The 115,343-nt window shown below is 54.5% G+C and carries 101 protein-coding genes and 1 tRNA gene (2 of these 102 running past the window's edge); 65 read left to right on the top strand and 37 right to left on the bottom strand.

Annotated elements, in window-relative coordinates; translation table 11 throughout:
• The 5 genes from RZA33_RS01400 to lpxL all read left to right on the top strand — a co-directional run.
• Positions 1-40: the 3' portion of a DUF368 domain-containing protein gene (locus RZA33_RS01400; RefSeq protein ID WP_317506056.1), read on the top strand. It extends 920 nt beyond the left edge of the window; 40 of the gene's 960 nt are visible here — the last part of the coding sequence; the start codon falls outside the window, past its left edge; it ends in the stop codon at positions 38-40.
• A 7-nt stretch (positions 41-47) separates the two neighbouring features.
• Positions 48-1,112, top strand: coding sequence for a peptidoglycan DD-metalloendopeptidase family protein (locus RZA33_RS01405; protein WP_317506057.1), 1,065 nt, complete (start codon positions 48-50; stop codon positions 1,110-1,112).
• Between the two features lie 164 nt (positions 1,113-1,276).
• A complete protein-coding gene (gene rpoS / locus RZA33_RS01410; protein WP_317506058.1) occupies positions 1,277-2,251 on the top strand; it encodes an RNA polymerase sigma factor RpoS in 975 nt (324 codons plus the stop codon).
• A gap of 118 nt (positions 2,252-2,369) precedes the next feature.
• The gene (gene alr, locus RZA33_RS01415; RefSeq protein WP_317506059.1) at positions 2,370-3,470 is read left to right on the top strand and encodes an alanine racemase; all 1,101 of its coding nucleotides are present in this window, start codon (positions 2,370-2,372) and stop codon (positions 3,468-3,470) included.
• A gap of 12 nt (positions 3,471-3,482) precedes the next feature.
• Positions 3,483-4,397 (top strand): LpxL/LpxP family Kdo(2)-lipid IV(A) lauroyl/palmitoleoyl acyltransferase, encoded by a 915-nt coding sequence (gene lpxL, locus RZA33_RS01420; RefSeq protein WP_317506060.1) that lies wholly within the window; start codon positions 3,483-3,485, stop codon positions 4,395-4,397.
• 159 nt (positions 4,398-4,556) lie between these two features.
• Here lpxL and speD read toward each other — a convergent pair whose 3' ends face one another.
• From speD to RZA33_RS01445, 5 genes are all read right to left on the bottom strand, one after another.
• The gene (gene speD, locus RZA33_RS01425; RefSeq protein WP_317506061.1) at positions 4,557-5,351 is read right to left on the bottom strand and encodes an adenosylmethionine decarboxylase; all 795 of its coding nucleotides are present in this window, start codon (positions 5,349-5,351) and stop codon (positions 4,557-4,559) included.
• Positions 5,352-5,673: 322 nt separating this feature from the next.
• Positions 5,674-6,093 (bottom strand): OsmC family protein, encoded by a 420-nt coding sequence (locus RZA33_RS01430; RefSeq protein WP_317506062.1) that lies wholly within the window; start codon positions 6,091-6,093, stop codon positions 5,674-5,676.
• 90 nt (positions 6,094-6,183) lie between these two features.
• A complete protein-coding gene (locus RZA33_RS01435; protein ID WP_317506063.1) occupies positions 6,184-6,585 on the bottom strand; it encodes a gamma-glutamylcyclotransferase family protein in 402 nt (133 codons plus the stop codon).
• 3 nt (positions 6,586-6,588) lie between these two features.
• Positions 6,589-7,272, bottom strand: coding sequence for an N-acetylmuramate alpha-1-phosphate uridylyltransferase MurU (gene murU / locus RZA33_RS01440; protein WP_317506064.1), 684 nt, complete (start codon positions 7,270-7,272; stop codon positions 6,589-6,591).
• Positions 7,269-8,279, bottom strand: a complete 1,011-nt coding sequence (locus RZA33_RS01445; protein ID WP_317506065.1) for an aminoglycoside phosphotransferase family protein — start codon at positions 8,277-8,279, stop codon at positions 7,269-7,271. The genes murU and RZA33_RS01445 overlap by 4 nt, the downstream gene beginning before the upstream one ends.
• Positions 8,280-8,349: 70 nt before the next feature.
• On the opposite strand from RZA33_RS01445, the gene RZA33_RS01450 reads away from it, so the two are divergent.
• From RZA33_RS01450 to RZA33_RS01480, 7 genes are all read left to right on the top strand, one after another.
• On the top strand, positions 8,350-10,800 hold the full coding sequence (locus RZA33_RS01450; RefSeq protein WP_317506066.1) for an LPS-assembly protein LptD: 2,451 nt from the start codon (positions 8,350-8,352) through the stop codon (positions 10,798-10,800).
• A 39-nt stretch (positions 10,801-10,839) separates the two neighbouring features.
• Positions 10,840-11,865 carry a peptidylprolyl isomerase gene (locus tag RZA33_RS01455; RefSeq protein WP_317506067.1) on the top strand — a complete coding sequence of 342 codons (1,026 nt, stop codon included), beginning with the start codon at positions 10,840-10,842 and terminating at the stop codon, positions 11,863-11,865.
• Entirely contained in the window at positions 11,865-12,935 is a 1,071-nt protein-coding gene (gene pdxA / locus RZA33_RS01460) for a 4-hydroxythreonine-4-phosphate dehydrogenase PdxA (protein WP_317506068.1), read from the top strand. Before RZA33_RS01455 ends, pdxA begins: the two co-directional genes overlap by 1 nt.
• A 26-nt stretch (positions 12,936-12,961) precedes the next feature.
• Positions 12,962-13,789 carry a 16S rRNA (adenine(1518)-N(6)/adenine(1519)-N(6))-dimethyltransferase RsmA gene (rsmA, locus tag RZA33_RS01465; protein ID WP_317506069.1) on the top strand — a complete coding sequence of 276 codons (828 nt, stop codon included), beginning with the start codon at positions 12,962-12,964 and terminating at the stop codon, positions 13,787-13,789.
• Complete coding sequence (gene apaG, locus RZA33_RS01470; RefSeq protein WP_317506070.1) at positions 13,786-14,163, top strand: Co2+/Mg2+ efflux protein ApaG; 378 nt, start codon at positions 13,786-13,788, stop codon at positions 14,161-14,163. The genes rsmA and apaG overlap by 4 nt, the downstream gene beginning before the upstream one ends.
• Positions 14,164-14,247: 84 nt before the next feature.
• Positions 14,248-15,066, top strand: coding sequence for a symmetrical bis(5'-nucleosyl)-tetraphosphatase (locus RZA33_RS01475; RefSeq protein WP_317506071.1), 819 nt, complete (start codon positions 14,248-14,250; stop codon positions 15,064-15,066).
• Entirely contained in the window at positions 15,060-16,235 is a 1,176-nt protein-coding gene (locus RZA33_RS01480) for a polynucleotide adenylyltransferase (RefSeq protein ID WP_416337831.1), read from the top strand. The genes RZA33_RS01475 and RZA33_RS01480 overlap by 7 nt, the downstream gene beginning before the upstream one ends.
• 4 nt (positions 16,236-16,239) lie before the next feature.
• On the opposite strand, the gene folK is transcribed toward RZA33_RS01480, so the two are convergent.
• Positions 16,240-16,788 carry a 2-amino-4-hydroxy-6-hydroxymethyldihydropteridine diphosphokinase gene (folK, locus tag RZA33_RS01485; RefSeq protein ID WP_317506073.1) on the bottom strand — a complete coding sequence of 183 codons (549 nt, stop codon included), beginning with the start codon at positions 16,786-16,788 and terminating at the stop codon, positions 16,240-16,242.
• The gene (folB, locus tag RZA33_RS01490; RefSeq protein ID WP_317506074.1) at positions 16,785-17,165 is read right to left on the bottom strand and encodes a dihydroneopterin aldolase; all 381 of its coding nucleotides are present in this window, start codon (positions 17,163-17,165) and stop codon (positions 16,785-16,787) included. The genes folK and folB overlap by 4 nt, the downstream gene beginning before the upstream one ends.
• 103 nt (positions 17,166-17,268) lie before the next feature.
• On the opposite strand from folB, the gene plsY reads away from it, so the two are divergent.
• On the top strand, positions 17,269-17,841 hold the full coding sequence (gene plsY, locus RZA33_RS01495) for a glycerol-3-phosphate 1-O-acyltransferase PlsY (protein WP_317506075.1): 573 nt from the start codon (positions 17,269-17,271) through the stop codon (positions 17,839-17,841).
• An 8-nt stretch (positions 17,842-17,849) separates the two neighbouring features.
• Here the strand turns inward: plsY and tsaD are convergent, their stop codons facing one another.
• Positions 17,850-18,899 carry a tRNA (adenosine(37)-N6)-threonylcarbamoyltransferase complex transferase subunit TsaD gene (tsaD, locus tag RZA33_RS01500; RefSeq protein ID WP_317506076.1) on the bottom strand — a complete coding sequence of 350 codons (1,050 nt, stop codon included), beginning with the start codon at positions 18,897-18,899 and terminating at the stop codon, positions 17,850-17,852.
• A 224-nt stretch (positions 18,900-19,123) separates the two neighbouring features.
• Between tsaD and rpsU the strand changes: the two genes are divergently transcribed.
• The 3 genes from rpsU (at position 19,124) to rpoD (ending at position 23,614) form a co-directional block, all read left to right on the top strand.
• Positions 19,124-19,339 carry a 30S ribosomal protein S21 gene (rpsU, locus tag RZA33_RS01505; protein WP_008956349.1) on the top strand — a complete coding sequence of 72 codons (216 nt, stop codon included), beginning with the start codon at positions 19,124-19,126 and terminating at the stop codon, positions 19,337-19,339.
• A 325-nt stretch (positions 19,340-19,664) separates the two neighbouring features.
• The gene (gene dnaG, locus RZA33_RS01510) at positions 19,665-21,530 is read left to right on the top strand and encodes a DNA primase (RefSeq protein WP_317506077.1); all 1,866 of its coding nucleotides are present in this window, start codon (positions 19,665-19,667) and stop codon (positions 21,528-21,530) included.
• Between the two features lie 233 nt (positions 21,531-21,763).
• Positions 21,764-23,614, top strand: a complete 1,851-nt coding sequence (gene rpoD / locus RZA33_RS01515) for an RNA polymerase sigma factor RpoD (protein ID WP_317506078.1) — start codon at positions 21,764-21,766, stop codon at positions 23,612-23,614.
• A 423-nt stretch (positions 23,615-24,037) separates the two neighbouring features.
• Here the strand turns inward: rpoD and RZA33_RS01520 are convergent, their stop codons facing one another.
• Complete coding sequence (locus RZA33_RS01520) at positions 24,038-24,925, bottom strand: LysR family transcriptional regulator (RefSeq protein ID WP_317506079.1); 888 nt, start codon at positions 24,923-24,925, stop codon at positions 24,038-24,040.
• Positions 24,926-25,054: 129 nt separating this feature from the next.
• Here RZA33_RS01520 and RZA33_RS01525 point away from each other — a divergent pair, with 129 nt between their 5' ends.
• The 4 genes from RZA33_RS01525 to mtgA all read left to right on the top strand — a co-directional run bounded on the left by RZA33_RS01525 (position 25,055) and on the right by mtgA (position 28,877).
• The gene (locus RZA33_RS01525; RefSeq protein ID WP_317506080.1) at positions 25,055-26,038 is read left to right on the top strand and encodes an MBL fold metallo-hydrolase; all 984 of its coding nucleotides are present in this window, start codon (positions 25,055-25,057) and stop codon (positions 26,036-26,038) included.
• Positions 26,039-26,080: 42 nt separating this feature from the next.
• Positions 26,081-27,190 carry an S-(hydroxymethyl)glutathione dehydrogenase/class III alcohol dehydrogenase gene (locus RZA33_RS01530; protein ID WP_317506081.1) on the top strand — a complete coding sequence of 370 codons (1,110 nt, stop codon included), beginning with the start codon at positions 26,081-26,083 and terminating at the stop codon, positions 27,188-27,190.
• Between the two features lie 102 nt (positions 27,191-27,292).
• Positions 27,293-28,147, top strand: coding sequence for an S-formylglutathione hydrolase (gene fghA / locus RZA33_RS01535; RefSeq protein ID WP_317506082.1), 855 nt, complete (start codon positions 27,293-27,295; stop codon positions 28,145-28,147).
• A 13-nt stretch (positions 28,148-28,160) separates the two neighbouring features.
• Positions 28,161-28,877: a monofunctional biosynthetic peptidoglycan transglycosylase gene (gene mtgA, locus RZA33_RS01540; RefSeq protein WP_317506083.1), complete on the top strand. Its 717-nt coding sequence runs from the start codon at positions 28,161-28,163 to the stop codon at positions 28,875-28,877.
• Positions 28,878-28,891: 14 nt separating this feature from the next.
• Here mtgA and RZA33_RS01545 read toward each other — a convergent pair whose 3' ends face one another.
• Both RZA33_RS01545 and RZA33_RS01550 read right to left on the bottom strand, forming a co-directional pair.
• Positions 28,892-29,581 carry an EAL domain-containing protein gene (locus RZA33_RS01545; protein WP_317506209.1) on the bottom strand — a complete coding sequence of 230 codons (690 nt, stop codon included), beginning with the start codon at positions 29,579-29,581 and terminating at the stop codon, positions 28,892-28,894.
• A gap of 108 nt (positions 29,582-29,689) precedes the next feature.
• Entirely contained in the window at positions 29,690-30,628 is a 939-nt protein-coding gene (locus RZA33_RS01550) for a DMT family transporter (protein ID WP_317506084.1), read from the bottom strand.
• Between the two features lie 144 nt (positions 30,629-30,772).
• Between RZA33_RS01550 and RZA33_RS01555 the strand changes: the two genes are divergently transcribed.
• The 3 genes from RZA33_RS01555 (at position 30,773) to RZA33_RS01565 (ending at position 34,009) form a co-directional block, all read left to right on the top strand.
• Positions 30,773-31,165 carry a DUF4168 domain-containing protein gene (locus tag RZA33_RS01555; RefSeq protein WP_317506085.1) on the top strand — a complete coding sequence of 131 codons (393 nt, stop codon included), beginning with the start codon at positions 30,773-30,775 and terminating at the stop codon, positions 31,163-31,165.
• Between the two features lie 206 nt (positions 31,166-31,371).
• Positions 31,372-33,282 carry a DUF294 nucleotidyltransferase-like domain-containing protein gene (locus RZA33_RS01560; RefSeq protein ID WP_317506086.1) on the top strand — a complete coding sequence of 637 codons (1,911 nt, stop codon included), beginning with the start codon at positions 31,372-31,374 and terminating at the stop codon, positions 33,280-33,282.
• A gap of 1 nt (position 33,283) precedes the next feature.
• Positions 33,284-34,009, top strand: a complete 726-nt coding sequence (locus RZA33_RS01565; RefSeq protein WP_317506087.1) for a 3'-5' exonuclease — start codon at positions 33,284-33,286, stop codon at positions 34,007-34,009.
• A gap of 83 nt (positions 34,010-34,092) precedes the next feature.
• Here the strand turns inward: RZA33_RS01565 and RZA33_RS01570 are convergent, their stop codons facing one another.
• The 5 genes from RZA33_RS01570 to RZA33_RS01590 form a co-directional block, all read right to left on the bottom strand.
• Positions 34,093-35,736: a BCCT family transporter gene (locus tag RZA33_RS01570; protein WP_317506088.1), complete on the bottom strand. Its 1,644-nt coding sequence runs from the start codon at positions 35,734-35,736 to the stop codon at positions 34,093-34,095.
• 102 nt (positions 35,737-35,838) lie between these two features.
• Positions 35,839-36,261, bottom strand: coding sequence for a universal stress protein (locus RZA33_RS01575; protein WP_317506089.1), 423 nt, complete (start codon positions 36,259-36,261; stop codon positions 35,839-35,841).
• 156 nt (positions 36,262-36,417) lie between these two features.
• Complete coding sequence (locus tag RZA33_RS01580; protein WP_317506090.1) at positions 36,418-37,293, bottom strand: glycine betaine ABC transporter substrate-binding protein; 876 nt, start codon at positions 37,291-37,293, stop codon at positions 36,418-36,420.
• Between the two features lie 122 nt (positions 37,294-37,415).
• Complete coding sequence (locus RZA33_RS01585; protein WP_317506091.1) at positions 37,416-38,246, bottom strand: proline/glycine betaine ABC transporter permease; 831 nt, start codon at positions 38,244-38,246, stop codon at positions 37,416-37,418.
• Positions 38,246-39,448 (bottom strand): glycine betaine/L-proline ABC transporter ATP-binding protein, encoded by a 1,203-nt coding sequence (locus RZA33_RS01590; RefSeq protein WP_317506092.1) that lies wholly within the window; start codon positions 39,446-39,448, stop codon positions 38,246-38,248. The genes RZA33_RS01585 and RZA33_RS01590 overlap by 1 nt, the downstream gene beginning before the upstream one ends.
• Positions 39,449-39,916: 468 nt before the next feature.
• Between RZA33_RS01590 and RZA33_RS01595 the strand changes: the two genes are divergently transcribed.
• Positions 39,917-40,384, top strand: a complete 468-nt coding sequence (locus RZA33_RS01595; RefSeq protein WP_317506093.1) for a hypothetical protein — start codon at positions 39,917-39,919, stop codon at positions 40,382-40,384.
• A 157-nt stretch (positions 40,385-40,541) separates the two neighbouring features.
• Here RZA33_RS01595 and RZA33_RS01600 read toward each other — a convergent pair whose 3' ends face one another.
• The 5 genes from RZA33_RS01600 to RZA33_RS01620 all read right to left on the bottom strand — a co-directional run bounded on the left by RZA33_RS01600 (position 40,542) and on the right by RZA33_RS01620 (position 46,572).
• On the bottom strand, positions 40,542-41,942 hold the full coding sequence (locus tag RZA33_RS01600) for a sigma-54 dependent transcriptional regulator (protein ID WP_317506094.1): 1,401 nt from the start codon (positions 41,940-41,942) through the stop codon (positions 40,542-40,544).
• Between the two features lie 11 nt (positions 41,943-41,953).
• Complete coding sequence (locus tag RZA33_RS01605) at positions 41,954-43,399, bottom strand: sensor histidine kinase (protein ID WP_317506095.1); 1,446 nt, start codon at positions 43,397-43,399, stop codon at positions 41,954-41,956.
• 48 nt (positions 43,400-43,447) lie between these two features.
• Positions 43,448-44,620, bottom strand: coding sequence for a PQQ-dependent sugar dehydrogenase (locus RZA33_RS01610; RefSeq protein WP_317506096.1), 1,173 nt, complete (start codon positions 44,618-44,620; stop codon positions 43,448-43,450).
• 83 nt (positions 44,621-44,703) lie between these two features.
• Positions 44,704-45,579 carry an AEC family transporter gene (locus tag RZA33_RS01615; protein ID WP_317506097.1) on the bottom strand — a complete coding sequence of 292 codons (876 nt, stop codon included), beginning with the start codon at positions 45,577-45,579 and terminating at the stop codon, positions 44,704-44,706.
• Positions 45,580-45,657: 78 nt separating this feature from the next.
• Complete coding sequence (locus tag RZA33_RS01620) at positions 45,658-46,572, bottom strand: LysR family transcriptional regulator (RefSeq protein WP_317506098.1); 915 nt, start codon at positions 46,570-46,572, stop codon at positions 45,658-45,660.
• Positions 46,573-46,765: 193 nt separating this feature from the next.
• Here RZA33_RS01620 and RZA33_RS01625 point away from each other — a divergent pair, with 193 nt between their 5' ends.
• The 6 genes from RZA33_RS01625 to RZA33_RS01650 all read left to right on the top strand — a co-directional run bounded on the left by RZA33_RS01625 (position 46,766) and on the right by RZA33_RS01650 (position 54,934).
• Entirely contained in the window at positions 46,766-48,742 is a 1,977-nt protein-coding gene (locus tag RZA33_RS01625; protein ID WP_317506099.1) for a ligand-gated channel protein, read from the top strand.
• Positions 48,743-49,140: 398 nt separating this feature from the next.
• Positions 49,141-50,040: an ABC transporter substrate-binding protein gene (locus RZA33_RS01630; RefSeq protein ID WP_317506210.1), complete on the top strand. Its 900-nt coding sequence runs from the start codon at positions 49,141-49,143 to the stop codon at positions 50,038-50,040.
• A 50-nt stretch (positions 50,041-50,090) separates the two neighbouring features.
• A complete protein-coding gene (locus RZA33_RS01635; RefSeq protein WP_317506100.1) occupies positions 50,091-51,059 on the top strand; it encodes an iron ABC transporter permease in 969 nt (322 codons plus the stop codon).
• An 8-nt stretch (positions 51,060-51,067) separates the two neighbouring features.
• The gene (locus RZA33_RS01640) at positions 51,068-52,204 is read left to right on the top strand and encodes an iron ABC transporter permease (protein ID WP_317506101.1); all 1,137 of its coding nucleotides are present in this window, start codon (positions 51,068-51,070) and stop codon (positions 52,202-52,204) included.
• Positions 52,201-53,016: an ABC transporter ATP-binding protein gene (locus RZA33_RS01645; protein ID WP_317506102.1), complete on the top strand. Its 816-nt coding sequence runs from the start codon at positions 52,201-52,203 to the stop codon at positions 53,014-53,016. Before RZA33_RS01640 ends, RZA33_RS01645 begins: the two co-directional genes overlap by 4 nt.
• 106 nt (positions 53,017-53,122) lie before the next feature.
• A complete protein-coding gene (locus RZA33_RS01650; protein WP_317506103.1) occupies positions 53,123-54,934 on the top strand; it encodes an ABC transporter ATP-binding protein in 1,812 nt (603 codons plus the stop codon).
• Here RZA33_RS01650 and RZA33_RS01655 read toward each other — a convergent pair.
• A complete protein-coding gene (locus RZA33_RS01655) occupies positions 54,931-55,506 on the bottom strand; it encodes a hypothetical protein (RefSeq protein ID WP_317506104.1) in 576 nt (191 codons plus the stop codon). The two genes, RZA33_RS01650 and RZA33_RS01655, sit on opposite strands and share 4 nt — an antisense overlap.
• Positions 55,507-55,633: 127 nt before the next feature.
• Between RZA33_RS01655 and RZA33_RS01660 the strand changes: the two genes are divergently transcribed.
• The 5 genes from RZA33_RS01660 (at position 55,634) to RZA33_RS01680 (ending at position 66,590) form a co-directional block, all read left to right on the top strand.
• Positions 55,634-55,710, top strand: a tRNA-Ile gene (locus RZA33_RS01660).
• Positions 55,711-55,943: 233 nt separating this feature from the next.
• Positions 55,944-58,886, top strand: a complete 2,943-nt coding sequence (locus RZA33_RS01665; protein ID WP_317506105.1) for an SNF2-related protein — start codon at positions 55,944-55,946, stop codon at positions 58,884-58,886.
• A 35-nt stretch (positions 58,887-58,921) separates the two neighbouring features.
• Positions 58,922-62,128 carry a site-specific DNA-methyltransferase gene (locus RZA33_RS01670; RefSeq protein WP_317506106.1) on the top strand — a complete coding sequence of 1,069 codons (3,207 nt, stop codon included), beginning with the start codon at positions 58,922-58,924 and terminating at the stop codon, positions 62,126-62,128.
• On the top strand, positions 62,128-63,240 hold the full coding sequence (locus tag RZA33_RS01675; protein ID WP_317506107.1) for a virulence RhuM family protein: 1,113 nt from the start codon (positions 62,128-62,130) through the stop codon (positions 63,238-63,240). The genes RZA33_RS01670 and RZA33_RS01675 overlap by 1 nt, the downstream gene beginning before the upstream one ends.
• Positions 63,237-66,590, top strand: coding sequence for a DEAD/DEAH box helicase family protein (locus RZA33_RS01680; RefSeq protein ID WP_317506108.1), 3,354 nt, complete (start codon positions 63,237-63,239; stop codon positions 66,588-66,590). The genes RZA33_RS01675 and RZA33_RS01680 overlap by 4 nt, the downstream gene beginning before the upstream one ends.
• 221 nt (positions 66,591-66,811) lie before the next feature.
• Here RZA33_RS01680 and RZA33_RS01685 read toward each other — a convergent pair whose 3' ends face one another.
• Positions 66,812-68,053, bottom strand: a complete 1,242-nt coding sequence (locus RZA33_RS01685) for a hypothetical protein (protein ID WP_317506109.1) — start codon at positions 68,051-68,053, stop codon at positions 66,812-66,814.
• Positions 68,054-68,238: 185 nt separating this feature from the next.
• Positions 68,239-68,523 (bottom strand): NadS family protein, encoded by a 285-nt coding sequence (gene nadS, locus RZA33_RS01690; RefSeq protein WP_317506110.1) that lies wholly within the window; start codon positions 68,521-68,523, stop codon positions 68,239-68,241.
• 162 nt (positions 68,524-68,685) lie between these two features.
• Here nadS and RZA33_RS01695 point away from each other — a divergent pair, with 162 nt between their 5' ends.
• From RZA33_RS01695 to RZA33_RS01710, 4 genes are all read left to right on the top strand, one after another.
• Positions 68,686-69,387 (top strand): EAL domain-containing protein, encoded by a 702-nt coding sequence (locus RZA33_RS01695; protein WP_317506211.1) that lies wholly within the window; start codon positions 68,686-68,688, stop codon positions 69,385-69,387.
• 174 nt (positions 69,388-69,561) lie between these two features.
• Positions 69,562-71,640 (top strand): TonB-dependent siderophore receptor, encoded by a 2,079-nt coding sequence (locus tag RZA33_RS01700; protein ID WP_317506111.1) that lies wholly within the window; start codon positions 69,562-69,564, stop codon positions 71,638-71,640.
• A gap of 167 nt (positions 71,641-71,807) precedes the next feature.
• A complete protein-coding gene (locus tag RZA33_RS01705; RefSeq protein ID WP_317506112.1) occupies positions 71,808-73,151 on the top strand; it encodes a serine hydrolase in 1,344 nt (447 codons plus the stop codon).
• A gap of 86 nt (positions 73,152-73,237) precedes the next feature.
• On the top strand, positions 73,238-73,480 hold the full coding sequence (locus tag RZA33_RS01710) for a FitA-like ribbon-helix-helix domain-containing protein (RefSeq protein ID WP_317506113.1): 243 nt from the start codon (positions 73,238-73,240) through the stop codon (positions 73,478-73,480).
• Positions 73,481-73,603: 123 nt separating this feature from the next.
• On the opposite strand, the gene RZA33_RS01715 is transcribed toward RZA33_RS01710, so the two are convergent.
• From RZA33_RS01715 to RZA33_RS01725, 3 genes are read right to left on the bottom strand one after another with little or no spacing between them, the layout of a single operon-like run.
• Positions 73,604-73,939, bottom strand: coding sequence for an AzlD domain-containing protein (locus RZA33_RS01715; RefSeq protein WP_317506114.1), 336 nt, complete (start codon positions 73,937-73,939; stop codon positions 73,604-73,606).
• On the bottom strand, positions 73,936-74,658 hold the full coding sequence (locus RZA33_RS01720) for an AzlC family ABC transporter permease (protein WP_317506115.1): 723 nt from the start codon (positions 74,656-74,658) through the stop codon (positions 73,936-73,938). Before RZA33_RS01720 ends, RZA33_RS01715 begins: the two co-directional genes overlap by 4 nt.
• Positions 74,655-75,185 (bottom strand): XRE family transcriptional regulator, encoded by a 531-nt coding sequence (locus RZA33_RS01725; protein ID WP_317506116.1) that lies wholly within the window; start codon positions 75,183-75,185, stop codon positions 74,655-74,657. Before RZA33_RS01725 ends, RZA33_RS01720 begins: the two co-directional genes overlap by 4 nt.
• Positions 75,186-75,314: 129 nt before the next feature.
• Between RZA33_RS01725 and RZA33_RS01730 the strand changes: the two genes are divergently transcribed.
• Entirely contained in the window at positions 75,315-76,619 is a 1,305-nt protein-coding gene (locus RZA33_RS01730) for an MFS transporter (protein WP_317506117.1), read from the top strand.
• A 51-nt stretch (positions 76,620-76,670) separates the two neighbouring features.
• Here the strand turns inward: RZA33_RS01730 and sstT are convergent, their stop codons facing one another.
• The 3 genes from sstT to RZA33_RS01745 all read right to left on the bottom strand — a co-directional run bounded on the left by sstT (position 76,671) and on the right by RZA33_RS01745 (position 79,233).
• Positions 76,671-77,891, bottom strand: a complete 1,221-nt coding sequence (sstT, locus tag RZA33_RS01735; RefSeq protein WP_317506118.1) for a serine/threonine transporter SstT — start codon at positions 77,889-77,891, stop codon at positions 76,671-76,673.
• Between the two features lie 249 nt (positions 77,892-78,140).
• Positions 78,141-78,461 carry a hypothetical protein gene (locus tag RZA33_RS01740; protein ID WP_317506119.1) on the bottom strand — a complete coding sequence of 107 codons (321 nt, stop codon included), beginning with the start codon at positions 78,459-78,461 and terminating at the stop codon, positions 78,141-78,143.
• 142 nt (positions 78,462-78,603) lie between these two features.
• Positions 78,604-79,233: a CDP-alcohol phosphatidyltransferase family protein gene (locus RZA33_RS01745; RefSeq protein WP_317506120.1), complete on the bottom strand. Its 630-nt coding sequence runs from the start codon at positions 79,231-79,233 to the stop codon at positions 78,604-78,606.
• Between the two features lie 262 nt (positions 79,234-79,495).
• Between RZA33_RS01745 and RZA33_RS01750 the strand changes: the two genes are divergently transcribed.
• From RZA33_RS01750 to RZA33_RS01770, 5 genes are all read left to right on the top strand, one after another.
• Positions 79,496-81,109 carry a DASS family sodium-coupled anion symporter gene (locus RZA33_RS01750; protein ID WP_317506121.1) on the top strand — a complete coding sequence of 538 codons (1,614 nt, stop codon included), beginning with the start codon at positions 79,496-79,498 and terminating at the stop codon, positions 81,107-81,109.
• 161 nt (positions 81,110-81,270) lie between these two features.
• Positions 81,271-82,416, top strand: coding sequence for an exonuclease SbcCD subunit D (locus RZA33_RS01755; RefSeq protein ID WP_317506122.1), 1,146 nt, complete (start codon positions 81,271-81,273; stop codon positions 82,414-82,416).
• Positions 82,413-85,496 carry an SMC family ATPase gene (locus RZA33_RS01760; protein WP_317506123.1) on the top strand — a complete coding sequence of 1,028 codons (3,084 nt, stop codon included), beginning with the start codon at positions 82,413-82,415 and terminating at the stop codon, positions 85,494-85,496. Before RZA33_RS01755 ends, RZA33_RS01760 begins: the two co-directional genes overlap by 4 nt.
• Positions 85,497-85,527: 31 nt before the next feature.
• Entirely contained in the window at positions 85,528-86,277 is a 750-nt protein-coding gene (locus RZA33_RS01765; RefSeq protein ID WP_317506124.1) for a tellurite resistance TerB family protein, read from the top strand.
• Positions 86,277-86,777 carry a phosphatidylglycerophosphatase A gene (locus RZA33_RS01770; RefSeq protein WP_317506125.1) on the top strand — a complete coding sequence of 167 codons (501 nt, stop codon included), beginning with the start codon at positions 86,277-86,279 and terminating at the stop codon, positions 86,775-86,777. The genes RZA33_RS01765 and RZA33_RS01770 overlap by 1 nt, the downstream gene beginning before the upstream one ends.
• A 116-nt stretch (positions 86,778-86,893) precedes the next feature.
• Here the strand turns inward: RZA33_RS01770 and RZA33_RS01775 are convergent, their stop codons facing one another.
• Both RZA33_RS01775 and msrA read right to left on the bottom strand, forming a co-directional pair.
• Positions 86,894-88,276, bottom strand: a complete 1,383-nt coding sequence (locus RZA33_RS01775; protein WP_317506126.1) for an NAD-dependent succinate-semialdehyde dehydrogenase — start codon at positions 88,274-88,276, stop codon at positions 86,894-86,896.
• 190 nt (positions 88,277-88,466) lie between these two features.
• Entirely contained in the window at positions 88,467-89,114 is a 648-nt protein-coding gene (msrA, locus tag RZA33_RS01780; protein ID WP_317506127.1) for a peptide-methionine (S)-S-oxide reductase MsrA, read from the bottom strand.
• 180 nt (positions 89,115-89,294) lie between these two features.
• Here msrA and RZA33_RS01785 point away from each other — a divergent pair, with 180 nt between their 5' ends.
• The 9 genes from RZA33_RS01785 to RZA33_RS01825 all read left to right on the top strand — a co-directional run bounded on the left by RZA33_RS01785 (position 89,295) and on the right by RZA33_RS01825 (position 100,684).
• A complete protein-coding gene (locus RZA33_RS01785) occupies positions 89,295-91,025 on the top strand; it encodes a GMC family oxidoreductase (protein WP_317506128.1) in 1,731 nt (576 codons plus the stop codon).
• Between the two features lie 207 nt (positions 91,026-91,232).
• Positions 91,233-91,439 carry a cold-shock protein gene (locus tag RZA33_RS01790; protein WP_146873326.1) on the top strand — a complete coding sequence of 69 codons (207 nt, stop codon included), beginning with the start codon at positions 91,233-91,235 and terminating at the stop codon, positions 91,437-91,439.
• Between the two features lie 228 nt (positions 91,440-91,667).
• Positions 91,668-93,437: an SLC13 family permease gene (locus RZA33_RS01795; RefSeq protein WP_317506129.1), complete on the top strand. Its 1,770-nt coding sequence runs from the start codon at positions 91,668-91,670 to the stop codon at positions 93,435-93,437.
• 70 nt (positions 93,438-93,507) lie between these two features.
• The gene (locus tag RZA33_RS01800) at positions 93,508-94,173 is read left to right on the top strand and encodes an alpha/beta hydrolase (protein WP_317506130.1); all 666 of its coding nucleotides are present in this window, start codon (positions 93,508-93,510) and stop codon (positions 94,171-94,173) included.
• A 79-nt stretch (positions 94,174-94,252) separates the two neighbouring features.
• On the top strand, positions 94,253-94,930 hold the full coding sequence (locus RZA33_RS01805) for a hydrogenase subunit MbhD domain-containing protein (protein ID WP_317506131.1): 678 nt from the start codon (positions 94,253-94,255) through the stop codon (positions 94,928-94,930).
• Positions 94,927-96,417, top strand: a complete 1,491-nt coding sequence (locus RZA33_RS01810) for a complex I subunit 5 family protein (RefSeq protein ID WP_317506132.1) — start codon at positions 94,927-94,929, stop codon at positions 96,415-96,417. The genes RZA33_RS01805 and RZA33_RS01810 overlap by 4 nt, the downstream gene beginning before the upstream one ends.
• Positions 96,414-97,919: a complex I subunit 5 family protein gene (locus tag RZA33_RS01815; protein ID WP_317506133.1), complete on the top strand. Its 1,506-nt coding sequence runs from the start codon at positions 96,414-96,416 to the stop codon at positions 97,917-97,919. Before RZA33_RS01810 ends, RZA33_RS01815 begins: the two co-directional genes overlap by 4 nt.
• Positions 97,916-99,688 carry a proton-conducting transporter membrane subunit gene (locus RZA33_RS01820; protein ID WP_317506134.1) on the top strand — a complete coding sequence of 591 codons (1,773 nt, stop codon included), beginning with the start codon at positions 97,916-97,918 and terminating at the stop codon, positions 99,686-99,688. The genes RZA33_RS01815 and RZA33_RS01820 overlap by 4 nt, the downstream gene beginning before the upstream one ends.
• 21 nt (positions 99,689-99,709) lie before the next feature.
• Positions 99,710-100,684 carry a YihY/virulence factor BrkB family protein gene (locus tag RZA33_RS01825; RefSeq protein ID WP_317506135.1) on the top strand — a complete coding sequence of 325 codons (975 nt, stop codon included), beginning with the start codon at positions 99,710-99,712 and terminating at the stop codon, positions 100,682-100,684.
• Between the two features lie 50 nt (positions 100,685-100,734).
• Here RZA33_RS01825 and RZA33_RS01830 read toward each other — a convergent pair whose 3' ends face one another.
• Positions 100,735-102,144, bottom strand: a complete 1,410-nt coding sequence (locus RZA33_RS01830; RefSeq protein ID WP_317506136.1) for a PhoH family protein — start codon at positions 102,142-102,144, stop codon at positions 100,735-100,737.
• A 532-nt stretch (positions 102,145-102,676) separates the two neighbouring features.
• Here RZA33_RS01830 and RZA33_RS01835 point away from each other — a divergent pair.
• The 6 genes from RZA33_RS01835 (at position 102,677) to RZA33_RS01860 (ending at position 109,092) form a co-directional block, all read left to right on the top strand.
• Positions 102,677-102,949: a hypothetical protein gene (locus tag RZA33_RS01835; RefSeq protein WP_317506137.1), complete on the top strand. Its 273-nt coding sequence runs from the start codon at positions 102,677-102,679 to the stop codon at positions 102,947-102,949.
• 159 nt (positions 102,950-103,108) lie between these two features.
• Positions 103,109-103,576 carry a Cys-tRNA(Pro) deacylase gene (gene ybaK, locus RZA33_RS01840; RefSeq protein WP_317506138.1) on the top strand — a complete coding sequence of 156 codons (468 nt, stop codon included), beginning with the start codon at positions 103,109-103,111 and terminating at the stop codon, positions 103,574-103,576.
• A gap of 87 nt (positions 103,577-103,663) precedes the next feature.
• Positions 103,664-105,097 carry an ATP-dependent RNA helicase DbpA gene (gene dbpA / locus RZA33_RS01845; protein WP_416337832.1) on the top strand — a complete coding sequence of 478 codons (1,434 nt, stop codon included), beginning with the start codon at positions 103,664-103,666 and terminating at the stop codon, positions 105,095-105,097.
• A 72-nt stretch (positions 105,098-105,169) separates the two neighbouring features.
• Entirely contained in the window at positions 105,170-106,048 is an 879-nt protein-coding gene (locus RZA33_RS01850) for a PA4780 family RIO1-like protein kinase (RefSeq protein ID WP_317506140.1), read from the top strand.
• Between the two features lie 95 nt (positions 106,049-106,143).
• Positions 106,144-108,057 (top strand): ABC transporter ATP-binding protein, encoded by a 1,914-nt coding sequence (locus RZA33_RS01855; protein WP_317506141.1) that lies wholly within the window; start codon positions 106,144-106,146, stop codon positions 108,055-108,057.
• A 27-nt stretch (positions 108,058-108,084) separates the two neighbouring features.
• Positions 108,085-109,092 (top strand): NAD(P)-dependent alcohol dehydrogenase, encoded by a 1,008-nt coding sequence (locus RZA33_RS01860; RefSeq protein WP_317506142.1) that lies wholly within the window; start codon positions 108,085-108,087, stop codon positions 109,090-109,092.
• Between the two features lie 83 nt (positions 109,093-109,175).
• Here RZA33_RS01860 and RZA33_RS01865 read toward each other — a convergent pair whose 3' ends face one another.
• Positions 109,176-109,442, bottom strand: a complete 267-nt coding sequence (locus tag RZA33_RS01865) for a hypothetical protein (RefSeq protein WP_317506143.1) — start codon at positions 109,440-109,442, stop codon at positions 109,176-109,178.
• A gap of 215 nt (positions 109,443-109,657) precedes the next feature.
• Entirely contained in the window at positions 109,658-110,392 is a 735-nt protein-coding gene (locus tag RZA33_RS01870) for a YebC/PmpR family DNA-binding transcriptional regulator (RefSeq protein WP_317506144.1), read from the bottom strand.
• A gap of 244 nt (positions 110,393-110,636) precedes the next feature.
• Between RZA33_RS01870 and RZA33_RS01875 the strand changes: the two genes are divergently transcribed.
• Together RZA33_RS01875 and RZA33_RS01880 are read left to right on the top strand one after the other, a co-directional pair.
• Positions 110,637-111,254, top strand: a complete 618-nt coding sequence (locus RZA33_RS01875) for a LysE family translocator (RefSeq protein WP_317506145.1) — start codon at positions 110,637-110,639, stop codon at positions 111,252-111,254.
• A 57-nt stretch (positions 111,255-111,311) separates the two neighbouring features.
• Complete coding sequence (locus RZA33_RS01880; RefSeq protein WP_317506146.1) at positions 111,312-111,803, top strand: glutathione peroxidase; 492 nt, start codon at positions 111,312-111,314, stop codon at positions 111,801-111,803.
• 9 nt (positions 111,804-111,812) lie between these two features.
• Here the strand turns inward: RZA33_RS01880 and RZA33_RS01885 are convergent, their stop codons facing one another.
• Positions 111,813-112,199, bottom strand: coding sequence for a hypothetical protein (locus RZA33_RS01885; RefSeq protein ID WP_317506147.1), 387 nt, complete (start codon positions 112,197-112,199; stop codon positions 111,813-111,815).
• 206 nt (positions 112,200-112,405) lie between these two features.
• Here RZA33_RS01885 and fabV point away from each other — a divergent pair, with 206 nt between their 5' ends.
• The 3 genes from fabV (at position 112,406) to RZA33_RS01900 (ending at position 115,012) form a co-directional block, all read left to right on the top strand.
• A complete protein-coding gene (gene fabV / locus RZA33_RS01890; protein ID WP_317506148.1) occupies positions 112,406-113,617 on the top strand; it encodes an enoyl-ACP reductase FabV in 1,212 nt (403 codons plus the stop codon).
• 33 nt (positions 113,618-113,650) lie between these two features.
• Complete coding sequence (locus RZA33_RS01895; protein ID WP_317506149.1) at positions 113,651-113,866, top strand: hypothetical protein; 216 nt, start codon at positions 113,651-113,653, stop codon at positions 113,864-113,866.
• A 168-nt stretch (positions 113,867-114,034) separates the two neighbouring features.
• On the top strand, positions 114,035-115,012 hold the full coding sequence (locus RZA33_RS01900; RefSeq protein ID WP_317506150.1) for a GlxA family transcriptional regulator: 978 nt from the start codon (positions 114,035-114,037) through the stop codon (positions 115,010-115,012).
• Positions 115,013-115,033: 21 nt separating this feature from the next.
• Here the strand turns inward: RZA33_RS01900 and RZA33_RS01905 are convergent, their stop codons facing one another.
• Positions 115,034-115,343 carry the final stretch of an SDR family oxidoreductase gene (locus tag RZA33_RS01905; RefSeq protein ID WP_317506151.1) on the bottom strand. 485 nt of this gene lie beyond the right edge of the window, so the window shows 310 of its 795 coding nt (coding positions 486-795); the start codon falls outside the window, past its right edge; its stop codon occupies positions 115,034-115,036.

Genomic DNA, 115,343 nt, shown 5'->3' on the forward strand with positions numbered 1-115,343 from the left:
TAAGCCAATCGATACCCAGCTTGGCGCTGAAAAGGAGTAAAGGTTAGATGTGTAAAGGTTATATATACAAGGTGTTGATGATGTCAGCGCTGGCATCGGCGCTGGTTGGCTGTGCAAGCCAGCAGGGTGGAGGCCCCCAGGTGCGTGATTTAAGCGCCGCGAGCCAGGCGGTGGAAAGCTCGCCCCAATACACGGTCAAAGCCGGCGATACCCTGTATGGAATTGCCTGGCAGCACAATTTGGATTATCGCGAACTTGCCGCGATTAATAATATTGAGGCGCCTTACCAAATTCGCCCTGGGCAAACGATTGCCCTGCGCGAAGGAGTCTCTTCCACGGGAAGTGATCAGCCACCTGCGGTGAATAACGCCTCAGCGAGTGGTGCCGTCGCCACTGGTTTGAGCACACAGACAGCCTCTGTGGCCAGTGATGAACAAGAACTGGATTGGTTGATGCCCGACGAATCAGCGATTCAGCGCAACAAACGCCTGACGGCTGAGCGAGAAGCCCTCGATACGGCAGAGCAGGTGGCCGACTCATCAGCTAGCAACGAGGCGTCTGAGTCGTCACCTGACGCTGAAGTGGTGGCTGCGGCATCTGAGCGGCAAGAGCCCGACGCTGAGCCAGCGCCCCAGCCCCAGCCAGCGCCACAGCCGCAGCCCGAACCCGCGCCAGAAGAGCCCTCTGCCCGTCAGACGGCTAGTGAAGATCGTGCATCAAGAACCTATACCCCAGCCGACACCATCGACTGGCAATGGCCGGCGACTGGCAATGTGGTGGGTGAGTTTGGACAGGGCGATAGCATCACCGCTGGGATTGATATCACCGGTGAAAAGGGGCAACCTATAAAGGCAGCCGGCCCCGGCATTGTGGTTTATGCAGGCAGCGGGGTAAGGGGTTACGGCAATCTAATCCTTCTCAAACACAACGACCAATTCCTGAGCGCGTACGCGCACAATGACAGCTTACGGGTCAGTGAAAATGATGTTGTAGAAGCAGGTGAAGTCATTGCCACTATGGGCGATAGCGATGCTGAAAACGTCAGGCTTCACTTTGAGGTACGCCGCGATGGGCAACCTCAAGATCCCTTGGACTTTTTGCCTTCCCGCTAACGCTCATATTAGTAGCGTGGGAAACAGCGTTTAATGTAGATGTTGCTCGAATCGTTGTATTGGAGCGTCATATAACAATAGTCATATAACAATAACGCTGTGCGCTCTGGCGCTCAGCTTTGCTTTTCTCAATGGCGGGTAGGCGACAAACGAGGGGTAAAGCCATGAGTATGTTGGAGAAAGATCTACAGGAAGTTGACCTGGATGCTGTGGAAACGGCGCTTGAAGATACCGAAGATGACGTTACGGTGGAAGAAGATGCTTTTGAAAAAGCGCTAGGGCGTGAGGATCGTCAATCGACCCAAAGCTTGGATGCAACGCAAATCTACCTCAACGAAATCGGTTTTTCGCCACTTTTAACACCAGAAGAGGAAGTCTACTACGGTCGCCTGGCGCGTAAAGGCGACACGATGGGTCGCTCGCGGATGATTGAGTCCAACTTGCGGCTGGTAGTCAAAATCGCCCGGCGTTATCTAAACCGGGGGCTGACGCTACTGGATCTGATTGAAGAGGGCAATTTAGGCTTGATTCGCGCGGTAGAAAAGTTTGACCCCGAGCGTGGGTTCCGGTTTTCAACCTATGCGACGTGGTGGATACGTCAGACTATCGAACGGGCGCTTATGAACCAAACGCGCACGATCCGTTTGCCCATTCATGTCGTCAAAGAGCTTAATGTTTACCTGCGCGCGGCGCGTGAGTTAACCCAAAAGTTTGACCACGAGGCCACCGCCGAAGAGATCGCCGACCACCTGGATAAACCGGTTGGGGTGGTAAAGAAAATGCTTGGCCTTAACGAGCGGGTCTCGTCGGTTGATTACCCCATGGGTGGCGAGAGCGATAAGCCGCTAATTGATACGTTAGCTGACGACGAAGTACAAGGCCCCGAAGCCTGCCTTGTGGATGGCGATGTTAAAGAGCACGTTGACCTGTGGCTGGATGAGCTGAGCGAAAAGCAGCGCGAAGTGGTTGCGCGCAGGTTTGGCTTGCGTGGCCACGAATCGGCGACTCTTGAAGAAGTGGGCGCCGAAATTGGCTTAACCCGCGAGCGTGTCCGCCAGATCCAAGTAGAAGCCCTTAAGAAGCTGCGTCGTTCGCTGGAAAAGCAGGGACTCTCTTTGGAAGCCCTGTTTGAGACATAAGCGCGAGATAAGCAAAGCAACAATTGTGTGACCCCTATAAGCCGGGCGAGGACCACTAGGTGCTTTCCCGGTTTTTTAATATTGAACGTTTTCGTCGATTAGGTAAGTGAGACAACACATGCGCCCCCTTGTGGCCGATATTGATTTGGACGCGCTACGTCATAACTATCAATTGGCGTGTCGCTGCGCGCCGCAAAGCCATTCAGTGGCGGTGATTAAAGCTGACGCCTATGGCCACGGCGCGCTAGCTTGCGCCCAGGCGCTGCAAAATCAAGCGCCTGCCTTTGCCGTTGCCAGCATCGAAGAGGCCCTCACGCTGCGCCAGGGCGGCATTGCCCAGCCCATTGTGTTGCTCGAAGGCATCTTTAGCGCCGATGAGCTGCCGCTGGTCGACCACTATGGCTTTTGGATCGCGGTCCATAGCCAATGGCAAGTCGATGTTCTGCTGTCAGCGACCCCGCGTGAGCCTATTCCAGTGTGGCTAAAGGTCGATTCGGGGATGCATCGCTTGGGCTTTGCGCCAAATGAAGCCGCTGCTATCTGGCGTCAGCTTAGCGCATCGCCAAGTGTGGCCCAGCTCCACTTAATGAGCCACTTCGCGACCGCTGATGCCCGCAGCAGTGACTATTTCCACCAGCAAATGGCGACGCTCCAGGCACTTGCCAGTGAACTCAAGGCGCCGCTATGCTTAGCCAACTCGCCGGCCACCTTAGCGTGGCCGATCGCCCACGGTGACTGGAACCGGCCCGGCATAATGCTCTATGGCAGCGATCCCCTGGAAGTGCCCAATGCCATTACCCAGCAGCTGCGCCCGGTAATGACCCTGCGTTCGGAAATCATTGCCCTACGTGATTTGGCGGCAGGCGAACCCGTTGGCTATAGCGGACGCTGGCGTGCACCGCGACCTTCGCGCATTGCCGTGGTCGCCTGCGGCTATGGCGATGGCTACGACCGCCATGCCGTAGATGGTACGCCGGTACTGGTCAATGGCCAGCGCTGTGTAATCGCCGGTAAAGTCTCGATGGACATGCTCACCGTTGATGTAACGGATGTCCCCGATGCTGCGATTGGCAGTGACGTTGTACTCTGGGGTACAGCCCGCAACGGTGAAGTACTGCCGATTGATGAAGTGGCGCGCTACTGCGATACGATTAGCTATACGCTGCTAACCGGGGTACTGCCAAGGGCGCCACGGCGTTATCATGGGCGTTCTGCATAAACGGTTGTTTACATGTCAAAATCACGTTATCCGCGCTCATTCGCACACCCGCGTTACTGGCCCACTTGGCTGGGTATTGGCGCTATGTATGTTACGGCCTGGCTGCCCTGGCGGTTGAAAATGGCCATTGGTAAGGGGCTTGGGTTACTCGCTTGGCGCTTTGCCAAGCGGCGGCGGCGTATTACAGAAACTAATCTGGCGCTCTGCTTCCCTGAAAAAAACGCGGATCAGCAGCGTCAGCTCGTCAAAGATACATTTATTGCTAATGGCATTGGTCTTGTTGAAACCGCGACAGGCTGGTGTCGTGATGGCGAGCATCTGCGTCATCGCGTCGCTTACATCGGCCAAGAGTATATGGCCCAAGCGCAAGCGCAAGGTAAAGGGGTGCTTGTGATAGGGATTCATTTTTCGACACTGGATCTAGGCGGTGCGTTGCATTCGCTCTTTTTTCCCGCCGATGTCGTATATCGCCCTCATAACAATCCCTTGTTTGAGCGGTTCATGACGCGCGCACGTTCACGTATTTTCGGGCAGGCGATTGATCGCCACGATTTACGCGGTACGGTACGTAGTATTAAGGCTGGGCGCATCGTATGGTATTCACCAGATCAGGATTTTGGCCGCGATGTGAGCGTGTTTGCGCCGCTGTTTGGTCAGCAGGCCGCGACTATCCGCCTAACCGCTAAGCTGGCGCGGATGACCGGCGCGCCTGTAGTGCCGATGATGTTTCATCGCAACCCTGACAATGCCACTTATACGATCGAAAGCCTGCCCGCCTTAGAGGGATTTCCTAGCGGCGATGAGGTGGCCGACGCAACGCAGGTCAATCAGCTTATTGAGCAGGCGATTCGCAAGCACCCGGAACAATACCTATGGCTGCACCGGCGGTTCAAGACCCGACCTGAAGGCGAGGCTCGCGTTTATTAAACACTAGCGACAGCCCTTCCCGTCATCGCGATCTGGGCTGAGCGCCACCGCAGGTAGATTGCTTCGTTGCAGGCTCCTCGCAACGACATGCATATATTTGGTTGATATGTAATAAAAAAAGCCAGCATTAGCTGGCTTTTGGGCGTTCCGAGACGGCGCTTAATCCAAGTTGCGAGAGTAGAAGATTTCCAGCATCTCTTTACGCAGGCGGCTCTCGATATCGCGTGCTTCTTCAAAGGTGATATCGCGACGCGAGGTACCGAACAGGTAATTTTCCAGCTCGAAATCTTTAAGCAGCATTTTGGTATGGAACATGTTTTCCTGATACACGTTCACATCCATCATCTGATACGCGTGCTTAGTATCTTCAGCAAGATAGTCTTGAATGGAGGTAATACCGTGATCGATAAACAGCTTTTTACCGTCCACATCGCGGGTAAAGCCGCGCACCCGGTAGTCCATGGTGACGATATCCGAGTCGAAGCTGTGGATTAGATAGTTCAGCGCCTTTAGTGGACTGATATGCCCGCAAGTGGAGACGTCAATATCCAGGCGGAAGGTGCTGATCCCGTTGTCGGGGTGCGACTCAGGGTAGCTATGTACGGTCACATGGCTTTTATCCAGGTGCCCAACTACCGTTTCGGGCAGTGGGCCTGGGCCCGGCATAATCTGCTCAGGCGCCGTTTCATCAAGCTCATGCTCGGCAATCAAGATCGTCACGCTAGCGCCGTGAGGCTCGTAATCTTGGCGCGCGATGTTGAGCACGTGGGCGCCGATAATATTGGTGACGTCTTTGAGAATCTGCGTCAAACGTTCGGCGTTGTAGAGCTCATCAATGTAGTCGATGTAAGCCGCACGTTGCTCTTCGGTTTTGGCATAACAGATGTCGTAAATGTTAAAGCTCAATGAGCTGGTCAGGTTATTAAACCCGTGGAGTCGGAGATTGTCTGTCATGTCCGAACCTCCTTGTGGCAGATGAAGACACCCCGACGACCCAGCGCCGGAACCGATAAGACGTTGCCACCGTACTTGGGAAAGCCGTACGTGCGACACTCATGCCTGCGGGGTAACCCTGTGCTAAAAACTAGCAGAGCCGCCACTGCGCAGTCGAAAATAAAACAGTCGAAGGTAAAACAAGCGGGCGTATTATGCCCGTCCAGGTGGCGAGTTGCATCCAGACGAGCCATTTTTTTTATTGCCAGCGCTTTTAGTGCCTGTCTAACGCGGGCGTCAATGCCTAGTGTGAACGCCAAGCGCGGAAGCCGCGAAAAGCCGCTCAATCTTCAACGACCTCAAAGGAATGGGTGATCTCAACGCCGCCTTTGACGAGCATAATCGACGCGCTGCAATATTTTTCAGCGGAGAGTTCAACCGCGCGCGCAACCTGCTTTTCTTTAAGGGCACGCCCGGTTACCACAAAATGCACGTGGATCTTGGTAAAGACGGAAGGCACTTCATCGGCACGTTCGGCATCAAGTTCCGCCACGCAGTCGGTGACATCGGCCCGCGCTTTATCGAGAATGTTCAAAATATCAAAAGCGGTGCAGCTGCCCATGCCCATCAACAGCATTTCCATTGGCCTAGGGCCAGTGTTGCGGCCGCCGTGGTCGGGTGGGCCGTCGATCACGACGCTATGCCCGCTGCCTGATTCCGCCACAAATTGACGCCCTTCTGTCCATTTCACCCGTGCTTTCACGCTGTTCTCCTCATCTAGGCGACGATCAATAAATGGCGCAGCATAACATTTCTTGGCCTGCGCGCCTCTCCTCAACGTCGATGTTGATTATCATTGGCGGTGTGTTGGCCAACCGCCTTCACGAATGACTGGCTTGCCCACTACGTTGGGATTGTAAAGATACACCCAGGCGAGGCCAAAACAGGTGGTGAGCCGCTGGCGGGTATATTCACCCTGGGAGGGGGCATCAATGCGGTAGTCCTCCAAGCGGTCGAGCGCGGCCAAGTGGTCAGCATTGACTCTGTACACCTCAATCGTAACGCCCCTGGACGGCCGCCATTTGGCGCCGGGGTAGGGGCCTATATCGTAGAGCGTCAAGGCGGTCGTGCTGTCGCTCCCCAGCAGCGTGGCGCCATGCAACCAATGGGCATTATTCAAGCCTTGTTTGAGCGTACCATAGACCGCTACTCGCGGTGTGTCAGCGATCGCCTTACGTAAATAACGCGGCTGCATAGGCTAGCCCTTCTCATGCTGCAGTTGGCTTTGCTGTAGTTGGCTTTCTAATGCGGCCAATCGTTCGGGCGTTCCTACGTCGACCCAGTGCCCTGCGTAATGTTCACCGCTGACCCGGTGGTTATCAATGGCTTCCCTGAGCAAGGGCGCCAAGGCAAAGGCGCCTGATGGCTGGCCGGCTAGTAGCGTTGGGTGAATCACGCTAATACCTGCGTAGGTTAAGCGCCGAGTACTGGTTTGCTCAACGCGGCCTGCGGTTAGCCCAAAATCGCCATGAGGGTGCTGGGAAGGGTTGTCCACCAGCATCAGGTGAGCCAAGTCGTCGTCCTTTAGCGTTTGCAGATCGGGCAATCCTTGGCACCAGACATCCCCGTTGACGAGTAAAAACGGCGCCTCGCCAAGCAGCGGCAGCGCCTGCTGTATGCCGCCGCCGGTTTCCAATGGCTGGGTTTCCCGGCTCCAGTGAATGCGCAGCCCATAGGCGGTTCCATCGCCGAGTGCGTCAATAATCTGCTCTGCACGGTAGCTGACGTTGATGACCACCTCATGAATGCCCGCCTCACGAAGGCGCGCGAGGTGGTGCACGATCAGCGGCTTGCCCGCGACGGGCAGCAGTGGTTTGGGGCAGTGGTCGGTAAGCGGGCGCATCCGGTTGCCCAGCCCTGCGGCTAGAATCATCGCTTTCATGGTGCTGTTTCCGCTAATCGTTTCATAAGGGCGGGGCGTAATGTCAGTTTGATCCATTCGGCAAAATCAGCCTGCTCGGACAGGCACGCAAGACTATCTTCAAGATGATCCATAAAGTGCGGCAATCGTTCAAGATAGCTGCTTTTTTGATCGCGCAGTGTTAAACGGCAGAATATTCCCAGTACTTTTAGCGCACGCTGAGCGGCCATGGCGTGGCATTGAGTCAGAAAAGTGGCAAAATCAATGCGGCTGGGTAGTCGGCCATCGCTGCGCGCGCGTTGATAAAAAGCGTCGACAAAGTCGTTGAACTGCGCATGACTAAAACGGCAATAGCGCCCTCGCAGCAGCGAGATTAAATCGTAGCTAAGCGGGCCGGCCACCGCGTCCTGAAAGTCGATCATAAACAAGCGCTGGTCGTGAACCATCAAATTCATAGCGTCAAAATCCCGGTGCACAGTGACTACCGGCTGCTCCAAGGCTTGCTCAATTAGCTGCTCGCGAACCGCCTGCCAGCTTGCCGGTGGCGGTAATCTTAGCCAGGCGCTGAGGCACCACTCGGGAAACAGGTCAAGCTCTCGGCCAAGTAGTGCCGCATCATAAGCAGGTAATGAATCAGGGTTAGCACGGTTTTGCAGCTCGGCGATCAGGGTAAGCGCCTGCGCGTGGTAAGCGCGTGTGGTAGCGTTGTCACTGAACAAGTGCTGCAGCGGCGTATTGCCTAAGTCGTCAAGCAGCAGAAAGCCTTCCGCTAGGTTTGCGGCGTGCACCTTGGGTACCGGAAGCCCGGCGCTGTGCCAGCGCTTGGCAATGGTCACGAACGGCTGGGAGTTCTCTTGCTCCGGCGGGGCATCCATGACCATCTGAGTGATGCCACTGGGTAATGTGAGGCGAAAATAGCGCCGAAAACTCGCATCGCCCACGGCGGATGAAAGCGAAATATCGGCCTTGGATAGGCCGTTTTGTTGGGCAGCCCACGTGGTGAGGGCGTTAATCCGATATGAGGACATGCAAGCTCCTTGCTGGTCGGGCATCATGCGGGCTGTATAATACCGATTCTGGATGCCAAGGATAACGAACATGGGCAAGCGATTTTCGCGCAAATTGCCAGTTGCACATACGCTGATGGGCAGTCTGCTTGCTGGCGCCTCGTTGACGGCGGTGGCTCAAGGCCAAGACATGCCTGCAAAAGCGTTAGACTGGCAAGCCTGGGGGGAAGACGAGGCGGCTAATCAATTGTGCCGGGGGCGCTATGTCATGCCCAGTTACCGCTTACCCGCGGAAGAGAACCCGGAAACCCTCTCGTTAGAGGCCAGCGCTGTCGATTACGCCGCCGATGGCGAGGCGTTGCTGCGCGGCGATGTCGTATTGCGCCGCGGCAATGAGGAAATCGAAGCGGAGCGGATCTTTTTGCCTGCCGACCGTCAGCAGATTGATGCTGAAGGCAATATCGCCATACGCGATGGGCGCGCTCTAGTGCGTGGTGAGCAAGCCATGCTCAGGGTTAACGAAGATCAGGCCACGCTGGGCAACAGCCACTACGTGCTCTACGAGGAACGTTTACGTGGCCAAGCCAGCCAGCTAGAACAGACCGGGGAAAACAAGTACCGCCTTCAAGACGCCAGCTTTACTACCTGTGACCCGGGTGCCAATAGCTGGCAACTGGTGAGCAGCGATATTCGCTTGAACCAAGCCGAAGGCTTTGGCACCGCGCGTCATGCGCGTTTACACGTCAAAGATGTGCCAGTGTTTTACTGGCCCTGGCTACGCTTTCCCATTGATGACCGCCGCCATACCGGGCTGTTAACGCCCTCCATTAGCGTCTCAGCCGATAGTTTGGACTACACGCAGCCGTTTTATTGGAATATCGCGCCTAATCAAGACGCGACCATCACACCGCGCTGGATGACCGACCATGGACTGCTGCTGAATGGCGAATATCGTTATTTGCTTGATGAAAGTTCAGGCATCTTCGAAGGTGGCTATTTAAATAGTGATAACGGCGGTTCCGGCGGCATTGAAGATCGCTTTGAAGGCGATGATCGCTGGTATGTAGATGCCCGCCATTCGGGGCGTGTAAACCCGCGTAGCAACTACCGGCTGCGCTACGGGGCAGCTAGCGACGGGCGCTATTTCGACGATTTTGGTGGCGAGTTCGGCAGCAATGATCGCGTTAGTATGGAGCGCTTGGCACAGGTCGATTACCGCGGCCAGCGCTGGCAGTTAGATGCCCGCGCCCAGGGGTTTCAGCGCCTGGAAGACCCGCTTAGCGATAGCGATAAGCCCTTTTACCGGTTGCCGAGCGTTAGCGCTAACGCCAGCTGGCAGTTCGACAACGGGTTGTATGCCCAGTGGCGCTCTAACGCGACCTATTTCTGGCGTGATGTGGATGAACGTCGGGTGCCTGAGCGTGAGGCGGCCACCGGCAGCCGCTTACACCTGACCCCCGCTGTGGGTGGTCGTTTTGAGCGACCATGGGGCTACCTTGAGCCGCGTACCGAGCTATGGAACACCGCTTATGCGTTAGATTACGGTGAGCGCGCTACCCAACATAGTGATACACCCAGCCGCAGTGTCGCCGTTACTTCCATCGATAGCGGCCTAGTCTTTGAACGTGAACTTGCTTTGGGTGGGCGCGACTATCGCCAAACCTTAGAGCCGCGGCTTAATTACGCTTACGTGCCACGCACTGACCAAAGTGAACTTCCCGACTTTGATAGCAGCGAACGCCCATTCTCCTGGAACCAGCTGTGGTCGGCGCAACGCTTTTCGGGTGCCGACCGCGTGGGCGATCTTAATCGGCTCTCTTACGGCGTGCAGTCGCGCTTGTTAGAGGATTCGTCCGGTCGTGACCGGCTCTCGCTGGGGGTAGGGCAGAGCATTTACTTTGATGATCGCCGAATTGACAGCGAAGGCGATGCCGATACCCTGCCGGATCGGCCCGAAGATAATCCCAACGTCAACCCCGAAAGCCGCTATCAAGCCACCCGAAACCGTTCGCCGTTGGTGAGTCGCCTTGACTGGCAAATCAATGATCGCTGGAGCAGCGGTGCCGAATGGCTTTACGATGATCACCGTGACCGTACCGAGCGCTCAAGTGTTGATGTACGCTATCGCCATCCCGAAGGGCACGTTGCGAACCTTGGCTACCGTTGGGAGATCGAAGGGTTTGATCCAGGCGTATTGCCCAGCGACGATGGCTTTCGCGACTACAGCCGAGAAGAGTGGGATTTGTCGGTGGCTTGGAAAGCCAGCCCGCAGATTGATCTGATCGGTCGTTACCTGCACGATCAAACTAACGACCGGCCGCTTGAGCAACTGGCGGGCGTGCAGTGGAACAATTGCTGTTACGGCCTGCAGGTAGTCTGGCGCGAATGGGTAGATGACGGTGACACCGCCCGCATCGACGATGACTTTAACGATCGCGGGCTATTTTTGCGCTTCGTATTCCGTGGTTTAGGTGGCGTTGGCCAGGGTGCGGACAGCTATTTTGAACAGACCATTCCTGGCTATCGTCCAACGGCCCTGTAAATGACTTCCATCGAATGGCTAATGAAAGAGACGTTTGTTATGAAAATGAGTAAGCCCCTGCTAGGCCATATGAAACAACTCTCTGCGGGTAGCCTGCTGGCCTTATGCGTGGGCGCTGGCCTTGCGCTTGCCCCGCTTGCAGTGCAAGCACAGAATTTTCAATCCACCCAGCGCCAGGCGTTAGACAGCGTGGTAGCCGTGGTGAATAACGATGTGATTATGCGCAGTGAATTAGACGATCGCGTGGCGCAAATCGAGCAGCAGAACCAATCGCAGAGTGCCAACCTTCCGCCGCGCACTCAGCTAGAACGCCAAGTGCTCGAGCGTATGGTGATGGAAGAGATTCAGCTGCAGATGGCGGAAGAAGCCAATCTTACGATTGACGACACCGAGCTAAACCGCCAAGTGCGCTCCATCGCTGAATCCAACGGCATGACGCTGGATGAGTTTGCCGATGCCGTAGAGGCCGATGGTATGACATTGGCCAGCGTGCGCGAAGATGTTCGCCGTGAAATGTTGATGCGTCAGGTGCAACAGCGCCAAATCCGCAACCGGGTATCGGTCAGCGACCGCGATGTAGAGCGTTTTATCAATCAGCAGCCTGGCCAATCCAGTGATCAAAACTTTATCGAAGAGATCCGTGCCCGCCATGTGTTGATTGAGCTAACCCCTAATCGCAATGAAAACCAGGCGCGTGAACGCGCGCAAGAAGTGCGCGAACGCCTGGCGCAAGGTGAGGATTTTGCCTCAGTGGCGCGGGAATACAGTGACGACAGAGGCAGTGCGCTAAACGGTGGTGAGCTGGGCTGGGTACGCCCAGGGCAAACCGTTCCTGCTTTTGAAGAAGAGATGCGTGAGCTAAGCGTTAACCAACTATCGCAGCCGGTGCGCTCCCAGTTCGGCTATCACATCATTGAAGTGGAAGAGCGTCGTCGCCAGGACGTCACTCAAGAGAGTCAGCGTGAACAGGTGCGCCAAGCGATCTTCCAGCGTCGCGCTAACGAAGCATTAGAGACTTGGCAGCAAGAAATTCGCTCGCAAGCCTTTGTTGATATTCGTCTCTAATGCAAGCGGGCACTTTATCACCCAATAGCGCGCTACCGGTGGTGGTGACCACCGGTGAGCCAGCGGGCATTGGCCCCGAGCTGACACTGTTGCTGGCGGCCCAGGGCAAGCTTCCCGCCAATACGGTGGCGATTGGTGACCCCGAAATGCTGCGCCAGCGCGCAGCCGCGCTTCACTTAAACGTCTCGGTGATTGAATCCTCACCCGGCGAAATGCACCAAGGCACTGGCACATTGCCCGTTTGGCCGGTGGCGCTGAACGAGCCGGCCACGCCAGGCGTTCTTAATCCGGCCAACGCTGACTACGTGCTGGCTACCTTGGCGCTGGCGGTGGATGCCTGCCAAAACGGTCAGGCGGCCGCTATGGTCACGGCGCCGCTTCACAAAGGCGTGATTATCAAGGGCGGTCATCCAGGCTTTACCGGCCACACCGAATGGTTGCGCGATGCCTGCGGCGTTGATGAGGTGGTGATGCTGCTGGCCACTGACGCGGCGCTGCATGCCAACGCCCCAGGCTGGCAGGGAAGTGGTGACCTTCGTGTGGCACTGGTGACCACCCACTTGCCGCTGCGCAATGTGGCCGATGCCATCACCTTTGAGCGGGTAACCCGTATTAGCCGCTTGCTGGCGGCTGACTTGCAGCGCCAGTTTGGGATTGCCAAGCCGCGCATTGCGGTGTGTGGCTTAAACCCCCACGCTGGTGAGGACGGCCACCTGGGCCATGAAGAGTTGGATATTATTATTCCTGCGCTCGATGCGCTGCGCGCTGAGGGAATGGATATACTTGGCCCCTTACCCGCCGACACGCTGTTTACCCCCAGGCATTTGGCTGGTGTCGATGCGGTGCTGGCGATGTACCACGATCAGGGTTTAGCGGTGTTAAAATACGCAGGCTTTGGTCAGGCCGCTAATATTACCCTGGGCTTGCCATTGGTACGCACTTCGGTCGACCATGGCACCGCGCTGGATCTGGCAGGCAAAGGCGTGGCAGACCCCGGCAGCCTAGAAGTCGCTATCGCGCTTGCGCGCCGTCTAGCCGTACAGCGAATGTCTGCTACATCCCCCGATTGAATCCGCACTCCAAGGAACACCGTTTGATGTCTACTGTGCCCCAACACCGCGCTCGTAAACGCTTTGGTCAAAACTTTTTACGCGACCTCGGCATTATCTCGCGGATCGTTCACGCTGTTGGCCCGCGCTCGACGGATCGCCTAGTCGAAATCGGCCCAGGCCAGGGGGCGCTGACCGAGCCGCTGCTGGAAGCCACGGGGCACTTGGAAGTGATCGAGCTCGACCGTGACCTGATTCCCGGTCTGCGGGTGCAGTTTTTCAACTACCCCGATTTTGTGATTCATGAAGGCGACGCGCTGACGTTTGATTTTGCCGCGCTGAAAGGCGATGGACCCGCGCTGCGCGTGGTAGGCAACCTGCCCTACAACATTTCCACACCGCTGATAATACATCTGCTGGCCGCTGGTGATGCGATCGCCGATATGCACTTTATGTTGCAAAAAGAGGTGGTTGAGCGTTTAGCCGCCGAACCAGGCGGCGCCGATTGGGGGCGTCTCTCGGTAATGGCGCAGTACTACTGCCAGGTCGAACAGCTGTTTATTGTGCCACCGGAAGCGTTTGTGCCGCGCCCCAAAGTTGATTCGGCAATCGTGCGGTTAACCCCCCACGAAGCATTGCCTCATACCGCCGATGATCCAGCGCTGCTGTTTGAGTTGGTGAAACTTGCCTTTGGCCAGCGACGCAAAACGCTGCGCAACAATTTTAAAGGCCGAGTGAGCGTAGAGACCTTGGAAGATCTGGGGATTGATCCCATTCGCCGCCCGCAAACCTTGACCGTGGCTGAGTACGTAGCGATTGCCAACCGCGTCGCCGCCGATGACCAGCCAAGCGACGAGAGGAGCAGTGAAGCATGAGCGGCCTAGCGATTGAGGTAGGCGTTGCGCCCGTCTACCGCGAAGATGAGTCCAGTGATGGGGAGTCGCGCTACGTATTTAGCTACACTGTTAGTGTTCACAATAAGAGTCCTCACAGCGTTCAGTTAATGGCGCGCTACTGGAAAATTACCCAGGGAGGCGGTGAGTGCCAAGAAGTGCGCGGCAAGGGGGTTGTCGGTCAGCAGCCGCTGATTGGGCCCGGTCAGAGCTTTCGCTACACCAGCCGCGCCGTTCTCCAAACCCCGGTGGGAGTGATGGAAGGCGCCTATACACTGTTAGACACCTCCACCCAGCGCGTTTTTGAGGTGGCGATCACACCCTTCAGGTTGGCAGTGCCAATGCAACTGCACTAAACATACTGGACTACACATATAGCCCTTTAGAGACGCTAAAAGCCATTTTAGAAAGGCGCGCAACATTGTGAGAGGCCCAACCAAATGACGACCTACGCGATCGGCGATTTACACGGCTGTCACGCCGAATTTGTAGTGCTTCTTGAAAAGCTCAGCTTCAACCCCGCGCGGGATACGTTATGGCTGGTGGGCGATTTGATTAATCGTGGGCCAGGGTCATTAGAATGCCTGCGAGAAGTGCGCTCGTTGGGTAGTTCGGCATGCAGCGTACTGGGTAACCACGAATTTCATTTGCTGGTGGTGGCTCGCGGTGGTGGTGGTTTGAAAAAAAACGATACCCTGAGCGATATTCTTGGTGCGCCTGATCGCGAAGGGCTGCTGGATTGGCTGCAAAGTCAGCCGCTTAGCGTTTTTGAAAACAATACATTAATGACCCACGCCGGTCTGCTCCCCCAATGGAGCATAGCTCAAACCAAGTCGTTGGGGCGTGAAGTGCAAGCAGCGCTCTCAAGTGAAGCATCCGGTGCGTTTTTAACCCAGTTGTTTGGCAACCAGCCAGATGCGTGGAATGATGATTTAGACGGTATTGATCGCCTGCGTCTGATTGTCAATGTGCTTACCCGAATGCGTTTTATTGATGCCCGTGGGCGTTTGGACTTTGCTGCCAAAGAAGGGCTGGATAGCGAGCCAGAGGGCTTTCTGCCCTGGTTTCAATACCCCCGTGACGATGACACTCGGCTGATCTTCGGTCACTGGGCGGCGCTGGAGGGGAAAACCCCGCAGGCGCGTGTACCCGTTGAGGCGCTGGATACAGGCTGCGTTTGGGGAGGGCGACTAACCGCGCTCAACCTGGACAGCGGCGAGCGAACCTGGGTGGCTAGTCACCTGCGGAGCAAATGGTAGTGAAAGGGACGAATAGCGATCCTCGTTTAGCGGGCTTGAACGTGTACCGGGTGGGCGGCGCCGTGCGTGATGAGTTACTTGGCTGGCCGGTTTATGACAATGACTGGGTGGTGGTGGGCGCCACACCAGAGGCCATGCGCAAGCGCGGCTTTAAGCCCGTGGGGCGTGATTTTCCGGTTTTTCTGCATCCAGAAACTGCCGAGGAGTACGCCCTGGCCCGCACCGAACGCAAGTCTGGCCATGGCTATGCCGGGTTTGAGGTACATGCCAGTCCTGATGTCACGCTGGAAGAGGATCTGTTGCGGCGTGATTTAACCATTAACGCGATTGCCCAGAGTGGGGAGGGCGAATTAACCGACCCGTTTAATGGCCAGGGCGACATTGAGCGGCGCGTGTTGCGGCATATCTCTGCGGCGTTTAGCGAAGACCCGCTGCGGGTGCTGCGTACTGCACGCTTTCTGGCCCGCTATGCGTCGCTAGGCTTTACCATTGCCCCTGAAACCCTGGCGCTGATGCGTCAGGTGAGCCACAGCGGAGAGCTTGAGCACTTGGCCGCCGAGCGGGTGTGGGTCGAAACGGAAAAAGCGTTGGGCGAGCCAAGCCCAGAGGTCTATTTCACCACCCTTGAACGTTGCGACGCGCTCAACGTCTGGTGGCCAGAACTGGCGGGCGAAGCGTTAGTGAAGGGCTTGGCAGCGATGGCTCAGGTGCCTGATAGCGACATGTTTGCATTGGCTCATTGGCGCTATGCGCAGCTGGTATCGCCGCTAACGGTTGAGCAGCGCGATGCCTTGGCGGAACGACTCAAACTGCCCAATGCCGTTGCACAATTAGCGCGCCATACCGCGCTTACCTATTCTTTAACAAACCATTCTTTAACAAACCATTCGCTAACACAGCATGCGCGGCCTGCCGAGGCATTAGAGGGCCCCAATGTGCTGCGCTGGCTGGAACGTTTGGATGGTTGGCGTAAGCCACAGCAGGTTGAGGGGCAGCTGGCGTTAGTCAAGGTGCTGGCGCCTGAGCTGGTTGGTCCGCTCGAAAACGCCTGGCGGGCTGCTCGGGAGGTTAGCCCTCAAGCACTGATAGCTGAAGGGTATCAAGGAGCAGCGCTGGGCGAGGCCTTGCGTGAAAGACGTAGGCAGGCCGTGGAGGCGGCGCTAACCTAGCCGTTTATCGGCGCGCCGCCGCCAGCAACGGCTGTTCGTCAGCCTGGGAGATCCAGCGGCCGCGCCAACTGAAATCCACCGCCCAAAGGCGTTGGCTACCAAGCTCAAAGGCGCTCCATAGCGCAGCATAGGGCGTGCCACAGTGGGGGTGGCGCTGCTCCGGCAACAGCTCGGCAAGCGGCTGTAACACAAACGCATTATGGGTAATTTCGCTACGCGGTAAGGCGATCTCGTCAACCGTGCCGCTTGTATCGCCCACGGTGAGCAAGTCGATATCCAGCGCGCGGGGGCTAAATTTGGTGATATCGGGCAGGCGACCATGCTGTATTTCAAGCTGTTTCCCCCACGCCTGAAGCTCACCGGGCGTCCAGGCGCTGTGAAACGCCACCACCAGGTTATAAAAATTGCGGCTGTCGGCGAAGCCAACCGGCTCGCTTTCAAACACGCGAGAGATCTGCAGGGGGCCGAAGGTATCAGCAAGCGCATCAAGGCAGCAGCGAATATGCCGAGTGGGGTTAATATTACTGCCTAAACTGACGGTCACCAGGTTCATGCGCTGACCTCCTGGGCTGCCTCCGGCAGATTGCCGCGGGTAATTTCCAGGCCGACGCTAACGGCGTTGGCAACCGCGCCCGGTTTACGTAGCGTTAGGCGCAGCCAAGTGATGGGGAATTCAGTACGCAGGCACTCAGCAAGGCGTTCGGCGAACGTCTCGACCAGGGCGAACTGATGGGCATCGGCAAACTGCTGAATGCGCTGGCAGATAGCAGCGTAGTCCAAAGTGAGGCGTAAATCGTCGGTGGCTGCCGCCGAGCGAATATCGGTTGCCAGTACCAAGTCTAAGCTTAGTGACTGTTGAATTGAGCGCTCCCAGTCGTAGACGCCAATCACGGTATCGACACTTAACGCTTCAATCAAAATGCGATCCATCCAGCTTCCCCCTACGGCAACAAGCCAGCGATTGTACGTTAGGATGGGGCTAAACGACAGCATGCCGAGCTAACGAGACGGTCTATAAAGTGAGCATACAGCCATGGTGTGGATAGTGTTGGGGTATTTAAGCGGCAGTTGGCTGGCAGCACTGAGCGTTTGCCGCCTGGCGGGCGTAGCTGATCCCCGCCACTGCGGCTCCTTTAACCCCGGCTTTTCCAACGTGCTTCGCCTGTATGGGCCGCGCTTAGCGTCAGCGACACTTTTGTTAGACGCCTTAAAAGCTATGCCTGCCTTGCTGGGTGCAAAGCTAATGGGTTACCCGGTCTGGCTGCAAGGGTTGGTGGGGTTGGCGGTGCTGCTGGGCCACAGCTTTCCGCTGTGGCATGGCTTTCGAGGGGGAAAAGCTGTCGCCAGTGCGTTTGGCGTGCTGCTGGTGCTGGTTCCCCAAGTGGCGCTACTGAGTGCAGCCGTGTGGGCGCTACTGGCGTGGCGGCTTAGAACGGCGGCGCTGGCCTCGCTGGTGAGTGCTCTGGTGGCGCCGCTGGCCTGTGGCTGGCTGGCGCCGGAGTACGTCATGGTGGTAGGAGGATTCAGCCTGCTGGTGCTGGCCCGTCACGGGCTTAATATTCGCCGACTGCGACGTGGTGAAGAGCCGCCATTTAATGGTTCTTAGCGTGGTTGTTAGTGTGAGGCAGGCGCTGTCAACTGATCCAGCGGCCAGCGAGGCGTCGCTTGCATCACTCCTGGAGGGTCGCACTCTCCCGCTGCCAGGCGTTGAGCACCGACATAGGCAATCATCGCGCCATTGTCGGTACAGAATCGTCCGCGCGGGTAGTAGGCGCGGGCTTGGCGTTTTTCACACTCAGCTTGCAGTCGTTCGCGCAGGCGATGATTGGCGCTCACCCCGCCGGCGACCACTAAGCGCTTCAAGTCAGTTTGGTCCAGCGCTCGACGGCACTTAATCACCAGCGTATCGACAACGGCCTCTTCAAAGGCGCGGGCAACGTCGGCGCGGGCCTGGGCATCGAGCTCGTCGGCTGTTTCCAGCTGGCGAATGGCCGTCATGGTGTGAGTTTTTAGGCCCGAAAAACTAAAGTCCAGCCCCGGCCGGTCGGTCATGGGGCGCGGAAAGCGCAAGCGTTTGGGGTTGCCCTGTTCCGCTAACTTGGCGACCTGAGGGCCGCCTGGGTAGGCCAGCCCGAGCATCTTGGCGGCTTTGTCAAAGGCTTCACCTGCCGCGTCATCCACCGATTCGCCAAGCAGTTGATAGCGACCTAGCCCCTGAACTTCGACGAGCTGGGTATGGCCGCCTGATACCAGCAGCGCCACGAAGGGGAAAGCTGGCGACTCGTCTTCCAGCATCGGCGCCAACAGATGACCTTCCATGTGGTGCACGCCGAGTACGGGAATGTTTAATGCGCGGGCCATGCCGTGGGCCGTGCTGGCACCCACCATTAATGCGCCGACCAAGCCGGGTCCAGCGGTATAGGTGATGCCATCCAAGTCGCAGCGCGTCAGCTTGGCGTCGCGCAGTACCTGTTCAATCAGCGGCAGCAGTTTGCGGGTGTGATCGCGAGAGGCGAGTTCGGGCACCACGCCGCCAAACGCTGCGTGCATATCGATTTGGCTATACAGCGCATCGGCGAGTAGTCCTTCGCCGCCTGTTAACGAGGTGTCGTAAATCGCAACACCTGTTTCGTCGCAGGATGTTTCAATGCCCAGAACACGCATAAAGAGGGACTCTCAAAGGATATTTAAAAGATGTGAAGGTGAAAAACACAAGAGCACTAGTCTAGCATTGACGGCGCAGGCGGGCGTAAGCATTTGCAAAGATGGCCAACGGCGACTAAACTACTTTGCGCTGTAAAACTGGGTCGTGCACCGCGTTCTAAATCGTAATATCGCAGTGCACGTACTATCTGAACTCAAGACTCCTTAAGGTAGGTGAGTGCTTAATGCCTTCTGTAAAAGTACGTGATAACGAGCCGTTTGACGTCGCCCTGCGTCGCTTCAAGCGTTCTTGCGAAAAAGCCGGTGTTCTTTCTGAAGTACGCCGCCGCGAGCACTATGAGAAGCCGACTGCTGAGCGTAAACGCAAAGCGGCAGCTGCCGTAAAACGCCACGCTAAGAAAGTTCAGCGTGAGCAAAAGCGTTTCGAACGGCTCTATTGATCCGTACCCGAGGGGGCCGGAGCAGTTAGCTGGTCGTCTCAAGAGGGATGCCAAGCGGCCGCCACTAGGTGGCCGTTTGTTTTTTCGACGCTTGATAACTGTTTAAACCGTTGCTGTTAGGCCGTTACTGCTTAGAGTGATCTGATCTGGAAACGGGTCTGATGACCCTAAGCTGTGTTTTTTAAGCTATGTCTCTAGAGCTATGTCTTTAAAGCTATTTCTTTAATGCCGTGTCTTCAGAACAGTGGCTTAAAAACAGTGTCTCAAAAAAGCAGTATCTCAGAAGTTATCGAACTAGCGCTTTGCGCGAGGATCCCCGGCGTTCATGGCAGGCCAAATTCCACAACGTTTCATTGATGACCTGTTAGGCCGCGTCGATGTGGTCGAGGTGGTGGGTGAGCGTGTGCAACTTAAAAAGGCCGGTCGTAACTATTCAGGGTTGTGCCCCTTCCATCAAGAAAAAACCCCATCGTTTACCGTCAGTGCAGATAAGCAGTTTTACCACTGCTTTGGCTGCGGTGCCAATGGCAATGCGCTTCGCTTTTTGATGGAGTACGACAAGCTGCCTTTTCCCGAGGCGGTTGAGCAGTTGGCCGGGCGTCTGGGGATTGAAGTGCCCCGCGAAGGTGCCGACGACCCGCGTGCTCAGCAGCGCGAGCAAAAACGCAAAGAGGGCGTTAACCTGCTTGAGCTTGCCGCCAGTTTTTATCGCGAGCGTTTAAAAATGGCGGAAGGCCAGCCTGCCCAGCGCTACTTGGCGGATCGCGGGCTTTCGGACGAGGTGGTCAAGAGTTATGGCATTGGCTATGCCCCGGCGGGTTGGGAGGCGCTAAAACAGCACCTCAGCGAGCGGGGTGTCGGTGAGCCAGTACAGGTGGAGTATGGCCTGCTGATTCATCGTGAGGATACCGGGCGTACCTACGACCGTTTTCGTGATCGGGTAATGTTCCCCATTCGCGATTTGCGCGGGCGTACCATTGCTTTCGGCGGGCGAGTGATGGGTGATGATCAGCCCAAATACCTCAACTCGCCGGAAACGCCGGTGTTTCATAAAGGCCGCGAACTTTACGGCTTGTATGAGGCGCGCCAAGCGTCGAACAAGCTTGAGCAGCTTGTCATGGTTGAAGGCTACATGGATGTGGTGGCGCTGGCCCAATACGGTATTCATAACGCCGTGGCGACCCTGGGTACTGCCACCACCGAAGACCATTTAACCCGCCTGTTTCGATTGGTGAGCCGCGTGGTGTTCTGCTTCGATGGCGACCGTGCGGGTAGGCAGGCGGCCAGTCGTGCACTGGAAACCGTGCTGCCACAAATGATCGATGGCCGCGAAGCGCGGTTTTTGTTTCTGCCCGAAAGCGACGACCCGGACACTCTGGTGCGCCGTGAAGGTGCCGAGGCGTTTCAGGATCGTGTGACCTGTGCCGTGCCTCTGTCGGAGTTTCTATTCGAGCAGGCGGCCCAGGGGCGCGACTTAAACACTGTGGAGGGGCGCGAGCGATTTGCTAGTCAGGTGCTTGAGGCATTGAACAAAGTGCCTGACGGTATGCTCAAATCGCTACTGCTGGAGTCATTGGCGCAGCGCAGCGGGTTGGCGCAAGAGCAGTTGAAAGTACTGCTTGAAAAGCGCGTACAAGCAGCCGAGCAGCGTGCCCTTAAGGGCCTTGCCCAGGGGCAGGTTGAGCAGTTGGGAGCTGATTCGGCGCCACTTTCCCAGCCTAGCGCTATGCAAGCGACGTCTGCTTCGTCGTCGCGGTCACGGACCCAGGCGCTCCCTCCCGTGGCGCGTATTGTGCAGCTATTGTTGCATGAGCCCCGTTTGGTGGAAGCCCTGCCGGAGCATTTGGAGTGGCTGCCTGACGATGACGATGCAGCGTTATGCCGAGAACTGATTGCACTGCTCAAGGCGGGGCGCTACCGCAGCCCGCAGGTGGTGCTGGCGCATTTTCAAGGTAGCCAGCAGGGCCAGGCCTTAGCAGCTTTCGCTAAGCGTGAGCTGTTGATTCCCAAGGCAGATCGGGAGGCCGAGCTGAACGGCTTGGTGGAACACTTGCAGTATCTTCAGCGTCAGCGCTCTCCGCAGGAAGAGTATCAAGCACTGCTGGCGCAGGAGCGCGCGGGAAATAAGCTAGATAAGGAGCAGCGTCAGCGTCTGGCAAGCTTGGTAATGGAGCTGGCACAGCGTCAATAAGGCGGTGTTGGAGCGCTGGGGGTTGAATTCCTAATGTGTCGACACCACATAAACGGTCATACATAAATGTATCAAATGTTGACCTAACCAAACAAACTAACACACCTGAATGACCGCGCAAATACGTCAAGCTGGAAAATTTCCAGTAGATTACGCTATACTGTTCGGCTTGTTGAGTTTAATCGATTCAGCGCTCCAGGTGTTTCATTCTTCTTCGTCGAGATAGGGTTTCTATGGCTGGAAATGCGCAGCAGCAGTCGCGTCTGAAGGAGTTGATCGCTCGAGGCAAGGAACAGGGCTACCTGACCTATGCCGAGGTCAACGACCATCTACCTGAGGATATCGCCGACCCGGATCAAGTGGAAGACATCATTGGCATGATCAACGACATGGGTATAAGTGTCGCTGAAGAAGCCCCTGATGAAGACACGTTGATGATGTCGGATCAATCCACGGACGAGTCCGCTGCGGAAGAGGCTGTCGCGGCCCTTGCCGCCGTGGAAAGTGATGTGGGCCGCACCACTGACCCTGTACGCATGTATATGCGTGAAATGGGTACGGTTGAGCTTTTGACTCGCGAAGGCGAAATTGAAATCGCCAAGCGGATCGAAGAGGGCACCCGTGAGGTGATGTCGTCCCTAGCCTATTTACCGGGAGCCGTTGCGTCTATTCTAGATGCCTACGACGCTACCCAGGATGAAGAAGCGCCGGGGCGTCTTTCAGATCTGTTTTCTGGCTTCATCGATCCCGACGAAGGCATTCCCGGCGTGGCCGAAGCAGAGGTGCCTGAACCGGAGCCCGAGTCCGACATTGACGACGACGTTGAAGCCGATGGTGACGACGAAGACGAAGATTCCACAGCCAGTGAAGGCGGCCCGGATCCCGAAGAAGCGCGTGCGCGTTTTGAACAGATTCGCGAGCAGAACGCCCTAGTGGAAGCCGCCTTTGCTAAGCATGGTCGCGGCAGCGCCGAGCTTAAGGCCGAGCAGACCCGCCTGGCGGTACTTTTCTCGCCGATTAAGCTGGTGCCTAAGCACTTTGAACGCTTAGTGGGTCAAGTGCGCATCAGCGTTGAGCAAGTACGTGCTCAAGAAAAAGCGGTGATGCAGCTATGTGTGAAAAAAGCCAAGGTGCCGCGTAAAACGTTTATCAAGTCGTTTCCTGGCAACGAGTCGCGCAAAACGTGGCTGGATGATTTTCAGGCCGCGCAAAGCAAATACGCTGACCGTCTTGAGCCACTACGTGCTGATATCGCCCGCGCGCAGCGCAAAATCGCCTTTGAAGAAGATATGGTGCAGCTCTCGGTTTCTGACCTTAAAGAGGTGAACCGCAAGCTCTCCATTGGTGAGGCGAAAGCTCGCCGTGCCAAGAAAGAGATGGTTGAGGCTAACTTGCGTTTGGTTATTTCGATTGCCAAGAAGTACACCAACCGTGGCCTGCAGTTCCTGGATTTGATCCAAGAGGGCAACATCGGCTTGATGAAGGCGGTCGATAAGTTCGAATATCGCCGTGGTTACAAGTTCTCGACTTATGCCACTTGGTGGATTCGTCAGGCAATTACCCGCTCGATTGCCGATCAGGCGCGCACCATTCGTATTCCAGTGCACATGATTGAGACCATTAACAAGCTCAATCGCGTATCGCGCCAGATGCTTCAGGAAATGGGTCGTGAGCCGACGCCGGAAGAACTCGGCGAGCGCTTGGAAATGCCGGAAGATAAAGTACGCAAGGTGCTCAAGATTGCCAAAGAGCCGATCTCCATGGAGACGCCGATTGGTGACGACGATGATTCACACCTGGGCGACTTTATCGAAGACGGCACCATGCTGCTACCCATTGATATGGCCACCGGTGAAGGTCTTATCGAAGCCACACGCAACGTGTTAGGCGGCTTGACCGCCCGCGAAGCAAAAGTCCTGCGCATGCGTTTCGGTATCGACATGAATACCGACCATACACTGGAAGAGGTGGGCAAGCAGTTTGACGTCACTCGCGAGCGAATCCGTCAAATTGAAGCCAAAGCGCTGCGTAAACTGCGCCACCCCAGCCGCTCTGAGCCATTACGCTCGTTCCTCGACGAGTGATTGCAGTAAGTAGTAGGTTGTGAGTGGTAACTAGAAAGTAAAAAGCCCGTCGTTCTTTGAACGGCGGGCTTTTTGATGGAGGGGGCCTTGAGATCGTTGCCGCGCTTAATGTGTTATTTGACGGTCTTGATAAATGCGATGGGCCAGCAGAAGAAGCTCCAGGGTGGCAATTAAAATCAGGCTGTAGCCGATTGGCCAGGCGGGGGGGCAGACATACCAACATCCTTTGTGGGTTCGCAGCGTTGCTGCTACGCAATGACAGGGTTATGAAAAAAAACATGCATGGTTGAATGTTCATTATATCGTCAACATTTGTGTGTTGGCACGTCGATATTGTGGTTATTCACTCGACGCTTGGTCATCACCTCTGCAATGCGTCTAATAGGTAGGCAATACCAACACTGAAAAGCTTAATCACCATGGCTACCTCTTGGGCAATACGCTATCAATATTGGCAACCAGATAATCCACTAGCTGGCGGATTTTGGGCGATAGGTGACGGTGGCGTGGGTAGACCGCCCAAACGGCGGTGTCGTGGTGCTGGAAAGGTTCAAGCACGGCTACCAGTTCACCGCTGGCAAGGTAAGGAGCCACGTAGTAGTCCGGCAGCTGCGCAAGGCCCAGCCCTTTGCGGGCGGCGTCTAATAGCGCCGGACCTGAATTGCCGCTCCAACAGCCTTCTACGCGCACCTCGCGGCGATGGCCATTGACCTCAAATAGCCAGTTGGGCCGGGAGCCAATCAGGCAGCGGTGCTGACTAAGTTCACCCAACGTATGCGGCCGCGGCGCCTGGCGAAAGTACGCCTGGGAGCCGACGATATACTCCCGCCGGTCACAAAGGCGACGAGCAATCAAGCTGGAATCTTTTAATACTCCCATGCGAATGGCGATGTCGTAACCCTCTTCAATCAGCGCCACCGGGCGATTAGTGAAGTGCAGATGAACATCCAGCTGCGGGTGTAAACACTGAAAATCATTGACCAGCGGGGCGATAAAGCGTTCGCCGAAGGTCGTCGCCGAGGTGAGCTTGAGCAGCCCGCTGGGCTTGGCTTGAAGTTCGCTAATGGCCTGTTCGGCATCGCGCAGCCCATCAAATAAGTGGCGGCAATGCTCAACGTAGGTTGCTCCGGCATCGGTTAAGCGGATTTGGCGGGTGGTGCGATAGAGTAACTGCACGCCCAGCTGATTTTCGAGTTGACTGACCAAACGGCTGATATGCGAGGTTGATACCTTCAGGTGGCGAGCCGCGGCAGAAAACGTACCTAAACGCACCACCTCGATAAAGGCTTCGATACGACTCCAGTGCTGCATGCTAATTCCTTGGGGTGTTAGCGATTGTTGCTGTGTAGCAATAATCTTATGAGTGTATCCCGGTTTATCAACAGCGCCTAGCTGGCCTACACTACTGGCATCGTTTGTCTATCAATGGAGCCTTTGCGTATGTCTAACTCTTTATCTCAGTGGTCGCGCGGTGCGCTGGCAGTCGCCATGACTGCGGGCTTGGCAGTCAGTGCTCAGGCGGAACCGCCCACGCAGCAGCAAGAACAAGCGCCGGGCTGGTTTCGCATGATGGTGGGGGAATATGAAGTAACCGCTCTATACGACGGTCACACCGCTATCGACACGTCTCTACTAAAAGGCATGGAGCAAGATGAAATCCTCCGTCATTTAGACGCCCTATTTATTGATGCGGAAAGCGGTATGCAAACCGCCGTCAACGCCTTTCTGATTCATACCGGCGATAACTTGGTGCTAGTGGATGCCGGTTCCGCCGCCTGCTTTGGTCCTTCACTGGGCCAGGTAGAGAGCAACCTGCGTGCTTCTGGCTACTCGCCTGACGATGTCGATACAGTGCTAATGACCCATCTGCACCCTGACCACGTGTGTGGTTTGGCGAATGAGGCGGGCGAAGCGGTTTATCCCAATGCGGAGCTGCGTGCCAGCCAAGCCGATGTTGATTTTTGGCTGGATGAGGAGCGTGCGGCGGCAGCGCCTGAATCTGCCCAGGCCTTCTTTACCATGGCCCAAGACGCGGTAGCGCCTTATCAGGAGGCTGATCGTTTCAACCCCTTCACTCTCGGGGATGAAGTGTTGATGGGCATTGTTGCCCAAGATACCCATGGACATACGGCAGGGCATTCAAGCTTTATGCTCAACAGCGATGATGACGCCATGCTGGTATGGGGAGACGTCGTCCACAGCTACGGTGTTCAATTTGCTGATCCCAGCGTGGCCATTGAATTTGATTCTGATCCAGAACAGGCCATTCGCACGCGAGAAAACGCGCTCGAAAGCGCCGTTGAAGATGAACACTGGGTCGCTGGCGCGCACATGCCATTCCCCGGAATTGGCCATATCGTAAAAGATGAAGAGGGCTATCGCTGGCTGCCGGTTGAATTTGGCCCGGTAACCACCGACGAATAATGTAATTATTGCCTTAGAAATAACCAATAGTAAGGAATTAACATGAAGTCACGCGCAGCTATTGCACTGGAAGCGGGTAAGCCGCTAGAGCTAGTTGAGATTGATGTGGAAGGCCCGAAAGCCGGTGAAGTATTGGTTAAAATGGCCGCCACTAGCGTTTGTCATACTGATGCTTACACGCTTTCTGGTGCTGACCCCGAAGGCAATTTTCCTGCCGTGCTGGGCCATGAGGGCGCTGGCGTGGTGCAAGAAGTTGGTGAGGGCGTTACGAGTCTTAAGCCGGGCGACCACGTTATCCCACTGTATACTGCAGAATGTGGCAAGTGTAAGTTCTGCTTATCGGGCAAAACCAATTTGTGTGGCAGCGTGCGCGCTACCCAGGGCAAAGGCGTGATGCCGGACGGCACCTCGCGCTTCTCGCTAGACGGTAAGATGCTTCACCATTACATGGGTACCTCCACGTTTAGCGAGTACACCGTACTGCCTGAAGTATCGCTGGCGGTGGTGTCGAAAGAAGCCCCGATGGATAAAATCTGCCTGCTAGGCTGCGGCGTGACGACCGGTATCGGTGCGGTGCTCAATACCGCCAAAGTAGAGCCGGGTTCCACGGTGGCGATATTTGGCCTGGGTGCGATTGGTTTAGCCGCTATTCAGGGCTCCGTGATGGCGAAAGCGTCGCGTATTATTGCCATTGATATTAACCCGGATAAATTCGAGCTAGCCAAGCAGTTTGGCGCGACCGACTTTGTTAACCCTAAAGACTATTCAGACCCCATTCAGCAGGTCATTGTTGACCTTACCGACGGTGGCGTTGACTATTCCTTCGAGTGTATCGGCAACGTTAACGTCATGCGTTCGGCTCTTGAGTGCTGTCACAAAGGCTGGGGTGAATCAATCATCATTGGGGTTGCCGGTGCGGGTGAAGAAATCTCGACCCGTCCCTTCCAATTGGTGACTGGACGCGTCTGGAAAGGCTCTGCCTTTGGTGGCGTAAAAGGACGCAGCGAACTGCCGGGCTACGTTGATAGCTACATGAAAGGCGAACTCAACATTGACGATTTCATCACTCAGGATATGCCGTTTGAACAGATCAACGACGCCTTTGATTTGTTGCATGCGGGTAAGAGCATTCGTAGCGTCTTGCATTACTAATCTTGCACTACTAAGCGCGGGATTATTTAGTAGTATAGTGAGTACGTTTAAAACGCGGCAGGGCTGACCTGCCGCGTTTGCTGCATTTAAAGGAACCTGCCCATGAGCATGAGTGAAACTTTAGAACTGGTGTCCGCCAACCGTAGCTTCGGTGGCTGGCATAAGCGCTACCGCCACTACTCCCGTGCGCTGGACTGCGACATGATCTTCGCCGTTTACTTGCCACCTCAGGCGGAAAATGAGCGAGTGCCACTGCTTTGGTGGCTCTCAGGGCTGACCTGCAATGACGAAAACTTTATGCAGAAAGCCGGCGCCCACCGGATCGCTGCTGAGCTAGGGGTGGCGATCGTTTGCCCTGATACTAGCCCACGGGGTACCGATTTGCCCGGCGAGCATGAGCGCTTTGATTTAGGCTCTGGGGCCGGTTTTTACGTCAATGCCACCGAGTCACCATGGAAGTCCCACTATCGCATGTACGACTATGTGATTGAAGAGCTGCCCTCCGTGGTGCGTCAGCATTTTCCGGTCAATGGGCGTGAATCTATCAGCGGACACTCCATGGGTGGGCACGGGGCGCTAATTTTAGCGCTTCGCCACCCCGGGCGTTTCCGTTCAGTATCAGCCTTTTCGCCGGTGGTTAATCCGATCAATTGCCCCTGGGGTCAGCAAGCCTTCAGTACTTATTTAGGCGAGGACACATCGCGCTGGCGCCAGTATGATGCCTGCGAATTGGTCGCCAACGGAGCCTCTCGTCAACGTCTGTTTATCGATCAGGGGGAGGCCGATCAGTTCCTGGAGGAACAGCTACAGCCTGAACGCCTAGAGGCTGTATGTGAGGAGCACGATCATCCGCTGACGCTGCGTCGTCAGCCAGGCTACGATCACAGCTACTTCTTTATCGCCTCGTTCATCGAGGACCATCTGCGTTATCATGCAGACCACCTCTTGAAGCGTTAATAAGGATAACGAAATGCTCAATCGCTCGCTGCGCCGGTTTATGCGTCTACTATGGCGTGTTGTTTGGCGTGGCGTGCTGGCGTTTGTACTTTTTTCTGTCGCGTTGGTACTACTGTTTCGCGCCGTGCCTCCACCGGGGTCGATGGTGATGGTTGAGCGCAAAGTTCAGAGTTGGATTTACAGCGAGCCAATTAACATACAGCGAACATGGCGTAGTTGGGATTCTCTTTCGGCAAATGCCAAGTTAGCCGTGATTGCAGCAGAGGATCAGCGCTTTCCACACCACGGTGGATTTGACCTTGTCGAGTTGCGGCGTGCTTGGGAGGCCAGTCGAGACGGAGGGCGGTTGCGCGGAGCCAGCACCCTTAGCCAACAAACCGCGAAGAACGTTTTCTTATGGACGGGCCGTAGCTGGACGCGTAAAGGCTTAGAGGCATGGTTTACACTGCTTATTGAGGTGCTGTGGAGCAAGCAGCGTATTCTAGAAATTTACCTCAATGTGGCCGAATGGGACAGGGGGGTGTTCGGCATCGAAGCAGCGGCCCAGCATTACTTTGGCGCTTCTTCCGACGCGTTGACTGAGCGTCAAGCGAGCCTGCTGGCGGCGATTTTGCCCAGCCCGCTGACGCGTAGTGCGGCACGTCCCGATGCTCAGGTGGAGCGTCGAAGCCAATGGATACGTCAGCAAATGCGTAATTTAGGCGGGGCTGGTTTTTTGCAACAGCTATAGCCGTTTTATTCACGCTAGTCGTATTTAGCGTCGTCAATCTCTGCCAGCGCTTCCAGATTCGGGTAGCTAAAGTAATAACCCTGCTGCATGGGTATGCCCAGCCCAAGCAAGCAGCGCGACTCCTCACGGGTTTCAATCCCTTCGGCAATCAACTGTGTGCCTAGCGTGTCTGCCAGCGCTACCAAGCTGCGCAAAATGGCTTGGCGGCGTTTATCGCTATCGCAGCCCACGATTAAATCGCGGTCAATTTTAAGCGTATCAGGGCGTAGGTCGGTCAATAGATCAAGGTTGGCATAGCCATTACCAAAGTCATCTAGCGAAGTGGTAAAGCCCATTTCTCGGTAGCTTTCAATAATCGAACGCATATGCGTGCGGTCATCGACACGCTCGGTTTCGGTGATTTCGAAATTGAGCCGGTGGGCGGGCCAGCCTACTCGTCGCGATGTGTCCAAGGTAGCCTGAATGCACGCTTCTGGCTCGTAGACCGCATTGGGCAGAAAGTTGATAGACAGCCGTTCCTGCATGCCCAGCTCACTAGCAAGCTCAATCGCTTTAATACGGCAGGCCTGATCAAAGCGGTAGAGTAAATCCGGGGTGACCTTTTCAAGGATAGAAAAGGCGGACTCACCCTTAGGACCGCGCACCAACGCCTCGTAATAAATGATTTTTCGTTGGCTAACATCAACGATAGGTTGAAACGCCATGGTAAATGCAAAAGGTACCGGTGAATCGCAGCGGTTACAGCGGTCGTTCACTCTGGCACAGTGGTGTTGTGCTGACATGTTTATCCAAACCTTGGTCTACAAATATCGTTATCGTTCAGTCGCCTTATAGGCGGGTTTTCGAATAACCATCACCACCCCAGTGATGGCGACCAACATCCCCACAAGCCCTAGCCAGGGAAGACGCTCGTCAAATAGCCACCACGCTTGAAGCGCCGTGACCGGTGGCACAAGATAAAAAAGGCTCGCGACCCGCGAGGCTTCCCCCTTTTTAATCAAGGCCATGAGTAACAGGATAGCGGCAATCGAGAGAATCAACACCAGCCAGCCAAGCGTCAGTGCAAACGTGATGCTCCATTCCACCTGACGAGTCTCAAACAGCAGTGCGCCACTTCCGACGAGCATTGCCGCAGCCAAGTATTGAATAACCGCGCCAGATAGCAGTGGCATACGGGTGCAAAAGCGTTTTTGATACAGCGTGCCCAAGGAAATGCCCACTAAGGCGGCCATCACACACAGCAGTGCACTAATGCCGAAGCCATCAAAGAGCGTGTTACCTATGTCTAGCTGGCTACCGAGTACCAAGCTGATGCCGATGAGTCCCAAGGCCAGCCCCAACCATTGACGCCATGACAGTTTTTCACCCAGTAACGGGCCCGCTAAGGCCGCCGTTACTAGCGGCTGAAGCCCGACAAGCAACGCTGCTAGTCCCGCAGGCATTCCCAAGTCAATGCTATAAAAAACACCGCTCAAGTAGCCGCCATGGACTAGAAAACCCGATATGGCGATATGTGTCCATAACCTAGGTGATGAAGGCCAGCGGATACGCAAGATGATGACCAGTGGAATTAATAGCAGCAGTGTGAGCACGAAACGAATAAACAAAAACGTAAATGGTTCGGCGTAGGGTAGGCCAAATTTGGCGCCGATAAAGCCGGTGCTCCACAGCAGCACAAAAAGCGTTGGCATGGCCTTAAGCCCGGCTGAAGCTAAATTATCCGAGCTTAGTTGATTGAATAACGGTGTCATACTGATTCCATCATGGCGTGGACCTTTGAATGTTAAGAGGAATAAGCTTCTTTCTGTTACTAACCGTTACATTAAAAATTGAACCTGTTCGGAACAGCTGCGTCACAGTACCCACACTCACAACGCATCATTGAGGTTTTTATTATGCAACGTATGACGGCTCTGTTCTCCGCTGCCCTGCTCGCAACTGGTCTTATGGCGACAACTGCCCACGCCCAGCAAGATCAAGACTCCGCTCAAGATCCAATGGCAACTCAGCAAGCCGCTCCCGCCCAGGATTTTTCTGACGATCAGCTCCAGCAGTTTGCCGATGCTTCTCAAGAAATCGCCGTTATTTCTCAAGAATATACGCAGCGTCTGCAGGAAGCAGAAGATGAATCTGCGCAGCAGGAAGTGCGCGCCGAAGCTAACGACCGCATGATTGAAGTTGTCGAAGATAGCGGTCTTGATGTCGATACCTTTAACGCTATTGGCCAGTCCATTCAGCAAGATCCCGAAATGATGCAGCGTGTGCAAGAAATGGCGAGCCAATCCTAAGCTGTGCTGTTACTATCGGCTGAAACTGTTAGTTATTTAATCAGCTAACATTCGTGTTAGCGTGGTTTCGGCCACTTAAAGCCCGGCACACCTAGTGCCGGGCTTTTTTGCGGGTAGTCATTTAATTATGCGTGCGGGGTTTACGTCGCCCCGTCGCCCCGCCACACTTCAATTCATGTATTGATCGGCAAGCCCTAGGAGGCGCCATGGACGTCGAACTGTTAGAAATACGCCAGCACATGGGGCGGTTCCCTCCCTTCGACGGGTTGTCGGACGACCTTCTTGATGCGATTGCCGAGCAGGTGGAAGTTAGCTACTTCAAAACCGGCAGTGACATCTTAGTATTCAACGAGACGCTTAATGATTTGTGTTATATACGCAGTGGTGCCGTGGAAGTCTATCGTAGAAACGGAGAGCTTTATAACCGCCTTGGCGAAGGCGACATCTTCGGTCATTTTAGCTTGTTGCGAAGCCATAAAGTGAGTCTTCCCGCAAAGGCGATCGAAGATACCCTGCTGTATTTTATCCCGGATGCGGTCTTTCAGCGGCTGTGCGAAGAAGATGACCATTTTGCAGATTTTGTAGAGCTTGAGCGCCCGCGCCTAGAAACCGTCGCCGAGCAACAAAAGAAATCCAACGATATGATGGTCACGCGGATACGTAAGCTGCTTACTCGCTATCCGTTAATGGTCGAAGCATCCACCAGCGTCCAGCGGGCTGCTCAGCAGATGAGTGAAGCCCAAGCATCTGCCCTGCTGGTATTGAAAGAGGGCAGTGAAAATCCTCGGTTTAGCTTTAAAGATAGCGAAGGCCAAACCTGGCAGATGTGTGGCATTTTAACCGATAGTGATTTTCGTAACCGCGTCGTCGCCGAAGGTCGCTCGCCGCAAACCCCAGTAGGCGAGGTAATCTCCTCACGGTTAATTACTGTTCAATCGGATGCATCTGTGTATGAAGCGATGCTGACCATGCTGCGCAATAATGTTCACCACTTGCCCGTTGTGTATCGCCAACGCCCGGTTGGGGTGGTGCACCTTTCCGACATTATCCGCTATGAAACCCACAGTGGCCTTTATCTTGTCAGCAATATTTTCAATCAATCCAGCACTCAGGGACTGGCGCGCTTAGCTCCCGACGTGCGCGCGGCGTTTGTGCGGATGGTGCAAGAGGGCGCTAACTCGCAGATGGTGGGCAGTGCACTTTCAACGATCGGGCGCAGCTTTACACGACGCCTGTTGGAAATGGCTGAAGCGGAGTTGGGGCCGCCTCCGGTTCCTTATTGCTTTATGGTCAATGGCTCCATGGCGCGCAATGAACAGAGCATTGTCACCGACCAAGATCATGCGCTGATCCTCTCCGATGATTTTAACCCTGAGCAGCATGACGATTACTTTTATGCGCTAGCAAAAATTGTCAGCGATGGCCTAGACGCCTGCGGCTACCCTTATTGCAAGGGCGATGTGATGGCGACCAACACTCAGTGGAGGCAACCGCTGCATGTTTGGAAAGGTTATTTTAAGGATTGGATGGCCAACCCCACACCAGAGCGACTACTGCACAGCTCAATTTTCTTTGATCTCGATAGCTGTTATGGCGAAGACCACTACGTGGAAACGCTACAAGATCTGATTGCTGAAACAGCCCCTAAGTCGCCACTATTTTTAGCCGCCATGGCGCGCAATGCCCTGAACCGCACTCCGCCGCTGGGATTTTTCCGTACTTTCGTGATGGAGAAGGACGGGAAGCATAACAACTCAATCAACCTAAAGCGCCGGGGTACCGCGCCGATGGTTGATTTGGTGCGTATCCATGCCTTGGCTTGCGGCTCCAAAACACAGAACTCTTTCCAGCGTTTGAATGACATTGGCAAAACCCAGCTATTGGCGACTGGCATGAGTGACAAGCTCAGTTACGCCTTTGAGTTCTTATGCATGTCGCGGCTGCGTCATCAAATGATTGACCTACAAGAGGATCGCCAACCGGATAACAATATCGAACCGGAAGACGTTGAGGATAGCGAGCGGCACACACTAAAAGACGCTTTCCAGGTACTCAGCAATGCCCAAAAGTTTTTAAAATTCCGCTATCCTATGCCTGCTCAACGGCAGGGACTTTAAAATGCGCGGTATACGTCCACGCCAAAAAATAACCCAGGCCGACTGGACGGGTTATATGCAACAGCGGGCCCAACAGGCGCATAATCCGGCTATTCAGCGGTTTTTTGATACACCATTACCACACCCCGAGACCCCCATTGCCGAGGTGCCTATGGTGGCGCTGGATATGGAAACCACGGGGCTCGATGAGCGGCGTCATGCGATTGTGAGTATTGGCCTAGTGCCTTTTACGCTCCAACGCATTAAGCTTGCTGAACGACGCTACTGGGTGCTGAACCCGCCCAGGCCCTTAGACGAAGCCTCAATTGCCTACCACCATATTACCCATTCAGAAATCGCCGAGGCGCCGGACCTAGAAGAGATATTGGATGATGTCTTGGCACAGCTTGCCGGTCGCTTGGTCGTGGTTCATTTTCGCAATATTGAACGACCCTTTTTAGACGCCGCCGTTAAGGCACGTCGTGGCGAAGGGGTGCTGTTTCCGATGATTGATACCATGTCGCTTGAAGCAAGGTTGCATCGCCAAACGCTATGGGCGCGCTTTCGTCGTTGGCTGGGTCGCCCACCGGTTTCCATCCGTCTCCACTCGAGCCGCGAACGCTACGGCCTGCCTGGTTATCAAGGGCATCATGCCCTGGTCGATGCCCTGGCGACCGCAGAGTTATTACAGGCGCAGATTGCGACTCATTACCGACCCGATACGCCATTGAAAGATATATGGTGTTGAAGACCGTCTAGCAACATACCAACGAAAAACGGGCAACCCATTGGGTTGCCCGTTTTGTTTGCTAGCGAGACTTGACGCAGTGTTTAGACTGCTTTTGGCTCGCTCATCAACCCTTTGATAATGGCGTAGCAGGCCACCAGCAAAATGATCGTGAACGGGAAGCCGGTCGAGACCGCCATGGTTTGTAGCGCAGTTAGACCACCGCCTAATAGCAATGCAATGGCAATCGCGCCTTCAATGATCGCCCAGAACACGCGCTGTGGCTTCGGCGCATCAACCTTACCGCCTGCGGTAATTGAGTCGATGACCAGCGAGCCCGAGTCAGAGGAGGTCACAAAGAAGATGATCACCAACACAATCGCTACAAAAGAGGTGATTTGTGACAGTGGCAGCTGTTCTAGCATAACGAATAGCTGCAGATCGACGCCCGCATCACGTACGGCTTCAATACCCTGGCTGACGTATTGATCAATCGCGGTACCACCGAAAGTGGTCATCCACAAAACCGACACGAAAAAGGGAACCAGCATGACGGATATTAGGAACTCGCGCACCGTGCGACCCCGCGATACCCGGGCAATAAACATACCAACGTAAGGAGACCAGGAGATCCACCATGCCCAATAAAAGGCCGTCCAGCCTTGGCTGAAGTTGGCGTCTTCGCGGCCAAAAGGATTGGATAGCGCTGGCAGATGAACCGCATAGCTCCACAAGTTCTCAAAGAAGCCGGTAGCGATGAGTAGGGTAGGGCCAACCGCAATCACAAAAAACAGCAGCAGCGCTGCCATAGCGATGTTGATTTTTGACAGCAGCTGAACACCCTTATCAACGCCGGCTAGAATCGAGCCAATCGCGATGACCGTAATACCAACGATCAATAGGATCATGGTGATATCACTTTCCGGTGCGTCGAACAGGTAGGTTAGACCTGCTGCAGCCTGAGTGGCACCTAGTCCTAATGAGGTAGCTAAACCAAATAGCGTGGCAAAAACAGCAAGAATATCAATGATATGACCTGGCCATCCCCAGACGCGCTCACCCAATATGGGGTAGAAAACCGAACGCATGGAAAGTGGCAGGCCTTTATTGAAGGAAAACAGCGCTAATGAAAGCGCTACCACGGCGTAAATCGCCCAAGGGTGAAGGCCCCAGTGGAAGATAGTTGCCGCCATAGCCAGCGCTGCTGCGCCTGCTTCATCGCCTTCCGCGCCCGCCAGCGGTGCCCAGCTGCCGCCATCGAACGAGGTACCAAAGTGGGTCAGAGGCTCATTGACACCGAAAAACATCAGGCCAATGCCCATGCCCGCCGCAAACAGCATTGAAAACCAACCGATGTAGGTGAAATCGGGTTTGGCATTGGCGCCACCAATGCGAATTTTACCGAGCGGGGAAAAGATCAGGCCAATACACAAAATGACGAAGACATTCGCCGCTAAGATAAAGAACCACGATAGATTCACAGTTAAAAAGCTGAAAATAGCATCATAGATCGGTGAGATAGTGTCTTGCAGCGCCAGCGTTAACACCACAAACAGCAGTACGATGATTGCCGAAATGCTAAATACCTTGCCGTGCAGGTCAAGATTGAGACCCATGGCATTGGTGGTGATGTTGTCCTGACCGATTACATAATCGGTATCAATCAAATTCGCTGCACCTTCAGGGGCGGGGATACCCTCTGAAGGAGCTGAGTCATCCGGTGAAGGATTCTGCGGTTTTTTATCCACAAAGTTGCTCCCTTAGCTACTAAAAATAGTGCTTAAAACTAGTTGCAGAACCAGTTTTAGAACCAGTTATTAAAGAATAATTATTAAACATGCGATGCTACTTTACTGGGTTAAACGAAGCAGGAAGACAGAAGCGTCGGTGTGGGTAGCGACTTTGCCGCCATGGGAAGGCATGACAATATCAAGGTGGCGTGGCGGATGTGTTGCCATCATCACCAAGTCAGCCCCTACCTCGTCAACTGCTTTCACTAATAATGAATCAACGTTGGCAATAGGATCCGTCGAGCTATAGACCTTGATGCTGACTGGTTGCCCATGAACCTTATGCCGTTCTTGGGCGAAAGCATCAAGCTTTTGCTCGTACTCCTGAGGAGTGCGAGCAACGCTGGTAGGCGTATTAGCCGTAACGCTGACATAGGTAATATGCGAATCATATTGTTTGGCAAGGTCCGCCACAATGCTCAGCGCGGGTTCAAAGGTGTCTAGATGGGCAAGGTCGACCGGCACCATGATGTTTTTAAACATAGCAAACTCCCAGAATGATCTATCGTGATGGCAGGCCACCATCATAACGTTGATCATATCCGTAGTACTGAATGAGGCCTGAAGAATGAGCTGAGGCGTTGAAACGCCTCAGCTCAGCAATTTACCATCGATAACGGTTGTTTTTTCAACGCTTGTTTAGTTGTTCAGCCATTGCTCTACAACGTCCTGGTTATCTTCAACCCACTGCTGGGCTGTTGCTTGAGGATCGCTGTCATCTTCCTGGTTCATGAGCATGACTTCACCCATTTGCTCTGGGGTCCATTCGAAAGCGTCTAGAATGGCATAAGCTTCCGGCATGTCATCTTCCAGGCCCTGGCGAACAACGGTATGGATCTGCTCGGCACCGCCATAGACATTTTCAGGGTCGTCTAGATATTTAAGATCAAAACGGGCAAACATCCAGTGCGGCGTCCAGCCGGTCACAACAATATCTTCTTCATTGTTGATGGCACTGGATAACGCTGCCGTCATCGTCGCACCACTGCCACTACGCAGATTTAATTCAAGGTCATAGGTATCGACAACTTCTTCGGACAGCGACATCAGGCCTGCACCGGGATCAATACCGATGATCTCGCCATTAAAGCTATCGGCGTTATCATTTAGTTCAGCGATAGAGTCAACGTCGGTGTACTCCGGAACGACCAAGCCAAGCTTGGTACCGTCAAGGTTAGGCCCGAGATCCTCAACCTTATCGCCCACGCGTTCCATGTAGTTAGCGTGGGTACTGGGCAGCCAGGCGGCGACGATAGCATCTGCATCGCCAGTAGAGAGCGCTTGGAACATGGCGGCTGCGGAGAGTGACGTTAGATCAACCTCGTAGCCGGCCTGCTCAAGTACCGCGGCAATGACATTGGTAGAGGCAACTTCTGATGACCATTCGACGTAGGCTAGATTAATCGTTCCCTTCTCTTCTTCGGCTTGCGCCGCGCTGCTAACGGCTACGCCAGCGCCAGCTAATAATGCCAGTGAGGCGAGACGAATGCGGAGATTCAATGTGCGATGTTTCATTCACTTACTCCCTTGGGTATAAATCTTTAATGCAGTTGCTCGTTATTAACTAACACATCATGGATAGCAATAAACGACTTAGCAAGTGCCTGGCTCAACTCAATGGCTCAGGCTGTTTTATCTTAGCGGCGTGTTTTGCGCAGCGATTGGGTCAGACGATCCAGCAGCATTGCCAAAATAACCACCGCGATGCCTGCTTCAAAGCCATCGCCTGGGCGCAGGCGTTGAATAGCGCGCCAGACTTCACTGCCTAGCCCATCGGCACCGATCATGGCCGCAATAACCACCATCGAAAGGGCTAGCATAATGGTCTGGTTGATACCCGCCATCACCGTAGGCAATGATAAAGGTAGCTGCACTTTAAACAGCTTTTGAGTTCGGTTAGCGCCATACGCATCGGCTGCTTCGATGAGTTCAACCGGTACCTGGCGAATGCCTAGGGTGGTAAAACGAATAGCCGGCGGCATGGAGAAAATTACCGTGGCGAAAATCGCTGACACCGAACCGATGCCAAAAAACGGAATAGCGGGAATCAAATACACGAAAGCAGGCATGGTCTGCATGAAATCGAGTACCGGCATGATCAATCGGTAGAGTTTCTCGGACAGAGCCGCCGCTATACCTACCGGCATAGCAATAACCACGGCCACCATCGTGGCAAACACCACCAGTGTGAGCGTTTCAATCATGGGCTCCCACAGGCCCAGGTTCCAAATTAATGCCAAGCCCGCGATAGACCCAATGGCTAAGCGAATGCCGCCTAGCCGCCAACATAGCAGAGCAATTAAGCCCAGTAGTGCCCACTCCGGTAGCCAAAACAGGGCGCTGTTTAACACATCAATGCCCGTTTGGGTGAAACGAGAAATGCCGCGAGTGACGACTGAGTATTCGCTGGTGAGCCAGGTAAGGCCGCTCTCGATCCAGTCACCGAGAGGAATACGTATGATATCCATTATTTTTCTCCTGCCCGTGCCAGTTGATCCAAAACGGCGCCTTTGACCACTACACCCAGTAGACGCTGTTGTTCGTCGATCACGGCGATGGGAAAGCCTTTTTCACTAAACATCGCAAAGAGGTTGTGCAACGGCTCCTCCGGTGGGACCTTGCGAAAGTCCTGGGTAAGGTAATCGGTAATGGTATCCGCACCGTCTTCCATCGCTTGACTGGCGCTGTCTACTTCAAGCAGCCCAAGCAGATTACGGTCGCGGTCTGTCACGTAGATGGAATCAATGCTGTGTTCGCGCATGCGGTGAAGTGCAGTACGCGGACCATCGCCTTCTCGTGCAGTAGTGCGGACTGGCCGCATAGCGCTTTCGGCGGTAAGGATACGCGAGCGGTCAACGCCTTCGATAAAGCGACGTACGTAGTCGTCGGCAGGGTTGGTTAGGATGTCTTCAGGAGTGCCGATTTGCACCACTTCACCATCTTTCAGCAGCACAATGCGGTCGCCAATATTCAACGCTTCGTCTAGATCGTGGGTGATAAAGACGGTTGTTTTCTGCATTCTCGACTGCAGCTCAAGCAGTTCTTGCTGCATGTCTTTGCGAATCAATGGGTCAAGTGCCGAAAACGCTTCATCTAACAACAACACGCTTGCGTCATTTGCCAGGGCGCGGGCCAAGCCAACGCGCTGTTGCATGCCGCCGGAAAGCTGGTTCGGGTAGGCATCTTCCCAACCTTCCAAACCTACCTGGGTGAGTGTCTCATGAGCAATTTTATACCGCTCAGCAGGGTCGACACCGCGAATTTCCAGACCAAACTCAACGTTTTTCTGCACGGTGCGATGGGGAAACAGAGCAAAGTTCTGAAACACCATGGAGAAGTGGCGGCGACGGCATTCGAGCAGCGCCTTTTCACTCAGCGTCGGGATATTCTCATCGTCGATGATGATATCGCCTTCCGTGGTGTCGATTAAGCGGTTCAAACAGCGGATTAACGTGGACTTTCCTGAGCCAGATAGGCCCATGATGACCAGTAGTTCGCCTTCATAAACATCGAAGGAAATATTCGAAAGACCGAGCGTTTGGCCCGTTTTTTCAAGAATTTCAGGGCGTTTTAGCCCTTGGTCACGTAGTTCAAGCGCTTTCTTAGGTTGTTTGCCAAATACCTTGCTTAAACCACGCACCTTGATTTTAACATTACGTGTTTCGTCCATCGACGATGCCTTTTGGTTGATCAGAATGGAGTTTGCTGCTGTGTACCGGCCAACGGAATATAGCAATCCACGACGATAAAAACAGCTGCAGCGCCCACTCATAATTAAATGTGAGATTGATCCGAAAAATTTATTAAAAATTATTATACATAGGTGGGGTCTGTGTGTCACAACGACCCCTTCAACGGGCCCATTAACGCCACATGTGTCATTTTTTACCCACCTGGCGGTGAAGTGCCAGCACACGAAAAAAAACAACTGATCTCTATATAAGTATGATTTTTAAGTGTTTTTTATATAAATAGATTTCTGGCACAATGATTGCAATGTGTTTATAAATTGGTTTTAAAGGTTGTTTTTTAAGATTTCTTTTCAACGCGATTTTAAAGATACCTGTTATTTATGTATCAAGCTGATCATCAAAAGGATGATTGATGTCATTAGGGTCCAGGATGGGAGGTCGCAAGCATGGATAATCCACGTGTCCACATTGAGCGTAACCGAAAAAGTCAGCGTCCCCGTTGGGTAACGTTGTGCATGATGGCAAGTGTTGCCAGCGTCATTGTTTTAGCTGGCTGCGGCGATAATGAAGAGCTGCCTGATGCACCCGCTGACGAAGCGGCGCCCATAGAGCAGGATCAGGACGCCGCTAATGGTCAAACGTCAGGCATAGAGCAAGAGCCCGCAATAGAAATAGAGCAGGACCCCGGCTTGGAAGGAGATTCAGGCTCGGCAGGTTCAATGACTCAGAGTACCGGTGCCGAGTCTGAAACGCCCATGCCTGAAGATACTATGGACGAACCAGCAGATGGCACCATGAGCCCGGACGATGAGCCTGGGTTTGGGGAAGGCACCGATCCGATGCCAAGCGATGAAGAAAGCAATGATGAGAATGGCGAAGATGAAAGCGTTGATGATGAGTCAACCAGTAGCTAGTTATCCCGTCACTCATGGTGAGAAGTGTTCCCTACGATGGTAAATCGATCCAGCTGTTCGTTCCCTGCGGCTGCTCCACACGGTTTACCATCCTTTCAGCCCCCGCGCCTGCGGGGGTTTTTTTGCGGCTTCGTAAGTGTTGGGACAGCTTAGCGGTTTACTCTTCTTTATCTTCTAAACGACGGTAAAGCGTCCTGCGGGCTATACCAAGAACCTCTGCGGTGCGTCGTTTATTCCCCCCCGTGGCTTCCAACACTTTATTGATATAGCGTTTTTCAACCTCCTCCAGGCTGGGCCAGCGGATCGGTGGTGGCGCTGGAAGTGGTGTTCCTGCGACTATCTCGCCACTTAATGTAGCTGCCAGTGGCGTGCCCGTTTCTGGCGTGGATTGCTCGCGCAGCCGTTCGGGCAGGTCTTTGTGGTTGAGTGAGCCATTCTCACTTAGCGTAACGGCACGCATAATGGCATTTTCCAGTTCGCGGACGTTGCCGGGGTAATTATAATTAAGTAAGTTGCTCAGGGCGTCGGGTTCGATGTGCTCTATTCGTTTGCCCTGGGCCTCTGAGTGTTTGTCGATAAGCGTAAACACAAGGTGTTCAACATCGCTGCCGCGATCGCGCAGTGGTGGGATACGTAATGAGAATGTTTCTAAACGATAGAACAAGTCACTGCGAAAGTTGGCCTGCTCGATTTCTTGCTCCAAATTGCGATGAGTCGCGGCAATAATACGCACATCGACCGGTTCTTCACGCTCACTACCCACTGGCCTCACGGTCTTTTCTTGCAGCGCACGCAATAATTTTGCCTGAAGATTCATCGGCATCTCACCAATTTCATCTAAAAACAGGCTGCCGCCCTGGGCGCTTTGAAACAGCCCTTTGCGGGCTTCATTGGCACCGGTAAAAGCGCCTTTTACATGGCCAAAAAATTCGCTTTCCATCAAGTCGGCCGGGATGCTGGCGCAGTTGACGGGCACAAACGGTTCTTCACCGCGTTGGCTTTCCTGATGAATGGCTTGGGCCAGTAGTTCTTTGCCAGTGCCGCTTTCACCCAAGATTAAAATCGGAGCATCGCTTTTGGCGAGGCGGGAAGCGTCATGAAATAATGTCTGCATGACTTGGCTTTTACCCACAATGCCGTGGAAATGGCTGGTATCCGAATCGTGGGAAACCGACAAACGCTGCCGCTCCAGGACACGAAACACGGCATCGCGAATAGCATCCAAATCAAGTGGTTTGGTTAAAAAGTCGTCAGCCCCTAATTTTAGCGCTTCAACAGCCTGGTCGATGGTGCCAAACGCTGTAATTACAATAATACCCAGTTCGCTACCCGCTTGGCGTAGCTGCTGTAGTAGCTGTATGCCGGTCATGCCCGGTAGGCGCACATCGGTAATCACCAGCGAGACGGTGGTGTGGCTGAGTAAGGCGATGGCTTCTTCAGCGCTGGGGACGCCAAGCGTTGTGTAGCCTGCATCCTGCAATTCTTCTTCTAACAACTCACGTATAGCGGCGTCATCTTCCACCACCAACAAAGGTAAAAGGTGTTCCTGATGGGTCACAAACGTAGTCCTCACGCGGAAGCGGTTTCACTAATAGGTAACGTAATTTCAAATCCAGCGCCGCCAAGGGCGCTGTCAAACACGCCGATTGTGCCGCCGTGGTCGTTAATAATGCGGTGTACCATCGAGAGCCCCAAGCCGCTGCCTTGACCAACCGGTTTGGTGGTAAAAAATGGGTCGAACACTTTATGGTGATGACTGCTGGGAATTCCTGAGCCATCATCCTCTACCCACAATAGTAGTTCATGCTCTTGCTTGTGGGCGCGTACGCGGATACGGCTAACGTCTGGTGCCTGTGCCGCATTGCGCAATAAATTGGTTAGTACCTGCACAAGTTGTTGACCGTTGGCTACTAAATTGGGTGCCGGCGACGGTAATTCAATGTCTAACTGAATATTGTTCGATTCGAGCGTTTCTTCGACTAAGTCCCTCGCGCTCATAATAAGCTGATCAAGGGCCAGCTCGCCTTTCTCTACGTTATGTTGACGGCCTAATTCCATCAACTGACGCACAATGGCGACGATGCGTTCCACTTCGCTGCGAATTCGCCCTAATCGGGCGCGTTCGTCATCGCCGATGACATCGCGGCGAGCCAAACGCTGAGCTTGGCCATTAATGACCGTTAGCGGTGCGCCTATTTCGTGGGCAACGCCTGCCGCCAACACGCCGAGTTCCGCCAATTTTTTCGATTTGCGTAGGCGCTTTTCAAGCTCTATTTCGCGCCGCTGACGGCTTTCAATATCGCTATCTTTCTCTAACATCGCATCCAGCATGCCGTTTAACCCTGAGGCTAGGCAACGGTATTCGGCAGGGCCGTCTTCAGTCGCGCGTTGGCTACGATCGCCTTCTTCGATGAGCGACATGACGTGCAACAAGCGATTCAGCGGCCGCTCAATGTAGCTGCGAAATCCCCACCAAATGCTCAGCACAATGCCCGCTGCGCCCACCACAAAGACCAGCACGGCAACAAGGCTGATAAAACCGGTGTAGTTCTCAATGCCGGTGTTAAGGCGGTTTACCTGCAGTACGCCATAAACAGTGCCATCTTGCGAGCGCAGCGGTGTCAACGCAGAATAATAGTTCCAACCGTCGTGTTGACGATAGTTACTGTAAAGATCATCGCGCTCAATAACCTGCTGGATCTCTTCGCGGCTGAAAATATCCTGGCCAAGGCCAAGGCCGTAAATATCTCGGCCATCGGTATCGAAAACATAGGCCCCGTAAATGCGATGGAAGGAAAACGCTGACTGCAAAGCCTCTTCAAGCGGCGTGCTGCTATTCGGTGTGACGGCGTAGCTAAGCGATGTGCTCAGCGCACGGGTAATAATCTCAACTTCGGTTTGTAGTTTAGAGCGAACGTTATCTTCCAGCGATTTAATCGCTACCAGGCTAAACACCACCAAGCTGATAAACAGCGGCACAATCACTGTCAATATCATTAAATTGCGTAATCGCATACTGCATCCATGGTGGTGTTAATACTGATTGTTCAGTCCGTTGAAATGTTACCGATTGCCACTGGGACGCAATCGATAAAGACTCCCTTGTGGGTTGTCAGTGAGTAAATACAGGGCTCCGTCAGGGCTTTGGCTGACCCCTCTAATGCGGCCTACGTCGCCTTCTAAAATAAGCTCTTCTTCGGCCACTTCACCTTCTTCTAAGCGTAGGCGCAGTAGCTTTTCGCTAGCTAACCCACCGACCAATAGGTTGCCTTCCCAGGCGCTAAAGTTGTCACCGGTGACTTCAGCAAGCCCGGCTGGGGCAAAACGGCCTTCGAATATGTAGACCGGGTCGGTCATGCCGGGTAACGAATCTGCCCCAATCGGTTCATTGGTGGCATAGTCATTGCCCAGACTGACATCGGGCCAGCCATAGTTATTGCCCGCTTCGATATGATTAAGCTCATCGCCAGTGCGCGGGCCGTGCTCTGACACCCAGGCTTCACCCGAACGCAATACCGTCATGCCTTGAATGTTGCGATTGCCCAGGGTGTAAATTTCATTAAGGGTCTCGTCATCACCTACAAAAGGATTGTCATCAGGGACGCCGCCTGTTTCAGTAAGGCGCAATGTGGAACCGGCATGATCGTCACTGGCTTGGGCGCGAGACGGATCGCGGCCACGATCACCAATACTCATCAACAGTGTACCATCGGGAAGCCACGCCAACCGTGAGCCATAATGACGCCCCGGCGCTGAGGCGCGGTCCTGCTCGAATAAGTGTTCCACCTCGCCGAGTTCGCCATCCTGCCAGCTAACTCTTGAAAGCGCTGAGCGGCTGTTGTTGCCATCGGGCTTGCTCCAGGTAAAGTAAATCCAGTCATGATCGCCGTCACCAAAGTCGGGGTGCAGCACAATATCCAGTAAACCACCTTGGCCCTGGGTACTGACGTCAGGCAAGCCATCAAGCGAGCGGGCTTCGCCACTTTCGGGGTCGATGAGCTGCAACTGACCACTGCGCTCGCTCACCAGATAGCCGCCATCGGGTAAAAAAGCGATGGCCCAGGGGTGTTCCAAACCGTCGGCAACACGTTCAATTGAAAGCGTAAGATGGTCGGTTTCCAGCGCTTCTTGGACAACCTCGGCTTTAGCGGTATCAATGGCGCTGGCGACGACTAACCCGCCTAAAGCAGGGACCAGTAAGCGTGCGGTGAGACAACTCTTGTTCGCAGAATGCATAGCGTACCTCGAATGGTGTCATTGCGCGTTAATGCTGCTCATTAACTAACAGTGACCCTTTACCCCGGTGGGGGTTCCACTCGTTACATTAGCAGGGCGAGTAGCACAGGCAGGTAAATCAGCGCTAATAACGTTGAACAAAACACCAAACTGGCGACGTAAACAGGCTCGCGCTGGGCGCGCTGAGCAAATAAATAGTTAAACACGGCGACGGGCATACACATCTGCATCACTAAGATGCTTTGTGCCAATGGCGGTAGGCCGACCCATCCGGCAATCAACCAGGCCACGACGGCGGCCAGAGGGATCCTGATCAAACTAAATCCGAGCCCGGAGCGCAAATTCTTAACTTGAATATTGGCGAGTGCCACGCCCAGCGTAATCAGCATCAGCGGTACCGTGAAGCCTGACATTAAATCAACCGTGTTCGCCAGCCAGAGGGGGAGTGGCGTGTCCGTCAGCAGCAGGACCATCGAGATTATTATGGCGTATACCGTGGGTGTCTTTAATAAGGTTTTAAGTGGATTGCCTTGGCTATTAAGCACCGCGCCTAAAGTGAACTGAAATAGCGACACGGTGACCATGACCGTAATGCCGTAGGCAAAGCCAGCACTGCCAAAGGCATAAAGCACCACCGGCAAGCCCATATTGCCGGTATTGGGATACATCATGGGGGCAATCAGTACCCGCCAGTGGCGGCGTAATAATTTAGCGACTAAGAACGTCGCTGCCCCCATGGTGATAATCACCAGCGCGGCGGCCAGCATGGTTTGACCAAAGGTGGCCGCGTCTATCTCGGCGCCAGCAAGGGAGGCGAGGACCAAAGACGGGGTGCCAATGTTAAACACTAACCGCGTAATGAAGTCGACCGGGTAGGGGTGCCCTAAGCGTACCCATACATAGCCAAGCCCTGCACCGGCCAGTACGGGCGCCATAACGGCAAAAAGTTCGGCAAGCATTGACTGTCCTTAGCATTCGTTAGCCGCCCATTGTCGTTAATGAGCTGGCTAACTGGCAAGGCAAACACTCAAATTAGCCTAAACAGCAGCGGTTGAAGTACGCCACGGGGCGGGCACCTGGCTACGTAAAAATTCTAATAGCGCGTGGGTGCGGCGCGATTGGTGGCCATAGGCATAAAGCAGCGTGATAGGTAGAGGCACCGGTTCCCAGCCAGGCAGGCAGTTAACCAACTCACCCGGATGATGCTGTTCGCGCTTTGCGGTTAACCAGTGAGACAGCAAACCTATGCCCTGGCCACGCGCGATGGCGTCAATATGCAATAGGGTGAGATCCACTTTTAGCCTTGAGCGGGGCGGATTAAACGTGTATTCGCCATGCGCTGGGTGAGTGAGCAGCAGCCCATCAGACGCCGAACCCAGCAGATCTATCCAGGCGTGTTGGTTAAGTTCATTGGGATGGCTAGGCATACCATTGGCCGCTAAATAGCGGGGGCTGGCATAAAGCCCGCGGTTTAAGTACCCCAAGCGCTCTTGATTCAGCCCGCACTCGTAAGTCGGCCCCAGCCAAACATGGACGCTATTGCTGTGCATTTTTGTTGGTGGCGTCTCACGGGTATGCAGCGTTAACTCCACTTTAGGATGACGGTTTAAAAAGGCGTCAATCGCACTCGCCAGCCAGCTACGCGCCAGCGCGCCGTGCACCTCAAGGGTGATTTCACCGCTAATTTCCTCACGCAGTTCTGAAAGCGCTTCCTCGCTGTGGGCCGCCATAGCGAGTAATTCAGTGCAATAGGTATGAAAGAGCAATCCCGCTTCGGTAGGGATCAGACGGTTCGCCTGGCGTCGTAAAAGCGGCTGGTTAAGGCGTGCTTCAAGTTGGCTGACGCGACGGCTTAGGGTCGACTTGGCTAGCCCCAGCTTTTTCGCACTACGCGTTAAGCTACCGGTCGCCATCACATCGGCAAAAGCAGCAAGTTCATCAAAGTCATACATCGTCAGGCCCACAGGGCAGAAATTGAATAGTGATTATGCCATTCATTAATTACGAATAAAAATAATAGGTATTTGTGTTCCGTTTGGTTGAACGTCATGTCTCACCCCTTTGTGCAAAGAATATGCAAGAATACAAATGCTAATAATTCGTATTTAACTGAGCGATTGCTCATTCACCACAAAGGACGAAGTTATGTCTCTCTGTTTGCGCCGTACGTTGCTGGCCAGCGCTATCTCTTCATTTGCCACTAGCGCTCTATGGGCACAAGAAACGCCTCAATTAGACGATATGGTGGTCACTGCGTCGGGGTTTGAGCAACAGGTTGCCAATGCCCCGGCGTCTATCAGCGTGATTTCCCGCGAAGAGTTAGAGCGGGGCCACTATCAAAATGTCACCGATGCGCTGCGCGATGTGCCGGGTGTGATTGTCACTGGTGGCGGCGGTGGGGATCGTGGACATGATATCTCTATTCGCGGCATGCCTTCTCAATACACACTGATGCTGGTCGATGGTCGGCCGCAGAATTCACGCGAGTCTCGGCCCAATGGCAGCGCCGGGTTTGAGCAAGACTGGCTGCCGCCGCTCCAGGCCATCGAGCGTATTGAAGTCGTACGCGGGCCCATGTCAACGCTTTACGGCTCCGACGCCATTGGTGGGGTGATCAATGTGATTACCCGCAAGGTCGCCAAGGAGTGGCACGGTAATGTTCAGCTGGACACGGTACTGCAAGAAGACAACGATTCTGGCGATAGTCGCCAAGCCAATTTTTATCTTAGCGGCCCTCTGGTAGGCGATCGGTTAGGGCTTCAGCTCTATGGTCGCACCTCTCAGCGTGACGAAGACAATATCGTTAATGGCTATGAAGATAAAAGTCTTCAAAGTCTTACCGCACGATTCAGCCTTGCTGCCTCACAAAACCACGACTTCACGTTTGAGGCCGGTATAACCGAACAAGAGCGCGAAGCGCTAATGGGTAACTCGGCGCCATCAGAGGGTTGCCGCGGTGGCTGTGAAGACAGTTTCAACGAATTTACCAATCAGCACGTTGCGCTAACCCACAGCGGCCGATTCGATTGGGGCACCAGCGAAACCTATGTGCAGCGTGAGCGTAGTGATAACAAATCGCGTGACATCGAAATCACTAACACCACCGCCAAAACCAGCGCGGTCATTCCGCTGGGAATGCATATGCTGACGGTAGGCGCGAACTATGAAGAAGAGTCGCTCCAAGACAGCACCACCAACAGAATTTCCGACCGCACTGAGATTGAGAACAGCCAATGGGCGGTGTTTGTTGAAGATGAGTGGATGCTGGCGGAATCTTGGGCGCTAACTGGCGGCTTACGTTTAGATGACGATGATAACTTCGGCACCCATATCAGCCCACGGCTTTACAGCGTGTGGAACATGAGCCCTGACTGGGCTCTCAAGGGTGGGGTATCTACTGGCTACCGCTCACCCAACCTGCGGGAAATCACCTCTGACTGGGGAGCCATCAGCCGTGGTGGTACGACCTATGGAAACCCTAGTCTGGAACCGGAGACCTCAATTAACAAAGAAATAGCACTGCTTTACAGCGCGCCAAGCGGCCTGAGTGGCGGGGTCACACTGTTCCACAATGATTTCGAGGACAAAATTAATCGTGTGCGTTGCCAGTCGATGACAAGTTGTCCTCCCGCGACGCAGTTTGATCTCGACAGCGATGGTAATCTGCTGACGAATACAAGGGTCAATGTCGACGAGGCCATTACCCAAGGCGCCGAGGTGAGTATTGCCGCACCGCTAAACGAAGCGCTTGAGCTTACCGCTAGCTACACCTTTACTGATAGTGAGCAAAAAAGTGGCGAATACGAAGGCGAGCCACTAACCCAGCTGCCACGCCACCAAGTATCGGCCACGCTGGATTGGCAAGCCTCGGCTAAACTCAGCCAGTGGACCAAAGTGACCTACCGCGGCGAAGAAAGCCAACCCACTAGCGGCCCTTCGCAAAGCGCCACTGTGGCGCCTTCCTACACCTTTGTCGATGCAGGCGTTGGCTACCAGCTAAATGAATCGACGCAACTGAACGCCGGCATCTACAACCTGTTCGACGAAGCCATCGACTACGATGAGTACGGCTATGTGGAAGATGGCCGCCGGGTTTGGCTAGGCCTCAATGTCTCCTTCTAAGCCCTTCCTTCTAAAACCTATGCTCGGGCAATAAGTAAAAACAGCAGCGGCTATCCAGCGATAGCCGCTTTTTTGGCTGCTAGAAAAGGGGAGGTTAGTCAACAAAAAACCCCAGTGCATGCTCGGCCGTGAGATTGATAGCTCTGATAGTCGACAAAGTCTTTATCAAGCAGGTTATAAATCGTGGTGCTCAGATTAAGACGATCAGTGACGGCGTAAATCGAAACTCAGCGGTACTGCCAGCGTTGCAGCAAATGGAACGCACCATTCGCTCGAATAGTAGTGCAAGCGCTTTTGAGAATCGTTATTATCTTTTTAAATTTACCGCCCGAGAGAAATGTATGCTGTTCACCACCCCATCGATTTCCGCCGTGTTAGCCACCTATCTGCGTCAGGGCATGGCTGCCGCGCTACTGAGTACATTGGCCATCAGCGCCGCGCAGGCTCGCACACTGGATACAGCTTTCGGCGATGTAGAGGTTGAAGGAACGCCCGAACGCGTTGTGACGCTTTACGAAGGCGCGCTGGATGCCGCGCTGGCAGCCGGTATTACCCCATTAGGCGCCGTCACCACGCGCGGTGGCGATAACGTCGCCGAGTACGTGGAGGCTCATTTGGGCAATGACCGGCCCGCCATTATGGGCGTGGTGCGTGAGATTAATATTGAAGCCGTGCTGGCGCAGCAGCCCGATCTGATTTTGGCGCCCGCGCAGCTTTCTGATGAGCAGTATCAATTGCTTGCGCAGATTGCGCCCACCGTTGTGCCCCACACTCAGCCGTTAGCCGCAGACAACTGGGAAGCCGAAGCGCGGCTTTACGGCCAAGCGTTAAACCGAGCAGGAGCCATCGACGAGGCCATTGCCGCGGTTGATCAGCGCGCCGCACAGCTGGCAGATGCAGTAGCGGATGCCAACGTGAGCGGAACCGCCTTTTTAGTGCGCTGGATGCCCGGCGGCCCCATGGTGATGTCGGAAAACCTAATTGCGACTGGGCTGTTAGAGCGGGTTGGGCTTGACGTACAAGGCGCCGATTTAATTGGCGAACGCGGCGTGCATAGCGATGTGCTCAGCCTGGAAAATCTCTCCCAAGTAGACGGTGACTGGCTGTTTCTGGCAACCCTCAATGAAGATGGACAAGAAGCCCTAGAGGCCGCGAAGCAAAGTGCCGCTTTTAACCGCCTTAACGTGGTTCAGCAAAACCAGGTGGTGCCTGTTAACGGCCAGCTGTGGAGCAGTGCTAATGGCCCACTGGCCGCGCAAGCCATTCTTGATGATATTGAGGCTGCGCTGTTGCCGTGATGGTTCCAGGTTTTGCCACCGTCGCTCGGCGTACACGGTCACGTAGGTTAATGCTGTTACTACTCACCGCCCTTGTGGCGGTGAGTGTCGTTAGCTTATTGGTTGGTGCGGGTAGCGTTGGGCCATGGCGAGTTTTAGCGCTGCTTAGCGGCACGCCGGACAGTGAAGTGAGTTTTATCGTCTGGGAACTGCGCGCGCCGCGTACCTTAATTGGCATTGCAGTAGGCATGGCATTAGGTGTCTCGGGGGCGCTGTTGCAAGCGGTTGCCCGTAATCCGCTGGCCGAACCGGGCCTGCTAGGCGTTAGCGCGGGCGCCGCGTTTGCGGTCACGCTCGCCTTGGTACTGGGGGCTAGTGCCGCCACCTTGCGTATTTCCGTGGCGCAGCTGGGCGCCCTGTTGGGGTGTATCTGTGTATTAAGCGTGGCCCGTTTTCGTGGCGTGGGTAACGACCCTGTCAGGCTGGTGCTCGCTGGGGCTGCTTTTTCAGGGCTGCTTGCCTCGCTGACCTCGTTGATACTGCTTTACGACCAGCGCGCCGCTGACGAAATTCGTTTTTGGGTGATTGGCAGCTTATCAGGGCGCCGCTTGGATGACTTAGTGGCCGTAATGCCGAGTATGCTGCTGGCCGCGCTCGTCATCGCGCTGATTGCACGGCCGTTGGCGGCACTTGCCCTGGGCGAGCGCATTGCCTCTGGGCTAGGGCACCACCCTCATCTGATTCGCTGGCTTGTGGTCGCCTGCGTGGCGCTATTGGTCGGCGCTGCCACGGCCATCGCCGGGCCGATTGCCTTTGTCGGGCTAGTGGTGCCGTTTGTGGCGCGAGCGTTTGCCGGGCCTGATATTCGTCGCACGCTGTGGTTTTGCCTGCCCATCGGCCCATTAATGGTGCTGGCAGCGGATATTATTTCACGCGTTGTCGTCGCGCCATCGGAACTGCCGCTGGGCGTGCTTACCGCGCTATGCGGCGCGCCGGTGTTGGTGGCCGTGGTGCGCGCGCGCCGGTTACCGATGCTATGAGCAGGCCAATGAAAACGTCTTCGATAAAAACGTCGCCTATGCCTTTTTCTTCTGAGCGCTACGCGATCAATTCCCAGCAGAGCGATAGCGACAAAGTGCAGCCGCCCATAGGGTTTTGGCGGTTCGGTTGGCGCAGCCCCAGCGGCGAAAAGAGTGTGTTGTTAGATCAGCGGGCCGTGATCGTTAACGCTGGGCTGATGTGTTGTTTATTAATAGTGTGTGTGATTTATCTGAGCCTAGGCAGTGTTCCCGTGGCGCCTTTAAAGGTGCTGCAGGCATTGTTGGGTAACGCAGATAACATGACAACGTTTGTTGTACAGAAACTGCGTTTGCCCCGTTTGGCTGCTGCCTGCGCTACCGGGGCGGCTTTTGCCTTAGCGGGCATACTGATGCAAACCTTGGCGCGAAACCGTTTGGCGACGCCTGGTATTATCGGCATCGACAACGGTGCGACGGCGTTTGCCGTGGCTTCAGTGGTGGGGATGGGGGTCTCTATCGCGCCGCCTGCGATGGCGTTAGCCGGGGCGACCACAGCCGCCGTCTTGACCTTCGGGCTTTCCGCCGGCAGCGGCACTCAAGGCTATCGCTTTATTATCGCAGGGATTGGCGTCGGCGCGGTGTTTGGCGCGGTGACGCAACTGATGTTGGCGCGAGTAGCGATTGATACCGCCAATGCCGCCTACCCCTGGACAGTGGGCTCGTTGAACGCTCGCCCCGCGGGCGCAGTGCAGCTGCTGGGCGTTGGGTTGGCGTTAGGTTTGGCTGCCGCGCTGGCGCTCGCGCGGTCATTAACCCTGCTGCGTTTTAAAGATGCCACCGCTAGGGGCTTGGGCGTTAACGTCCGGCGCCGCCGCCTTGAGGTGCTGCTGCTGTCGGTGGCGCTAACCGGGTTAGCGGTCGCAGTGGCCGGACCTGTTGGCATGGTGGGCCTGATTGGCCCTGAGATTGCCCGCTCGCTATCGAGTTCGCGTAGCGTGCCGATCATGGCTGCTACCTTGGCGGGGGCGTTGGTAATGCTGCTCGCAGACCTGGCCGGGCGCACGCTGCTCGCTCCCATCGAATTGCCCGTTGGTATCGTGACGTCCGTCGTCGGCGGGCCCTGGTTACTATGGATATTAATGCGCCCGCAACGGAGCTTTACATGAGCCAAGCCACGCCCTCGTCAATGCCATCACTGGCGACTCAATCGTTAGCCATGAGCTACGGCAGCCGCCTGGTGATTGATGGCTTAGATATCACTCTGCCTAGCGGGCAGGTCACCGCCATTGTGGGCCCCAACGGCTGTGGCAAATCAACGCTGCTGGCCGGGCTTGCTCGCTTGCATAAACCCGACAACGGTGCGGTGCTGCTGGACGGTGACGATATTCAACGCCTTCCTGCTCGTCAGTTGGCTACCCAGCTGGCGTTATTGCCCCAAGAAGCCGTTGCTCCAGAAGGGCTAACCGTGACCGAGCTGATCCGCTTTGGGCGCCAACCCCACCAAGGCTGGTTGCGCCAGTGGTCCGCGGAAGACCAGCGCGTGGTGCAGCACGCGCTTGCCGCCGCGGGGCTAGAACAACTCGCCGATAGGCCGATAGAAGCGCTTTCCGGTGGTCAGCGTCAGCGCGCTTGGATTGCTATGACCATCGCCCAGCAAACGCCGTTATTACTACTGGATGAGCCCACTTCTGCGCTGGATCTTGGTCATCAGATCGAAGTGTTTGAACTGGTTAGGCATCTTGCCCATCACGGCCGCACTGTGGTGATGGTATTGCACGATCTTGCCAGTGCCTGCCGCTACGCTGACTACCTAATCGCCATGCGCGAAGGGCATGTCGTTGCCCAGGGCGCGCCAGCGGATGTCGTCACCCCAGCCCTGGTGCGCGCGCTTTATCAGGTAGACTGCACGTTGATTTTCGATCCCGATACCGGCAGTCCGTTGCTTGCCAATGTGCGACGTGCCGTGGCCACTGGCTAATACTTCACCGTTACGCATTGAGGCTGGGTGGTGATTTCATTACGCTAGCGCCTCTAACCTATTCAGCTCATCACTTACTTTGTAAGGAATGCTTGTGGCTCCCTCTATGCCCCGTTCTCAGAATCAGAGCTTTCAAGCCCTAGTGCGGCTACTGCGCTATGCCAAAGGCTACCGCCGCCGTATTATTGCTGCGTCCATCTGTTCGATCATCAACAAGCTGTTTGATATTGCCCCCGAAATTTTGATTGGTGTCGCCATTGATGTGGTGGTCAATCAAGAGCAGAGCTTTGTGGCCAGTTTGGGCTTTGATACGCCCCAGCAGCAGATCACCATGCTGGCGGTGCTGACGTTTGTTATTTGGGCGGGGGAGTCGCTATTTGAGTACCTGTTTCAAGTCCTGTGGCGCAACTTAGCCCAGCGGCTTCAGGCAGATATGCGCCAAGACACCTACGAGCACGCGCAACGGCTGGACATGGCGTTCTTCGAATCGAAAAGCTCCGGTCAGCTGGTCGCCACCATGAACGACGATGTGAACCAGTTGGAGCGCTTTCTCGACGGCGGGGCCAACGCGCTGATTCAGGTGCTGGTCACCGTGGTAGCGGTAGGTGCGGTGTTCTTTGTGCTTTCACCCTTGATTGCGCTGCTGGCGTTTACGCCGATTCCGCTGATTATCTGGGGTGCGTTCTACTTCCAGCGCAAAGCGGGCCCGCTGTATAGCGACGTGCGCGAAAAAGTGGGCGATCTAGCCAGCCGGCTTTCCAATAACCTAAGCGGTATTGCCACTATCAAGAGCTTTACCAGCGAAGACCGCGAAGCCGAGCGGTTGCGCTACGCTAGCGAAGCTTATGTCGAGTCTAACCGCAGGGCGATCCAGGTCAGCTCGGCGTTTATTCCGATTATCCGCATGGCAATTTTGGCAGGCTTTTTGGCCACCTTTACCGTGGGCGGCATGATGGCGCTCAATGGCACGTTGAACGTAGGCGCTTACGGCGTGCTGGTGTTTCTAACCCAGCGGCTACTCTGGCCGCTGACCGGCTTGGCCCAGGTGATTGACCTATTCGAGCGCGCCATGGCGAGTACCAAGCGGATTCTCGACCTGTTAGAGGAGCCCATTACCGTTAAAGACGACAGCACGACGCCCTTGGCTCAGCCCGTTAAGGGCGAGGTGCGTTTTGAGTCGGTGAGCTTTCATTACGCCGCCAGCGAAGTTGGCGTTGATGGGGTGGACCTGAACGCGCCTGCCGGGCGCACCTTGGCGCTGGTCGGCGCGACCGGCTCGGGCAAATCAACCCTAATCAAGCTGCTACTGCGCTTTTACGACCCGGAAAGCGGGCGCGTGCTAATCGACGGCCAGCCGGTAATGGACGTAAGTATGCACTCACTGCGTCAGGCGATTGGGCTAGTCAGCCAGGATGTTTACCTGTTTGAAGGCAGCATTCGCGACAATATCGCCTACGGCAAGCCCGACGCCGACGACGCTGAGATTATCGACGCCGCCAAAACGGCAGAGGCGTGGAGCTTTATCGAGACGCTGCCCCAAGGGCTAGAAACGCCGGTTGGGGAGCGCGGCGTGCGGCTTTCCGGCGGCCAGCGCCAACGGCTTTCGCTAGCGCGAGCACTGCTCAAAGACCCGCCAATTCTGGTGCTGGACGAAGCCACCAGCGCGGTGGACAACGAAACCGAAGCGGCCATTCAGCGCTCGCTGAAACGCATCGCCCACGGCCGCACGGTGATCATGATTGCTCACCGGCTATCCACTATTGTGCATGCCGACGAGATCGTGGTGATCGAGAAGGGCCAAGTGGCCGAACGCGGAACCCACGCCAGTTTGTTGGAAGCCGACGGCCACTATGCCGCCCAATGGCGGGTACAAACTGGCGAAGCCCAAACGAGGGATTTAGAAGCGCTAAATGGCTAACGGTTAACCAACAGCGCATTCATGGTGACGGGCACATGCTCGTCAATCTCCTGGTAACCCAGCAGCGACAGCACGGTACGCACCGTGCTGTTTTCCATCAAAACGTTACCGTCGATTGCCATCGGCTCGGCATGGGTCACGCGTATCTCGTTCAAGCCTTCGCGGGTAAACCTCAGCGGTACCGATTCCTGCTGGTTTACCATGTTTGACTGAACGCGAAACACCAACGTCTCCACCAGCGATTCACCGATATCCAAGCTGTCCAACCGCTCCGGCGACATCTGCGCCACTAGCGTCACCAAGGTAGTGTCAGCCAACAGGCCTACCCAGGGTGGCAGCTCGCCAAAGCGCTCAAGTATATCGGTTTGGCTGAGCTTCAGTGGCAGGCGAAGGGTGCCATCGCTGGAAATATCGCCCTGCAGATCGCGCACTCGATGGTGGTGGGTTTGCGGTGCCTCGCCATTTAACTGAGTGATCGACGCCTGTACCTGCGATTGTGCGGGATCAAGCTGCCAATCAGCCTGCACGGGCAGCGCCAACAATAAGGGCAATAGAGCAATCAATGCTTTCACAGCGCGTCTCCGTATAAAGAACTACTTACCAGACTGCCCAATCCACATAAAGTGCCGTAATCACATCGAGATAGCGTAATGGGGCTAGCCTCGCACCGCCACATTCGCTATGATATGCACGCTTTTCGGGCCTATAGCTCAGTTGGTCAGAGCAGGGGACTCATAATCCCTTGGTCGTAGGTTCAAGTCCTACTGGGCCCACCATTTCTATATTTGCCTATTTCAAAAGCAAGGGATTATAAATCCCTTGGTCTGCGGGTAACGTATTCCCCCCTCGTTTTATTCCCCTGTTTGTCATTTTACGAAAGTTTGAAGGCTGATCCCCATTCGTTAGCGTGTATGATATGTGTCTTTCATCAGCTGTTTGTAATATTGGGGACGCGCCCTCTTGAGGCTACAGGTGTTATCGTTATCAACCCGTGGCTAGGCTAGGTGCAATGCAAAAGTTAATCACTGCTTACCACGCCAAGTATTACGCCCACGAACTAACTCGACGTCACGGGGCGGATGGTGTTGACCGGCTGTCTCAATCGCTATTTGATGCCAGCGTAGACCTGAACCCTCACCAGATCGAAGCGGCGCTATTTGCTATGCGCAACCCGCTACAGCAAGGCGTTCTGCTGGCTGATGAGGTGGGCCTTGGTAAAACGATTGAAGCGGCGTTGGTGGTATGCCAGTTGTGGGCTGAGCGCCGTCGAAAGCTACTGATCATTGCGCCTGCCAGCTTACGCAAGCAATGGGCACAGGAGCTCTTAGATAAATTTGCGGTTCCTACTACCGTGCTGGATGCCATCGCGCTCCGTAAACAGTCAGCCGGTAGTGCCCTGCAAACCTTGCAACACCTAGCTGGCAAGACCGTCATCATCATGTCTTACCAGTTTGCTGCTCGACTAGAAGCTGAGCTACGGGCTATCTCTTGGGATATTGTTGTAATCGATGAGGCGCATAAGCTGCGTAACGCTCATCGCCAAAGCAACCGGACTGGGCAAGCGTTGCGCCGTGCCCTGGAAGGCCGTAAGAAGCTATTGCTTACTGCGACGCCGCTTCAAAACTCCTTGATGGAGATTTACGGGCTTTCCACGCTGATTGATGAACACCTATTTGGTGATGAAAAGGCCTTCCGCAAGCAATACGTGAATAATCCTGAGGGGCTAGAAGAGCTGCGCGGACGCTTGGCTGATTTTACTCAACGTACCTTACGTAAAGATGTATTGGAGTACATTCAGTACACCGCACGGCGGGCAATAACGCAGCCTTTCAACCCCACTGACGCCGAGCAGGTTCTTTACGAACGAGTTTCTGCCTTTTTGTTGCGCGAGGAATCTTTTGCCCTCCCCAAACGCCAGCGCCACCTAACAGGGCTGATACTACGCAAGCTGCTTGCCTCAAGTACCCCAGCTATTGTCGGTACTCTTGTCACTATCTGCGCACGCTTGGAACAGTTACTGGTAGATGAAGCCGCAGCCGATAAGATCAATCTTTTGGAACAGTGGGTAGAAGAGGATGATCTTGAAATCGATTACCTGGAAGAACAAGAGCTGGAGCAAAGTGCAGGCGCTGAAATAGCCAATCAGGGCTATCTTCCCGCACTGCAGCAGGAACTGAAAACAACCGAGCAAAAGTCTCAGGCTATTCGCGAAGAAATAAATGAGCTAAACGGTATCATCACGCTGGCCCAGGGCCTACAAACTGACACCAAAGCCAAATCATTGCTCACAGCGCTGCAGTTGGGTTTTGCCAATATGACTGAGCTGGGGGCTCCCCGCAAAGCCATTATCTTTACTGAGTCGAAGCGTACCCAAGGCTATTTATACCAATTCTTAGCCGCCAATGGCTATGATGGCAAGCTGGCAATGTTCAGTGGGACTAATAACCATCCAGACACCACAGTCATTTATCAGCATTGGTTAAAAGAGCATCAAGGCACAGATAGGGTCACCGGTTCTCCGCAGGTGGATCGACGCACCGCCCTGATTGATCATTTTCGTAAAGACGATGGCTCAGGTGCCGACATCATGATCGCCACTGAAGCCGCTGCAGAAGGGGTCAACCTACAATTTTGTGCGCTGCTGATCAATTATGATCTGCCCTGGAACCCGCAACGAATAGAACAGCGAATTGGTCGCTGCCACCGCTACGGGCAAAAATACGACGTAGTGGTCATCAACTTCCTGAATACACGAAATCAGGCTGACCAGCGGGTATTGGAGCTGCTATCTGAAAAGCTGCACCTGTTCTCAGGGGTTTTTGGTGCTTCGGACGAAGTGCTAGGGCGCATCGAAAGCGGCATCGACTTTGAAAAACGTATTCTCTCTATCTACGAGACCTGCCGCCACCCAGATGACATTGAACTGGCCTTCAATGCCTTGCAGGAGGAGCTAGAAGAAGCGATCAATGACCGAGTCAAAGACACTCAAAGCCAGCTGCTAGAAAATTTTGATGAAGATGTCCACGACCGACTCAAACTGCGGCTAGATGAAGCTGAAGCACGTCTTGATAAACTGGGCCGCTGGTTCTGGGGGGTGACACGCTACGCATTAGAAAAATATGTACGCTTTGATCATGCTTCCTATGCCTTTGCTTTACAGAAAACCCCGGCTGGCATGAGTTCTCACATTGAACCAGGCCGATATCAGTTGATTCGAGGCGCAGCTCAGCCTGACATGCTCGCTCACGCTTATCGGCTTAGCCATCCATTGGGTGAGTGGGCCCAGGAAAACAGCTTGAGCGCAAAAACCCCTCAAGCCAAAATCATTTTTGACTACAGTGCTCACAGCAGCAAAATAAGCCAAGTCGAAAAGTTAGTGGGCAAGACCGGTTGGCTACGTCTGGACAGATTGCAGGTCACTGCATTTGAAACGACCGAAACCTTGCTGTTTTCTGGTCTCACTGACGATGGACAGTCACTCGACCAAGAAGTATGCGAAAAGCTGATGGCAGTTGAAGCCCAGGGCAAACCGCAATTGCTGGATGATAAGCCTCCAGCTCAGCTTGTCGCTAACAGCGAACGCCATATTAATGCTGCTGTTGCCGATATTTTCGAAGCCAATCAGCGCCTGTTTAATGAAGAGCGCGACAAGCTGGAAAAGTGGGCCGAAGACAAATTGTTGGCAGCAGAAGAAGCGCTGAAAAACACCAAGGCGCGTATCGCACTACTCAAGCGAGATGCCCGCAAGGCTTCCACCTTGCAGGAGCAGTCTGATATTCAGCAGGAAATCGCCTCATTAGAAAGACAGCAGCGCCGTCAGCGGCGAGATATCTTTGCTGTAGAAGACGAAATTATAGAGCAGCGCGACCAACTTATTGACTCCTTGCAGCAACGCCTGCAGGAAACAACCGAAACAGAGATGCTTTTCACCCTGCACTGGCAAGTCGTGTGACATCGTGGGGGATATAACTTTTAAGGCTTGAGTACATGAACGAAGTAAATAACCAAAAATTTCAAGAGCTTGTTGCTAAACTGCGCGAAATTTTTCAGATTGACCAGCCAGAGTTGGATTTTGGTATTTACCGAATTCTCAATGCGCGTGCTGACGAGATCAACGAATACCTGGAAAAACGTTTGCCAAAAAAAGTGCAAGCTGCGCTGAGCAGCGGCAGCGATGCCCAGTGTGAACAGATCACTCGTGAACTGAAAGAAAAAGAAGGGCAGTACACTGCCGATGGACTTGATCCTGACAATGTACCCAAAGTGCAGGAGCTGCGTCAGAAGCTGGCTGAATACAGCGCTGGGGCTTCTGAGCACGAAAACGCTGTCTTTTCTCACTTACTGACCTTTTTTTCCCGCTACTACGACAATGGCGATTTTATCAGCCAGCGCCGTTACAAGGGTGATACTTACGCCATTCCTTATTCTGGCGAAGAGGTCATGCTGCACTGGGCCAATAAAGACCAGTACTACACCAAGAGCGGTGAAAACTTTGCCAACTACAGCTTTAAGCTGGACGATGGTCGTACCGTTCACTTCCGTCTAGTGTCTGCCGATACCGCCAAAGACAACCGTAAAGACAACGATAAAGAGCGCCGCTTCGCACTCATTCACCCAAAGACGGTCATTCGAACCGATGAGCAAGGTGAAGAGTACGAGGAAGCGCTAAACCCGGTTGAGGAAGTGGTTGGCGCAGAGGGCACAGAGCTGACCATCCGCTTTGAGTACGCGCCTCAGCCTAAAGGTACAAAACAGGATGCCCTCGTTAAACAAGCTGTCGATGGCGTGTTAAATGATGACGTGGTCAAGGCTCGTTGGCTAGATTTGGGCAACCGTGCGCCTACTGAGAAGAACCCCCAGCGCACCCAGTTGGAAAAGTACCTAACCGATTACACCACCAAAAATAACGCCGATTACTTTATCCATAAGAATCTAGGTGGTTTTCTGCGTCGCGAGCTGGACTTCTATATCAAGAATGAAGTGATGCACCTGGACGATGTGCAGAATGCAGGTGCTTTTGCCGATATCGAAAAGAACCTGCGCATGATTCAGTGCCTGCGTACCATTGCCCTGGAGCTAATCGGTTTCCTTGCCCAGTTAGAAGACTTCCAGAAAAAGCTATGGTTAAAGAAGAAATTCGTGGTGTCCAGTCACTACTGCATCACGCTGGATCGAGTATTTGCTATAGGCGAAGATATAGAAGACGAAGAAGAAAAGGCTAAGGCAATAGTAACTAGGGATTGGCTATTGTCAGAGATTGCCGCCAATGAAAAGCAATGGGGGCAATGGCAGCAGTTAGGTATATGGGATGGGGTGATTCCTGGTACGGTTGAGGATTTGAAGGCTAGGACTTATCAGATGGTAGATACTAGTCTATTTGATGACTTATTCAGTGCAAAGTTGTTGAGTCATCTCCCTTGCTTGGATGAGTCGACTTCTGGATTGTTGCTAAACGGAGACAACTTTCAGGGATTACGTTTGCTAAGCGAACGCTACCGAAGCTCGGTAACTGATGTATACATTGATCCACCTTATAATACAGACGCTGCTCCGATCATTTACAAGAACGGATTCAAGGACTCAACTTGGCTTTCACTAATTTCAAATCGTTTTGATGCTTGCAGATTTTTAGAACTCGATACAACGATTACTTGTATTACCATTGATGATGTAGAAATGCATCGATTGCAAGTTATGCTCGAAGAGTTGAGGCAGCCTGCTCTTGGCGTAATCGCCATCAAAAATAATCCAGCGGGCAGAACGGGTACGGTTGGCTTCTCAACATGTCATGAATATGCAATGTTCTTTGGGGATCCAGAGAAATCAAGAGTCGGTAGGCTAGAACATTCCGATGCACAAAAGGCGCGATATAAAGAGTCTGATGAAGATGGGGCATTTGAATGGACCAATTTTCGTAAGCATGGCGGTGGAAACACCTATAGAACTGAGCGCCCACGCCAGTACTACCCTATCTACATTAAAGGCGAAAAACTCCGTCTTCCAGATATGGAGTGGAATCAGTCACGTCGTGATTGGGATGTTTTAGAAAAGCCCGACGATGCTGAAATTACTATATATCCGATTGATGATAAAGGTAGGCAAAGGATTTGGGATTTTGGTGCGGAAACTGCCAAGAATAACCTCAAACATCTCAAGGTTAAGCCCGACTCAAAAGGGGAACCAGCCGTTTATCGAAAGTGGCGTATCAATTCTGAAGGGCTGCTTCCGCAAACGATTTGGGATACTTCAAAGATGTCAGCTGCCGCTTATGGCACAAATCTTTTGGCTGATTTTTTTGGTGAGACCCATAGATTCTCCTTTCCAAAGTCAGTTTACGCGGTAATGGATTGCTTGAGAACGACCGGCGCCGCGAGAGAAAAGCAAAGGCTCATTCTCGACTATTTTGCTGGATCTGGCACAACTGGCCATGCTGCTATCGAACTGAATCGAAAGGATGGTGGGTCTAGGAACTACATTTTGGTTGAGCAGGGTGATTATTTTGAAACGGTGATGAAGCCTCGCCTTCAGAAGATTATTTTTTCAACGGCTTGGAAAAATGGCAAGCCCACGGCCCCTGAAACTGGTATCTCGCATTGCTTCAAAGTCCTCAAGCTCGAAAGCTACGAAGACACTCTGAATAATCTCCAGCTACGCCGTGAGGTTAAACAGAACCAAACGCTAGACGCTCTCGACCAGGCTGCAAAAGATGATTATCTGCTTCACTACATGCTGGGTGTAGAAAGCCGGGGTTCACTGCTATCGGTTGAGGACTTCAACAAGCCTTTCGACTATGCCATGAACATCGCCACCGACTCAGCCGGTGCTTACGAGCGTACCAAGGTCGACTTGGTGGAAACCTTCAATTACCTGATTGGTTTGAGCGTTAAGCATATCGATGCCCAGCCAGAACGCGGCTTTGTGACGGTGACTGGTACCTCGCCAAGTGGAGAAAGCTGTCTGGTGCTCTGGCGTGATTGTGAATTACTGGATTACGAAGGCGTTAGGCGCTTGTGCGATAGATTGGCTATCAACCCAGCCGATAATGAATTCGATGTGGTCTATATCAACGGCGACCACAACATCCCCACTGTACTAACGCAAACCGCCGAAGAAGGCGGTGCTACGCGGGTGCTAAAGCTGCGCCAAATTGAGCCTGTGTTTCTGGATCGCATGTTCACCACGGAGGATGTGTGATGACCGACCAAGAAGAAGCAGCGCATCCAGATCCAGATAAGGTAGGTGAAATGATCATCTACCCCGGTAAGGATGGACGCCTACGTGTAGAAGCCCGGCTGCATGAGGAAAGCCTGTGGCTAACGCAGAAGCAAATGGCTGAGCTGTTTAATGTGGATATTCGTACCATCAGTGAACATTTAAGAAATATATTCCAAGACAACGAGTTACAGGAAGAGTCAGTTGTCCGGAAATTCCGGATAACTGCGAGCGACGGCAAACGGTACCTGACCGGTTTTTACCATCTGGATGCAATCATCTCGGTAGGCTATCGCGTGAGTTCAATACGGGCTACCCAGTTCCGCCAGTGGGCTACCCAAGTGCTGCGTGAATACATCGTCAAGGGTTTTGCCATGGACGATGAACGCCTTAAAAATCCGCCAGTAGCGGGCTCAGCGGTGCCAGACTATTTCGATGAAATGATCGAACGTATCCGCGACATACGTGCCAGCGAACGGCGTATGTACCTGCGGGTGCGTGAGATTTTTTCTTTGGCTGCGGATTACCAGCCCTCGCTTAAGGAAACGACACGTTTTTTTCAGACCATGCAGAACAAGCTGCATTTTGCGATTACTGGCATGACTGCGCCTGAGATTATTGCTAACCGCATTAACCACCTGCTACCCAATGCTGGGTTGAGCAGCTGGGCAGGTGATGAAGTACGTAAGCGAGATGTGACGGTAGCCAAGAATTACCTGAATGAAGATGAAATACGCGAGCTGAACCGTATCATCACCATGTGGCTGGATTTTGCCGAGGATCAGGCAGAACGTCGAAAGCAGGTGTTCATGGCCGATTGGGAGCAGAAGCTGGATGACTTCCTGCGGTTTAACGACCGCCAAGTATTGCCTGATGCGGGAAAACGTACTCGAAAACAAGCCGATGCCATCGCCCATGCTGAGTTTGAGAAATTTGCTGCAATCCGTCGTGAGGAAAAAGAAGCCCTTGGCGCTATTGAGCACATGCGAGAGCTGGAAGGTGCTGCTCAATTGTTGAAAAAAGAGTCTGGTAAGAACAAGCCCGGCTCTGCTAACACCCGTAAACAGGGTAATACCAAGGGGGAGGCGGAGTGAGCAAGAAGAATCAGAAACGCAGCTTCCATCAGGAGCTGGTTCTTAACCGCTGGATGCTGGCGTTTTTCAACATCGAAAAATTGGCAGATTTAAAACAGCGCCTTGGTGAAGACCGGCATGAAGGCATCGATGAGGATGGGCAGAGCAAGTTTTTTCATGAGCTGATGCACGGCTTGTTCAACCCTAATTTGGTTGCGGAGACGGATCTACGCCGCTACGACCTGAATATTGTCCGCTATTGGCAAGAGATCACAGCCGAGCGTAACAAGCTGGAAGGTCATGAACTGCAGATGAAGTACTTTCAGTACCTATCGCTGTTATTCACTGAAATCTACATGGACTGGTATTTCAATAAGCGGCAAATCTTACTCGATGGTTTAAATGAAGAGATGGCTAGCTATCGTGATGAAATAGGCGCAGAACCTTTTCGCGATTTTGTCGTCGATGATCTGAATAAGGTGGCGTTCTGGAACGCCACAGGCAGCGGTAAGACTCTGCTACTTCATGTCAACATTAAGCAGTACCTTCATTACTTTCAGGCAGGACACGCGGACAGCTACCCGGATAAAATCATTCTGTTGACCCCTAACGAGGGGCTATCGCGACAGCATCTAGATGAACTGAAATTGTCAGGCTTCCCTGCTCAACTCTTCAACAAGAACCAAACACTGATGTATCCCGGTATGGTCGAAGTTATCGATATCAATAAGCTGGGCGATGAGATGGGCGACAAAATGGTCGCCGTAGAAGCATTTGAGGGTAACAACCTGGTGTTGGTCGATGAAGGACATCGGGGAACTGGTAAAGATGCCACGGCGTGGATGCGGCGTAGGAATGCTTTGATACAGGGTGGTTTTGCGTTTGAGTATTCTGCCACTTTTGGGCAAGCGGTTGCGAAAGGCTATACCGTGGAAATGGCGGAGCTGGAAACGCAGAAAAAGCGTGCCAAGGTGCTGTTCGGCACTAGCAGCCTGAAAAAGCTGGATGAAACTCAATTGGCAGAGCTGACGCTATCTCTAGAGGATAAGCGCCTTGCCCGAGTGACAGCCACTCGCGAAATCTACGCCAAGTGTATTCTGTTTGATTACTCCTATAAGTTTTTCTATGAAGACGGTTACGGTAAAGAGTCGCTGATTCTCAATATGAATGGCGATGCCTACGAGCAGGGAGATAATGCGGCTAAGTACTTCACTGCCTGTTTGCTGGCTTTTTATCAGCAGTTATGGCTGTGGAGCACCCATCGCGAAAAACTGCGCGACTTTAACATTGAAAAACCACTCTGGGTGTTTGTAGGCAATACGGTATCCGGGGAAGATTCAGACATATTGGAGGTTGTTAGCTTCCTAGCAGATTTCTTGAACAATGATGCTCAAATCAAGACATGGTTGGCTGACCTGATCGCTGATAGGGCTCAGATATTGGATGCTAAAGGCAACAATATCTTCAAAGGCCGCTTTACACCGTTGATGAGCTTCACTGATAACGTAGATGCACTTTATGCTGATATTTTACAGCGAGTGTTCAATGCCCCTTCCAAGCAGCGTCTTAAGCTGGTCAATATAAAAAGCAGTAAAGGCGAATTAGCACTGCGCGTAGGTAATGCTGAGCCATTCGGCCTGATAAATATCGGGGATGAAGGCAAATTATTCGGTCAGGCAGAAGATAAGGACACGTTCGACAGCGAGCGTGATGATTTTGGCGGCGCATTGTTCGGCACACTGAACGATAAGAGTAGCCAGCTTAAGGTGCTGATCGGCTCACGCAAATTTACCGAAGGCTGGAGCAGTTGGCGGGTCTCAACCATGGGCCTACTAAACATGGGGCAGGGCGAAGGCTCACAGATTATTCAGCTGTTTGGTCGTGGCGTGCGCTTGAAAGGCAAGGGCTTTTCGTTGAAGCGAACCACGCCACAGGAGCGGCCAAAAGGCGTGCATCTAGATAAGCTGGAAACGCTCAATATTTTTGGCGTGCGCGCCAGTTATATGGCGGCCTTTAAAGACTATCTGCGTGAAGAGGGCATCACGCCCAGTGATGAGATTTTAGAGTTAGATTTTCCCACGCGGGCTAACTTACCTGCTGGAAAGCTGAAAACACTGGCTCTGAAGGATGGCTACAAGGATAACCAGAAAAGAGGGTTCAAGCGTACTCATTTTCCCTGGTTATATGAGATCCCGGATGAATTTGAAGGCAAGATCAAAACGCCCCAAATCATCCTCGACTTGTATCCGCGTGTGGAAGCGCTCAGTACCCTGCGAAATGCGTCGCAAGGTAAGGGCCTTCAGGCGGCCAAAGAAGATAGAAACAGGGAAAAACTAAATACCGACTTATTTTCAGTTTTCGACTGGGATCGGGTCTATTTAGCGCTGCAGGATTATAAAATCCAGCGTAGCTGGAGCAACCTACGCCTTGATCGCCAAAGACTGATCGATTTCTGCTCAGGCTCAAATGAGTGGTACACCCTGTACATTCCCTCAGCTGAACTAAAAGTGCGCAGTTTTAGTGATATTCGTAAGCAAGAAGACATCCTGATTCGGCTGCTAATCGATTATACCGAGCGCTTTTATAATGCATTAAAGAAAGGGTATGAAGCCCAGTTCTACGACATTATCCATATCGATGAAGACCACGGATCGATGCTGAAGCTTTATCAAGTTGAGCTAGAAAATAATGATAAAGGAGGAGAATACCTGAAAAAGCTTGAAGCGCTGAAGCAGCTTGTCGCTGACGGTAAAATAGGTGAGGCAAGCCAATGGTCAGCCCCGAATATGGTAGCCATAAGTTTTGACCGACATTTGTATTATCCCTTGCTAGCGCTTGAAGATAAGGATGCAGTGCCTTTAACGCTGCGGCCACTAGGCTTTGACGCGCCCAGTGAATGGGAGTTTGTGCGCGATTTGGAAGCCTTCTATAACTCACCTGAAGGCAAAGAAGCCATTGGGCACCGAAGCCTGTATTTGTTGCGCAATGCCGATAGCGAGAAAAAAGGCCTTGGTTTTGCCTTGGCAGGGAATTTCTATCCAGATTTTCTGCTGTGGCTAGTGGACGATACAACCAAACAGCAGTGGCTGACGTTTGTTGACCCAAAAGGTTTGCGTAACCTGGACCTCTCCGATGCCAAGCTTGGGCTATACAAAGAGGTGAAAACCCTCGAGTCAACATTAGCTGCTCAGGCTAAACCTGGCGAACCACCATTGACATTGAATGCCTTCGTGCTGTCGCCAACGAAGTTTTCAGACTTGCTTAATGTGGGCGATCCGAAACACAAAACCGAGCTAGAAGAGCGGCATGTATTGTTTATGGAAGAAGGTGGTAATAGTTACTTGAAGAAGATGTTTGACCGCATTAGCTAGGCAATGCTGCTTGGGACGAGTTACACAAATCTAGGTCGACAGAGGGGCTATCAACCCTGGTAGCCCCGACGATTGGGGTGCATCCGACGTAACACATTGATCGAAATGTTTCGGCCCACGTCATCCCTACATATAACTACTTGCTCGCAGGCTATCATCGAGACTCTACGTACTCTCCTTCCCACTTTGTCATTATTTGTTGTTGGTCAACTAGCTTGATGCTATGAATCGTCTTGATCGCTATTTGTTTCGCCTGCAGGGCCTTTCCCGCGTCTCTTCAATGTGACGCGACTTCCTGTAAGTTGTCGGTATGGCTCGGCGTTATCGGGGCTGACTTCACTTTCGTCAATGTCGTTTTCTACGCTTTCGGGTGGTGGCGGGGTAGTGGCCCGGTAAATCTCTTTAACGTCAGTAAGAACCCCTCTAACGAACTCGCCAGTATTATCGTCAATAATGGCGGTGTAATTGATATCTACAAGATATTGAGGGCTTCGCTCAAGAGCCTGATATAAATTGTGATTAGCCTCTGTGTCTAGGTAGCCAATATCGAATCGAAGAGTAATAGGTTTTTCAGGAAACTCGGTTGACTGGACGCGAACAAAAACTTTGAGCGTATCCATATTCTTTGTAATGCTCTCGACGTAAACAGCATCATCTATGATGTTTCTTGAATCTGTAGTTACGGGGTCTTTAGCCACTATCCGCTCTATCGTTTCGCTGTCGAAAGTATCTGGACCAATTGTAATTTTTTCCGCATCAGGTGCTGCGGATATAATGCCCTCAAACCCTCTCGATACCTCGTTTTGATAGCCATTAAGCCGATTACGCTCTTCTTCCGGAAGGCTGGCCTGCAACGACTCTATAGTTGCCTGATTGGCCTGCATGGTTTCAATAAGTTTTCTGTCGTTTTCCTGCGCGCTTGACACGGCAGCGGAGGTTGCATTAACGATTGTCTCGACTGCATCTGACTCAGCCTCAATCTGCTTCCGGTCCTCGTACAGTGAGTAGGAATAGACAAGGGCTACGGCCGATACCGTTATGGCGCCAATAATGATTATAGTTTTAGCGATGTCTTTGGATTCCATGCGCTTGAAGGCCTCCTTGCATATTTCTGGGACCATCTTCTCCAAAGCTTCGGAGAACCTTGCTCCAATACCTGTGCAGCCTTCGCCAACGGTGAAGTATAGCCCAGCAAATATTTCTTGGTCTTCTGGTCGCCTAACAGCGCGAACATCAGCGACGCCAAACTTGTAGTAAGCATAAGCTCGTTTTAGGCATTGCGCATACTCATGGAGCGCCTTAGCCAGCTCTGGCGTTATCTCTCCATGATAGCGGTCACCATGAATTTTAATCTCTACTGCAGGCCATCCGTCAAATGACACTTTATCAAAATCAATAGGTTGATCTTCTTTAAGAAGCGCTAGCGCTTCATCAAGATTTCTTATAACAATTTTGTCGTCCACTTTTGCTTCCCTTGTAGTGGCCAAGTGAAAATGGCCACCGTTTTATAGTTAATACAGTAGCTTTCCTCAGCCTGGTCCGGACTCATCCCTTTGTTGTGCTGATGTGGTCGATGCTGGCTGTAATATCCGGATAAATACTTCACGATGTGATGCTGTGCTCGGGAGAGTAAGCTGAATAGTAGATGCTAATGTGAAGCAAGTTCTTTATAAATAGAAGGGTTTTCTTGAATAACTGCCAATACTTTGGCTGCCAGTCCCGTCGGATTACGGTGCTTGTTTTCCCAGCTTTTGATGGTATCCAAACTGGTTCCCATGGCTTTTGCAAATTCCGCTTGAGAGACATGTAGCTTGGTACGAATGGCTTTTACATCGGGCACTGCGTGGCGAGTAATGCGGCTAGCCTCATTTTTACCCTGCTTAAGTTTAACGGCTTCCTGCAGCGATGCTTGGAGTTCGTCAAAAATGCTCATTCGGAACACTCCTTTTTTACTCATTATCGGTTGCTATGACTTGTACCTGACGGCAAATATGGTCGCCGCCTGGTTGTCATCTGGCTGCTAACAGGGTGTTTACCGTGTAAGTAGTGTACATAATGGAAAATACTAACCCTATGATATTGCTTGGTTTCCACGTTGCAGGCGCGATCCCAAAGTTGGTTTGGTTGCACTCATAAGCCCTCGGCGTTTCTTCCCGTGGCGGAAGCCCGCGGGTTGATAGTACCTATCGGTTACTGGGTACTGGGCGAGGCCTGCCGACGTTTGCAGGCGTGGCGGCGGGAAGGGGGCAATATCGTGCCCATCGCGGTGAACATGTCGACGATGCAGCTGCGCGACAAGTCGCTGCCTACCCGGGTGGCGGATATATTGGACAGAACCGGTCTAGAGGCACACTTTCTGGAGATGGAGGTGGCCGAAAGCAGTCTGGTGCATCTACATACCGATGCCTCGATATCGACGCTGAGCGAGCTGAGTCGTATGGGAATACGCATTACCATCGACGATCTCGGGGACGGATGTGCCAGTCTGAAGCAGCTGCAGTGTTTTCCCATCAATACGGTCAATTTAGCGCCCTGCTTTGCCAAGAAAATGCACAACAACTCTAAAAGTCACGTTTTTACCAAGGCGCTGATCAACTTTCTCAAAGATCTATCTTTCCGCGTTAATGCCAAGGGCGTGGAAACACTGGCACAGCTGAACTACCTCGAAATGCAAGGCTGCGATGGCGCCCAGGGGTTCTGGTTGAGCAAGCCGCTTTCGGCCACACATTTCGGCGTATTGCTCGGCCCCGACCACCCCAAACTGCAGTTGCGGCAACTGGCGATGCGTCATCATTAGCCGCCAGTAACGCCGCGCCGATAGCATGAACGTTCCCGCTGAAAATCAGGCGTCGCACGACCTCAAGATCAGGAATGTCTTTGCGTATTGATCGCCATTGTGAAGCGTAATAAAAATTCGTATCATTCGCTTTACTATAACTATACGTTTCCTCCTCATTCCAAGGTCCTTATCATGCTCCGTAACACCAAACCCTTCGCGCAACGTCCGCTTGCGGCTGCCATGCGACGTTCACTCTCGCTATCGCTCGGCAGCATGCTGAGTATTACCCCGCTTGCCGCACTGGCTCAGGAAGACACAGTTGATACCGGCACCACCGTCGTTACCGCCACGGCACTGAAGGTGGATACGCCGCTGGCAGAGACGCCACGCCCGGTATCTACAGTGAATCGTGAAGAGCTCAATGAACGTAACGTCCAGCAACTCGATGAGACGTTCCGGTATCGCTCTGGCGTGCTTTCCGGTCATTATGGCTCGGACAACAACACGGATTGGTTCAAAATCCGGGGCTTTGACCAGGCAACCTACCTGGATGGCCTTCGTCTCTATCGCACCGGTTACTATCAGTGGTTACCTGAAACGTATGGCCTGGACAGAGTCGACGTTTTTAAGGGGCCCGCATCGATCCTATATGGTGAAGCACCTTCTGGGGGGCTGATTAATGCGGTCAGCAAGCGTCCTACCGATGAGCAAAGAGGTGAGGTCGAAATTCAGGCGGGCAACCGTGATCACCGCCAGTTGGGTTTTGATACCTCGGGTCCAGCCACAGAAAGTGGGGACGTACGCTATCGGGTTGTTGGGCTATACAAGGAGCGCGACGGTGATTTAAATGACACTGATAACGAGCGTTACTACTTTGCGCCGAGCCTCGAGTGGGATTTATCCGACGATACACAGCTGACGCTACTTGCAAGCTTTCAGAAGGACGAAGGCGTCCCGGTCAACCCTTTCAAACTCCCCTACGGTACTGTAGATAATACGCCTTTTGGTAAAGTGGACCCGCAAACTAACTATGGTGCACCCAACTACGACAAGGACGAACGTACTCAGACGTCCGTCGGCTACGAATTCAAACATCAGCTCGATAATACTTGGAAATTCGAGCAGGATTTCCGGTATAGCCATCTTGATCTGGATCTTCGCAGCACCTATGTTCTAGGCCAAACAGGCGATGGGCAAACCGCCTCGCGGGGCCATTTGCAGCGTGATGGTGAGATTGACAGTTTCACGATTGATAACCGTATGGTGGGTCAGTGGTACACAGACCGTACTGAAAATACCTTGTTATTCGGGGTGGACTACCAAGATCTAAGTCTTGATGGTAAGGAATTCGATAGTTTTGGTTACGATGTTGTCGATATTTTCAATCCGCAGGGCGATATTGCACCAGTCTCCAGCGATCAGTTGACTCAGCGCCAGATCGATAAAGAGCAGCTAGGTGTTTACTTACAGGACCAATTGCGTATCGATGACCGTTGGGTACTGTTGGGAGCCGTTCGCTACGATCAGGCAGAAACTGACAACGCCAATCGCACTGCTGGAACCACTGAGCGGGCCGATGATAATCAGGTCTCTTGGTCCGGTGGTGTGATGTATCTGGGTAACCATGGCATTAACCCCTACCTGAGTTATACGGAATCTTTTGAAACGCAAACCAGCGTTGACGATGGTGGAGATCTTTACGAACCATTGGAAGGGGAGCAGTGGGAGCTTGGGGTTAAGGTTGCCCCTCCGGCTTGGGATGGCTACGTAACAGCTGCCATTTTTGACCTGGAGCAGCGCAATAGCTTGGTGACTTCAACAACGGGAAGTCGTCAGGAGCAGAGTGGTAAACAGACATCCCAAGGGTTTGAGGTAGAAGGTGTTAGCTATTTGACCGACCAGCTGCAACTCACTGCTGCCTATACGTATACTGATGCTGAAGACGAAAACGGTCAGCGTAAGAGCCTCATTCCACGTCATCAAGCATCGGCCTGGATTGACTATGACTTTCAAGGTACAGCCGTGGATGGTTTGAAAGTGGGCGCTGGTATTCGCCATGTCGGCGAAAGCTCAGGCGGGTCTACTATCGATGTTCCCAGTTATACCGTGGGCGATGCCATGGCGAGCTATGACATCAATGAAAGTTGGACGGCCCAGCTTAACGTTAACAACGTGACCGATGAAGAATATGTGGCGAGTTGTGAATCTGATTTCTGGTGCTACTACGGTGAATCCCGCAGCGTGATTGGCAGCGTGAAATATAGCTGGTAAAGCCCATCGCAAACCACAACGCCCGGCCTATTGGTCGGGCGTTTGTGTATTAGAGGCATGTCTTAACGCCTTGAGGTATATCTAAATACGGTATTGTGTGTTTCTAGCTATACTGAGAACGCTGACTGCTCTCCTTCTATGCAGAACAGCCAACTCAGGAGTTGGTTATGCCACGTTTATTCCGTCGATTTGTTGGTGTTATCCCGCTTGTGCTGCCCGCGATACTAGTCGGTTGGGCTACCTCCGTCGCCGCGCAGGCACATAATAGTGGCATGTTAAGCGCTGAAGAATCAGACCCCAACCGGTTGGGCTGGATGCAGGGTTTTCCCCCTGCTGCTGAACGGGTAATTGGCCAACCAGACTCGAATTATTTTAGCTTCCCTAAAATGCGTTGGACGGTGTGCCACTTCCGCGAATTGCTGCCCACCAAACAGGTAAGTAGAGGGTTAGGCGCGCCCAAGCCTCTGACCTACGCGCTGGATGACGCTATCAATGATGTGATGTTTACCCCGCTTGACGGTAATGAATCCATGTCGTGGCAGGCGTCGCTGAACGAAAACTACACCGATGGCGTGCTGATTCTTCATCAGGGGCAAGTGGTGTATGAATACTACGCCGGGTGCTTAGACGAAGCCGGCAAGCATGGGGCCATGTCAGTCACCAAATCGATGACCGGCCTATTAGGTGAGATTCTGGTCGCTGAAGGCGCATTGGACGAAGAGGCCCTCGTCGGCGACATACTTCCAGAGCTGGCCAGTAGCGCTTTTGGCAATGCCACTGTGCAGCAGCTGCTAGAAATGACCACAGGCCTTGCCTACAGCGAAGATTACAGCGACCCCAATGCGGAAATCTGGGCGTACAACGCAGCGGCAAGCCCGCTCCCAAAACCAGAAGGCTATGCTGGGCCGCGTACTTACTACGAATATTTAGCTACCGTGCAGCCGGAAGGTGAGCATGGGCAGGTGTTTGGTTATAAAACCATTAACACTGATGCGCTGGGGTGGGTAATTGCTCGCACTGCTGGTGAGTCGGTGACATCGTTATTGTCGTCGCGAATTTGGCAGCGACTAGGTACCGAGCAGGATGCCTACTTTACTGTTGACTCCATCGGGACACCGTTTGCAGGTGGCGGTTTAAGTGCAGGCCTGCGGGATATGGCCAGAGTAGGCCAGTTAGTGCTGAATGAAGGTGTTATTGACGGAGAGCGGTTGTTTCCTGCTGCTGCGATAGAACGCATTCGACAAGGCGGTGACAAGCAAGCGTTTGCCGCTGCAGGTTACCGCACTTTACCTGGCGGTAGTTACCGGGGCATGTGGTGGTCGCTGCATAATGATCATGGTGCGTTCGCTGCCCGTGGCGTGCATGGGCAAACGATTTATATCGATCCCACCGCCGAGATGGTAATAGTGCGCTTTGCCTCGCACCCAGTGGCAGGCAATGCCGCCAACGACCCCACCTCGCTCCCAGCCTATCAAGCGGTGGCTGAGTATTTGTTGGAGAAAGCCCCTTAGGTCAGGGCTGCACGCCGTTCTATCTTTTCATATGTGCTATCATTGCAGTCAATGAAGTCAGTGTTAGCGTTGAGAAGAGCGTGAAAATGGCGACTATTACGGTGCGGAATTTAGATGATGAGCTCAAAGCGCTGCTCCGCGTTCAGGCGGCTAGCCATGGGCACTCTATGGAAGAAGAGGTGCGGCTTATTCTTCGCAAGGCGCTAGTAAAGCCGCAGCAGGGTGGGCTGGGACGTCGTATTCACCAGCGTTTTGCAGTTGAGGGCGGGCTGGAATTAGCGTTGCCAACATGTGAGGAAGAGCCCAGGGACGTGGACTTTGCCCGTTGATCCTGAAGTCATGGAATAACTGCCGCCATTTGTCAGCAGCACCACGCCCCGCTTGCTACCCGCAATGTGAAAGACTCCAAATATTTAGACATCCCCATTATCGATCCATGGCAGGTCGGGTCGCTACACCAACGCAACGCCGACCTCCACCACCCCAAACACCGCGACGCCAGCCGCGACCGGCCAGCCCAGTGAGCGCACCCGCGACCACACCAGCAACGTGACGGAAAGCCCGATGGCGGTGGCGGCCCAGGAAACAGCGCTTGGGTTAACCGGTACAATGGATACCCCCAGCACGGCGGCAATCATTAGCGGGCCGAGAATACCCAGCCACTGGGGCATGTTATTAAGGCCGCTTTCGCTGTTGAGGCGGCGCTGCATCCATAAAAACGGCACTACTCGCATCAGCAACGTGCCAATGGCAGAAACCGCTACCGCTAACCAAAGTGCGGTGCTCATGAGTTACGCCTCCTCGTTTGGAATTTCACCGTATAGAAGCACAGTGCCCCGCAAGCGGCGGCTAGGGGAATCGCCACGTTGCTCCAGCCGACCAGCGTTAAACAGAGTGCCGCTAGAATGGTGCAGCCCATGGCGACTGCCCAGCGCTTGTCGGTAAAGCGCGGCGCCACCATGGTCAAAAACAGCGCGGGCAGCGCGAAGGGCATAATCTCACCCAGCAGCGGCCAGCGAGCGGTAAAGGCCTCACCAGCGGTAGCCCCCACCGCGGTGCCGATTATCCAGGCGCCCCAGGCCAGCAGCGATGCACCAACAAACCAGCTAAAACGCTTTACCTCAGGCAGTTGGGGCAGCCGGGTTAGGGCCAGCGCAAACACCTGGTCGGTGAGGCCGTGCATTAACCAGGGCCAGTGGCGGCTGCGCGGCAGTAGCCCCGCCAGGTTAGGGCCGTACACCACATGGCGCACGTTAATCAGCAGCGTCATCGCTACCACCAACCAAAGCGGGGCACCTGTGGCGATCATACCAACAAACAAAAATTGCGAAGCACCGGCGTAAATCAGCGCTGAAATAGCCGTGGCCTCCAGCGTGCTGAAGCCTGCCTGGGTAGCGACTAAGCCAAATGACAGCGCCACTGGAATGTAGCCGCCCAATAGTGGGATGGCTTCTCGCACGCCCTGCAGTGCGGTACGAACGGGAGAGTGGTGGGCTAGCTGGCTCATGGTGTTTGGCCTTCTGCACCATAGGTGATGGTCATTATCAACGTGGCCTCTGCTGCCTGAGTGCGATAAAGGTGTGGTTGGTCGGCGGGGAAGGTCACGGTATCGCCTGGGGTGAGCTGGGTGGTGGTGCCCTCTGGCCCCGCTTCCAGCCAGCCACTAATCAGCGTAAGTGATTCACGCGTGCCGGGTGTATGGGCTTCAGCATGACGCAATGTATGCGGTGCGCAGCGCATCCAGTAGGCGTCTACCTGAGGAGAATCCTTGCCTTGATCAATTAAACGAACCTGGACGCCATCTTCACCCAGCGGCACGCTGATGGGCGCTACCAGGGTGCCAAATGGCACATTGAGCTGCACCGCCAGCCGCCAAATGGTATCGATGGTTGGATTGCCGTTGCCTTGTTCAAGGCGGCACAGGTTAGATTTGGCAATCCCTGCGTCATTGGCCAGCTGCGACAGCGACCAGCCCCGCTCAAGGCGAAGGGCTTGAAGGTGTTGGCCTAGGGTGTTGAGTGAAAGCTTATCCATTTTGCCATCTCGCGTTCCTTTTATAGAACGTTCTATATAAAGAACGTTAGCCTGTCAATGATTGTGACAAGCGCTTTCAGTGGCACTCTTTATGCATGACCTTTAGGTTGGCTGCTGCGAGGAAATGCAATGCGTTCATTGGCAATGCTTAAACCGGTTAAATCGATCCTATACAGTGTGGCGTTATTGCTGCTAGGCAACGGCTTGCTGAATACGTTGCTAACTTTGCGGGGTACAGGGGAAGGGTTCTCCAGCGCAGTGTTGGGGATGATTATGTCCGGCTATTTTGTCGGCTTTATCTGCGGCACCTGGGTAAGCGGGCGATTAATTCGGCGCATGGGGCATATCCGTACCTTTGGCTTCTGTGCGTCTATTTGTGCATCGGTGGCGCTGCTGCACCTTGTGTTTATCAACCCCTGGGTATGGCTACCGTTGCGGGTGGTCTATGGGCTGTCGTTTATTACCCTGATTACCGTGATAGAGAGCTGGCTGAATAGCCAAGCCGCCAGCCATGAGCGGGGGCGTATTTTTGCCGTTTATATGGTGGTCAACTTAGGCGCTTTGGCCACGGCTCAGCAGCTCTTGCGGCTTTCTTCACCGCAGGGTTTTTTACTCTTTGTGGTGATCGCCATTCTGATCAGTTGGGCTCTTTTGCCGATTACTCTGACCCGTCGCGTTCAGCCAAAAATCCCCGAGCGACCCAAAAGTAGCCTGCGCGCGTTGTTAGGCTTTGCGCCCTTGGCGGTGGCTTCCGCCGCTTTGTCGGGTCTTGCCATGGGCGCGTTTTGGTCGATGACCCCGGTGTACGCCACTCAACTAGGGTTTGATATTGGTGGGGTCGGGCTGGTGATGAGCGTGGCGATTATTGGCGGTGCGCTGCTGCAGATACCCATCGGGCGCTTCTCCGATAAGCATGATCGCCCTAGAGTCATGACCTGGGTGGTATTTCTTGCCGCGCTGATCGCCGTAGGCATGCCCTTCGCGCCCAGCCATGAAGTACTGCTGGGGCTGTATTTTGTCTGGGGTGGTCTGGCGTTTTCACTCTATCCCCTGGCGGTGGCGCAGTTGATCGACCAGCTTCACCCGGATGAAATTGTTTCTGGCTCGGCGGATATGTTGGTGATGCACGGTGCTGGCTGCGCGGTGGCACCAATTGCGGCGGGCTCTCTGATGACAGCAGTGGGCGGCCACGGCCTGCCGATCTATATCGCCTGCGTGTTTACTCTGCTGGGGAGTTACGCCCTTTATCGTCGCCGCCACGTAACGGCCTTGATTACCCATACGGCTCATTTTGAACCGATGGTACAAAGTAGTGCAGAGGCATTAGAAATGATCTCCGATGGTACCCAGCGCGACCTATTCGATGACCCGAGCTTCTATGAAGCAGGCGAACGTGAGCGCTTAACACGTCTTCTCAAACCAACCAGCGGTTGATTCTGGGCGCGCTGGGGAGTAAGCCTCATGGGGAATACTCCCCAGGTGAAACTAGCTGTTCGCTTTGTGGGAGCGGCAGGCCGCTGCCGTGAACAGTACGTCGGTAGACGAGTTGAGGGCGGTTTCGGTGGCGTCCTGCACCACGCTAATCACAAAGCCAATTGCCACCGCCTGCATAGCCACTTCCGTTGGAATACCGAACAGGTTGGCGGCCATGGGAATCAGCATCAGTGAGCCGCCCGCCACGCCGGAAACGCCGCAGGCCGCCAGCGCTGAAACCACGCACAGCAGCAGCGCCGTGGCAAAATCAACGCTAATGCCCAGCGTATGGGTGGTCGCCAGAGTAATCACGGTGATGGTAATGGCCGCACCGCACATATTGATCGTCGCACCCAGCGGAATGGAAATGGAGTAAGTGTCAGGGTCGAGCTCTAAGCGTCGGCAAAGCTCAAGGTTGACCGGAATGTTCGCCGCCGAGCTACGAGTGAAAAAGGCGGTAATCGCGCTACCCCGCAGGCAGGCGAACACTAGCGGGTAAGGGTTCTGGCGGGTGGTGAAGTAGACCAGCAGCGGGTTGCTCACCAGCGCGACAAACAGCATGCAGCCCACAATTACTGCCAACAGCTGGGCGTAGTTAACCAGCGACTCAACGCCGGACTCTGCCAGCGTGCCTGCCACCAAGCCAAAGATACCTAGCGGCGCTAAACGAATCACCAGTGTCACAATGCGCGTGACTGCTACAGATAAATCGCTCAATGCTTGGCGGGTGGTATCGCCAGCTTGGCGCAGCGCCAAACCCAGGCCGATAGCCCAGGCCAAAATAGCGATAAAGTTCGCCTCCATCAGTGCGCTAATCGGGTTGGCCACCGCGTTCAACAGCAGGTCGCGCAGAACGCTAAAAATATCGCCGGGCGGGGTGCCATCAACTTGGCCGGCATTCAACGACAGTTCGGTGGGGAATAGAAAGCTGGCCGCCACCGCGATGAGCGCAGCGATTAACGTGCCCACCACGTAAAGCACCAGCACTGGGCGAATGTGGGTGGGTTGGCCTTTCTGATGAGCAGAGATCGCGGCGGCCACCAGTACAAACACTAAAATAGGCGCTACCGCCTGCAAAGCGGCAATAAAAAGCTGGCCTAGTAGGGCCACATCGCTAGCAATCTCCGGCGTAAAAAGTGCGAGTACTACCCCGGCAACGATACCGATTAAAATCTGTGAGATAAGGCCCAGCTGTAGAAGTGGCCGGAAAACAGTACGAGCGGTGGCGATCATTGCGCAACTCTCAGGTAGTAAAAGGTGGGTGGCGTGGCGGTGCTTGGCCGCTAACGCGCCTGAAAGGGGCGGTAGTCTATCAGCTACGACCTGCCTTCGTTACGCCGATATTCGTTTAGTCGATGAGATGGCTATATTGGAGGGCTAACGATTAGACGCTGAATTGATTCAATAAAAATGCCCCTGCCGAGTAAGCGGGCAGGAGCATTGATCAATGACGCTTGTTGCCTTGCTGATTTAGCCTTTAGGTCAGGCCGCCACGATACCGAGGCTCGCTGAAGCGGTTTTTTGTGGCTTGCGGATGGTGTCGTCGTTATCCGCCAGTCGCTCACTGCTGCCAACCATCTCCGTATAACCGCGCTGGGTTAAAGCAAGCACTTCTGGCGACGTGCCCCACTTCATCAGCATTTCATCCAGCAATTGCTCGGCTTTTCCAGCCTGGCCCCAGCGGGTAAGCAGTTGGGCGATGGCGTAGTCGCACTCGGGGGTATCGAAAAGCTCGTCCTTGATATCTTGAATGGCAATGTGAAGGCCCGCCTGGGAAAGGTCGGTTTGCGTTTCGCTATGCATATCACGGCTCCTTGTGACTGCGAACGGCGGTTTGCGTTAAGAGACCGCCTGAATTTGAAAAGGTACGTCGGAACGCGTACGAAGCTGAGACTAATATAGCCGTCAGTGAGAAGCAAATACCAAAAAAGAGTGGTTTGATCGACTAATCGGCGTCCGTAATATGCCTGCGCAGTGTCCAGTAGCCACCCCACAGTCGCGTAGCCACCGTAATCAGACAAGCAATTGCAAATAACGTCGCCAGCGTAGGGAAGTGGTCAGGCAATAGGCAGAAAATCACCAGCGCCAGCACGGTTTCAGTGCCTTCGGTTAAGCCTTCTAAATAGTAGAACGCCTTGTTGGGAAAGTTAGGCCGTTCTATTGCGTGCTGTTTAGCGGCAATGGCAAAGGCCAGGAACGACGTGCCAGTGCCGACAAAGGCAAACAGCAGCACACAAGCCGCAAGGGCATTCTGCTCAGGGTTCGCCAGTGCAAAGCCAAGCACCACGGCGGCGTAGAAAACAAAATCGAGACCAATATCGAGAAAGCCGCCTGCCTCGCTGGTGCGGCCACCTAATCGTGCCAGCGCGCCGTCTACGCCGTCACCCAGGCGGTTTAGCACAATCACCACTAGGGCAAGCCCATACTGCTCCCACGCCAACAGCGGTAGTGCCGTCATCCCGATCAAAAAAGCGCCTAGGGTCACTTGGTCGGGGGAGGTGCCGTGTCGATGCAGCGGCTGCGCGAGCTGTTTGAGAGGGCGATGGGTTAACGGCATTGTCCAGCGATCGAGCACGCTATTCTCCTTATCATGAGTTGGCAATGTTGCGCGTTAGCTGACGCGCAAGGTGTTTTACGTTGGTGTTTAAATGCAGTTAATAATTACAACTAAAGTTGTTAGACTTTGGTGGTGATAATGGGTAAATAGCTAGACTAATGGCTGATAGCCGTTAATAAAGGGCGCCAAAAGAGTACCAGTACTGTACGTAGGGGGCTGCTGCCAATGCGCTCTCTCTTCATACCTCATCGTTCATACCACCGTAAGTGACGCTAATTATATGGATAAAACCACCCTGATGACGGCATGGGGCCAGCTATGGGGCTCCCATTACCAAGCTAAAAACTTATTAATGTGCGCACTGCCCACCGGTGGTGCCGCCAATGCAGCGGCGGCAACCCAACAGCGAGAGCCTCGCGAGCCCAAACCGCCTGCTTACACTACGCCGCAGAAGATTGGTTTGCTGCTTGGGCCGCTGTTGTTCGCCTTGGTCGCGCTGTTTTTTCACCCGGAAGACTTAAGCGTTGAAGGGCGCATGGTGCTGGCCACTACGTTATGGGTAGCGGTGTGGTGGATTACTGAAGCCATCCCGATTCCCGCGACCTCTTTGCTGCCTATTGTGCTGCTACCGATTACCGGCGCGCTGGATGGTAGTACGGTGACCGCCGCTTACGGCAACCCGATTATTTTCCTGTTCTTGGGCGGTTTTATGATTGCCCTGGCGATGGAAAAGTGGGATTTGCACAAGCGTATCGCGTTGTCGATTATCGCCGTGTTAGGCACCAGTATTAACAGTATCGTGTTTGGCTTTATGGCCGCGACCGGCTTTTTATCAATGTGGGTCTCCAACACCGCCTCCGTTATGATGATGCTGCCCATTGGTACGGCGATTGTTTTCCAGGTCAGTCAGGAACTGGCTAAAAGTGACGGCGATCACAGTGCCGAAATCGATAAATTCAGCAAAGCACTGATTTTTGGTATCGGTTACGGCGGTACCATTGGTGGTTTAGGCACGCTAATTGGCACCCCGCCGAATATCATTCTCGCCGCGATTGCCAACGAGCTATTTGGCATTGAGATTTCCTTCGCCGGATGGATGGTGTTTGCCTTTCCTGTGGTCATCGTGCTGTTGTTTAGCGCTTGGCTGCTGCTAACGCGGGTGTTTTTTCCGGTTAAATTTAGCCATCTACCGGGTGGGCGAGAGCTGATTAACAAAGAGAAAGACGCCTTAGGCACCACCAGTTTTGAAGAAAAAGCGGTGCTGGGTGTTTTCCTGTTTGCGGCCTTTATGTGGATTACCCGGTCGTTTTTGTGGCAGGGGCAGATCATTAATATTCCCGGTATCAACGACACCATGATCGCCATCGTCGCTGCGTTGCTACTGTTTTTAATTCCTTCCAAAAACAAAGGTGGCTGCCTGCTGGGCTGGGATATCGCCAAAGATGTGCCTTGGGGGATTTTGCTGCTATTCGGCGGCGGTTTAGCGATTGCCGCAGGCTTTGGCTCATCCGGTCTGGCGGAATGGATCGGTGGGCAGATGAGCGTGTTGGAAGGCGTCAACTTCCTGCTGGTCATTCTTCTGGCGACCGGAATGGTGCTTTTCCTCACAGAGATCACCTCAAATACCGCCACGGCCACGATGATTCTGCCGGTGTTGGCATCGCTGGCGCTGGCGCTGGATATCCACCCCTTCGTACTGATGGTGCCCGCGGCCATGGCCGCCAACTGCGCCTTTATGCTGCCGGTTGGTACGCCGCCTAATGCGATTATCTTTGCCACCGGTAAGATCAAAATCATTGAGATGGTGCGCACCGGCTTCTGGATCAACATCATTGCTATGCTGCTGATCGTGGCGGCGGTGTACTTCCTGCTGCCGGTCATGTGGGGGGGTTGATCTCACCACGTATCCCGACGCCTTCCGTCGCTAGAGAGCTAGCGACGAGAGTAAGAGATTATTGAGACAACTAGCCCCGCCATTGAGCGGGGCTTTTTGCGGCGGGATTGTTGGCGGGGAGGTTGTTATCATGGCGCCACATTGTTTTTGTTGAGCTTGTTATGCGTCTACTTCATACCGCCGACTGGCACTTGGGCAGGCTGTTTCATAACCTCTCGCTGTTGGAAGATCAGCGCCACGTGCTCAACCAGTTAATCGAGATCATCGACCGCGAAGCCATCGATGCGGTGCTGATCGCGGGTGATATTTACGACCGCTCGGTGCCCCCTGCGGCAGCGGTAACGCTGCTGGACGAAGTGCTGCACGCGCTCTGCGAGGAGCGCAAGCTGCCGGTGATTATGATCTCAGGTAATCACGACGGTGCTGAGCGGCTGCGTTTTGGCGCGCGCCACTTGCGCCAAGCCGGGCTGCATATTCTTTCCGATCTGGCCGCATTTGAAGTCCCCGTCACGCTGACGGTTAAGGGGGTTGAGGTGGATGTGTTTGGCATCCCCTACGCGGACCCCGAACACGTGCGTAGCCAGCTTAACGCGGACGTGCGCGATTTTGACGGCGCCCACCGCTATTTGGTCGATCGCATCCAAACGCAGCGCCACCCAAAACGGCCCACCGTGCTGATGAGCCACTGCTTTGTGGATGGCGGTAGCGCTTCAGACTCTGAACGCCCGCTGACCTTAGGCGGGGCTGAGAGCGTCGCCTGGGAACCCATGCAAAACTTTGACTACGTGGCGCTGGGGCACCTGCACGGCCCCCAGTACCGCGGCGGCGAGCATATTCGCTATAGCGGCTCGTTGCTCAAGTACAGCTTTTCCGAAGCCAGTCAGCGCAAAGGTGTGACGCTGGTGGAGTTAGAGGCAGACGGGGTTCAACGCATTGAGCAGATCCCGCTGATCCCCAATCGCGAAGTGCGCGTATTGGAGGGCGAGATAGCAGCGCTTATTGAGCAGGGTAAAACGGATCCCAACGCCGACGATTATCTACTGGTGCGGCTGACGGATCGCCACGCCATTCTTGACCCCATGGGCAAGCTGCGCGAGGTCTACCCTAACGTGCTGCATCTGGAAAAGCCCGGCATGCTTGATGCTCGTGGCACTCAGCAGCTAGACCGTGATCGCCTACGCTTTGATACGCTGGATATGTTTAGCGACTTCTTCAAACAAACCAGCGGGGAGGCCATGAGCGACGAGCAGGCTCGCACCATGGCGGCGTTAATTAACCAACTGCAGCGCGAAGAGGTCCAGCAATGACGCCGTTAACCCTTACCATGCAGGCGTTTGGGCCCTTTTCAGGCAGCGAAACCATTGATTTCACGGCGCTGGGCAAAAGCCCGCTGTTTTTAATTAATGGCCCCACCGGGGCGGGTAAAAGCTCGATTCTCGATGCGATTTGCTTTGCCCTTTACGGCCAGACCACGGGCGATGAACGCACGGGCTCTCAGATGCGCTGCGATCAGGCCGATGCCGTGCTGCTAACGGACGTCACGCTGGATTTTCGCCTGCGCGGCGTTGATTACCGAGTGCGCCGCGTGCCCCAACAGGAGCGCCCCAAGGCCCGCGGCGAAGGCACCACCACCCAAAACGCTGAAGCCCAGCTATGGCGAATGACAGCGTTAGGTGAGACGGGTGAATGTCTCGTCGCTAAGAGCGTCATTGACGCAACCGCTGAACTGCAAAGCCTGATTGGGCTCAACGCGGACCAGTTTCGCCAGGTGATGGTGCTCCCTCAGGGCCAATTTCGTGAGCTGCTGATGGCAGACTCAAAAGACCGCGAAAAAATCTTTTCCCAGCTGTTTCAAACGCAGATTTTCCAGCGTATCGAAGAGCGGTTGCGTACTCAGGCCAACCAAATCGAGCGGGCGGTGAACGATCATCGCCAGCATATCAGCGGCATTCTTGCCGGTGGCGAGTTGGAAAGCGAAGCCGCGTTGGCGCAAGAGCTTGAAGCCCTGACACCCCAGGTGGAGCAAGCGCGCCAAGGCTTTGAAACCGCCCAGCAGCGGCGGCGTAGCGCCGAAAAACAACGCGATGAGGCACTGGCACTGCAGCGCCAGTTTCAGGCTCGCGACACGCTAGCCGCGGATAAAGCCCGCCATTTAGAGCAGCACGCTCAAATAGACAACAAAAAGGCTCGCCTAGCGCAAAATGATCACGCCCAGGCGCTGCGACCCCAGAGCGCTGCGCTCGCGCAAGCACGGCAGGCATTATCCACCGCCCAAACCGAGCACCAACAGGCGCAAGCTGCGTTAACAACCCAGCGCGCAAATGCCGAACAAGCGCAGCAAAGCTGGGAAGCGGCCCGGGAGCGCCAAGGGCAAGTTCCCGCGCTGCGTGAACGGCATCGCCAGCTAAGCGAGTTTATTCAACAAGGCCAACAGCTAAGCGAGTTACAGGCGCGTTTTCAAACGGCGCAGGCCACCTGGCAACAAGCCGACGAGGCGTTCAAGCGTGATGAGCAACAGTTAGAACGCATTCGCCAACAGGGTGAAGCCATCGGCGTTACTTTGGAGCGCTTACAAACAGAGTTTCAGCAGCTGGCCAGCGCCCCCGCTGAACTCAGCCGTCATAAAAGTCTGCTTAACCAGCGCCAAGAACTGGATGCTCTAAGCCAACACAAGCGCGAGCTTGATAGCCGACAACAGCAGGCAACGCAAGCGCTGCGTCGCGATCAAGAAGCTGCAGAACAGGCGCAACGCCACGCCACTGAGCAGGAGATGCGCTGGCATCAGAGTCAGGCGGCGCTGTTAGCGCTGACGCTTGAGCAAGATGCCCCTTGCCCGGTGTGCGGCAGCCTGGCGCATCCCGCCCCAGCGGTAAGTAGTGCCGAGGTGGTCACCCAGGCGCAGGTTGAGGAAGCCCGCTCAGCGTTAGAAAAAGCCCGTCAAGCGCGACAAGCAGCTGAGCACCAGCAGCAGAAGCTTGCCCAACAGATTGAGTACAACGCAGAGCAGGTGCAGCGCCTCGGGCAGCAGTTGGGCGAATGGGCGACCCAGCCGCTAAGCGAGCTGCAGAACGCCTGCGAAGGCTTGCGCCGCCAAGTGCAGCGCCAGCAAAGCGTTGAGCACGAGATTAGCCAGCAAACCGCTGCCCGCGATGCACTGCGGCGCGAATGGGCGACACTGGATAAGCGGCTTAAAACTCAGCAACCCGCGGTTGAAAAGGCCAAAGAAGACGCCCTTCGCCTAGAGAGCCAGCGCGACCAGCTGAGCCAAACGTTGCCTGATGATGCCCGCGACCCAGAGGCTATGCGTCAAACGCTTGCTGAGCTGGAACGCCAGATCGCGCAGATTGAAAAAGCCTGGGAAGGCGCTCAGCAGTCACTGTCGAATAGCCAAACTCAGCTGGCGCGGGCGGAAGAGCAGCTACGCGGGGCGAACGAACGAATCGAACGCAGCGAACAATCGCTCCAAAAGGCCCAAGCCGAGTGGCAAACAGCGTTGCAGTCGAGCCCCTTCGACGATGAGGCGGCGTTTCAGGCGGCCCAGTTGGACGACTCCCAGCAACAAGACCTTACCCAGCAGATAGAGGTGTACCAGCGCCGCCTGGCCGAGCTTGAGGGCGCGCTGCAAAATTACCAAACTCAGCTTGCGGAAAAAACGCCGCCCGATCTTGCCGCTTTCCATAACCAGGTCGAGGACACACAAGCAGAAGAAAATGCCCAGTTAGAGACGTGGCGGGGGCTAGATGGGCGGTTAAAAACGCTACACGCTATTCGCCAAAAGCTCACCACTGCCCACGCCGCCCAGGCCGAGCTTGAAGCCCAGTACCAGCTTTGGGGCACGCTCAGCGAGGTTGCTAATGGCCGCACCGGGCACCGGATTAGCCTGCAGCGCTTTGTGCTGGGTGTGTTGCTGGACGACGTGCTGATTCAAGCCTCAGAGCGGCTGGTGCGCATGAGCCGTGGGCGCTATCAGCTAGTGCGTCGGGAGGATCCGTCTAAGGGCAATAAAGCCTCGGGCTTGGAGCTTGATGTGGCCGATACCTACACCGGCAAAAACCGCCCGGTCGCGACGCTTTCCGGCGGTGAGTCGTTTATGGCAGCACTGGCGCTGGCGCTGGGCCTTTCGGATGTAGTGCAGGCCTACGCGGGTGGCATTACTCTAGATACGTTGTTTATCGATGAAGGCTTCGGCAGTCTCGATCAGGATGCCCTGGACCAAGCTATCGCCATGCTTAGCGAGCTGCAAATGGGCGGGCGAATGATTGGGATTATTTCTCACGTCAGCGAACTCAAAGAGCAAATGCCAGTCCGTTTAGAAGTGCGCGCCAGCCGTCAGGGCAGTACCGTTGACGTGAAAGGCATAGACGCAAAAGGGATAATGGCACCGTAACTAGACGCTAGTAAGAAGAGGAGTACCAAGGATGAACGCAAGTAAAATTTTACAGCAGCTTATGCAGCAAGCCGGTGGTAGCCAAAAAGGCAGCGGCGTGGACGTAAAAGGCATGCTGGACGGTCTTTCCCGCCAGCTGGGTGGAAGCAATAACGCTACCAGCCAAGGTGCCCAGCAAGGCAGTGGCTCTAGCGGCTTTGATATGAAAAGCCTGCTGGGTGGCGGCGCCATGGGCCTATTAGTGGGTTCCAAGCGCGGCCGGAAAATGGGCGGCAAAGCGCTTAAATATGGCGCTATTGCTGGCGTCGGCGTGCTGGCATGGAAAGCTTGGCAGAGCTCCCAGGCGGGTAAAGATGCCAATCGCCAACAAAGTGCTGCCCCGAATACCTCAGAGGGTGAGTCGGTTGACGCACTGAGCGGTGAATACCAGGAGCGCCGCAGCCTTGAATTGTTGCAAGCAATGATCATGGCCGCCCGTGCCGATGGCCATATTGACGAGCAAGAGCAGGCGCTGATCACCGAACAAATCGACGCCCTAGGCGCTGACCAAGAGATGCATCGCTGGGTAGAGCAGCAGCTAAAAGCACCGCTCGATGCCCAGGCACTGGCCCGCGAAGCAGACTCTCCTCAAGCGGCCCGCGAGATGTATCTGATCAGCGTGGCCGTGACCGATGAGCAAAACCCCATGGAGCGTGCTTGGCTTGATCAGTTGGGCAATGCCCTCAACTTATCCAACGAGATGACCACTGAGCTTGAGCGCCAAGCGCAGCAGGCAGGTTAATGCTGGAAACGATTAATTTTTGGCTAGCTACCGGCTTTGGGCTGGGACTAGCGCCAATGGCGCCGGGTACCTTTGGTTCGCTGCTAGGTATACCGTTGGCGTGGTGGCTGTTGAGCCGCCCGCTGGTTCAGCAGGGCACCATCATGGCGGTTCTGTTGGTGCTGGCGGTGCCGGTTTGTCACGTAGCGGTTAGACGTTATGTAGGCTTAGGGGACGCAGGACTGGATCATGGCAGCATCGTGGTCGATGAGTACGTGGCGTTTCCGCTAGCGGTCATTGGGTTAACCGCCGCGCGCAACCCACTGGTAATGGCATTGGCGTTCGTTGTTTACCGCTTTTTTGATGGGCTGAAACCACCGCCTATTCATTTGGCGGAGTATGTTCATGGTGGCTTTGGAATCGTATTGGACGATGTTATTGCCGCACTGGTGACCTGGGTGATCATGGCGCTAGCGCTGAAGTTATGGCAGCGTCGAACGTCCCGAATGAGTTCGCAGTAGAATACGGTAACTACCGTTGCATAAAAACGCCGTAAGCCTTGGTTATAAGGGCCTACGGCGTTATTTTTTACAGCTTATTAATCACTGCTCACTGTCTATTGTGAGTGTTTGCTGCCTTACTCTTTAACCACAATCACCGATTTAACGTTGACGAACTCGAGCATGCCAAATCCGCCGTGTTCGCGTCCGTAACCGGAGTTCTTAACCCCGCCAAACGGCATTTCCGGAGTAGCAACGCCGAAGCCATTGATAAATACCATGCCGGTGTCAAAGTACTTGCTGGCAAGTTCGGTGGCGCGCTTGACATCTTTAGAGATGATGCCGCCGCCCAAACCATAACGGCTGTCGTTGGCAATACGCATGGCGTCTTCGTCATCCTTGGCACGAATCAGCGCCGCTACCGGGCCAAATAGCTCGTCATCGTAAGCAGGCTGACCGGGGGTGACGTTATCCAGTACGGTGACTGGGTAGAAAGCGCCTTTGCCGGCTGGTTTTTCACCGCCGCAGAGGATTTTCGCGCCCTTACGCACACTTTCTTCCACTTGCTCATGGAGGCCATCGCGCAGGTCAACACGCGCCATGGGGCCAAGGTCGCTACCTTCCTGGGTCGGGTCGCCAGCCTTGAGCGCTTGCATACGAGCCACATAGCGCTCTTTAAACGTCTCGTAGTTTTTCTCAGTCACTATAAAGCGCTTGGCGGCAACGCAGGTCTGACCGCCGTTGAAGACACGCCCCAATACGCAGGTGTCGACCGCCACGTCTAAGTCAGCATCGTCTAGCACCAAGAAAGCATCGTTAGAGCCCAGCTCAAGTACTGTCTTTTTCAGATTCTCAGCGGCTTTAACGGCCACTTTACGGCCCGCACCGTCGCTACCCGTTAACGTCACGCCTCGCACTGCCGAGTGAGCGATCATTTCGTCAGAAACGTCATGAGAAATGACCAGCGTGCGGAAAACGTTCCCCGGAAGGCCTGCTTCGCGGTAGATCTTTTCCAGCAGCAGGCCGCTGCCGGTGACGTTTTCAGCGTGCTTAAGCAGTACGCCGTTACCCGCCATGATATTGGCGATTGAGTAGCGTACTACCTGATAAGCCGGGAAGTTCCAGGGCTGAATGCCGTAGATCACACCCATGGGTGAATAGCTAATAATACCGCGTTCGCCATTACCGGGCTGACGCTCTTCATCGGCTAGCTTGGTGGGCCCATGTTCAGCAGTGTAGTCACAGATCGCCGTACAGAGGTCAACTTCCTGACGCGCTTCCTCAGGGAGTTTGCCCATCTCCGTGACCATCATGTCGGCAAGCTCTTCTTTGCGATCCTGCATGGCTTGACCAATCGCTTTGACCGTTTTAGCACGACTTTCCAGCGGTTCGAGGCGCCAATCGAGGAAGGCTGCGTAGCAGTCATCGACTACTTGCTTCGCTTCCGCGCTGCTCATTAACGCGTAGGTTTCGAGTGTTTCACCGTTGGTGGGATTAATTGTCGTGATGCTATTGCTCATAAGATCTCCTATCTTTAGATCAACATAATATTGGTCAAAACGTCCAGCTCCCAGACGTTTAGACGACCGGTCTATTTCTTGCTTGGGAGTACTCTAGTACAAAAATGGCGGCTTTGCATAATGGAAATGTAAATCATCCGGCCATGGCTCAGCCGAGGAGTTCCATCAACCATTGCTAAAATTGGCTTTGCTAATCAAAAGTCGGTCCGCCAGCTTCTTCGCCCCACACTTCTTCCAGGCGATCATCACGGCCACAGCTGAAGCGATAGAACTTATAGCGCACGGGGTTCTTTTGGTAATAGTTCTGGTGATACTCCTCAGCCCGCCAGAAGGTGGTCGCTGGAACTATTTGGGTAGCGATATCCTGGTCGAAGCGCGCTTCCATTTCGGCTTTCGACGCTTCGGCAAGCTCTCGCTGCTCCTCGTCATGATAGAAGATCGCCGAGCGGTATTGATCGCCCACATCGCAGAACTGGCGGTCTACCGCGAAAGGGTCGATATTGCGCCAGAAGATGTCTAGCAACTGCTGGTAATTAATCTGCTCTGAATCGTACTCAACCTGAACGACTTCAGCGTGGCCCGTGCCGCCTTGAGAGATTTCTTCGTAGGACGGATTCTCAAGCTCACCGCCGATATAGCCGGAAATGGTGGCACTGACCCCAGGCTGTTTGTCGTAGGGCGGCTCCATGCACCAAAAGCAGCCACCTGCAAAGGTTGCCTTGGCGTTAGTTTGCGCCTGCAACGGAGAGCTGGTCAGTAGGCCGGCAGCCGTTGCCATGATAAATAGCGATAAGGGGCTAACGCGGGGTAGGGCGCTGAAACGGTTAAAATATGCCATTAAGCTAAGCTCCTGAAGGCATGGCAAGCAGGCCGTAAGTGGTTTAAAACGGTACTGAGCCATTAATAGGTCTATTCATAAATGTATGAGTCTATTAGTGGCGATGGGTTCAGCTTGTTGACGGCCTGGTGTGGCAAGTTTGTGTTGCCCACGGCATAAGTACCCGCGGAGATCTCGCACATGATTCAGCAGCATTCACAACAAGTACAAAAACAGTCAGTGTCATCAGCTAGCTTGGCATTTGATTATATCGTGGTAGGTGCGGGCACCGCTGGGTGCCTGCTGGCCAATCGACTCAGCGCCAACCCCAAGCATAAGGTGCTGTTGATAGAAGCGGGCGGCCGCGACAACTACCACTGGATCCATATCCCAGTGGGTTACCTCTACTGCATTAATAACCCGCGTACCGACTGGCTGTTTCGCACCGAGCCTGATAAAGGGCTTAACGGTCGTTCGCTGATTTACCCGCGCGGGAAAACCCTGGGCGGCTGCTCCAGTATCAACGGCATGATTTATATGCGCGGGCAAGCGCGGGACTATGATCACTGGGCAAAAATCACCGGCGACGACGCTTGGCGCTGGGAGAACTGCCTGCCTGACTTTATCAAACACGAAGACCATTACCGCTTGGATAAGGGCGGGGATGCAGACGCAAAACACCGGGATTTTCACGGCCACGGTGGCGAATGGCGAATCGAAAAGCAGCGCCTTAAGTGGCAGGTGTTGGATGATTTCGCCGAAGCCGCCGTGCAGGCGGGCATACCGCGCAGCGATGATTTTAATCGTGGCTGCAATGAGGGCGTGGCCTATTTTGAAGTCAACCAGCGCTCAGGTTGGCGCTGGAATACCGCTAAGGCATTTTTGCGCCCCGCGCTCAAGCGCGACAACTTAACGCTATGGCACTCCACTCAGGTCAATCGGCTACTTTTTGAGGTGCAGGCGGGCACACCACGCTGCACGGGCGTTGAGCTAGAGCGCGGAGGTAACGTCCAACGCGCTGTGTTGAGTAAGAAGGAGGGGGTTAGCGCAGAAGTAGTGCTTTGTAGCGGGGCTATCGGTACGCCGCACTTGTTGCAACTTTCCGGTGTTGGGCCGGGTGAGCTGCTACGCGAACACGGCGTTGAGGTCGTCCACGACCTGCCCGGCGTGGGCGAAAACCTGCAGGATCACTTGCAGATTCGCTCGGTGTATAAAATCACCCATGGCAAAACCCTCAATGCCATGGCCAGCACGCTTTGGGGGAAAGCGGGAATAGGGCTGGAGTACCTGCTCAAACGCTCAGGGCCGATGAGTATGGCCCCCTCACAGCTGGGCGCTTTTACGCGCAGTACGCAGGACCTGCTGCATCCCAATATTCAGTACCACGTGCAGCCGCTAAGCCTGGAAGCCTTTGGTCAGCCGTTGCATCCGTACCCGGCAATTACCGCCAGCGTATGCAACCTCAACCCCACCAGCCGCGGCACGGTGCGGCTTAAAAGCAGCGACCCACGTCAAGCGCCGGCAATTTCACCCAACTATTTAAGTACGCCCGAAGATCGCAAGGTGGCGGCAGATTCTCTGCGAGTGACGCGGCGCATCGCCGAGCAGCCGGCGTTTGCGAAATACGCGCCGGAAGAGGTAAAGCCAGGCCTTGAGTACCAGAGCGACGACGAGCTAGCGCGGCTGGCCGGTGATATCGGCACGACGATTTTTCACCCCGTTGGCACCGCGCGCATGGGCCGCGAAGATGACGCTATGGCCGTGGTCGATGCACGGCTACGCGTGCGCGGCATCATGGGGCTAAGAGTCGCCGATGCGAGTGTTATGCCAACTATTACCAGCGGCAATACCAACTCACCCACCTTGATGATCGCGGAGAAAGCGGCGGGTTGGATACTGGCAGAAGGCAGTCAGGCGTTGGAGCGCGCCTAAGCGCAAGCGTTGTTAGTCAGCGTTTTATGGGGGTGTTGACGTGATGGGGTAGTTAAGCGCAAAATATGTTCAGTCGGTTAGCAAGTCGAACGTTGTCAGCAGTATTTAGAAGCGCCTCTAGCGTTAAATCTGGTGAAAGTCTCTTGTTTTACCCACTGCAATTCGGGTATTTCCCGGTTTTAATTAGCAATATCGAGGATTTCGATCATGGCAACTGGTACAGTTAAGTGGTTTAACGACACTAAAGGTTTCGGCTTTATTTCTCCTGACGATAATGGCGACGACCTGTTCGCGCATTTCTCTGAAATTCAAGCTGAAGGCTTCAAATCTCTGCAAGACGGCCAGAAGGTTTCCTTCGACGTCACCCAGGGTAAAAAAGGCCTTCAGGCTTCTAACATCAAAGTAGAAAGTTAATTCTTTTACTTAGCTGTTAGCAATTAACGCTTAGTTTTAGCGTTGATTGACCAGGAAACCCCGCCAAGTGCGGGGTTTTCTGCGTTTATACGATCAGACTTGGCACTCAGTGCTTGCCTCACATCCCTATATTCCTTTTTGATCTTTAAGTGTTTCTAAAAATAACTTTTTAGAATATGCCAATGGCATCACAATAGCGCCTGATCATTGATTAGGGATGCATTAGTAATGTCGCTGGATGCTTGGATAGCAGTGGGCGTGGTACTGACCATTTTCCCGCTGATGGCGTTTTCACGCCTGGGGCCGGATATTATTCTGCTGGGTGCGGTGATAGGCCTGATGACGCTGGGCGTGATTGACCCACAACAAGCGCTGGGTGGGTTCTCCAATAGCGGTCTGTTTACCGTGGCGTTTATGTACGTACTGGTGGCCAGCATTCGCGAAACTGGCGGTATCGATCTGATTATTCGCTATGTGCTCAAACGGCCAAAAAGCGAGCGAGGCGCGTTGGTTCGTCTGCTGCTACCGGTGGCTACGCTTAGCGGCTTTGTCAATAATACGCCGGTTGTCGCTACCTATATCCCTGCGGTCATGAGCTGGAGCCGTCGGCTGCGCTTGTCTCCCCAGCGGCTGCTGATGCCGCTTAGTTTTGCCTCTATCCTAGGCGGCACCATTACGCTATTTGGTACCAGCACCAACTTGGTAGTACATGGACTGCTGCTGGAGCGCTACCCTGATCTTGGTATGGGCCTTTTGGATTTGGCCTGGGTAGGTGTCCCCGTGGCAATCGCAGGACTTGCTTATCTAGTCCTGTTGGGGCCGCGTTTGTTGCCTGCTAGGGAGGGTCTGGCCAATGCGTTTGCCAACCCACGCGAGTTCACTATCGAAATGGAGGTCGACCCGGCAGGAGTGCTGGTGGATCGTACCGTTGAAGAGGCGGGACTACGCCATCTGCAGGAATTGTTTCTGGTTGAAATTGAGCGCGCAGGCAACGTGGTCAGCGTCGTTGGGCCCGGCGAGCAGCTTAAAGGTGGCGATCGGCTGGTGTTTGCAGGTACCTCTGATGCGGCGGTGGAGTTGCAGCAAATTCGTGGCTTAATTCCCTCCCGAGACGACACGTCGAGTTTGGAGAAAGAGTTCAAAGAGCGCCGCTTGGTAGAGGCGGTGGTCTCAAATCAGTGCCAGTTTATTGGCCAGCGTATTCGCGATGGCCGCTTTAGAACGCTTTATGGCGCGGCTGTATTGGCGATCTGCCGGGGTGGCGAACGCGTAAAGGGCAACCTTGGTCAGGTGCGCCTGCAGTCCGCTGATGTGCTGTTACTCGAAGCGCGGCCGCCGTTTATCGAGCGCCACCGTCAGTCGCGGGATTTTCTGCTGATTAGCGAGCTCAATGGTGCGGCGCGGCCGGTACATGAAAAAGCTCCGTTGGCGTGGGGCATTTTGTTGGGTGCCGTGCTGCTCGCAGCCTTGGATGTGATCAGTATGCTTAACGCTGCCATGCTGGGAGCTGCGTTGGCGCTACTCAGTGGTTGCTGTTCAGTGGGCGCTGCTAAGCGTGGCTTGGATACGCAAGTGTTACTCACCATTGCCGCCTCATTTGGCGTAGGTGCGGCGCTGCAAAGCTCTGGCGCGGCTGACGTCATTAGCGGGGGATTGCTAACCTTAGTGGCGGGTAATCCGCTGCTGCTACTCATAGGTACTTATGTTGTCGTCGCCCTGCTCACGGAGCTTGTGACTAATAACGCGGCGGCGGTGATTATCTTCCCGGTGGTAATGAGTGCTGCGGAAAGCTTGGGGGTGAGCCCGATGCCTTATGTGGTGGCCGTCATGTTTGCCGCCTCGGCCAGTTTTTTAACACCGATAGGCTACCAAACCAACCTAATGGTATATGGCCCGGGTGGCTATAAGGTCAGCGATTTTCTGCGCTTGGGGTGTGGTTTGAATGTGCTGACCGGTGCCATAGCATTGGTGTTGATACCGCTAGTGTGGCCATTTTAAGCGCTCAATCACTCGCGGTTAACGCAGGATTGCGCTAGTGTGGCGCTTTTCAGATAAGGAACTGGATTTCATGACTGCTCCTGGCGAACTGATTATTGAGCCCAAAGATGGTCAACCCGCCGATGCCTGTGTGTTTATTATTCATGGCTTAGGTGCGGATGGGCACGATTTTGAACCCTTGGTGCCCGCGTTAGCGCTGCCTAAAGATTCCCACGTACGCTTTATCATGCCCCATGCGCCACGCCTGCCAGTGACGATTAATGCCGGCATGGTGATGCCCGCTTGGTACGATATTCTTGCGATGGATCTGGGGCGTCGGGTCGATGAGCGCCAGCTCAAGCAATCGGCCGAGCGCATTCAGGCCCTGATTCAAGAGCAGATTGATCAAGGCATCGACAGCCAGCGGATCATTGTCGCAGGCTTTTCCCAAGGGGGCGCGGTTGCCTACCACGCCGCGTTGACGTTCCCCGCGCCGCTGGGCGGCTTGTTGGCGATGTCGACCTACTTTGCCACCGCCGACAATATCGACCTTGCGGAAGCCAATCGTCAGATTCCTATCGAAGTGCAGCACGGCAACTTTGATCCGATTGTGCCGGAAAGCCTGGGGCGCAGCGGCGCAGATCGCTTAAAAGAGATGGGCTTTGCGGTCAACTATCGCCAATATCCCATGGCCCACGCGCTATGCCCTCAGCAGGTAAACGATATTGGTAAGTGGTTGAGCGCTCGTTTAGCCTAAAGGCCGCGTCGACAAGTAGGTAAAAGGCAGGCACAGTCAATGCCTATTCGTGCCCGATGCAAGGATGTAGCGAAAACGAATGATAGCCTCCTTTGATGCTCTAGAAACGCTGTTAGCGCTCGGCTTAACCGTCGTGGCGCTGGCCTGCCTGTTTGATCGCCACTTAGTACGCGCTTGCTGTTTCTTCGTGGCCTTTGCCCTGGCCATGACATTGGCCTGGTGGCAGCTAGGTGCGCCCTGGCTAGCCGCCGTTGAACTGTTGCTGGGGGCGGTACTCACCGGGCTTTGCTTTTTTTATGCCCTGGGCCGATTCTTTCCCGGCGTTTCCTCTCCTCTAGAACGCGATAGCTTTAACGAGCCTTGGACGCGGGCGTTCGCACGTCTGTTGCTGGCGCTGGCTTGGTTTGTGATGGTTGGCGCGGCGATCCGCTATGTGATCACTGACATGGTTTATTCACCCGATGAGCAGCCGCTGCTGTTGGCAGGGGTCATGATTACCGCCAGCGCGCTGGGCGCCTTTGCGTTACACCGTCATGTACTGCGCCGTTTGCTAGCCTTCAATATTCTCGGCTCCGGGGTGTTTATGCTATTGGCTGGCGTGGCGGGCACCTCGGCAACTGCTCAAGCGTTGATTACCGTTGGGCTATGCATTGCATGGTTAGGCTCGATGCTAGGCGCCTTGCTGATTAGGCAGCTGCTGCATCTGGAGGGCGTCGATGCCTTGCGTGATGGCAACCCCAAGGAGAACGCTACATGATCTGGCGTTTTGGGCTATTTGAGAGCACCTTTACGCCGCTTGTCAGCACGCATTGGGCGCTGTCAGCCGCGCTTGGCTTGCCGCTACTGCTGGGCATGCTGGCGGCACTTTTTCCGCCTCAACGGATGTGGCCTGTGGCGTTGGCCAGCCTGCCGGTATTGGTGTCTGGGTGGGTATTGTTATCTGCTTATGACCAGGCAGGACTGCTGCGTTGGCAGTGGGAGGTGGCAGGCGTCAGCCTATCGCTGCGTTTAAGCGGGCTCAGCGTGCTGTTGCTGCTAACCACCCAGTGGATTGGCGTTGCCGCCGCGCTTTACACTCCTGGCTCGTTGCGTTTAGGCGAGCCACAACCGCTGTCGCGCTGGCTGTGGCCGTTGATGGGCGTGCTGCTCAGCGCGCTCTCATTGATCTGGCTCGCCAGCGATTTACTAACGCTCTACGTGGCGCTTGAACTGATGGGGCTGTCAGCGGTGGGTATGCTGTTGCTATCGGGAAAGGTCGCGGCGCTGGTGGCGGGCATGCGCTATTTGCTGCTGGCGTTGGTGGGGTCGCTGGCTTACCTGCTAGGAGTGGCGCTAATTTTGGGGCAGTGGGGGCGGCTGGACCTGCAGGGCCTGGCGGCAGTGGTCGAACCTGGGCCGGTGGCGTGGATTGCCGCTGCACTGATGGGCGCCGGACTGGCCTTAAAAGCTGCGCTGTTCCCCATGCATGGGTGGTTGTCGCCGGTACATGGCAGTGCCTGGACCCCGGTTAGCGCGCTGCATGCCGCGCTGGTCATCAAGGCGTCGCTGTTTATGCTGCTGCAGCTGTGGAGCATTCTGCTGCCCGGTACGTTTTACGCCCCGCGGGTCATTGCCTGGCTGGGCATGCTGGCGATTGTGTGGGGCGGGCTATTGGCGTGGCGCACCGACTCATTGAAAACCTTGGTGGCGTCCTCAACGGTGGCCCAGCTGGGTTATTTGATGGTGGTCTTTCCGCTGCTTTTGGGGCCGGATATTGCACCGCTACCCCGTGCCTTAGCCTGGGAGGGCTTTTGGCTGCAGTTGCTCGGCCATGCCTTTGCCAAAGCGGCAATGTTCATGGCTGCCGGTAACTTAATCTTTGCGACCGGGGAGAGCACGCTCAAAGGCTTGGCGGGCACCAGCCGTCGCTTGCCGCTCTCGCTGTTAATATTTGGCGTTGCCTCAGTGACGCTAATGGGCTTGCCGCCTAGCTCCGGTTTTACTGCCAAGTGGTTGTTACTAGAGGCGATGCTGATTTCCCAGCAGTGGTGGGCCGTGGCGGCGCTGTTAGTCGGCACGCTGCTAACTGCGGCCTATGTGTTTCGCATGTTTCGCTACTCGTTTGACGATTCGGCGCCGCGCCATCATTACCAACCGCTGGCGCCGGGCATGGATTTGATTGCGTTGGCTCTCGCTTTAACGGCGTTTGCACTGGGCTTGTTGGCCCACTTTCCCTTAGCGCTAATGCGTGGAGGTGGGGTATGAATGCCACGTGGTTGCCGGTCACCACCTTAGCCACCTCGCTGCTGGTGGTCGTCATCATTTTTTCGTTACCTGAAGACGCGCGGCGGCCGCGCACCATCGTTAACTTACTGGCGGCGGTGATTAAAGTCATCCTTGTGATGCTGATGGTGGGACGGGTGTCCGCCGGTCGCGAAGATATTTTCAGCTTTCAAGTCGTGGGTGGGGTTGATTTCGTACTGCGGGCCGACGCGCTAGGGGTGATGTTCGCCGGGTTATCGTCACTGCTCTGGCTGTGCACCACGATTTATGCGATCGGCTACCTGGAAGGCTCGGCCAATAGAAAGCGGTTTTTCGGCTTCTTCAGCCTATGTGTCGCCAGCACGATAGGTATTGCGTTGGCCGATAACCTATTCACCTTCCTGATTTTCTACGAAATGTTGACGCTCTCCACCTACCCCTTGGTGGTTCACAACGGTACCCAGCAAGCGCTCAACGCGGGGCGTGTGTATTTGCGCTATACGTTAAGCGCTGGCGTGGTGCTGCTGCTGGGCGCCGTGTTGCTGCACTACCTGACCGGCGACCAATCCTTCTCATCCGAAGAGGGTTTAGGCGATTATCTTAACGATCACCGTGGCCTGCTAACGCTGATATTCGCCCTGCTAGTCGGTGGGCTGGCAGTCAAAGCGGCCATGGTACCGCTGCATGGGTGGCTGCCCCGCGCAATGGTAGCGCCCGCGCCGGTGAGTGCGCTGCTGCATGCGGTGGCCGTGGTGAAGGCCGGTGCCTTCGGTATCTTGCGAGTGGTGTACGATTTATTCGGTATTCAGCTGAGCATTGAGTTAGGTGTCATCTCGGCACTGGCCGTCGCGGCGTCTATTACGATTATTTATGGCTCGTTGCGTGCCCTCGCACAAGAGGAACTCAAGCCGCTGTTAGCGTTTTCCACCGTTAGCCAAGTCTCTTACATCATTCTGGGTATTGGCCTGTTTGGTCCTTTTGGTACTATTGGCGCGCTGGCGCATTTGCTCCATCAAGGCTTAATGAAGGTGACGCTGTTCTTCTGTGCAGGCAACTACGCTGAGGAGTTGGGCATTCATCGCATCGATGAAATGGACGGCGCGGGTAAGCGTATGCCGTTGACCAGCATTGCCTTTACCGTCGGCGCTTTGGGCATGATTGGGCTACCACCGGTGGCCGGGTTTATCACTAAATGGTACCTGGGGATCGGTGCTATTCGCGCTGAGATGTATTGGGTGGTGGTCGTGCTCGTCGTCAGCAGTACGCTCAACGCGATGTATTTTCTGCCTATTGTTCACCGCCTCTGGTTCCGTTTAGGGCCTGCGCATGGACAAGGTCAGTGGCCCAAAGAGCAGCGCTTAGGCCGCTTAGAAACCCACGGCTGGCTACTTTGGCCCATGGTGTTTACCGCTCTGGCGAGCCTTGGTGCGGGGCTGTTGGCGGGAATGCCGTTTAGCCCGCTGGATTGGGCGACCCGCGTCGCCACTGGGGAGTACCTGCCATGATGACGCTGCTGCTGGCACTGTCACTGTTGTGGCCGCTGGGGGTCGCTGGGGTGGTGATATGGCAGACCTACCGCACCCCAAGCGCACGGCGTGACTATTTTTCTGTACGTTGGCTAAGCGCCGCTTGGCCAGCGCTGTTGCTGGCCTACGGCGGCGAAGCCCAGTGGACCATCGATGCCTGGATGCTAGGCGGTGAATGGGAGCTAAACGCGCTAAGCCGCCCTTGGCTGGCGTTTACGGCTCTTTTGTGGAGTGTGGCGGCCTTACACGCCAGAGGCTACTTTGCGGCAGAGCAGGCGCAAGCCCAGGCCGGTGATCAAGCCGCCCAGCGACGTTTGATGCGTTTAGCGCTGCTTTGGCCGCTGACCCTGTTGGGTAACGTGTTGCTGATTATTGCCCAGGATATCGCCAGCTTCTATCTCGGTTTTGCGTTGATGACCTTCGCCGCTTATGCCCTGGTGGTGCATACCGGGACAGAGGAGGCTCGGCTAGGGGCCAGGGCTTATTTGATTTTAGCCGTGGTGGGTGAAGGGCTCATTCTAGGCGGTTTTCTATGGTCTGCCGGGGAGGCCGACACGCTAACACTGCAAGGCGTGCGTGAAAGCATCCTGACCGCCGAGCACGGCGCATGGATGGCCGCCTTGCTGTGCTTGGGCTTGGGCGTGAAAGCCGGTGTCATTGGTTTACACGTATGGCTTCCCCTGGCGCACCCGGCGGCCCCTGCCCCCGCTAGCGCGGTGCTTAGCGGGGCGATGATTAAGGCGGGCCTGCTGGGGTGGATTAGCGTATTGCCGTTAGGCGAAGAAGGCATTTCAGCATCATTGACCCAGTTGGGTCAGGTTATTCTGGTGGCCGGGTTGGCGGCAGCCTTCGGCGCCGCGCTGTATGGCGTGTTCCAGCGCCACCCTAAAGCCGTTTTAGCCTACTCCAGTATCAGCCAGATGGGCATGATGACGGCGCTGGTGGCGACGGGCTTGGTCGCCCCCGCGGTATGGCCGCTGCTGTGGCCGGGGGTGGTACTGTTTGCTGCCCACCATGCGCTGGCCAAAGGTTCGCTGTTTATGGGCACCAGTATTAGCGAACACTTACCCCGCTGGCCACGAGCATTAATCTGGCCGCTGCTGGCACTGCCGGGCATTTCCCTCACTGGCGCTATTGGCGCGGGGATGGTCGCTAAATGGGGCGTGAAAAGCCCGCTCTACGAAATGCATCATGAGACGCTGATTAAGCTGCTCAGCTGGGCGGCGGTGGGCACGGCAGCGTTGGTGGGCGTTGCCATTTGGCGCCAGTGGCAGCAGCGACATGAAGGGGGCAGTAATCGCTGGCAGTGGGGTGCTTGGCTGGCGGGTATCGCCGCCGCGCTGGCAACACCGCTATGGCTACCGCTGCCTGCTGGCAGTGTCGCGATGCCGCCGTTGAAAGAGTGGCTAGGGATTATGTGGCCGCTTCCGGTGGGCGTGGTGATAGTCGCCGTCGGCGGCGTGTTGCTGCGCTACGTCAACGCTAAAGCGCCCCCAGCGGGGGATCTTTGGTGGCTGTATGCCGGGGTTACCAGCGCTTTGTTGGTGCCGATGCGGCTCATCGCGCGCGGCTGCGGCAGGGTAAAAGCGGCTTGCGTGCTAGCATCAAAGCAAGCAGAAGAGGCGTTAATGGGGTATTTACCCCGCCTGTTGGCTGCCGAGCCCTGGATGCGCCACCATGCCAGTGGTTTGATGATGGTGCTTGCCGTGCTGCTTGCGGCGTTACTTATGTGGGAAGGTCAACGATGAGTCGACTGTCAGGAAAGCATGATGGGTAAATTTGCTCGCGGTCGCCACGCCGAAGTGCCCGGCGAGATACCAAAACGTGGCTGGCACGATATTGCCTGGCGTGTGGTGCGTGCTGCTCGGCGTGACCGGCTTACCATGCTTGCCGCAGGTGTGGCTTTTTACGCCTTACTGGCGTTGTTTCCAACCATCGCGGCGGTAATTTCACTGTGGGGATTGCTCTTTGATCCTTCTGAGGCAGGCCAGCAGCTATATGAAATCAGCCGCTTTATGCCGCCGGATGCCGCCAATTTGATTGACCAGCAGGCGCAAGAGGTCGTTGAGAGCGCGGAGTCTGGAAGCGTTCTGGGGGCTTTAGCCGGGCTGCTGGTAGCGATGTTTATTGCCTCAAAGGGCGTGGCGGTGTTGGTGATTGGTCTCAACGTGGTGAATGGTGAAATCGAAAAGCGTGGCGTCATTCACCGCGGGGTAGTGTTGGTCGCGCTGACCTTTGGTCTGATTATTATGACGTTAATCTCGCTTGCCTTTATCGCCATCGTGCCGGTGGTAGTCGATACGCTAATGATTGAACCGCCGTTAGACAGAATCCTTAAGTGGCTGCGTTGGCCAGCGTTATTGATTCTGATGAGCATGCTGATCGCCTTGCTTTATCGCTTCGCGCCTTATCGGCGTTCGGCGCAGTGGCGGTGGTTAAGTTATGGCACGCTGCTGGCAACGGGGATGTGGCTATTAGGCTCCGGCGGACTGTCGCTGTATGTGCGCCACTTCTCAGCGTTTAGCGAGCTCTATGGGTCGTTGGGCGCAGTGGTTGCACTGATGCTATGGTTTTGGCTGTCGGCTTTTGTGGTGTTGTTCGGCGCCGAAGTAAACAGCGAAATGGAACGTCAAACCTACAGCGATACCACAGTGGGTGACCCTCGCCCTCTGGGCGAGCGGGAAGCATTTGCAGCGGATACCATCGGCAGCCCTCAACCGTGGCGTGGGTCAGATAGCGAGTAATACCTTCCACCCTAGCCAGCGGTGGAAGGTGATTGGTTGAAAAAACAGACTTAAAGCAGCTCTTCTGCGGCCAGCGCCAAGCGCGAACGCTCAACACTTTTCAGAGTGATATGGCCCGCGTGAGGCCAGTCGCGAAAGCGTTCAACCACGGCGGCCATGCCGCAGGTATTGGCGGTGAGGTAGGCGGTATCAATCTGCCCAACGTTGCCCAAGCAGACAATTTTGGTATTACGTCCCGCCCGGGTGACCAGCGATTTAAGCTGTTTGGGGGTGAAGTTTTGCGCCTCATCGATGATTAAGAAGGTATCGTTCAACGTGCGACCACGCATGAAGCTTGGCGCGCGTATTTGCACCCGCGAGCCAATGAGCTGCCGCGTTGCGCCGTTATCCCAGCTGGAATCGCCTTCCTCATTGCGCAGCAGGTTGTCCATATTGTCATGGAAGGCGCCCATCCACGGTGACATCTTCTCCTCTTCGGTGCCGGGCAAAAAGCCGATATCTTCGCCCATGGGGATCGGTGCGCGGGTAAACACAATGCGTTCAAATAGCTTGGCATCCAGCGTTTGTTGAAAGGCGGCGGCCAGGGTCATAAAGGTTTTGCCCGTGCCAGCGTTGCCCGCAATAGTGACCAGATCAATCTCGGGGTCCATTAGCAGATTCAGGGTGAAGTTTTGCCGACTATCGTGGGCGTGAACCCCCCAAACCCCGGCATGGTGGCGGTAGTTAGTGAGCAGCTGAAGGCGGGCTGAAGAGGGGCCCAGTTCGCGAATAATCGCTTCAAACTCCGCACCGTTTTCACTATCCGACACCAGCATGCCCACATGCCAGTGGCGGGGCATAGCGCCGCTGAGTTGGTAGAAAGTGTGGTGATCCAGACGCTCCACGCTGACATCAACGTTAAGGCCTTCCCATAATCCCGCGCCATTTTGGCCTGCACTAGCGTAGACCTGTGCGCCTTCAATCATGGCATCGCTGTCGGAGAAGGCGCGGTCGTTAAGGTAATCCTCAACCGGCACTTTCAGTGCGGCGGCTTTAACGCGCAGGTTGATATCTTTGGTGACTAGAATGACCGAAGCATCGGGGCGTTCTTCGCGTAGGCGGCAGGTTTCCGCCAGGATGCGGTTATCAGGGCTGTCGTCGAGGGCGTCGAAGAGTTTTAAATCGTTATAGCATAGGAAATGTAGGCGTCCTGATTCGCCGCTGATGCGAGGGATAGGAATGCCGCGCTGAATTTCATCAAAGGTGACGTGGCTAGTGAGGTCAGAAAGAGTACGGCTAATTTGGCGGGCAGTGCGGGCGATTTCACGAATACCGTTTTTATGCTTATCCAACTCCTCTAGAACGGTCATGGGAATTACCACACCGTGCTCATCGAAATTGTAGAGCGCAGCAGGGTCATGAATGAGGACATTAGTGTCCAGCACGTACAGCCGAGTGGCTTTCTTATCGAGTCGTACCATCGTTGGAATCACTCCTTGGTTGACGGCAACTTCGACACTGGCAGGTGCGTATTACGCCCAGATGACACTTGCCTGTGTCTTTCAATGGCGTGTCCTGGCGTCTCCTTATGATGCACTTTTTACTAGCCTGGAAGGCTTTGGCGTTTTTCGCCACTTAAATTATTTCAACGCTGTGTCAGCCAATCCTGGGCATTAGCCCTGGATTAGTACTGGGTATCAGTTCTGGAAAGCTAAGAAGTGCATCACATTATTATGGTGAACTATTCGTCTAACGTGATGGCCTTATCCGCGTGTCCATATTCGCTTAGCTCGGGAGGGTAGCTTTCGAGTGGTGGATATCCAGCTGATCATAAAATTGTGAACAGCTGGAGCAGCGGTGTACAAGGCTGAGTCTGGGCCGGTTGCCAGCCTTGACCTGATCGCTGGTTGAGGCGTGTGAAAAAAGATTGACGTTCTATTAAAGTCAGTGCTATTTAGCGCTACCGGCAATGGTTGTCGGTCTAATTATTGCTACGTTGAGGGTTATAAAAACATGCCATTGCGCCGCTGTTTACCCGTACTGCTATTGACCTCCCTGGTCGCTGGCTGTGCAAGTTCTACCATTGCTCCAAGCTATACAACCGACAACCCTGACGTCATGCGGATTGGCGGTGAGCGCCCTGCTAACCGCGATGCAAGCGTTGAAAGTGCTGGGTCGTTCTGCCTTGAAACTGCCGAACGCTGGAATGAACACGGTCGAACTCCCGATGGCCAAATGCTTTGGGCAAAAGACACCCTGCGTAAAGTGGTGCCTTGTAAGCAGTAACGGTTAATCGGGCATCACCCAAAAACGCCAGCTTAGTTAGTTAAGCTGGCGTTTTTGTTTGTTCTCCCGTCCAGTTGACTTCCTCTTGTGTGTCGCGTTATTAACTAATATGGCCGCATAACACTCCTACGTATCAACGCCGTTAACCGAGAGAAAATCATGACACCGGCTATTTATCGTGCAAGACATGCAGGTATTGCCTTTCAACTTCATGAGTATGCCCACGACGAAGGTGCGCCTTCCTACGGATTGGAAGCGGCGGAGAAGCTGAGCATTGCGGCCGAGCGGATATTTAAAACCCTGGTCGTGAAGCTGGACGGAAAACAGCTTGCTGTAGGCATTGTACCGGTGACTGGCCAACTAAATTTAAAGCAAATCGCCAAAGCTGCTGGGGCGAAAAAGGCTGCAATGGCGGCACCCGAAGAGGTAGAGCGAAGCTCCGGCTATGTGCTGGGAGGGGTCAGCCCACTAGGCCAAAAAAAGCGGTTGGTCACCTTTATTGATCATTCCGCCGATGCTTTCGCCACGGTTTATGTCAGTGCCGGTCGACGCGGATTGGAAATTGAGCTGGCGCCAAATGACCTCGCCACACTGTGTCAGGCGACTTTTGTACCGCTGGCAACGTGACAGTCACGCAGTTAGAAGCACTTTCTGGTATGGTGCGGTAACGTTTGTGCGTCACCTGCCCTCCAGCGGGCGCACGCTGTATTTCTGATGGCCGCTCCACGGCGGCCCAAGCAAGGTAATATCGTGTCTGACTCCTCTTTCTCCTCGTTAGCGTTGCCGAAAGCTTTGCTGAGCAACCTAGCATCCCTTGGCTACCATGAAATGACGCCGGTGCAAGCGCAAAGCCTGCCGCCGATGCTGGCCGGGCGCGATGTGCTGGCGCAGGCGAAAACCGGCTCGGGCAAAACGGCGGCCTTTGGTCTAGCGCTGCTGGCGCAGCTGAAAATTGACAGCTTTGCGGTGCAAGGCTTAGTGCTGTGCCCCACTCGGGAGCTTGCTGACCAAGTGGCTGAAGAGTTACGCCGCTTGGCCCGTGGCGTGGCCAACGTAAAGGTGCTAACGCTCTGCGGCGGCGCGCCCTTTGGCCCCCAGCTCGGCTCTCTAGAGCACGGTGCGCACATTGTGGTGGGCACCCCAGGGCGTATTGATGAGCATCTGCGTAAAGGCTCGCTCGTCCTGGATTCGGTGTCGATACTGGTGTTGGATGAAGCGGATCGTATGTTAGACATGGGCTTTCAGGCCACGCTGGATGCGATCATTGCCGAAACGCCCGAAGATCGCCAAACACTGTTGTTCAGCGCCACCTTCCCGGACGAGCACGCCTCAGGGGGCTTAACTGCAATGACCCGTGGGGTGATGCAGGAGCCGGTGATGGTGAAAGTCGCCGAGGTGCATGACGCCAGTACAATTCAGCAGCACTTCTATAGCGTCGCCAATGAAGAGGCGCGTTTTGACGCCCTGCGCCAACTACTGCTGACTTATCGTCCCGCCACGAGCGTCGTGTTCTGCAATACCAAACGCGAGACCCAAGCCGTGGCGGAGCAGCTAACCGAGGCTGGCTTTAGCGCCGTGGCGCTCAATGGCGATCTAGAACAGAAAGATCGCGATCGCATACTAATTTTGTTTGCTAATCAAAGTGCGTCTATTTTGGTAGCCACGGATGTGGCCGCCCGGGGCTTGGATATCGCCCAGCTGGACGCGGTGTTCAACTATCAAATTGCCCGCGAGCTTGATGTGCACGTGCATCGGGTAGGGCGTACGGGGCGCGCTGGGGCCAGCGGTGTTGCCTGTACGCTGGTGACGCCTAAAGAAAGTTATCGGCTGGAGCGACTGGAAGGGTTGTTGGAACAGCCGATTCGCACCGAGCCGTTGCCTAAACCGCAGCATTCCGAGCCGTTTGAGCCGCTGATGGCGACACTGCAATTAGCCGGTGGCAAGAAAGATAAACTACGCCCTGGCGATATTCTTGGCGCGCTGACCAGCGAAGGTGGGCTGCACGGTGACCAAGTGGGCAAAATCAAGGTGCTCGCGCGCAGTGCTTACGTGGCCGTCGAGCGCGGTGCTATTCAGCAAGCCCAGGCTAAACTCGAGCGTGATAAATTAAAAGGGCGCGCTTTTCGCGTTCGCCGTATCCGTTATTAAGCGACTGATCAATCAGTTCAAGTAGTCAAGTCAGATGGTCAAGATTGTAAAGAGGAGCCGACGCAGCTAACCATGAAAATCCCCAAAAGATTACAGCCCCTGGTCGATGACGGAATGATCGACGAGGTGTTGGTGCAGTTAATGAGTGGCAAGGAAGCGCAGGTCTATGTGGTGCGTTGCGGTGAGGAAGTACGCTGTGCCAAAGTGTTTAAAGAAGCCAAACAGCGCAGCTTTAAACAAGCCGTTCAGTATCAAGAGGGGCGTAAAGAGCGCAACAGCCGCCGTTCGCGGGCCATGGCCAAGAAAACCCGTTACGGCCAGAAAGAGCAAGAGCAGGCGTGGCTCAACGCCGAAGTCGACGCGCTCTACCGGCTCGCCTCGGCGGGCGTGCGGGTGCCTGAGCCCCATGGTTTTGTCGATGGTGTATTGCTGATGGAAATGATCACCGACGCCGAAGGCAACGTGGCGCCGCGTTTGGATGAGGTAACGCTGACCCCCGAGCAGGCCGAAACCTACTACGCCAAGGTCATCCAAGACGTGGTGCGCATGCTATGCGCAGGGTTGATTCACGGCGATTTGTCGGAATTCAACGTGCTGGTCGATGCTTCCGGCCCAGTGATTATCGATTTGCCTCAGGCCGTTGACGCCGCCGGTAATAACAGCGCCGCCGCGATGCTGTATCGCGATGTGAATAACATGCGCAACTACTTCGGTCAGTTTGCGCCGGCGCTACTCACTACCGAATACGGCAAAGAGATGTGGGCACTGTATGAAACCGGGGAACTACATCCGGATAGCAAGCTCACCGGCCACTTCGATGCCGACACCCATATTGCTAACGTCGATGAGCTGATGGAAGTCATCGACGACGCCAAAGAGGAAGAGGCGGAACGCCAGGCGCGGATGCGTGACGATGATGACGATGATGGTGAAATTCCGCAGCCTTATTAACGTTTCAGCGTATGTTGTAGCGCATCTTTTCCGCTTCCCGGTCAGGGTATCGTCGCTGTAGGTAATGTTACCCGCGTTCTTCACAAGGAAAATATATGCTGTCGCGCGTTTTACAGCCGCTATTTCGTTACTTCGAAACGCGGGTTGATCCCTATCCTGAAGGCAACGTTGAAACGCCGCCTAAAGGCTTGATGCCGTTTATCGTCCACTTTTCTCGTCCGATGCTGCCGCTGTTACTGCTAATGACGCTGTTCACTGCGCTGGTATCGGCAGCAGAAGTGGTTTTCTTCAGCTATATGGGACAGCTAGTCGATTGGCTAGGCAACGTTGAGCGGGCTGATTTTTGGGCTGAAAACGGCTTATGGCTCTCAGGCCTGGGGGTGTTACTACTGATCGGTTTGCCGCTTCTGGTGCTGCTGCAGTCGCTGGTCACCCATCAGAGTATTTTCGGTAACTACCCGATGATCGGGCGCTGGCTGTCCCACCGCCATATGCTGAGTCAAAGCCTCGCGTTCTATCAGGATGAATTTGCGGGGCGGGTGTCGCAGAAAGTCATGCAAACGGCGCTGGCGATTCGTGAAACCGTCACCAAGGTCATGGATCTGCTGGTCTACGCCATTGTCTATTTCACCGGCGCGGCCTATTTGCTGGGCCGGGCGGATTTATTGCTGCTGATTCCGCTGGGATTGTGGCTGGTGGGCTACCTGGGGATTATGCGTTACTTCGTACCGCGCCTGCGCGATGTCTCTATGGCTCAGGCGGACGCTCGCGCGCAAATGACCGGCCGCGTGGTGGACAGCTACAGCAATATCCAAACCATCAAATTGTTTGCCGACACAGTGCGCGAGCAGCGCTACGCCAAAGATGCCATGGAAGGCTTTATGGACACCGTGCACCGCCAGATGCGTTTGGTGACTATTATGAGTGTGGGCCTGACGCTACTCAACACCGCACTGTTGGTGGGTACGGCGGCCATGGCGATCAGCGCTTGGTATACAGAGGCGATTTCCCTGGGTGTTTTAGCGATTGCCATCGCGCTGGTGATGCGCATCCGCTTTATGTCTGACTGGATTTTGTGGGAAGTGGCCGGGCTGTTTGAGAACATCGGCACGGTGCAAGACGGCATGAACACCATCGCCCAAGAACCCGCCGTGCGCGATGCGCCTGATGCGCCACCATTGAGCGTGCCCCAAGGGGAGATTCGTTTTGACGCGATGCGCTTTGGCTACGAGCAGGCCAAGGGCGAAAACAAAACCGTGTTTGACGGTTTTAACCTTACCATTGCGCCGGGCGAGAAAATCGGCCTGATTGGGCGCTCGGGCGCGGGTAAATCGACGCTTGCTAACCTGCTGCTGCGTTTTTACGATGTACAGGGCGGGCGCATTTTGATCGATGGGCAGAACGTTGCTGAGGTTACCCAGACCTCTCTGCGCCACCAGATTGGCATGGTGACCCAGGACACCTCGTTGCTGCACCGCTCGCTGCGCGACAATATTCGCTATGGTAGCCCGCATGCCAGCGAAGAAGATGTTTGGAACGCGGTGCGCCGCGCCCATGCCGATACCTTTATCGATGAGCTGGTTGACCCGAAAGGGCGCCGCGGGCTGGATGCTCATGTGGGCGAGCGGGGCGTTAAGCTATCCGGTGGCCAGCGTCAGCGTATTGCGATTGCACGGGTGCTACTCAAGAATGCGCCCATTTTGGTCTTGGATGAGGCGACTTCGGCGTTGGATTCTGAAGTGGAGGCCGCCATTCAGGAGCAGCTAGATACGCTGATGGAAGGCAAAACGGTGATTGCGATTGCCCATCGCCTGTCCACGATTGCCATGCTTGACCGGCTGATTGTAGTTGACGAAGGGCACATTGTGGAAACCGGTACGCATCAGGAACTCCTGGCGCAGAACGGTATCTATGCCAGCCTATGGCAACGACAATCCGGCGGTTTCTTGGGTTTAGACGTGCCGGAAAGTGATAAGTCTGCTAACGTGCCGGACACCTCAATTCAATAGAAGCCGATGCTTTTAGGGAGACAGACAATGCAAGTCATTACACTGCAGCAGCCCGGCGGGCTAGACAATCTCCAGGTCCAACAGGCGGAGGCGCCCGCTGCGCCTGGCGCTGGCGAAATTCAAGTACGTCTACATGCCAGCTCGTTGAATTTCCACGATTATGCGGTGGTAGCGGGGATGATTCCTACCGAAGAGAACCGCATTCCCATGTCCGATGGCGCGGGCGTTGTCGAAGCGGTCGGTGAAGGCGTTAGCGAATTTGCGGTGGGCGATCACGTGGTGTCCACCTTCTTCCCGCATTGGCTGGAAGGCCCAGCCAGAGTGGGCGATTTTCGCACTACGCCGGGCGATGGTGTGGACGGCTATGCTCGCGAGCAGGTTGTCCGCCCAGCTGAGTGGTTTACCCATCAGCCCAGGGGTTACAGCCACGCGGAGTCCGCTACTTTAACCACAGCGGGTTTAACGGCTTGGCGGGCGCTAGTGGTTGATGGCGGCCTTAAAGCGGGCGAAACCGTGCTGGTGCTAGGCACTGGCGGGGTATCAATTTTCGCTTTGCAGTTTGCTCGCTTGATGGGCGCTCGGGTGATCGCGACGTCATCGTCTAACGAAAAGCTGGCGCGGCTACGTGAGATGGGCGCCGAGCACACCATCAACTATAAAGAGACGCCTGATTGGGGTAAGCGCGTGAAAGAGCTCACCAACGGGGAAGGCGTTGATCATGTGGTTGAGGTGGGCGGTTCTGGTACCCTGCCACAGTCCATTGATGCGATAAAAATCGGTGGGCATATTGCTTTGATTGGTATCCTCACCGGTCGCGAAGGCGAAATACCCACAGCTAAGCTAATGGCCAAACAGGCCAATCTAAAAGGTTTGATTGTGGGCAGCCGCCGCCAGCAGATCGAGATGATCCGCGCCCTTGAAACGCTGGATATGCACCCGGTGATTGATCGTGAATTTCCGCTTGCCGAGATCGCCGACGCTTTCCGCCATCAGGAATCGGGCCAGCACTTCGGCAAGATCTGCCTGACGTTTTAAATCATTTGGCTTACTTTCAAGTAAGTAAGCCATAGGTAAGCAGTTTGCACGCCTTGCGCTTTTGCCGGGCGTGCAAGTGCAGGTTAATCTGGTAAGCGGCTGTAGACCACACCTTTTACTTCAAGCTCTAGTATTTCATCGTAGGGCACCGTGATGCCTTCTACCTCCCCTGGCGTTTTTTGACTGTTTTTTATCTCGGTTTCAGGAATTACTTTTACGCCTACCAGCCCGACATGCTGAATCCTGGCGCTAAAGCGGTTACCTTCGTGTTCAATCAATAAGCGCTCCCCAGCAATACATTTTTCTAGCTTGGCATGCAGTTCTGCTTCGCTGACGTGAACGACACTCATCGCTTTCTCCTTTTAGCTTTTACTATTGCTTTCGCAATAAAAAATAGTCCGTTAAGTGCGCTAACTATTGCCTGTAAAGACTTTATTTTAGACCATAAGTTCGCTTGCAAGATAAGACGATAGTGAGTGCCACGGGGGCAGTCAGCAAAGCGGCCACCGGATGCGGCTTTGGATACCCGCAACGCGGTGGGGTCAGCTTACTCAAGAGGTAGTGGTTAGCTATCACTCTCTTCGGGTAATTCACCGCTGTGATAGACGTTTTGTACATCATCCAGCTCGTTTAGCATGTCCAGAAACTTTTCAAACATTGCCACATCGTCGCCTTCCAGCGGCGTGGTGGTTTGCGGCAGAAATTGAATCTCATCCGCTTCAAAGTCAATCTCACCGAACGCGTCCAGTAGCGCCTGCTTGGCTTTGGCGTAGTCGGTATGCGGGGCGAAAACGGTGATGCGTTCACCCTCTTGCTCAATGTCGGTGACATCGACATCGGCTTCCATCAGCGCTTCAAGCACGGCCTCTTCGTCACTGCCAGCGAAGGAGAAGATAGCGCAGTGGTCAAACATGTGACTGACGCTGCCAGGAGTGCCTATTTTGCTTTTGGTTTTGGTGAAGCAACCGCGCACATCGCCAAAGGTGCGGTTGGGGTTGTCGGTAAGGCAGTCGACAATCACCATCACATTGCCGGGGCCAAAACCTTCGTAACGCGCGGTGGAGAAATCTTCGCCGCCAGCGCCGCTGGCTTTATCGAGTGCTTTATCAATAACGTGAGAGGGCACCTGGTCTTTTTTGGCCCGCTCCATTAAACCACGCAGCGCCAGGTTGCCATTAGGGTCGGTACCGCCCGCTTTAGCGCAAACGTAAATTTCGCGCCCATATTTGCTATAGACCTTGGTCTTTGCATCGGCCGTTTTGGCCATGGATTCCTTACGGTTCTGAAAAGCCCTGCCCATGTTGCCGTCCTATGTTTTCTAGACTTATGTTTTCTATATGCCCCGCATGTTGAGCAGCGAGGCGGGTGTTTTCAAAAGAGAGAAAAAAGTGAAAAGTCGCGTAGAGCGAAAAGTGTAAATTTTACCCAACAGCGTACCATGCTAACAGCGTTATTTAAGCCGCTAGCCGAAGTGTTGCTTGGCTTAGCGTATACTGGTGGCTACACCTCATATCGTGATATTGACCCTTCAAGGAGAAAACCGCATGCCGTTGACACTGTGGCTATCGCTTGCCGCGATCTGTGCCATGGGCGCTATGTCGCCGGGGCCAAGTTTGGCACTGGTGCTACGCCACACACTTGGGGGTGGTCGCTTTGTCGGTGTAACGGCAGCCATATTTCATGCCCTGGGCGTGGGTTTTTACGCGCTATTGACCGTGTGGGGGTTGGGGGCGTTAATTGCCGGTTTTCCGCTACTGTTTCAACTGATCACTTGGTGCGGTGCCGCCTATTTAGCGTGGCTAGGAATTAAAGCGCTGCGCGCAGGTCAAGCGGGTGCCTTACAGCCGGAAGTGATGATCACTAACCGGGGCCAAGCAGCCAAAGAGGGCGTGCTCGTTGCATTAGGTAACCCTAAGCTAATCCTATTTTTTGTTGCCCTACTAAGTCAGTTTGTAACGCCGGGCATGAGTGCGCTGGCTAAAGCTATTATAGTACTAACGGCGATGATTATTGATGGTGGTTGGTACGTGTTGGTGGCTGTGCTGCTTTCCCACTCACGCATTTTGCCCTGGCTGCAACAGCGCGCCCACTGGATTAACCGCATCACTGGTGTGCTGCTGATTGCTTTGTCGCTAAGAGTGGTGGCCGGGCCGCTGGTGTAAAAAGTTCAGTCGTGGCATGGTGATAGGTATACCGTTTAAGGTTTTTTGTGGGGCTTAGTGATGATTTACGATCAAGATTGTTATACCCACCAAGGGCTGCCTTTCAATCTGCGGGTGCTGCGTGGTCAAGTGCTGTTAGTGGTCAATGTCGCTAGCCAGTGTGGTTTTACCCCACAGCTAAAAGAGCTTGAAACCCTTTATCAACGCTATCGAGATCGCGGTTTTACCGTGATTGGATTTCCGTGCAATCAGTTTGGCCGCCAATCACCGGAGAGCGCCCAGGCGTTTTGTACCTTCGGCGAGACGCAGTTTGGCGTGACGTTTCCGCTAATGGAAAAAGTAAAGGTCAACGGTGGGGGCGCACATCCGCTTTTTGTGTGGCTTAAAAACCAGGCGCCAGGTGTTCTGGGGACTAAAACCATCAAATGGAACTTTACTAAATTTTTGATCGGACGTGATGGCCGTGTCGTCGCTCGATTTGGGCCTCGGGACCATGGGCGCCCGCTGCGTTTGGCATTAGAAAAGGCGTTAGATCAAGCTTACCCGTAAGGTGGTGATTTATACCTGTTCACCTCGCGCGACAACTACGCGATTCATTAGCTCGTTCCAACGGTGGCGTACCATCATCGTCGTCAAGCCTGAAAACAGCGCCCAGCTTTTGCGGCGCCAGCCCTTCAAGCGCAGGTTGTGATTGACCAACTGCTTCATCAACTTATAGTCGTCAAATTGACGCCACTCGCTGGCGATTGATAACTGATGACGCGACATTACGGGTGCCAGCTCTAAGCGAAACATCCACTCCAGCTCGTTAAGCGTCATATCGTAGCGCTGCACTACCTCTACCATGCCCGCGTAATCGCGTTCGCTGGGCTCACGGTCAAGCCACAGCGGCGCTAACGCTAGCCAAAGATCGCCGCGTTCGTCTACTAGCTGCTGCGCATTCATGAGAGCCTCGTTGGGGGAGTGGTTAATAGTGGCTATATCGTGACGTGAAAGCGTCTCTAGCTCAAGGGCGGACAATCGCTAAAACGGACTAACCGCTCAAGAGCGGACAGGGCGCGTGTAGACAGCTAGAATACCCCCACTGAGTCATGACATTGCTATGGCAAACAGGTGTCGATAGCGACATTAATCTGATAACGAGGTTCACTGTGATTATTAAACCCAAAGTGCGCGGCTTTATTTGTACCACTACGCATCCTGTCGGCTGTGAGCAAAACGTCCGCGAACAGATTGAAGCGACCCGCGCGCGCGGTTTGGATAAAAGCCAAGGCCCTAAAAAGGTATTAGTGATTGGGGCTTCCAGTGGCTATGGCTTAGCAGCACGGATTACCGCCGCGTTTGGCTACGGTGCCGACACCTTAGGCGTGTTCTTTGAAAAGCCAGCTACCGATAAAAAACCCGGCACTGCCGGTTGGTACAACAGCGCGGCTTTTGACAAGTTTGCTAAGCAAGAAGGCTTGTATAGCAAGTCGATTAACGGCGATGCGTTCTCCCACGAAGCGCGTGAGAAAGCCATTGAAGTCATTAAGCATGACATGGGCGAGATTGATCTGGTGGTTTACTCATTGGCGTCGCCGGTGCGTAAGCTCCCTGATAGCGGCGAAGTGAAGCGTTCCAGCCTGAAGCCAATTGGCGAAACCTATCGCGCCACTGCTATCGATACCAATAAAGACGCCATTATCGAGGCGGAAGTTGAACCAGCCACCCAGCAAGAAATCGACGACACCATTACCGTGATGGGTGGTGAAGACTGGGAGCTGTGGATGGATGCGCTTGACCAAGCGGGCGTATTGGCACAAGGTGCGCGCAGCGTGGCGTTTAGCTATATCGGCACGGAAATTACTTGGCCTATTTACTGGCATGGTGCACTCGGCAAGGCCAAGGAAGACTTGGATCGCGCCGCAGCGGCTATCGACAGCAAGCTGAAAGCCAGCGGCGGTGGCGCCAACGTTGCGGTACTCAAATCGGTAGTCACCCAGGCCAGCGCCGCAATTCCGGTGATGCCGCTGTATATCGCCATGGTGTATCGCATTATGAAAGAGCAGGGCCTGCACGAAGGCACGATTGATCAGTTGAATCGCCTGTTTAGCGAACAGCTCTACTCGGCCCAAGGGCGGCGCGGCGAGTTTGCCACCGATGAGGCTGGCCGCTTGCGCCTAGATGACTGGGAGTTGCGTGATGACGTTCAGCAAGCCTGCCAGGATTTATGGTCAGAAGTAACCACCGATAACCTTTTTGAAATTACCGACTATGCTGGTTATAAGCACGAATTCTTGAAGCTGTTTGGCTTTGAGCGTGATGATGTCGATTACGATGCCGATGTGAACCCTGAGGTGAAATTTGATGTCATCAATTTGTAGGGTGTGATTCAACCGAATAGCCAGGAGGTACTTATGGATACCAGGGAGAGTAAAACCCGAGAAGAAGAGAAACAGCACTTGCTGGATGAGCGGGTTCCTGAGGACTTTGATGCTTCTCAGCCGCACCTTCAGCCTGAGGCGCAAAAGCCACCCAACAGGCTGCATAAAGTAATCCCGTTAGTGGTTGTCGCGGTCAGTATTCTTCTGGCTGGGCTGCTTATCCTGGGTATCGGTGGCAATGGCGGCTAACGCAAACGGTGTATTACCTTCAATTGCCGGGCATAAAGCCCGGCAATTTGCATTCTTGCGTCACTTTTTTGCTGTACGGGTCATAACGCTGCCTTCAGCTAAGTAATTGCGTAAGATAGACGTTTCACTCCGATGATGGCGATCCTTTATGCAGCGCAATGACCTATCATGCAGCCCAGTCTGTTAGTGCCGTCAGTTAACGTCAGCCGTCGGCGGGTAGCCTTTGTGCTGCTGCCGGGGTTTTCGCTGCTGGCCCATGCTAGCGCGCTAGAACCGTTGCAAATGGCTAACCAGCTCAGTGGGCAAATGCTTTATCACACGGTTACGCTGAGTATGGATGACCAGCCGGTGCGCAGTGGAGCACAGCTATCGGTGCTGGCTCAGCACGAGCTAAGCACCGCGCTTGGGCCAATCGACTTGCTGCTGGTCTGCGCGCCTACCCCGCTGCCCTATGCTTTACCCGCTAAGCTGAACGAGTGGCTGCGAGGTCATCAAGGCCGCGGCGTGGCGCTGGGCGGGCTAGCAGGCGGCACCGAAGTGCTGGCGCGCTGTGGGCTGCTGGAGGGCTACCGTGCCACGCTGCCCTGGCAACGCTTCGAGGCCTTTGCCCAGGCGTACCCGCAAGTCACGCTTTCCCAGCAGCTGTTCGAGATTGATCGCGATAGGCTGACCTGCGCAGGCGGTACCGCGGGAATGGATATGATGCTAACGCTGATCGGCCAGCACCACGGCGCCCGTTTGGCGGAGCAGGTATCAGAACAGTTTGTCTGCGACCGCATTCGCTTGGCCGATGAGCGCCAACACGTGCCGCTGCGCAGCCGTTTGGGGCATGCCCCGCAAAGTCTGGTGGATGCCGTGACGCTAATGGAGGCCAATATCGAGGAGCCGCTCTCGACCTTGGAGCTGGCCGAACACTTGGGAATCTCCCGTCGTCAGCTAGAGCGGCTATTTAAGAAGTATTTGCAGGCGGTGCCCAGCCGTTACTACCTCGATTTACGTTTACAGGAAGCCCGCAAACAGCTGCGGGAAAGCGACCGAGCGGTAGGCGATATTGCGTTTGCCACAGGGTTTTCCTCAGGTGCCCATTTTTCTACTGCTTACAGGCACCATTTTGGTATGACGCCAAGAGAAGAGCGCCTGGGTTAGGAATATAAGATTAGAGGGTTCTTAGGTTAAGGTATCCACAATGCCGCCTTCCACGCGTAGCGCTGCGCCAGAAGTGGCGCTAGCCTGGGGCGAAGCGGCATACACACTCATGTTGGCGACTTCTTCAGGCGTTGCTAAGCGTTGGATAATGGAAGAGGGGCGGTTCTCTTTCACAAAACGTGCTTCCAACTCCTGTTGTGAAATGCCTTCTTTTTCAGCCATTTCGCCAATCATATTCAGCACCCCTTCAGAGCGCGTCGGCCCGGGTAGAATGGCATTCACGGTGACCTGAGTGCCGCTGAGTACTTTGGCCAGGCCCCGCGATACTGAC

This window comes from Halovibrio sp. HP20-59 (assembly GCF_033052795.2).
GTDB lineage: Bacteria > Pseudomonadota > Gammaproteobacteria > Pseudomonadales > Halomonadaceae > Vreelandella.

Excerpts from the sequence above, each read along its gene's own strand:
- fghA (WP_317506082.1), top strand. The coding sequence starts at position 27,293 with ATGAGCATGAGTGAAACTTTAGAACTGGTGTCCGCCAACCGTAGCTTC.
- nadS (WP_317506110.1), bottom strand. The coding sequence starts at position 68,523 with ATGAGCATTTTTGACGAACTCCAAGCATCGCTGCAGGAAGCCGTTAAA.
- RZA33_RS01830 (WP_317506136.1), bottom strand. The coding sequence starts at position 102,144 with ATGGTACGACTCGATAAGAAAGCCACTCGGCTGTACGTGCTGGACACT.
- RZA33_RS01530 (WP_317506081.1), top strand. The coding sequence starts at position 26,081 with ATGAAGTCACGCGCAGCTATTGCACTGGAAGCGGGTAAGCCGCTAGAG.
- RZA33_RS01585 (WP_317506091.1), bottom strand. The coding sequence starts at position 38,246 with ATGGATATCATACGTATTCCTCTCGGTGACTGGATCGAGAGCGGCCTT.
- rsmA (WP_317506069.1), top strand. The coding sequence starts at position 12,962 with ATGTCTACTGTGCCCCAACACCGCGCTCGTAAACGCTTTGGTCAAAAC.
- RZA33_RS01855 (WP_317506141.1), top strand. The coding sequence starts at position 106,144 with ATGCTGTCGCGCGTTTTACAGCCGCTATTTCGTTACTTCGAAACGCGG.
- RZA33_RS01805 (WP_317506131.1), top strand. The coding sequence starts at position 94,253 with ATGATAGCCTCCTTTGATGCTCTAGAAACGCTGTTAGCGCTCGGCTTA.
- tsaD (WP_317506076.1), bottom strand. The coding sequence starts at position 18,899 with ATGCGTGTTCTGGGCATTGAAACATCCTGCGACGAAACAGGTGTTGCG.
- RZA33_RS01865 (WP_317506143.1), bottom strand. The coding sequence starts at position 109,442 with ATGAGTGTCGTTCACGTCAGCGAAGCAGAACTGCATGCCAAGCTAGAA.
- RZA33_RS01755 (WP_317506122.1), top strand. The coding sequence starts at position 81,271 with ATGCGTCTACTTCATACCGCCGACTGGCACTTGGGCAGGCTGTTTCAT.
- RZA33_RS01405 (WP_317506057.1), top strand. The coding sequence starts at position 48 with ATGTGTAAAGGTTATATATACAAGGTGTTGATGATGTCAGCGCTGGCA.
- folK (WP_317506073.1), bottom strand. The coding sequence starts at position 16,788 with ATGAACCTGGTGACCGTCAGTTTAGGCAGTAATATTAACCCCACTCGG.
- sstT (WP_317506118.1), bottom strand. The coding sequence starts at position 77,891 with ATGATCGCCACCGCTCGTACTGTTTTCCGGCCACTTCTACAGCTGGGC.
- RZA33_RS01875 (WP_317506145.1), top strand. The coding sequence starts at position 110,637 with ATGCCGTTGACACTGTGGCTATCGCTTGCCGCGATCTGTGCCATGGGC.
- RZA33_RS01525 (WP_317506080.1), top strand. The coding sequence starts at position 25,055 with ATGTCTAACTCTTTATCTCAGTGGTCGCGCGGTGCGCTGGCAGTCGCC.
- RZA33_RS01580 (WP_317506090.1), bottom strand. The coding sequence starts at position 37,293 with ATGAAACATCGCACATTGAATCTCCGCATTCGTCTCGCCTCACTGGCA.
- RZA33_RS01860 (WP_317506142.1), top strand. The coding sequence starts at position 108,085 with ATGCAAGTCATTACACTGCAGCAGCCCGGCGGGCTAGACAATCTCCAG.
- dbpA (WP_416337832.1), top strand. The coding sequence starts at position 103,664 with ATGGCCGCTCCACGGCGGCCCAAGCAAGGTAATATCGTGTCTGACTCC.
- msrA (WP_317506127.1), bottom strand. The coding sequence starts at position 89,114 with ATGGCATATTTTAACCGTTTCAGCGCCCTACCCCGCGTTAGCCCCTTA.
- RZA33_RS01730 (WP_317506117.1), top strand. The coding sequence starts at position 75,315 with ATGCGTTCATTGGCAATGCTTAAACCGGTTAAATCGATCCTATACAGT.
- apaG (WP_317506070.1), top strand. The coding sequence starts at position 13,786 with ATGAGCGGCCTAGCGATTGAGGTAGGCGTTGCGCCCGTCTACCGCGAA.
- RZA33_RS01835 (WP_317506137.1), top strand. The coding sequence starts at position 102,677 with ATGCCATTGCGCCGCTGTTTACCCGTACTGCTATTGACCTCCCTGGTC.
- RZA33_RS01900 (WP_317506150.1), top strand. The coding sequence starts at position 114,035 with ATGCAGCCCAGTCTGTTAGTGCCGTCAGTTAACGTCAGCCGTCGGCGG.
- mtgA (WP_317506083.1), top strand. The coding sequence starts at position 28,161 with ATGCTCAATCGCTCGCTGCGCCGGTTTATGCGTCTACTATGGCGTGTT.
- RZA33_RS01800 (WP_317506130.1), top strand. The coding sequence starts at position 93,508 with ATGACTGCTCCTGGCGAACTGATTATTGAGCCCAAAGATGGTCAACCC.
- RZA33_RS01435 (WP_317506063.1), bottom strand. The coding sequence starts at position 6,585 with ATGCAGCCGCGTTATTTACGTAAGGCGATCGCTGACACACCGCGAGTA.
- RZA33_RS01720 (WP_317506115.1), bottom strand. The coding sequence starts at position 74,658 with ATGAGCCAGCTAGCCCACCACTCTCCCGTTCGTACCGCACTGCAGGGC.
- RZA33_RS01545 (WP_317506209.1), bottom strand. The coding sequence starts at position 29,581 with ATGGCGTTTCAACCTATCGTTGATGTTAGCCAACGAAAAATCATTTAT.
- RZA33_RS01640 (WP_317506101.1), top strand. The coding sequence starts at position 51,068 with ATGAAAACGTCTTCGATAAAAACGTCGCCTATGCCTTTTTCTTCTGAG.
- RZA33_RS01595 (WP_317506093.1), top strand. The coding sequence starts at position 39,917 with ATGGATAATCCACGTGTCCACATTGAGCGTAACCGAAAAAGTCAGCGT.
- RZA33_RS01575 (WP_317506089.1), bottom strand. The coding sequence starts at position 36,261 with ATGTTTAAAAACATCATGGTGCCGGTCGACCTTGCCCATCTAGACACC.
- RZA33_RS01775 (WP_317506126.1), bottom strand. The coding sequence starts at position 88,276 with ATGAGCAATAGCATCACGACAATTAATCCCACCAACGGTGAAACACTC.
- ybaK (WP_317506138.1), top strand. The coding sequence starts at position 103,109 with ATGACACCGGCTATTTATCGTGCAAGACATGCAGGTATTGCCTTTCAA.
- RZA33_RS01450 (WP_317506066.1), top strand. The coding sequence starts at position 8,350 with ATGGGCAAGCGATTTTCGCGCAAATTGCCAGTTGCACATACGCTGATG.
- RZA33_RS01820 (WP_317506134.1), top strand. The coding sequence starts at position 97,916 with ATGATGACGCTGCTGCTGGCACTGTCACTGTTGTGGCCGCTGGGGGTC.
- RZA33_RS01665 (WP_317506105.1), top strand. The coding sequence starts at position 55,944 with ATGCAAAAGTTAATCACTGCTTACCACGCCAAGTATTACGCCCACGAA.
- RZA33_RS01630 (WP_317506210.1), top strand. The coding sequence starts at position 49,141 with ATGGCTGCCGCGCTACTGAGTACATTGGCCATCAGCGCCGCGCAGGCT.
- RZA33_RS01620 (WP_317506098.1), bottom strand. The coding sequence starts at position 46,572 with ATGTATGACTTTGATGAACTTGCTGCTTTTGCCGATGTGATGGCGACC.
- RZA33_RS01650 (WP_317506103.1), top strand. The coding sequence starts at position 53,123 with ATGCCCCGTTCTCAGAATCAGAGCTTTCAAGCCCTAGTGCGGCTACTG.
- RZA33_RS01520 (WP_317506079.1), bottom strand. The coding sequence starts at position 24,925 with ATGCAGCACTGGAGTCGTATCGAAGCCTTTATCGAGGTGGTGCGTTTA.
- RZA33_RS01810 (WP_317506132.1), top strand. The coding sequence starts at position 94,927 with ATGATCTGGCGTTTTGGGCTATTTGAGAGCACCTTTACGCCGCTTGTC.
- RZA33_RS01645 (WP_317506102.1), top strand. The coding sequence starts at position 52,201 with ATGAGCCAAGCCACGCCCTCGTCAATGCCATCACTGGCGACTCAATCG.
- plsY (WP_317506075.1), top strand. The coding sequence starts at position 17,269 with ATGGTGTGGATAGTGTTGGGGTATTTAAGCGGCAGTTGGCTGGCAGCA.
- RZA33_RS01700 (WP_317506111.1), top strand. The coding sequence starts at position 69,562 with ATGCTCCGTAACACCAAACCCTTCGCGCAACGTCCGCTTGCGGCTGCC.
- RZA33_RS01635 (WP_317506100.1), top strand. The coding sequence starts at position 50,091 with ATGCTGTTACTACTCACCGCCCTTGTGGCGGTGAGTGTCGTTAGCTTA.
- RZA33_RS01895 (WP_317506149.1), top strand. The coding sequence starts at position 113,651 with ATGGATACCAGGGAGAGTAAAACCCGAGAAGAAGAGAAACAGCACTTG.
- RZA33_RS01795 (WP_317506129.1), top strand. The coding sequence starts at position 91,668 with ATGTCGCTGGATGCTTGGATAGCAGTGGGCGTGGTACTGACCATTTTC.
- rpoD (WP_317506078.1), top strand. The coding sequence starts at position 21,764 with ATGGCTGGAAATGCGCAGCAGCAGTCGCGTCTGAAGGAGTTGATCGCT.
- RZA33_RS01555 (WP_317506085.1), top strand. The coding sequence starts at position 30,773 with ATGCAACGTATGACGGCTCTGTTCTCCGCTGCCCTGCTCGCAACTGGT.
- RZA33_RS01475 (WP_317506071.1), top strand. The coding sequence starts at position 14,248 with ATGACGACCTACGCGATCGGCGATTTACACGGCTGTCACGCCGAATTT.
- RZA33_RS01885 (WP_317506147.1), bottom strand. The coding sequence starts at position 112,199 with ATGAATGCGCAGCAGCTAGTAGACGAACGCGGCGATCTTTGGCTAGCG.
- RZA33_RS01605 (WP_317506095.1), bottom strand. The coding sequence starts at position 43,399 with ATGCGATTACGCAATTTAATGATATTGACAGTGATTGTGCCGCTGTTT.
- RZA33_RS01550 (WP_317506084.1), bottom strand. The coding sequence starts at position 30,628 with ATGACACCGTTATTCAATCAACTAAGCTCGGATAATTTAGCTTCAGCC.
- RZA33_RS01455 (WP_317506067.1), top strand. The coding sequence starts at position 10,840 with ATGAAAATGAGTAAGCCCCTGCTAGGCCATATGAAACAACTCTCTGCG.
- RZA33_RS01825 (WP_317506135.1), top strand. The coding sequence starts at position 99,710 with ATGGGTAAATTTGCTCGCGGTCGCCACGCCGAAGTGCCCGGCGAGATA.
- RZA33_RS01770 (WP_317506125.1), top strand. The coding sequence starts at position 86,277 with ATGCTGGAAACGATTAATTTTTGGCTAGCTACCGGCTTTGGGCTGGGA.
- RZA33_RS01705 (WP_317506112.1), top strand. The coding sequence starts at position 71,808 with ATGCCACGTTTATTCCGTCGATTTGTTGGTGTTATCCCGCTTGTGCTG.
- rpoS (WP_317506058.1), top strand. The coding sequence starts at position 1,277 with ATGAGTATGTTGGAGAAAGATCTACAGGAAGTTGACCTGGATGCTGTG.
- RZA33_RS01815 (WP_317506133.1), top strand. The coding sequence starts at position 96,414 with ATGAATGCCACGTGGTTGCCGGTCACCACCTTAGCCACCTCGCTGCTG.
- RZA33_RS01610 (WP_317506096.1), bottom strand. The coding sequence starts at position 44,620 with ATGCATTCTGCGAACAAGAGTTGTCTCACCGCACGCTTACTGGTCCCT.
- RZA33_RS01670 (WP_317506106.1), top strand. The coding sequence starts at position 58,922 with ATGAACGAAGTAAATAACCAAAAATTTCAAGAGCTTGTTGCTAAACTG.
- pdxA (WP_317506068.1), top strand. The coding sequence starts at position 11,865 with ATGCAAGCGGGCACTTTATCACCCAATAGCGCGCTACCGGTGGTGGTG.
- lpxL (WP_317506060.1), top strand. The coding sequence starts at position 3,483 with ATGTCAAAATCACGTTATCCGCGCTCATTCGCACACCCGCGTTACTGG.
- RZA33_RS01725 (WP_317506116.1), bottom strand. The coding sequence starts at position 75,185 with ATGGATAAGCTTTCACTCAACACCCTAGGCCAACACCTTCAAGCCCTT.
- folB (WP_317506074.1), bottom strand. The coding sequence starts at position 17,165 with ATGGATCGCATTTTGATTGAAGCGTTAAGTGTCGATACCGTGATTGGC.
- rpsU (WP_008956349.1), top strand. The coding sequence starts at position 19,124 with ATGCCTTCTGTAAAAGTACGTGATAACGAGCCGTTTGACGTCGCCCTG.
- RZA33_RS01760 (WP_317506123.1), top strand. The coding sequence starts at position 82,413 with ATGACGCCGTTAACCCTTACCATGCAGGCGTTTGGGCCCTTTTCAGGC.
- RZA33_RS01710 (WP_317506113.1), top strand. The coding sequence starts at position 73,238 with ATGGCGACTATTACGGTGCGGAATTTAGATGATGAGCTCAAAGCGCTG.
- RZA33_RS01675 (WP_317506107.1), top strand. The coding sequence starts at position 62,128 with ATGACCGACCAAGAAGAAGCAGCGCATCCAGATCCAGATAAGGTAGGT.
- RZA33_RS01785 (WP_317506128.1), top strand. The coding sequence starts at position 89,295 with ATGATTCAGCAGCATTCACAACAAGTACAAAAACAGTCAGTGTCATCA.
- RZA33_RS01565 (WP_317506087.1), top strand. The coding sequence starts at position 33,284 with ATGCGCGGTATACGTCCACGCCAAAAAATAACCCAGGCCGACTGGACG.
- RZA33_RS01480 (WP_416337831.1), top strand. The coding sequence starts at position 15,060 with ATGGTAGTGAAAGGGACGAATAGCGATCCTCGTTTAGCGGGCTTGAAC.
- RZA33_RS01590 (WP_317506092.1), bottom strand. The coding sequence starts at position 39,448 with ATGGACGAAACACGTAATGTTAAAATCAAGGTGCGTGGTTTAAGCAAG.
- RZA33_RS01715 (WP_317506114.1), bottom strand. The coding sequence starts at position 73,939 with ATGAGCACCGCACTTTGGTTAGCGGTAGCGGTTTCTGCCATTGGCACG.
- RZA33_RS01615 (WP_317506097.1), bottom strand. The coding sequence starts at position 45,579 with ATGCTTGCCGAACTTTTTGCCGTTATGGCGCCCGTACTGGCCGGTGCA.
- RZA33_RS01850 (WP_317506140.1), top strand. The coding sequence starts at position 105,170 with ATGAAAATCCCCAAAAGATTACAGCCCCTGGTCGATGACGGAATGATC.
- RZA33_RS01750 (WP_317506121.1), top strand. The coding sequence starts at position 79,496 with ATGGATAAAACCACCCTGATGACGGCATGGGGCCAGCTATGGGGCTCC.
- dnaG (WP_317506077.1), top strand. The coding sequence starts at position 19,665 with ATGGCAGGCCAAATTCCACAACGTTTCATTGATGACCTGTTAGGCCGC.
- RZA33_RS01765 (WP_317506124.1), top strand. The coding sequence starts at position 85,528 with ATGAACGCAAGTAAAATTTTACAGCAGCTTATGCAGCAAGCCGGTGGT.
- RZA33_RS01870 (WP_317506144.1), bottom strand. The coding sequence starts at position 110,392 with ATGGGCAGGGCTTTTCAGAACCGTAAGGAATCCATGGCCAAAACGGCC.
- RZA33_RS01560 (WP_317506086.1), top strand. The coding sequence starts at position 31,372 with ATGGACGTCGAACTGTTAGAAATACGCCAGCACATGGGGCGGTTCCCT.
- RZA33_RS01790 (WP_146873326.1), top strand. The coding sequence starts at position 91,233 with ATGGCAACTGGTACAGTTAAGTGGTTTAACGACACTAAAGGTTTCGGC.
- RZA33_RS01625 (WP_317506099.1), top strand. The coding sequence starts at position 46,766 with ATGTCTCTCTGTTTGCGCCGTACGTTGCTGGCCAGCGCTATCTCTTCA.
- speD (WP_317506061.1), bottom strand. The coding sequence starts at position 5,351 with ATGACAGACAATCTCCGACTCCACGGGTTTAATAACCTGACCAGCTCA.
- alr (WP_317506059.1), top strand. The coding sequence starts at position 2,370 with ATGCGCCCCCTTGTGGCCGATATTGATTTGGACGCGCTACGTCATAAC.
- RZA33_RS01445 (WP_317506065.1), bottom strand. The coding sequence starts at position 8,279 with ATGTCCTCATATCGGATTAACGCCCTCACCACGTGGGCTGCCCAACAA.
- murU (WP_317506064.1), bottom strand. The coding sequence starts at position 7,272 with ATGAAAGCGATGATTCTAGCCGCAGGGCTGGGCAACCGGATGCGCCCG.
- RZA33_RS01740 (WP_317506119.1), bottom strand. The coding sequence starts at position 78,461 with ATGCATAGCGAAACGCAAACCGACCTTTCCCAGGCGGGCCTTCACATT.